Origin of the sequence: Isoptericola sp. NPDC057559, assembly GCF_042801555.1 — a bacterium.
Lineage (GTDB): Bacteria > Actinomycetota > Actinomycetes > Actinomycetales > Cellulomonadaceae > Isoptericola.
In genome coordinates, this window is sequence record NZ_JBHVFQ010000009.1 from 57329 (window position 1) to 165794 (window position 108466).

The window sequence follows — 108466 nt, forward strand, 5'->3', positions numbered from 1 at the left end:
CGACGAAGGTGCTCGCGCCGGGGGTGGCGGAGAACCGGATGACGGTGGTGGACGCGAACGTGGTCGGGCCGGTGGTGAGGTCGAGGTCGATGGCGTACGACTCGACGTCGGTGACGACGTCGGCGCGCTCGATCGCCTCGGCGCGGGTCAGGTTCTCTCCGGGCACGGGTTCTCCCTCGTTTCAAGGTGGTGCAGCGCGTGATGGGCGCGCAGGCTCGCGCACGATGATGCCACCTCGAACCAGGGCCGACGCACGGAATTGCCCCGTTCCTGCGGGGACGGGTTCGACCGTCGAGACCGGATCGTGACATCCTGCCCGGTGCGTCGTCGCGGCGAGGGTGCCCAGCACCGCCCGACGGCGCCCGAGGAGTGACTGGAGGGAGTCCAGATGTCCGGCACCGTTCCGCCGCCCCCGCCGGGGCACGACGGCAGGCCGCCGACCGTGCCGCCGGCCGCCGGCGTGCGTCGCGTGGCGTCCGCGTACCAGAGCCCGTCCGCCGTCGACCCGATGGCGGAGGTGCCGCTGCAGCAGGTCACCGCGCCGGCCGCCATGGCCGCGCCCGCCGCGCCGACCGCGCACGCCCCCGTCCCGCCGCCGCCGGACGCCGCCCCGGGGGTCGCGCCGAGCACGACGCCGGCCCCGCCGGTGTACCAGCCCACCCAGCAGATCCCGCCCGCGTCGTACGGCCAGCAGCCCTCCTACGCGCCGGCGCCGCCGAGCGTGCCCGCGGGCCAGCCCGGCTACCCGGCCCAGCCCGGCTACGCCGCCCCGACCGGCTACCAGTCCGGCTACGAGCCCGCGTACCAGGGCGGCTACCAGGCCGCGCCGGCCCAGCCGGTGGCGGCCACCCAGGTGCAGCAGCCGGTGTACACGCAGCCCGCACCGGCGGCGCAGCCGCCGGGCGGTGCCTACCCGGGGGCCGGCGCCGCCGTGCCCCCGCCGCCGGAGCCGCCGCGCCGCCGCAGGCTCTCGGCGGGCTGGATCGCGTTCATCGCGATCGACGTCGTCCTCATCGCCCTGGCGGCGGTGTTCGCCGTCCAGATCCTCACGTCGTCGTCCCCGAACCCGCCCGATGCGGGGGCCGACGCGGTCACGACGCCGGCCCCGTCGGTCTCCGCGTCCGAGGACGCGCCGATGCAGGGCGCGGCGCTGGCGAAGTTCGCGGCGCCGTCGAAGAACATCACGTGCACGATCTACGCGGACGGCGTGTCCTGCGGCATCGCGCAGCTCAACCAGCAGCCGGCTCCGGTCGACGGCTGCGACGGCACCACGGGGTACGTGGCGACGGTCGACTCGGACGGCAACGTCAAGCTGCCGTGCGTCCCCACGGACCAGCAGCCGAAGAAGGCCGGCGGGAAGGTCGACACCCTCGACTACGGCAAGTCGCTCACCGAGGGCGACTTCACGTGCACGAGCGAGCAGACGGGCATGTCCTGCACCCACGACCCGACGGGCAAGGGCTTCAGCCTCGCCCGTGCCGGCATCGGCCAGAGCTGACACCTCGGACGGACCGACACCCCTCCACCGCCGGAGCGCGGGCGCACGACGCCAGGCGCGAGGGCGGGGGAGGGGTGTCGACGTCGCGAGGCGGCCGAGGCCGGCCGGACGGCGCGCCTCGCGAGAGGCGCACCCCGGCCGCCCGGCCCCCGCCGATCACCAGATGCGGACGCGCTCCTCGGGAGCGAGCCAGAGCGCGTCGTCGGGGCCCACGCCGTAGGTGGCGTGGAACTCGTCGACGTTGCGCACCACGCCGTTGCAGCGGAACTCGTTGGGCGAGTGCGGGTCGGTGGCGATCCGGCGCACCATCTCCTCGTCGCGGCCCTTGGACTGCCACACCTGGGCCCAGCCGAGGAAGATCCGCTCGAGGCCGGTGAGGCCGTCGACGACGGGGGCGTCCTCGAGCGCGGCGCCGAGCGCGATGCGGTAGGCCTTGATCGCGATGGACAGGCCGCCGAGGTCGCCGATGTTCTCGCCGATGGTGAGCGCGCCGTTGACGTGCGGGCCGTCCTCGGGCAGCTGTGCGGGGCGGAAGGCGTCGTACTGGGCGATGAGTGCGGAGGTCCGCTTCTCGAACTCGGTGCGGTCGGTCTCGGTCCACCAGTCCTCGAGGCGGCCGTCGCCGTCGTACTTGGAGCCCTGGTCGTCGAAGCCGTGGCCGATCTCGTGCCCGATGACGCCGCCGATGCCGCCGTAGTTCACGGCGTCGTCGGCGTCCGGGTCGAAGAACGGGGGCTGCAGGATCGCGGCCGGGAAGACGATCTCGTTCATGCCCGGGTTGTAGTACGCGTTGACGGTCTGCGGCGTCATGAACCACTCGTCGCGGTCGATCGGGCGGCCGATCTTGCCGAGCTCGTGGTCCTGCTCGAAGGCGTGGGCGCGGCGGACGTTGCCGACGAGGTCGGCGGCGTCCACCTCGAGCGCGGCGTAGTCGCGCCACTTCACGGGGTAGCCGACCTTGGGCGTGAAGCGCTCGAGCTTCGCGAGGGCCTTGACCTTGGTCTCGGGCGTCATCCAGTCGAGCTGGTCGATGGACTCGCGGTAGGCGGCCACGAGGTTCTCGACGAGCGTGTCCATCCGCTCCTTGTGCTCCGGCGGGAAGTGCCGCTCGACGTACTGCTCGCCGACGGCCTCGCCGAGCGCGCGCTCGACGAGCGCGACGCCGCGCTTCCAGCGGTCGCGCACCTCCTGGGCGCCCGACAGGGTGCGGCCGTAGAAGTCGAAGTTGGCCTCGACGGTGGCGTCGTCGAGGTAGGCGGCGCGGGCCGTGAGCAGGTGGTAGGCGGCCCACAGCTTCCAGTCGGCGAGCGGCTCCGACCGCCACAGCTCCGCGAACCCGGTGGCGAAGGACGGCTCGCGCACGACGAGCGAGTCCAGCGACCCGGCGGGGGCGCCGAGCGCGGCGGCCCAGGCGCGCCAGTCGAAGCCCGGCGCCTGCTCGACGAGGTCGGCGAGCGTCATCGGGTTGTACGTGAGGTCGGCGTCGCGGTCGCGCACGACGTCCCAGTGGTGCCCGGCGAGCTTCGTCTCCAGCGCGAGGACGCGCGCGGCGGCGTCCTCCGGGTCGGCGCCCCACGCGGAGCCGGCGGTGACGCCGGCGAGGCGCAGGATGCGCGCCAGGTGCGGGGCGTACTTCTCGCGCACGGGCGCGTGCTGGTCCTCGCGGTAGTACGCCTCGTCGGGCAGGCCGAGGCCGCCCTGCACGAGGTACGTCACGTAGGTCTCGGGATCCTTGGCGTCGTTGTCGACGTAGAACGCGACCGCGCCGCCGCCGCCGGTGCGCTGCAGGGCGCCGAGCACGTCGACGAGCTCCGCGGGCGAGGTCGCCGCGGCGATCCGGGCGAGCTCCGCGGCCACCGGCGCGGTGCCGAGCTGCTGCACCTTCTCGGTGTCGAGGAAGCTGGCGTACAGCGCGCCGATCTTGGCGGGCGTGGACGCGGGGTCGAGGTCCTCGGTGGCGGCGAGGTCGGTGATGATGGCGCGAACCCGCTCCTCGGAGAGGTCGTGCAGGGCACGGAACGCGCCGTCCATGGCGCGGTCGGCGGGGATCTCGTGCTGGGCGAGCCAACGCCCGTTGACGTGGCGGTAGAGGTCGTCCTGCGGGCGGACGCCCTGGTCGAGGGCGGAGAGGTCGATACCGGACCGCAGCCCGGTGGCGTCGGCAGTCATGGCGTCACCCTACGGCGCCCCACCCCCACGGCGTGGGGGAGAATGGGCGCCATGCGTCTGCACATCGCCGCCGATCACGCCGGATACGAGCTCAAGGCCCATCTCGTCGACCACCTGCGTGCCGCCGGGCACGACGTCGTCGACCACGGGGCGCACGAGTACGACCCGCAGGACGACTACCCCGCGTTCTGCATCGCCGCGGGCGAGGCGGTCGTGGCGGAGCCGGGCTCGCTCGGCGTCGTCATCGGCGGGTCGGGCAACGGCGAGCAGATCGCCGCGAACAAGGTCGTGGGCGTCCGCGCGGTGCTCGCGTGGTCGCTGGAGACGGCGCGCCTGGGCCGCCAGCACAACGACGCCAACGTCATCGCCGTCGGGGGCCGCATGCACCCCGTCGACGAGGCGACCGCGTTCGTCGAGGCGTTCGTCGCGGAGCCGTTCAGCGGCGACGCCCGCCACCAGCGCCGCATCGACAAGCTGGCCGCGTACGAGGCGTCGCACGACGTTTCCGCCATCTCCTGACCCGCCCGACCGACGTGCCGGAAGGTCACACCGTCCACCGCCTCGCGCGGGCCCTGGACGGGCTCTTCGGCGGGCGGACGCTCGCCGTCTCCAGCCCGCAGGGCCGGTTCGCGGGCGGCGCCGCGCTGCTCGACGGCCGTCGCGTGGTGGCCGTCGAGGCGTGGGGCAAGCAGCTGTTCTGCGCCTTCGCGCCCGCGGGCGCGAAGGGCGGCGACGGGGCCGACGACGTGCGCTGGCTGCGCGTGCACCTGGGCCTCTACGGGGCGTGGACGTTCGCGGGCGACGGCAGCGCCGACGTCGTGCACGCGATCGGCGCGCCGCGGCGCCGCATCGGCGAGCGGGAGACCACGCCGGACCTCCCCGCCGGGGACGCTCTCGCCGCGGAGGCGGGGGACTGGGCGCCGCCCGCCCCGCGCGGCGCGGTGCGCCTGCGGCTGGTGGGTGCCCACGCCGTGGCGGACCTCACCGGGCCGACGGCGTGCGAGGTGCTCACGGACCGCGAGAAGGCCGCCGTCGAGGCGCGGCTCGGGCCGGACCCGATCCGGGCCGACGGCGGGCGCGGGTCGCCGGAGGCGTCCCGGGCGGCGTTCGTCGACCGCGTGCGGCGCTCGCGCGTGACGGTCGGGCAGCAGCTCATGGACCAGGCGGTGATCGCCGGCGTGGGCAACATCTACCGCGCCGAGGCGCTCTTCCGCGCCGGGCTGGACCCGCTGCGGCCGGGGCGCGACGTGCCCGGGCCCGTGCTCGCCGCGATCTGGGACGACCTCGTGGTCCTCATGCGCGACGGCGCGGCCACGGGCGCGATCGTCACGACCCGCCCGGAGCACCGCGTGCCCGACGGCGTGCACGGCGCCGGCCGCCGCACCCGGCAGAACACCGACGGCACCGCGGGCGCCGTCCCCGCCGACGAGGCGTTCTACGTCTACCACCGCGACGGGCTGCCGTGCCGCGTGTGCGGCGCCCCCGTGCTCACCAAGGAGCTGGCCGGGCGCAACCTGTTCTGGTGCGGGGTCTGTCAGGCCTGACGGTCCAGCAGCCCGGACAGGTGACGGCCGGGGGCCTCGCCCCACTCCGCCCACTCGTCGTCGGTGGCCTCGGCCAGCGCCCCGCACCACGCCCACGCGCGGTTGACGGCGTGCGTGGTGCCCGCGGCGCGGCGCAGGTCGTCCCAGCCGCCGTGGCGGCCGTCGTCGAACCCCGGCAGGCCGCGCGCGGCGAGCCACGCCGCCCACGACGACCGGTACGCGGCCTCGACGGGCTCCCAGGCGACGCCGGCGTCGCGGGCCACGTCCGAGGACACCTCCAGCACCTCGAGGGGGTGCGCCCACTGCGCGTCGCCGAGGTCGAAGACGTGCAGCGCGCCGCCGGTCTCGAACACGTTGCCGGGGTGCAGGTCGCCGTGCTGCAGGGTCGCGGGCAGCGGACCCGCCGCGAGGGCGCCGGCGGCGTCGAGGACGGCGGGCCGCGCGCGGTCGAGGGCGGCGGCGGTCGCCTCGTCGAGGCGCGCGGGATGACCGGGCGGCAGCGCGCGCAGGCGGCCCAGGACGGTGTCGAACCGGCCCGGCACGGTGCCGGGGGAGCAGTCGGGCAGGCCGGTGGCCAGGAGCTCCTCGCGGCGCGCGGCGACGTCCTGCTGGAGGCGCGCGAACCGTGTGAGGACGGCGCCCCAGTCGGCCGGGGTCGGTGCCCGGCGCTCGCGGAGGGTCGCCCCGCGGTCGGCCGTGAGCATCCATCCCCTCGCGGCCTCGACCGCGAGCGGCGCGTCGACCTGGTCGGGCGCGATCTCGGCCAGCAGCAGTTGCAGCGCCGGCTCGTGCGCCGCCGCCCGGCAGTCGGCCTTGAACCAGACGCGTCCGCCGTCGGTCTCGAGCACGAGCTGGGTGGACCAGGGGCGCACCCGCGTCTGGTCGGCCGGGGCGGCGGTGCGCATGCCCCGGCGGGCGAGCGCGTCGTCGGTCCAGGCGGCGACCTCCGCCCGCCAGGCGGCGGAGGTCACCGCGGTCGAGAACGCGTCGGCCATCAGAACACCCAGCCGCACGCGGGGGCCAGCGGCCACCCGAAGGCCGCGCTCGCGTGCGCGAGCGCGCCGGCGGAGCGCTCGACGACGAGCCCCGCGCCCGCCAGGGCCGCGAGGGACGTCCCGCCCAGGAAGGCGGCGCCGAGCTCCCGGACGTCGAGCTCCAGGTCGGGCGCGGCCTCGGTGCGCTCGCAGGAGGCCTCGCCGAACGCGGCCGCCCGCACACGCCACGCCCCGGCGTTCTCGGGCAGGCGCGCGTCGGTGACGCCGAGGACCACGTCGACGTCGGCCTGGTAGCGGCGCCCGGCGAGGGCGGCGGGGACGTCGACGACGCGCACCCACACGTTGTCGGTGACGCGGGCGCCGGCGGCGCGCGGGTCGACGAGCAGGCTCATGACCGCGTCGTCGACGGGCAGCAGGAACGGGTCCGTGCTGCTCATGAGGTCGAGGTCGAGCAGCACGCCCCACAGGGCGCGGGCGGCGGCCGCGTCGAGGGCCACCACGTCTCCCAGGTGCACGGTGCCGCGCGGCCCGGTGACCTGCCAGTCCATGGTGCGGCGGAACGTCGCGTAGCCGCGGGGCTCGCCGTCCCGCTCGACGACGACGACCCGCAGCGACTCGCGCCCGCTCGCGCGGAACGACTTCGGGTCGGCCCAGTAGCTCTCCCAGAGGGCTTCGGACTCCCGGGTGGCCCAGCCGGGCCGGTTGATCCCCGCCGGTCCGGCAGGCAACCCGGGGGCCTGGTGCAGGCGCGCGACGAGCTCGCCGTGGCGGGCGCGGTCACCGTGCTCCACGCGGACGGTGTGGTCGGCGGCGCCGGGGACGTCGCGCAGCGCGGCGCCGCGCGGGACGCTGATGCGGAGGTCGTCGGCGGCCTTGCCGTACCCGAACCGGCCGTAGATGGGGGCCTCCGCGGCGAAGAGCGCGGAGAGGGGCTCGCCGCGCTCGCGGCAGCGCGCGAGGTGGTCGTCGATCATGGCCGTGAGCAGCCCTCGGCGGCGGTGCTGGGGGTGCACCCCCACCCACGTGAGGCCGGCGGTCGGCAGCGTCGCGCCGGGCACGGGGAAGTGGGCGAACGGGTACGACGCGCGGATCGCGGCGAGCCCGCCGCCCGGGGCGTCCTCGGCCTCGACGCCGACGGCCCGCTCCCAGGTGAGGGGCAGCGGCAGCTCGTCGAAGTCCGCGACGGCGTGCGGGTCGGGGAAGGCCCAGGTGTCGAGGTCGAGCAGCGCGCCGCGGTCGTCGGCGGTGAGCTGCCGGGAGCGGTAGCCGGCGGGCAGGGAGGAGCGGGAGCGGTCGGAGGTCACCGCCCGATCGTGGCGCGGAGCGTGCCTCGGGGCCAGCGGAATTCGGCGCCGCCCGTGGCCGCGCGGACGATTCCCCGTCGTGCCGCCGCCGGGGTGGGCGGCTGGCCGTAGGGTCGCCGTGTGCACGCCGCCGACGAGCCCGCCACCGCGCCGACCGAGGAGCCGCTCGACGGCCCCGAGGAGTACGCCGCCGAGGTCCTGGCCCTGGTACGCCGTATCCCGTCGGGACGGGCGATGACGTACGGCCTGATCGCGGAGATCGTCGGCGAGCGGCTGGGGCGCGGCGGCCCGCGACAGGTCGGGAACGTCATGGCGGGGTCGGGGGACCGCTACGCGCACCTCGTGCCGGACGGCGCGGCGGTGATCGGTCCCGTGCAGGACAACCACCCGGTGCCGTGGTGGCGGGTGGTCAACGCCGCGGGCTCGCCGCCTGCCCGCCACGTCACCGCGGCCCTCGACGCGTTGCGGGCGGAGGGCTGCCCGCTCAGCCGCGACGGGCGGCGCGTGGACCTGCGCCGCGCCGTCTGGTTCCCGGAGGACGACGGCGCGGCACGCTAGCGGGTCAGGCCTTCGACGGCGCCACCCGCGCGGCCACCGCGCCGGCGGCGGCGCGGACACGGGCTCCGAGGGGCGTGCTGCCGTCGACGGACTTCCGGGCGGCCTGCGAGGCCGCCAGCACCGTGAGCATCGACGACGGGTCGCCCTGCAGCAGCAGCGTGGTCAGGGCGGTGTCGTCCCAGCGCGCGAGGTCGCGGGCCACCTTGTCCGCAGGGCCCACCAGGGCGATCTCCTCGACCAGCGCGGTGGGCACGGCGCGCGCCGCGTCCTCCTTGCGGCCCGCGAGGTAGAGCGCCTGCACCTCGTCGAGCTCGGTGGCGTAGCCCAGGCGGTCGAGGGACGCCTTGTGGAAGTTGGCCTCCTTCGAGCCCATGCCGCCCGCGTACAGGGCGATGTGGGGCCGGATGACGTCGGCGGCGGCCTCGACGTCGTCACGCACGACGACGGGCACGGTCGCCAGCACCTCGAAGCCCGACGCGGGGGTGCGCTCGTCGGCGCGCTGCGCGAACCCGGCGGCCAGGAGCTCGCGGTGCTCGGCGTCGGCCTTCGGGGCGTAGAAGCCGGCCATCCAGCCGTCGGCGACCTCCGCGGCGAGGGCCACGTTCTTGGGGCCCTGGGCCGCGAGCACGATGGGGATGTCGGCGCGGCGCGGGTGCACGGTCGGCTTGAGCGCCTTGCCGAGACCGGTGGCGCCGGGGGCGTCGGCGGGCAGGGGCAGGCGGAAGAACTCGCCGTCCGCGGTCACGGGGCGCTCGCGGGCGAAGACCTGGCGCACCACGTCCACGTACTCGCGCGTGCGCGCCAGGGGACGGCGGTACGGCTGGCCGTACCAGCCCTCCACGACCTGCGGGCCGGAGGCGCCGAGGCCCAGCACGAAGCGGCCGCCGGACAGGTGGTCGAGCGTGATCGCCTGCATCGCGGTGGCCGTGGGCGTGCGGGCCGCCATCTGCGCGATGCCGGTGCCCAGCCGCAGGCGCCGGGTGCGCGACCCCCACCAGGCCAGCGGGGTGAACGCGTCGGACCCGTAGGCCTCCGCCGTCCACACCGAGTCGAGGCCGAGCGCCTCGGCCGCGACGAGCGCGGGGACGATGCCCCTGGGGGGCTTGCGGGACCAGTAGCCGGTCTGGATGCCGATGCGCAGGGTGCTCATGGGGCGGGGTGCTCCTCGTCGAGATGGGACCGCCGGAATGTGTCCGGTACCCGCAGTACGGGGTAATGCCCGTCACACCCTAGCCGACGCCGTGCGTGCCGCGGGAGCGCCGCTAGGTTCGGGGGATGGCGACGATCGACGATGCGGCCCGTGCCGCCGCGGCGCTGCCCGAGGTCACCGAGGCGACGACGTTCCGGAACCGCGCGTGGGCGGTGTCCGGGCGGGTGTTCACGTGGCTCCGGCCGTTCACCAAGGCCGACCTGCGGCGGTTCGAGGACGACCCCGTGCCCGCGGGGCCGATCCTCGCCGTCGTCGTCGACGACCTCGGCGAGAAGGAGGCGGTGCTCGCAGCGCGCCCCGAGGCGTTCACCATCCCGCACCTCGACGGCGTCCCCGTCGCCCTGGTGCGGCTGGACGTCACCGATGCCGCCGCGCTCCGGGAGCTGCTCGTGGACGCGTGGCTCGCGAAGGCGCCCCGCCGGGTGGCCGCGGCGCACCCGGAGCTGCTGGCCTGAGCCCCGGGCCGTGCCCGGGCCCGGGCGGCTCAGCGCGACGAGCGCGAGTGCTCGGCCACGGTGTTGAGCAGGGCGGCGCCGGCCGCGGCGTCGTCCACGGTCACGACGAGCGAGCGACCGCCCGTGCGCTCGACGAGCAGCGCCTCGCCCGTGCGCAGCACCACGCCCACGCGCCCGCCGCGGCCGACGCGCCAGCCCCACCCGCCGAACTCGGCGAACGGCCGGACCTGGACGACGGACGCGCCGAGGACCTCGTCCGCCGGCACGTGCGTGCCCGGCCAGCCGAGCGCGGAGCGCACGGTGAGGCCGGAGGCGTCGACGCGGACGGTGAAGGCGAACATCGCCGCGAACAGGCCAGCCAGGAGGGCGGGGACCACGAGCATCGCCCAGGTCTCGAGCACGACGGCGAGCGCCGCGGTCACGAGGATCGCGGCCGTGCCCACGGCGAGCCCGGGGCCGCCGGTCGCGCGCCGGAGCCAGACCGCGCGCTCGCCGTCCCGCAGGGCGGTGCGGGGCGCGTCGTCCGCGACCGGCGCGGTGGCGGGGAGCGGCCGGTCCTTCGGGACGAGCAGGGCCGCCACCACGGCCGGGACCAGGGGCAGGAGCACCGAGGCGACCATGGTCCAGCCCTCGAGCGTGGCCTGCGAGGCGTCGGCGAGGCCGCGCTGCGGGCCGAGCGAGGTGAGCACGACCATCCCGGCGAGCCCGCCCGACCACACGCACCCGGCGGCGGCGAGCCGCCGCGTCGAGACGGCCGACCCCCAGCCCCAGCCGATCGCAGCGAACAGGGCGCAGAGCCCGGCGGCCAGCGCGAGGCCCACCCCGACGAACGAGGCCGGTGCCGAGAACCCGTCCGGCCGGCCGTCCGCGCCCCAGTGGGAGGCGACCTGGGCGGGCAGCTCGTCGAACCAGGACCAGGCGACCGCCGCCGCGGCGAGGGCGAGCGCGATCCCGGCCGCCGACGCCCAGGCCACCGCCCTGCGCGCGCGGGGGCGCCAGGGTGTGGTGGTGGCGGTCGGGCGCGGGGGAGTCGTGGTCATCGGTGCATCGCCTCCTTGACGAGGGTGGTGGTGGTCTCGGGCGACAGGCCGGCACGCCGGGCGGCGGCGACCAGGTCGGCCAGCGCCTGCTCCACGGGGCCGAGGTCCGGACGGGCGCCGGTCACGACGGCGCCGCGGCCGCGGCGCAGCTCGATCATCCCGTCGTCACGGAGCGCCTGGTACGCCTTGAGCACGGTGTGCACGTTGAGGTCGAGCGACGCGGCCAGCTCCCGGGCCGCGGGCAGCCGCTCGCCCGCGCGCAGCTCGCCGCGGGCCACCGCCAGGCTCACCTGGCCCACGAGCTGCGCGTAGAGCGGCTCGGCGGCGGCGGGGTCGATCCTCCAGAGCATGCCCTCATGCTAGTTGTTCTACGAGAACTAGAACAATCGACGCAGGCTCCGGAACGACGACGGCCCGCGCCCCGCCGGAGCGGGGGCGCGGGCCGTCGGGCCACGGCGGGTGTCAGATGACGTACTCGAGGAGCTCGGAGGCGTCCTCGACGTGCTGCCCGTGGTCGGGCCGGTGCCCGGGGTGGCGCGCGTGGGCGGGCACGCCCACCGCCACCATCCCGGTGGGCACGTCGTGGGTGACGACGGCGTTCGCGCCGATCTGCGCGTCGTCGCCGATCCACAGCGGGCCGAGGATCTTCGCGCCGGCGCCCACCATGACGCGGTCGCCCAGGGTGGGGTGCCGCTTGCCGCGCGTCATCGACCGCCCGCCCAGCGTGGAGCCGTGGAACAGCACGCAGTCGTTGCCGACCACCGCCGTCTGGCCGATGACCACGCCCATGCCGTGGTCGATGAAGAGCCGCCGCCCGATCCGCGCGCCCGGGTGGATCTCGATCCCCGTGATCCACCGCGCGGCCTGCGACAGGAGCCGGGCCGGCAGCCGCAGGCCCGGCCGGTGCCACATGCGGTGGGTCACCCGGTGCGCCCAGACGGCGTGCACGCCGGGGTACGCGAGCGCCACCTCGAAGCGCGAGCGGGCCGCCGGGTCGTGGGCGTGCGCCGCCTCGAGGTCCTCCGCGAGGATCTCGAGCAGGTGCCGCAGGCCCGGGCGGTGACCGTCCGGCATCGGGTGGTCGACCTCGCCGTCGACGTCGTGCACGTCGGCGGACGGGGCGGGAGCGGGGCGGTGGCTCGTCACGTCAGTCCAGCAGGTCCGAGTAGAGGATCGTGGACAGGTAGCGCTCGCCGAAGTCGGGGATGACCACGACGATCAGCTTCCCGGCGTTCTCGGGCCGCTTCGCGACCTCGAGCGCGCCCGCGATCGCGGCGCCCGAGGAGATGCCGACCAGCAGCCCCTCCTCCTTCGCCGCGCGGCGCGCGAGCTCGACGGAGGTCTCGGCGTTGACGTCGACGACCTCGTCGTAGACGGAGGTGTCGAGGATCTCGGGCACGAAGTTCGCGCCGATGCCCTGGATCCTGTGCGGCCCGGGGGCGCCGCCGTTGAGGATCGGCGACTCCTCCGGCTCCACGGCGACGACCTGCACCGACGGCTTGCGCTCCTTGAGCACCTGGCCGACGCCCGTGATCGTGCCGCCGGTGCCGATGCCCGCCACCACGATGTCGACCGCGCCGTCGGTGTCGGCCCAGATCTCCTCGGCCGTCGTCTCGCGGTGGATCTTCGGGTTGGCCTCGTTGGCGAACTGCCGGGCGAGGATCGCGCCGGGGCGCTCGGTCGCGATCTTCTCCGCCGCGGCGACGGCGCCCTTCATGCCCTCCGCGCCCGGGGTGAGGACCAGCTCGGCGCCGTACGCGCGCAGCAGGGCGCGGCGCTCCTTCGACATCGTCTCGGGCATCGCCAGGACGACCTTGTAGCCGCGCGCGGCGCCGACCCAGGCGAGGGCGATGCCGGTGTTGCCCGACGTGCCCTCGACGATGGTGCCGCCGGGCTGGAGCTCGCCCGAGGCCTCGGCGGCGTCGATGATCGAGACGCCGATGCGGTCCTTCACGGAGTTGGCCGGGTTGTAGAACTCGAGCTTCGCGACGACCGTCGCGTCGAGGCCGGCGGCGAGACGGTTGAGCCGGACGAGCGGGGTGCGGCCGATGAGCTTCGTCGCGTCGTCGTAGATGCGTGCCATGGTGATCCTTCTCGAAGAGAGCGTGCGGGCGAGGGGTGCGGGTGTGCCGCGGCCTGCGGTCGTCGGCCCTCGGGGCCGGGGGTGCGCAGGGGTCTCGGCGGGTCGGTGCGAGCGCCGCACGATCGCCGGGGACCCGCCGTCAGGCGGGTCGGACGTGGCGTGGACGCTCTATCGACAGCATCGCGGCGTCGTCGCCGCGGCGCACGCCGGGGTGCGGAGCGTCGACACCGGCACCGTCCTGCGTGCGGACGAGGGGGCGACACGGGGGACGACGATCGTCATGCCCGGCCCTCCTCGTGATGCGTGCGGTCTGTCGCTGGGTGCGGCGCCGAGCCTAGCCAGGCGCCGACCGATCGACAAGACGCATCTCATCCATCGGCGCCGTCGATAGGTCGGGCGACGGGTGTGCCCGGGCATGGCGAGCGGGTCGGCACGGGCGCGCGCCGAGGGCGCCTCGGAACGAGGGGAGGGTGGGGAGGGGGAGAAAGGGGAGCGGGCGACGGGAATCGAACCCGCGTAGCCAGTTTGGAAGACTGGGGCTCTACCATTGAGCTACGCCCGCACGGCCGTCCCGGGGCACTGCCGCCGGGGTCGGAACGCGGGGCTGACTCTAGCAAAAGGTGCCCGGTGCGCCGGACCTCCGTCCGTGCACGTCGTGGCGTTCCCTGGGTGGGGTCGCACTACACTGACCGAGGCCCCGCCCGGCGGGCGGGCCACGGGGTGTGGCGCAGCTTGGTAGCGCATCTGCTTTGGGAGCAGAGGGTCGCTGGTTCGAATCCAGTCACCCCGACCGTCGCCCATCTGGACCCGTCCGGTGCAGGTGGGCGGACCTGTGCCCGGGCCGCGGTCGTCCCCCGAGAGGTGCGCGGCGCACGAGCCCGGCCCGGGGCCGGGGACGCCGCAGCGTTCAGGGGCAGCCGACGCGGTGGAAGTCGTCCGGCTCGTCGAGCGGGAACAGGTAGCAGACCTCTGCGCCGGCGTCGCCCGTGGGCTGGCCGAAGAAACCCAGCCCGGGCCTCGTGTAGCGGACGGTGACCGTCCCGGTGTCCTGCGCGACGACCGTGCCGTCATCGACGTCGTCGACCCCACCGAGATGGAGCTCGTTGCGGTCCAGGTCCGCGAGGCGCCACGCCCAGCGCGGCGTCGCCTGCCAGACCTGGTGCGCGGCCGCCGCCACGCCGACGCCGACCACCATCACGACCAGGGTCACCACCGCTACCGCGCCGCGCCTCGGCTTCGTCGACATCGGCCCAGGGTGCCACGAGCCGCGCCGGGTGGGGTGCCTCACGACGGTATCTCCGCGAGGGCCGGATGCCGTAGCATGAACGGGTTGCCCGTACGCCCGTCGTACGGTCCCCGCACCCCGCGCCGCAGCAACCAGGCCGGCTCGCGCCGGTGAGACGCGCGCGCAACGCACCCGAACCGTTGGAGACCATCGAAGTGAAGAGCGCCGTCGAGAACCTGGAGCCCACCAAGGTCAAGCTGACCGTCGAGGTGGAGTACGACGAGCTCAAGCCGAGCATCGACCACGCGTACAAGCACATCGCCGAGCAGGTGAACATCCCCGGCTTCCGCAAGGGCAAGGTTCCCCCGCGCATCATCGACCAGCGCGTCGGCTGGGGTGCGGTCGTCGAGCACGCGGTGAACGACGCGCTGTCGGGCTTCTACCGCGACGCCGTGACGTCGGAGTCGCTGCGCCCGCTGGGCCAGCCCGAGGTCGAGGTCACCGAGATCCCCGCCGCCGCCGGCGAGGGCCAGCTCGCGTTCACGGCCGAGGTCGAGGTCCGCCCGGAGATCACCCTCCCCGACCTGTCGGGCATCGAGATCACGGTCGACAGCACCGAGGTCACCGACGAGGACGTCACGGAGCGCCTGGACGCGCTGCGCGAGCGCTTCGGCACCCTCGTGGGCGTCGACCGCCCGGCCGCCGAGGGCGACTACGTCGTCATCGACCTCAAGGCCGTCATCGGCGACGAGGAGATCGACTCGGTCTCCGGCGTCTCCTACCAGATCGGCGCCGGCAACATGCTGGAGGGCCTCGACGAGGCGCTCACCGGCCTGTCGACGGACGAGACCACGACCTTCGCCACGAAGCTCGCCGGCGGCGAGCACGAGGGCGAGGAGGCGCAGGTCACCGTCACGGCCACCGCCGTCAAGGAGCGCGACCTGCCGACGCCGGACGACGACTTCGCCCAGCTCGCCTCGGAGTTCGACACCCTCGAGGAGCTGACGGCGGACCTGCGCGAGCAGGTCGCGTCGATCAAGACGTCGAACCAGGCCGTCGCCGCGCGCGACCTGCTCCTCGAGAAGCTCCTCGAGGCCGTCGAGGTCCCGGTGCCGTCGGGCGCCGTCGAGGCCGAGGTGCACCGTCACCTGGAGTCGGAGAGCCGCCTCGAGGACGACGAGCACCGCGCCGAGGTCACCGTGGACGCCACCAAGGCGCTCACGAACCAGATCCTGCTCGACACGCTGGCCGAGAAGCTCGAGGTGCAGGTCGGCCAGGGCGAGCTCGTCGAGTACCTGGTGCAGGCCTCGCAGCAGTACGGCATGGACCCGAACCAGTTCATCTCGAGCCTGGACCAGGGCGGCCAGATCCCCGCCATGGTCGGTGAGGTCGCGCGCTCGAAGGCCCTCGCGGTCGCGCTGCGCGAGATCGAGGTCAAGGACTCCGACGGCAACGTCGTCGACCTGACCGAGTTCATCGGCACCGAGGAGGAGGACGCCGCGGCCGCCGAGGTCGAGGGCTCCGTCGAGGCGGAGGCCGCCCCGGCCGAGGCGTCGGACGAGGCCGCCGAGGAGACCCCGGAGGAGACGGCCAAGGCCTGATCCCCGGAACCTCCGGACCTGACGTACCCCGACGGCCCGCATCGTCCTCACGGACGGTGCGGGCCGTCGTCGTGCGCGGTGCGTGACCGGGCGGGGGCGGGCCGGCGTGCCTCCCCGCGGATCACGGCGGCGACGCCCAGGCCGGCGAGGGCGAGGCCGGCGGCCACGACGGGTCCCAGCGGCTCGCCGAAGAGCGCGGCGCCCGCCAGCGTCGTGGTCGGGACGACGAGGAACAGCAGGGCGTTGAGGGTCGTGACGTCCACGCGCCGCAGCAGCGACCAGTACAGCCGGTAGGCGGCCAGCGAGGGCACGAGCGCGAGGAAGAGGGTCGAGGCCCAGAACGCGGCGTCCGCCGGCGGCGCGGCCGTGCCCGTGGCGATCGCCAGCACGGCGAGCGCGACGGCGGCGACGGACGCGTGCAGCGCGAGCATCGGACCGGGGGGCAGCGTCGCCGGCCGGCGCCGCTCCAGGAACGTCGCGGCCACGAGCGAGGCGACCGCGGCCGCGGGGAGCGCGTACGCCCACGCGGGCGCCGCCGTCACCCGCAGGTCGGCGGACACGAGCAGCGCGACGCCCGCGGACGCCGTGGCCAGCCCGGCCCACTGCAGGCGGCGCACGCGCTGCCCGAGCAGAGGCCCCACGAGCGTGGCGACCAGCACGGGCTGCACGGCGTCGACCAGCGACGTGGCGCCGGTGCTGACCCCGAGCGCGATCGCCCCGTAGACGGGGAGCACGTACCCGACCTGGGAGAGCAGCCCGACGACGACGTGGTGCCGGGCTTGGCGACCCTCGCGACCGGGGCGGGCGAGGTGCGCGGCCACGCTGCCCGGGGAGGGTGCCGGGTCGCGGCCGCGACGCCGGGCGAGGCGCGCGCACCGTGCGACCCCGAGGACCGCCCCGAGCGCCACGACCACCACGACGTACCGCCACAGGAGCAGCGTGGGCACGGGCGCCTGCCCGGTGCCGAACCTGGCCCCCAGGAAGCCGGAGCTCCACGCGAGCACGAACGCGACCGAGGCGAGGGCGGTCACCGCCCCCGCAGGTATACCGATCTGTTTACTCATGCTCGCCAATATACAGATCTGTATAGTCGGTCGCATGACCGCGCAGACCACCCTCACCCCGGCCGCGCGCCGGATCCTCGACGCGGCCTCGCGCCTCTTCTACGCGCGGGGGCTGCACGCCGTCGGCGTCGACACCATCGCGGCCGAGGCCGGGGTCACGAAGAAGACGCTGTACGACCGCTTCGGCTCCAAGGAGGCCCTGGAGGTGGCATACCTGCGCGAGCGCGACGCGCGCTGGGAGGCGCACCTGCGCCGGGTGCTCGACGGGCACCCCGCGGCGGGGGTCGACCGCGTGCTGGCCCTGTTCGAGGCCGCCGGGCTCTGGATGGCGGCCGAGGGCGGGCGCGGCTGCGCCGCCATCAACGCGCGCGCGGAGACCGAGGACCCGGGCCACCCGGTCGCCGTGGAGGTCGCCCGGGAGAAGGCGTGGGTGCTCGACCTGGTGGCGGGGGAGTGCCGCGCCGCCGGGCTGCGGCGCCCCGCGGACCTCGCGGCCGCCCTGGTGCTGCTCTACGACGGCGCCCTCGCGGCGTCCGGGCTCGGCGCCCCCGCGGAGCCGTTCCGCACGGCGCGGCGCGCGGCGCGCACCCTGTGCGAGGCCGCCCGGGCCTGAGCGGACGCCCCGGGCGGCCGGCGCGTGTGCGCCCGCAGCGAAAAGGGCCCGCTCCGGGACGTTTCGCCGCACCGGCGCACGTTAGGGTCGATCGACGGCGATGACGAAGGAGACGGACGTGAACGACTTGCTGCGGATGGACGGTTCGACGCCGGTGGCGCGTGCCGATGGCCCGGGCCTCGGCCTCAACGACTCCATCTACAACCGGCTCCTCAAGGAGCGCATCATCTGGCTCGGCTCGGAGGTGCGCGACGAGAACGCGAACGCCATCTGCGCCCAGATGATGCTGCTGGCCGCGGAGGACCCGGACAAGGACATCTGGCTGTACATCAACAGCCCCGGCGGCTCGATCACCGCCGGCATGGCGATCTACGACACGATGCAGTACATCCAGCCCGACGTCGCGACCATCGCGATGGGCATGGCGGCCTCGATGGGGCAGTTCCTGCTCTCGTCGGGCGCCAAGGGCAAGCGCTACATCACGCCGCACGCGCGCGTGCTGATGCACCAGCCGTCCGGCGGCGTCGGCGGGACCGCGACCGACGTGCGGATCGGCGCGCAGCTGATCATGCACATGAAGAAGGTGCTCGCGGAGCTCACGGCCGAGCAGACCGGCCAGCCGCTCGAGCAGGTCCTCAAGGACAACGACCGCGACAACTGGTTCACCGCCGAAGAGGCGCTCGAGTACGGGTTCGTCGACCACGTGGTCACCAACGCGTCCTCGGTCTCGGGCGGCGGCGGCACCGCGGCGTCCTGACGCCGCCCGCCCGCCCCGTCCCGCGAGGACATCACCGACCTTTACGTGAGGAGACCACAGTGAGCTACTCCGAGGAGTACCAGTTCGCCCTCCGGGCCCAGAACCTGGCCGGCGCCGCGGGCCGTCCCGGCGGCGTCGCGCTGCCGCACGGCGCCCCGTCGTCGCGGTACGTGCTGCCCCAGTTCGAGGAGCGCACGGCCTACGGGTTCAAGCGTCAGGACCCGTACACCAAGCTGTTCGAGGACCGCATCATCTTCATGGGCGTCCAGGTCGACGACGCGTCGGCCGACGACATCATGGCGCAGCTGCTGGTCCTGGAGAGCCAGGACCCCGACCGCGACATCATGATCTACATCAACTCCCCGGGCGGCTCGTTCACGGCGATGACCGCCCTGTACGACACGATGGAGTTCATCAAGCCGCAGATCCAGACGGTGTGCCTCGGCCAGGCCGCCTCGGCCGCGGCCGTGCTGCTGGCCGCCGGCCAGCCGGGCAAGCGCCTCGCGCTGCCGAACGCCCGCGTGCTGATCCACCAGCCCGCGATGGAGGGCGGCGGCTACGCCCAGGCGTCCGACATCGAGATCCACGCCAACGAGCTCATCCGCATGCGCGAGTGGCTCGAGGAGACGCTGGCCGTCCACACGGGCAAGTCGGTGGACCAGGTGCGCGAGGACATCGAGCGCGACAAGATCCTCACCGCCGCGCAGGCGAAGGACTACGGCCTGGTGGACCAGGTGCTCGAGAGCCGCAAGCCGGCCGCCCTCGCGGCGCGCTGACCTGCAACGTCACGGGGCCCGCGCCCTCTTCAAGGAGAGGATGCGGGCCCCGTGACACGACGCACCGGGGCACTCGGCTGACAACGACGCCCCCGTGGTGTGGAATGGACGCAGGACCAGCACTCAGGACATGGAGGCTCCCGGTGGCTCGGATCGGTGACGGCGCAGACCTGCTCAAGTGCTCGTTCTGCGGGAAGTCGCAGAAGCAGGTCAAGAAGCTGATCGCCGGACCCGGCGTGTACATCTGCGACGAGTGCATCGACCTGTGCAACGAGATCATCGAGGAGGAGCTCGGCGAGGCGGCCGAGCTGGGGCTCACCGAGCTGCCGAAGCCGCGCGAGATCTTCGACTTCCTCGAGCAGTACGTCATCGGGCAGGAGCCCGCCAAGCGGGCGCTCGCGGTGGCGGTCTACAACCACTACAAGCGGGTCCAGGCGGGCGAGGCCGCGCGCGACGGCGACGACGCCGTCGAGATCGCGAAGTCCAACATCCTGCTCATCGGCCCGACCGGCACCGGCAAGACGTACCTCGCGCAGACGCTCGCGAAGATGCTCAACGTGCCGTTCGCCATCGCCGACGCCACGGCCCTCACGGAGGCCGGCTACGTGGGCGAGGACGTCGAGAACATCCTCCTCAAGCTCATCCAGGCCGCGGACTACGACGTCAAGAAGGCCGAGACCGGGATCATCTACATCGACGAGGTCGACAAGGTGGCCCGCAAGGCCGAGAACCCGTCGATCACGCGCGACGTCTCCGGCGAGGGCGTGCAGCAGGCGCTCCTGAAGATCATCGAGGGCACGACGGCGTCGGTGCCCCCGCAGGGCGGGCGCAAGCACCCGCACCAGGAGTTCATCCAGATCGACACCACGAACGTCCTGTTCATCGTGGCGGGCGCGTTCGCCGGCCTCGACGACATCGTGGCGTCCCGCGCCCGCAAGCGCGGCATCGGGTTCAGCGCCCCCATGGAGACCGTCGCCGACGACGACCTGTTCGCCGAGGTGCGGCCCGAGGACCTGCAGAAGTACGGCCTGATCCCCGAGTTCATCGGCCGCCTGCCCGTCATCGCCTCCGTCTCGCCGCTGGACCGCGGCGCGCTGGTGCGGATCCTCACCGAGCCCCGCAACGCGCTCGTCAAGCAGTTCCAGCGGATGTTCGAGATCGACGGCGTCGAGCTCGAGTTCGAGCAGGAGGCCATCGAGGCGATCGCCGAGCAGGCGCTGCTGCGGGGCACGGGCGCGCGCGGCCTGCGGGCCATCATGGAGGAGGTCCTCCAGCAGGTGATGTTCGACGTGCCCAGCCGCGACGACGTGGAGCGGGTCGTCGTGACGCGCGAGGTCGTGCTGGAGAACGTCAACCCGACGCTGGTGCCGCGCACGTCGCCCGTACGCCGCCGCCCCCCGCGGGAGAAGTCGGCCTGAGCCCCGCGGAGGACGTCGGGGTCAGCGCGTGTAGAGCTCCTCGACCTCGTCCGCGAAGTCACGCAGCACGAGGTCCCGCTTCACCTTCAGCGAGGGCGTGAGGTACTCGTTCGCCTCGGTGAAGTCGCCCTCGAGCACCCGGAACTTGCGGATCGACTCCGCCCGGGAGACCGCGGTGTTCGCCTCCTCGACGGCGGCGTCCAGCGCCGCGAGCACCCGCGGGTCGGTGCGGGCGGCGCCCACGGACATCGGCGGGATGCCCTGCGTCGCCAGCCAGCCGGGCAGCATCTCGGCGTCGAGGGTGATCAGGGCACCGATGAACGGGCGCGCGTCGCCGACCACCACGACCTGCGAGACCAGCGGGTGCGCGCGCACGCGGTCCTCCAGGGGCGCCGGCGCGACGTTCTTGCCGCCCGCGGTCACGATGATCTCCTTGGTGCGGCCCGTGATGCGCAGGTGCCCGTGGTCGATCGCGCCGATATCACCGGTGCGGAACCAGCCGTCCACCAGCGCCTCGGCCGTGAGGTCCGGGCGCCCGCGGTACCCGCGGAAGACGTGCGGCCCGGAGACGAGCACCGCGCCGTCGTCGTCCACGCGCACGGAGGTGCCCGGGAACGGCGGCCCCACCGTGCCGATGCGCAGGTCCGACGGCAGGTTGACCGCCGTGGGCGCCGTCGTCTCGGTGAGGCCGTAGCCCTCGAGCACGGTGAGCCCCGCCCCGCGGAAGAAGTGGCCGAGGCGGTCGCCCAGCGGGGCGCCGCCGGAGATCGCGTACCGCAGCGCGCCGCCCATCGCGGCGCGGAGCTTCGCGAGGACGAGCCGGTCCGCGACGGCGTGCTTCAGCCGCAGGCCCAGGGGGACGCGGCCGTCGTCGAGGGCGCGCGAGTAGGCGCCGGACACGCGGGCGGACCAGGCGAAGACGCGGCGTCGCGCGCGAGAGCCGGCGCGCTGCTCGGCCGAGTTGTAGACCTTCTCGAACACCCGCGGGACGGCCAGGAGGAACGTCGGACGGAAGGTCCGCAGGTCGTCCGTGAGCGTCTTGACGTCCGGGAGGTGGCCGAGCACCGAGCTGCTGGCGATCACCGCGACCTGGATCAGCCGGGCGAAGACGTGCGCGAGCGGCAGGAAGAGGACCGTGCGGGCGCCGTCGGCCTCCAGCAGCTCGGGGAGCGCGAGACGGGCGTTCAGGGCGAGGTGCGCGAAGTTGCCGTGGGTGAGCTCGGCGCCCTTCGGGCGGCCCGTCGAGCCGGACGTGTAGACGATGGTCGCGAGGTCGTCGCGGCGCACCGCGTCCCGGCGGGCGGCGACGTCGGCGGCGGGCACGGACGCCGCGGCCTCGCGTAGCGCGTCCACGGCACCCGTCGCGATCACCAGGACGTCCTCGAGGTCCGGCAGGTCGTCGTGCACCTGCCGCACGGCGTCGGCGTGCGCCGGCGTCTCCACCACGACCAGCCGCGCACCGGAGTCGGCCAGGATCCACCGCACCTGGTCGGGGGAGGAGGTCTCGTACACGGGGACGACGACGGCGCCGACCGCCCAGGCCGCGAAGTCGAGCAGCGTCCACTCGTAGCGCGTGCGGGACATGATCGCGACGCGGTCGCCGGGCTCGATCCCGCGGGCGACGAGCCCGCGGGCCACCGTGAGCACGTCGGCCTGGAACTCGCCCGCCGTCACCGGCACCCAGGACCCGTCCGTCGCCGCGCGCCGCTCGACGAGGGGACGGTCGCCGGCCCGGGCCACCCGGTCCGCGAGGAGCGTGCTGATGCTCGTGCCCTCGGGCACCTCCACGAGGCTCGGCGTGGTCGCGACCGTCATCTGTTCTCTCTCCGTGCGTCGGGTCGGCCGTCTCAGGCCGAAGAGGGACCCTACACGCTCGCACGTCCGCGGGCTCGTAGGATCGACCCATGCCCGACACCCCCGACGAGACCACACCCGTGCCCGCGCCGGCCGGCCGCCCGGCCGACGACGGGATGCCGCAGGAGATCCTCGACCTGCGCGCGAGCATCGACAACATCGACGCCGCGCTGGTGCACCTGCTCGCCGAGCGGTTCAAGATGACCCGGCGCGTGGGAGAGCTCAAGGCCGTGGGCGGGCTCCCGCCGGCGGACCCGTCGCGCGACCGGCAGCAGGTCGACCGCCTGAAGGGGCTCGCGCAGGGCGCCGGCCTGGACCCCGAGTTCACGGAGCAGTTCCGCAACTTCATCGTCTCCGAGGTGATCCGCCACCACGAGCGCATCGCCGCGGAGCACGCCCAGGGGCGGCTCAAGGGCGAGCTTCCGCCCCTGGACACCTACGCTTGAAGGGGTGAGATCTGATCCCGGCCACGGGGTCGTGACCCTCCGGCCGACGCGGTGGCGTCGGCCGCGTTTCCGTCGCAGGCTGGAGGCCACAGCCGACGACGACATCAGGGGGATCACGGATGAAGATCGACTGGCTCAAGCCCCTCGTCGGCCGCCCCGGACCGTTCGCGACCGTCTACCTGGACGCGACGCCCTCGGCCGAGGCGGGCGACAGGGACGTCGCGAACCGTTGGCGGGCGGTACGACGTTCCCTCGAGCGGCAGTCGGCACCCACCGAGGTGCTCGACGAGCTCGAGGCCGCGGTGCTGCGGCCCACACGGGTGGCCGGCACGCACGGCAGGGTCCTCATCGCGGGGGACGGCGGCGTGGCCGTGGACCGCGTGCTGCGCAACCCGCCCGCCGTGGCGACCGGCGTCTGGCTCCCGGTGCCGGCGCTGCTGCAGGCCGCCCTCGCGGCGGACGAAACGGTCGACGCCCTCTGCGTCGCGGTCGACCGCAGCGGGGCGGACTTCTGGCCCTGCGACGCCGTCGGCCGACCCGGCGGCGCGCGGGAGACGTTCGAGGGCCCGAACGACGAGGTCAGCAAGACGTCCAGCACCGGCACGAAGCGCGCCATCATCGAGTCGCGCGCCGAGGACTCCTGGAAGCGCAACGCCGCCGCCGTGGCGGCCGAGATCGACCGGCGCGTGGCCGAGGGGCGCCCGGAGGTCGTGCTGCTCACCGGCGACGTGCGGGCGGTGAACCTCGTGCGCGCCGAGCTCGGGCAGGAGGCCGGGCGGCGGGCCGTCGAGGTGGCCGGCGGCGGGCGCGGCCCGGGGATCCGGGCGGACAGCTTCGAGGCGGGCGTCGAGGACGCCCTCGACTCCTACCGGGAGCGGCGGCGCGAGGTCGTGCTCGCCGAGTTCCGGCAGGACCAGGGGCGCGAGGAGGGAGCCGTGTCGTCGGTCGAGGACGTGGTCGCCGTCCTCGCCCGCGGGCAGGTGAAGGCGCTGGTGCTGTCCGAGCAGCTCGCCCTCGACGCCGCGGCGGTGCTCACCGCACCGAGCAACGGTGCCGGGGGAGCGGACCTGTCCGGCCTCCTCGGCGGCCGCACGTTGTGGATCGGGCCGGACCCGATGCACGTCGCCACCTCGCGCAGCGACCTGGAGGACCTCGGCGTCACGGACGGGCTCGAGGAGCTGCCCGCGCCCTCCGCCCTGCTGCGCGCCGCGATCGCGCAGGACGCCGCGCTGACGTTCGCGCCCGAGGGGTCCGTGGACCTCATGGACGGCGTCGGCGCGACGCTACGGTGGCACGACGACGGGACGCCGAAGGAGGTCGCCGCCACGATGAGCGGTGACGGCGACCGGTTCACGACGCCGCGCTAGCACGCCGGGGGACGAGGTCGCCCGACCCGCCGACGTGCCGGCGCGGCGTCGCGCCCGGTCAGGCCTTGGGCTTGCGCGCCGGGGGCTCGCCGAGCTCGGAGGCGGTGACGACGATGCCGCCCTGGACGTCCGGGTTGCCCTGGCCCTCGGCAGCCTCGACGACCTCGAGGGTCCCGGTGGCGCGGCCGGCTCCGCGGACGTCGTCGATCGCGGACCGGACGCCGTCGAGCAGCGCGGCCGGCACGGCCATCGACGCCGCGAGGATCGGCGTGCGCATGGAGACCTTGGCCTCCGACTTGATCTTGCGGAGCGCGGCGAGGGCGTGCCCGGCGGCCGTCAGCTGCACGGGGTCGCCGTCGCCGGCGGCCGTGCGCAGCGGGGCGGCGACGGGCCACGCGGCGTGGTGCACCGAGCCCGCGCGCCACCACGACCAGACCTCCTCGGTCGCGAACGGCAGGAACGGCGCCAGGAGGCGCAGCAGGGTGTCGACCGCGAGGGCGAGGGCCGTGCGCGCGGACTCGGTCTCGGCCGTGACCTCGGTGGCCGCGGCGCCCGCGCCGTACGCGCGGTCCTTGACCAGCTCGAGGTAGTCGTCGCAGAAGGTCCAGAAGAACGTCTCGGTGACCTCGAGCGCGCGGGTGTGGTCGTAGGCCTCGAACGCGGCCGTGGCCTGCTCGACGACCTCCGCCAGGCCCGCGAGCATCGCGCGGTCCAGCGCGACGGTGACGCGCGAGGGGTCGAGCACGATCTCGCCCGCGCCGGTCTCGGCGTCCACTCCGAAGGTCAGCGCGAACTTCGAGGCGTTCAGCACCTTGATCGCGAGGCGGCGCCCGATCTTCATCTGGCCGACCTCGAAGGCCGCGTCCGTGCCCAGGCGGGCGGCGGCGGCCCAGTAGCGCACCGCGTCCGCGCCGTGCTCCTCCAGGAGCGCCATCGGCGTGACGACGTTGCCCTTGGACTTGGACATCTTCTTGCGGTCCGGGTCGAGGATCCAGCCGCTGATCGCCGCGTGCTTCCACGGCAGCACCCCGCACTCGAGGTGCGACCGCACCACCGAGGAGAAGAGCCAGGTCCGGATGATGTCCTGGCCCTGGGGGCGCAGGTCCATCGGGTAGACGCGGGAGAACAGGTCGGCGTCGCGCTCCCAGCCGGACACGATGAGCGGCGAGAGGGACGACGTGGCCCAGGTGTCCATGACGTCGGCGTCGCCGACGAAGCCGCCGGGCGCGCCGCGCTGCGACTCGTCGAAGCCGGCCGGGGCCTGCGACGTCGGGTCGACGGGCAGCTCCGCCTCGGAGGGCACGATCGGGTGGTCGTGGTCGACGTCGCCGGCCTCGGTCACCGGGTACCAGAGCGGCACGGCCACGCCGAAGAAGCGCTGGCGCGAGATGAGCCAGTCGCCGTTGAGGCCGTTCACCCAGTTCTCGTACCGCACCCGCATGAAGTCGGGGTGGAAGTCGAGCTCCTTGCCCCGCGCGAGGAGCTCGGCCTTGAGGTCGCGGGCCTCCCAGTCGCGGCCGCCGTTGCGGATGTACCACTGGCGGGAGGTGACGATCTCGAGGGGCTTGTCGCCCTTCTCGTAGAAGTTCGTCATGCGCTGGGTGGCCGACGGCTCGCCGTCGAGGTCGCCCGACTCGCGGAGGGCGTCGACGACGGCCGTGCGGGCGGAGAACGCCGTCTTGCCGGCGAGCTCCTCGGTGTACAGGGCCTCGCCCGGGCCGCCCGCGATCCAGGCGGGCGTCTCGCGGGACAGGCGGCCGTCGCGCTGGATGACCGAGCGCGTGGCGAGCTGCAGCTCGCGCCACCACTGCACGTCGGTGAGGTCGCCGAAGGTGCAGCACATGGCGATGCCCGCGCCCTTGTCCATGGCGGCGGCCGGGTGCGCGAGCACCGGGACCTCGACGCCGAACAGGGGGGAGGTGACGGTGGTGCCGAACAGGCCCTGGTACCGCTCGTCGTCGGGGTGGGCGATGAGCGCCACCACGGCGGGGATGAGCTCGGGGCGGGTGGTCTCGATGTAGACCGGCTCGCCGCCGTCGGGGCGGTGGAACGCGACCCGGTGGTAGAACCCGGGGTACTCGCGCGCCTCGAGCTCGGCCTGCGCCACGGCGGTCTGGAAGGTCACGTCCCACAGGCCGGGGGCCTCCGCCTGGTACGCCTCGCCGCGCGCGAGGTTGCGGAGGAAGGCGCGCTGCGAGGCGGCGCGGGAGGTGGCGTCGATGGTCTGGTAGTTCTGGGCCCAGTCCACGGACAGGCCGAGGCGGCGCCACAGCTCCTCGAACTGGCGCTCGTCGTCGGCGGTGAGCCGCTCGCACAGCTCGATGAAGTTGCGCCGGCTCACGGGCACCTGGTCCCCGGGCTTGACGTTCTTGCCGTCGGTGCCCTGGTGCGGCGGCTCGAAGCCCCCGACGTACGGCAGCGACGGGTCGCAGCGGACGCCGAAGTAGTTCTGCACGCGGCGCTCGGTGGGCAGGCCGTTGTCGTCCCAGCCCATCGGGTAGAAGACCTTCTTGCCGCGCATGCGCCAGAAGCGCGCGACGGTGTCGGTGTGGGTGTAGCTGAACACGTGGCCCACGTGCAGCGAGCCGGAGACCGTGGGCGGCGGGGTGTCGATCGAGTACACCTGCTCGCGCGTCGCGGTGCGGTCGAAGGCGTACGTGCCCTCGGCCGACCAGCGCTCGTCGAACCGCTGCTCCAGGCCGTCCAGGCTGACCTTGTCCGGTACCTCCCGGACCACCGCGCGCACGACGTCGCCGGCTACGGTGCCGGCGGTCGGGGTCGCTGCGGGGGTCTGCGCGGGCGCGGTCGGCGCCTCGGGGGTCGGGAAGTCGCTCATGGTCGCTCATTCTCCCAGATGCGAGGTGGCTCTCCGCCCACCCGTATCTCACTTTCTGGATGCTTGTGTCATAGTATGGACGAGTGTCCGGAACGGGCCCCGAACCGTCGTATCGTGACGGCCGGCGCCCCTCGGGCGTCACCCTCGAACCGTCCGGCCGCCTCGTGCGGGCCGGACCGCACGAAGTCCCGGGAGGACGAGATGCAGGCGATGTGTTGTCGGTGTTGCCGCCACCGCTTCGCCCTGCCCGTCTGACACCCGAGGAGCTCCCATGACGCTCGACCACGCCGACGAGCTGGTCGTGCCCGAGGGGCAGCCCGCGCCCGCGGTCGGGCGCCGCACGTTCTGGCGCCGGTTCGCCCGGGACCGGTTCGCGGTCGCCGGCGCGGTCGTGGTGCTGCTCTACGTGCTGGTCGCCCTGCTCGCGCCGCTGATCATCCGCCTGGTCGGGGTCGACCCGTACACCTACGACCTGGGCGCCCTCGACGCGACGGGCGCCCCGGCGGGCTGGGGCGGCGGCGTCAGCGCCGAGCACTGGTTCGGCGTCGAGCCGCTGACGGGTCGCGACCTCTTCGCCGTCGTCCTCATGGGCTCGCGGACGTCGCTGGTCGTGGGGATCGGCGCCACGGTCGTCTCGATGCTCATCGGGACGGTCCTCGGCCTGCTGGCCGGATACCTCGGCGGCTGGGTCGACTGGGTGGTCAGCCGCGGCGTCGACGTGATGCTGGGGCTGCCCGCGCTGATCTTCATGATCGCGATCGGCGCGGTCGTGCCCGACTCCTTCCCGCCGCTCCTGCTGCTGGTGCTCGTCATCGGGTTCTTCAGCTGGTCGTCGGTGGCGCGCGTCGTGCGCGGCCAGGCCCTCGGGCTGCGCTCGCGCGGCTTCGTGCGCGCCTCCCAGGCGCTCGGTGCCGGGCACGGGCACGTCCTGTTCCGCCAGGTGCTCCCCAACCTCGCCGCGACCGTCGTCGTCTTCGCGACCATCAGCATCCCGGGCGCGATCGGCGCCGAGGCCGCGCTGTCCTTCCTGGGCGTCGGCGTCCCGCCGCCGACGCCGTCGTGGGGCCGCTCCATCGGGGACGCCGTCACCTGGTTCAGCTCCGACCCCATGTACCTCGTCTTCCCCGGCATCGCGCTCTTCGGCATCACGCTCGCGTTCAACGCGTTCGGCGACGGCCTGCGCGACGCCCTCGACCCGCGCTCCGGAGGCCGCAAGTGAGCTCCCTGCGGTTCCTCGGCACGCGCCTCGCGAGCATGGTCTTCGTGCTGCTCGCGGTGTCCCTGCTGACCTACGCGATCTTCGTGCTGCTGCCGGCCGACCCGGCCCAGCTCGCCTGCGGGCGGCCGTGCACCCCCGAGCGGCTCGAGACGGCGCGGGCCTTCATGGGCCTCGACCAGAACTTCGTCGTGCAGTGGTGGAACTTCGTCACGGGGATCTTCACCGGCCGCACGTTCGGGTCCGCCGGCGCGCAGATCGACTGCCCGGCCCCCTGCCTCGGCTACTCCTTCGTGCTGCGCCAGCCCGTCACCGACCTCATCGTCGGGCGGCTGCCGGTCACCTTCTCGATCGCGATCGGCGCCGCCGTCCTGTGGCTGCTCGCCGGCGTGGCCGGCGGCGTGGTCGCGGCGGTGCGCCGCGGCACGGCGGTCGACCGCACCCTCATGGTCGCGGCGATCACGGGCGTCTCGGCGCCCAGCTACCTCGTGGGGCTGCTCGGCATCCTGCTGTTCGGCTTCACGCTCGACATGGTGCCGGTGAACGGGTACGTCCCGTTCACCACGAGCCCCGTCGACTGGGCCTGGCACCTGGTGCTGCCGTGGTGCGTGCTCGCGTTCCTGTCCGCGGCGATCTACGCCCGGCTCACCCGCGCGCAGATGCTCGACGCCCTCGGGTCGGAGTACGTCCGGACGGCGCGGGCCAAGGGGATCACCGAGCGGCGCGTCGTGACGCGGCACGCCCTGCGCAACGTCATGGTGCCGGTCGTCACCCTCTTCGGCCTCGACCTGGGCGTGCTGCTCGGCGGCACCGTCATCACCGAGAAGGTGTTCTCGATGGCGGGGCTCGGCGCGCTGCTGCTCGACGCCGTCGGTAACACCGACGTGCCGCTCCTGGTGGGCGTCACCTTCTTCTCGGCGGCCCTCATCGTGGTCGCCAACCTGCTCGTCGACGTCGTCTACGGCGTCATGGACCCGAGGGTGCGCGCATGAGCGCCCGCCTGCACGCCGGGCGATGTCCCCGCGTGACGCGACACCCCGACCCCGACGAACTCCCCGAGAGGTACTGAGAAGACCATGACCCGCAACCTCGCCCGCCGACGCGCCGTCGGCGCCGTCTCCGCCGTCGCCGCGCTCGCGCTGGTGCTCACCGCGTGCGGCGCGAACGAGAAGGACGACAGCACCACCGGCAGCCCGACCGCCGTCCAGAAGGGCGGCACGCTGCACATCCTCACCTCGGCCCCGTCCATCAACTGGGACCCGGCGACGAGCCAGAACCTCGCCATCACGACCCTCGGCCTGGTCGAGCGCCGCCTCACGGCCTGGCAGACCAACCCGGACGGCAGCACGGAGGTCGTGCCCGACCTCGCCACCGACACCGGCACCGTGTCCGACGACGGCACGACCTGGACCTACACCCTCAAGGACGGCGTGACGTTCGAGGACGGCACCCCGATCACGTCGCAGGACGTCAAGTACTCGGTGGAGCGCTCGTTCGCCCCGGAGCTCTCGGGCGGCCTGAGCTACCACAAGAGCCTGCTCACCGGCGGCGACGACTACGCCGGACCGTACGACGGCAAGGAGCTCGCCTCGATCGAGACGCCCGACGAGAAGACCATCGTCTTCCACCTGGACAGCGCCTACGGCGACTGGCCGTGGATCGTCTCCATGCCGGCGTTCGGCGCCGTGCCCGAGGCCAAGGACGACGTCTCGACCTACACCACGACGCCGGTCGCGACCGGCCCGTACACGGTCGCCGAGACGAAGGAGGGGACCTCGGTCACCCTCGAGCGCAACGACAAGTGGGACGCGTCGACGGACGAGGTCCGCACGGCCGGCCCCGACTCCATCGTCTTCGAGCTGGGCCAGGACGAGACCGTCGTGGCGCAGCGCCTCATCGCGGACGCGGGCGACGACCAGAACGCCTTCGGCGCGACCTTCGTGCCCGCGGCGCAGCTCGCCCAGGTGCAGAACGACGCGTCGGCCAAGGAGCGTCTCGTGACCTCCGGCCCGGGCGCGCTGGCCTACCTCGCGATCAACACCGAGGCCGACGGCCTCGACGACGCGAAGGTGCGCGAGGCGATCGAGTACGCCGTCGACAAGCAGGCCTTCCTCGTCGCCTCCGGCGGCGAGATCTCCGGCGAGCTCGCCACCACCCTCATCACGCCCGGCATCCCGGGGCGCGAGGACTTCGACCTGTACCCGGCCGACGCCTCGGGCGACCCGGACAAGGCGAAGGCGCTGCTGGAGGAGGCCGGCTGGGCCGGCCGCACGCTGCGGCTCGTCGTCCCGGACGACTCGCCGACGCTGGCGAAGGCCCAGGCCATCGAGCAGGGCCTGAAGCGCGCCGGCATCACGGTGAAGATCGTGTCCCAGCCGTCGGACGTGTGGACGCAGACGGTGACGCAGGGCGACGGGTCGGACTACGACCTGACGCTCTCCTCGTGGCAGCCGGACTTCCCGAGCGCGAACGGCAACATCCAGCCGCTGTTCGCCACGTCCCAGATCGGCAACGGCGGGTACAACCTGTCGCGCTACTCGAACAAGGACGTGGACGCCCTCATCGAGCAGGCGACGCAGGAGACCGACGCCGACGCCGCGGCCGGCGTCTGGGCCCAGGCCGACAAGGCGATCCTCGAGGACGCCCCGGTGGTCCCGCTGATCTACACGAAGAACTCCTTCCTGCACGGCTCCAAGGTGCAGAACTTCGAGATCCCGGACTTCCCGGCCTACCCGAACTACCTGAAGGTCTCGCTGGCCCAGTGAGCACCGACACGCGCGACGGGCAGCCCCTCCTGCAGGTGGAGGGGCTGTCCGTCGTGTTCGAGGACGCCGCCACGCCCGCCGTCGACGGGTCGTCGTGGGTGCTGCGCCCGGGACGGGTGACCGCGCTGGTGGGCGAGTCCGGGTCCGGGAAGTCGGTCTCGGCGATGGCGGTGCTCGGGCTCCTGCCGCCCAGCGCCGACGTGACGGGGAGCATCCGGTACGCCGGGGACGAGCTGGTCGGCGCGGGCCCCGAGGAGTACCGGGCCGTGCGCGGCGCGGTCTTCTCCCTGGTCTCGCAGGAGCCGATGAGCGCCTGGAACCCCGTGGTCACCATCGGCGACCAGGTGGCCGAGGCCGTGCGGGCCCACGCCCGCATGCCCCGGGGCGTCGCGCGCGACCGGGTCCTGGGCCTGCTGCGCGAGGCCGGGCTGCCGGAGCCGGAGCGGATCGCGCGCTCCTACCCGCACCAGCTCTCCGGCGGGCAGCTGCAGCGTGCGCTCATCGCGATGGCGCTGTCGCAGGACCCGGTGGCGATCGTCGCCGACGAGCCCACGACGGCCCTGGACGTCACGGTGCAGGCCGACATCCTCGACCTGCTGCGCCGGCTCCGGGACACCCGCGGGACGGCGGTGCTGCTCATCACGCACGACATGGGCGTGGTCGCGGACCTCGCGGACGACGTCGTGGTGATGCGCGACGGGCGCGTCGTCGAGCACGCGCCCGTGCGCGAGCTCTTCGCCGCGCCCCGCGAGGAGTACACGCGGACCCTGCTGGACGCCGTCCCGCACCTCGGGCGGCAGCTCGCCCGCCAGGTCGGCGGCGAGCGCGTCTCCGCCACCGACCGGGCAGCGGCGCCGGACGTCGGTGCCCCCGCGGGCGCCCGGGACGTCGTCGTGCTCGAGGACGTCGACGTCGTGTACCCCGGGGGGCGCCGCCGCGCGCCCGTGCGTGCCGCCGACGACGTGAGCCTGCGGATCGCCGCGGGCGAGGTGCTCGGGCTGGTGGGGGAGTCGGGCTCCGGCAAGTCCACGCTGGGCCAGGTGGTGTCCGGGCTGCTGGTGCCGGACCGCGGCCGGGTCGTCGTGGACGGCCTCGAGCTGGCCGGCGCCCGGCGGGCGGACCTGCGGGCGGTGCGCCGCCGTACCGGGATCGTCTTCCAGGACCCGGCGTCCACCCTGAACCCCCGCTGGTCGGTGGGGGCGTGCGTCGCCGAGCCGCTGCGGCTGCACGGCGACGGCAGCGAGGCGGAGGACCGGGCCCGGGTGCTGGAGCTCCTGGGCATGGTGGGGCTCGGCGCGGAGCACGCCGTGCGGTACCCGCACGAGCTCTCGGGCGGGCAGCGGCAGCGCGTCGCCATCGCGCGCGCGGTCGCCCTCGACCCGGCGGTCCTCGTGGCCGACGAGCCGACGAGCGCGCTCGACGTGTCCGTCCAGGCCCGCGTCCTCGAGGTGTTCGCCGAGCTGCAGGCGCGGCTCGGGTTCGCGTGCCTCTTCGTCTCGCACAACCTGGCCGTCGTGGAGCGCGTCAGCGACCGGGTGGCCGTCATGCAGGCGGGCCGCATCGTCGAGTCGGGGCCGACCGCCCGCGTGCTCGGCGACCCGCAGGAGGAGTACACCCGGATGCTCGTCGGGGCCGCGCCCGTCGCCGACCCGGAGCTCCAGGCGCGACGCCGGCGGGAGCGGCAGGGCGCCTGACCTCCCGCCGGGCGCCGCGCTCAGCGCAGGGCGTGGCGGTCCATCCAGCCGCCGAGGGCGCGGCCGATCTCGCCCGGGCGGTCCTCGGTCGCGTGGTGGCCCGCCGCGCCGAGGTGCTCGACGTCGAGGGCCGCCATGTGCTCGCGCGCCCAGGCCACGGCGCGCTCGTCGATCAGGAGCGTCGGGGACCCCTCGAAGGTGAGCAGCAGCTTCGGCACGCCAGCCGAGTCCTCCAACCAGGCGCCCGCCCGCTCGAGGCGCTCGACGAGCTCCGCGGGCGGCGCGCCGAGCTGCCGCGCCCAGGAGAGCAGCGGACGACGGCTCTCGCGCGTCGGGTAGGGCTCGAGGTACGCGGCGAGCTCCGCCTCGGGGACCGGGTTCAGCACGCCCCCGGTGTAGGCCTGGCGGACGGCGGTGACCTCGTCGAGGAACATCACCTCGCCCTGGGGCGAGGCGACGAGCTCGCGCCGCGCGCGGGCGGCGGGGGACAGGTGCTCGGGCCGCACCGGCCGGAGCACGGCCTCGAACAGCGCCGTGCCCAGGACCCGTCCGGGATGCCGTGCCGCGCGGTCGATCGCCAGGGCGCCGCCCCAGTCGTGCCCGACGAGGACGGCCGGTTCGTCGCCCAGCACGGCGTCGAACCAGCCGTCGAGGTAGCGGGCGTGGTCGGCGAACGTGTACGCGACGTCCGGCTTGCCGGAGGCGCCCATGCCGACCAGGTCGGGGGCCAGCAGGCGGCCGTGCCCGACGGCCGGCAGCACCCGGCGCCACGTGTGCGACGACGACGGGTTGCCGTGCAGGAAGACGACGGGCGTCGCGTGGCCCTCGGTCGGGGACTCCGTGTAGTGGATCGTCGAGTCGAGGACGGACAGCTCAGGCATCGGTGGCTCCTGGGTCGAGGGGTGCGTCGAGCAGGGCGGTGAGGACGGCGACGAGCTCGGCGCTGCGGGCGCTGTCGCGGCCGCCGAGCGGTGCGAGCAGCCGGTCGAGCAGCGCCTGGACCGTGCGCATCGCCGGGTGGACGACGGCCGAGCCCCGGTCGGTCAGCGCCAGGCGCACCACGCGGGTGTCGCGGTCGTCGCGGGTGCGGGCCACCAGGCCGTCGGCCTCCAGCGTGCGGATGAGCCGCGAGACGTACATGGGCTCCAGCCCCGACGCGTCGGCGAGGGCGCGCTGGCTCGGCGGGGCCGCGGCCCGCTGCAGGGCGAAGAGCGTGGTGAGCACCACGTACGTGGCATGGGTGAGGCCGTGGGGGGCCACGGCGCGGTCGACGGCGGTGCGCCACCGGGTCGACAGGCGCCAGACGAGGGCGCCGGCCATGGCTCCGGGTGCTGCTCCGGGTGCGGGCATACCGGCACCCTAGGACGAGATGATAAACATGACAAGTATTCCTGCCGTCCGGCTCGGACCCGTCGGGATCTTCCCTGGAGCCATGTTCTCTGACTAAAGTCAGAGATATGGACGACGAGCAGGTGGCCAGGGGCACGGGCGACGAGGTCGCGGTCGTGCGGCGGTTCAACCGCAGCTACACCCAGCGCGTGGGTGCGCTCGAGGACTCGTTCCTGGGCACGGGGATGCCGCTGGGCACGGCCCGGCTGCTGTTCGAGATCGGCACCGAGCCCGGGACCACGCGCGACCTGCGCGCCCGGCTCGGCCTGGACTCCGGGTACCTCAGCCGGCTGCTGCGCCGGCTGGAGACCGACGGCCTCGTCGCCGTCGTGCCCGACCCGGACGACCGGCGGCGCCGGCGCGTCGACCTCACCGCCGCGGGCCGTCGCGCGTGGGCGGACCTCGAGCGCCGGTCCGTCGACCGGGCGCGCGACCTCGTCGCGCCCCTCACGGCGCGCCAGCGGGCCCGGCTCGCGGCGGCGCTCGCCGAGGCCGACCTGCTGGTGCGGGCCGCGACCGTCGCCCTGGAACGCGTGGACCCCACGTCCGACCTGGCGCGGACCGCCGTGGCGGCGTACGTGGCCGAGCTCGACGAGCGGTTCCCCGGCGGGTTCGACCCGGGCCCCGCCGGGACGGCGTCCGACCCCGACGCGGCGGGCCTCGCCGGGCCGTCGGGCGCGTTCGTCGTGGCGACGAGCGACGGCGAGGCCGTCGCCTGCGGCGGCGTGCGCACCCTGTCCTCCGGCGCCGGGGGCGGCGTCGGGGAGATCAAGCGGATGTGGGTGCACCCCGGCTGGCGCGGCGCCGGCCTCGGTTCCCGGCTGCTGCGTCACCTGGAGGGGGTCAGCCGCGACCTCGGGCACCGCGAGGTGCGGCTCGACACGAACGGGACCCTCGCGGAGGCCGTCGCCATGTACGAGCGCGCGGGCTACCGGCGCATCCCGCGGTACAACGACAACCCGTACGCCGAGCACTTCTTCGCCAAGCGGCTGGGGTGAGCGCCCGGCGTGAGCGGGGCGGTACCACGTACCTGGTCCGTGGTCGGGGATAGGGTCGGGGACATGCCTTCCGCTCTCACCATCGGCTATGCCGCGATGCTCGAGCAGTTCCATCCCACCGAGGTGGTCGAGTACTCCGCCTACGCGGAGGAGCACGGCTTCTCCGGCGTCATGGCCGCCGACCACTTCCAGCCCTGGGTGCCGCAGCAGGGCGAGGCCGCGTTCGTGTGGAACGTGCTCACCGCGCTCGGCGAGCGCACCCGCGGCGACCTCGGCCCCGGCGTGACCGCACCGACGTTCCGCTGGCACCCCGCGATGGTCGCGCAGGCCTCCGCCACGCTGGCCGCGATGTACCCGGGCCGGCACTGGCTGGGGCTGGGCTCGGGCGAGGCCCTCAACGAGCACGTCGTCGCCGGCTACTGGCCCGAGGCCCCCGAGCGGATCAACCGCATGTTCGAGGCCATCGACATCATCAAGAAGCTCTTCGCGTCGGGCCTCGACGGCAAGGACGTCAAGCACTCCGGGCAGTACTACAAGATGGAGTCCACGCGCCTGTGGACGATGCCCGAGGTGCCGCCGGAGATCCTCGTGGCCACCGCCGGCCCGATCACCGCCAAGCGTGCCGGCAAGCACGCCGACGGCCTCATCACGGTCGGGGCGCCGCTCGAGAAGATCGAGATGCTGTTCGGCAAGTTCGACGACGGCGTGCGCGAGTCGGGCCGCGACCCGCAGGGGATGCCGAAGGTGCTGCAGGTGCACATGTCGTGGGCGGCCACCGACGAGGAGGCGCTCGCCAACGCGATGACCGAGTGGCCCAACGGCGGCATGAAGTTCCCCAAGGCCGACATCCGCTCCCCGCACGACTTCGCGCAGATGGCCAAGCTGGTGCGCCCGGAGGACTTCGAGGGCCGCATGGTCATCAGCTCCGACCCGGACGAGCACCGCGCCGCCATCCAGAAGTACGTCGACCTCGGCTTCGACCGCATCTACCTGCACAACGTCGGCCGGAACCAGAAGGAGTGGATCGAGGTCTTCGGCCGCGAGGTGCTCCCGAAGCTCGCCCGGTGACCGGCGCCGCTGCCGGCGCGCCGCGGCTGGTCGTCTGGGCCCCGGCCGGCGTGCCCGAGGTGCGCCCGGGCGACGACCTCGCCCGGCTCGTCGGGGACGCGCTCGCCGCCGACGGTGCCGCGTCGGGCGACCCCCTCGCGGAGGGCGACGTCGTCGTCGTGACGTCCAAGATCGTCTCCAAGGCCGAGGGGCGCGTGGTGCGCGCCGCCGACCGCGAGCAGGCCATCTCCGACGAGACCGTGCGGGTGGTCGCGACGCGCGAGCGCCCCGGGGGCCTGCCTCCGCTGCGGATCGTCGAGAACCGGCTGGGCCTCGTGATGGCCGCGGCGGGGGTCGACGCGTCGAACACGCCCGACGGCACGGTGCTGCTGCTCCCCGTGGACCCGGACGCGTCCGCCCGCGCGCTGCGCGCCGCGCTGCGCGAGCGGTTCGGGCTCGACCGCCTCGGCGTCGTCGTCACCGACACCGCCGGCCGCCCGTGGCGCGACGGGCTCACCGACATCGCGATCGGCGCGGCCGGGGTGGACGTCGTCGACGACCTGCGCGGCGGCGTCGACGCGCACGGCCGCCCGCTGTCGGTGACGGTGACGGCCGTGGCCGACGAGGTGGCCGCGGCGTCCGAGCTGGTGCGCGGCAAGGCCGACGGCCGCCCGGTGGCCGTGGTGCGCGGGCTCGCGCGGCACGTGCGCGCGGGGGAGGGCGCCGAGGCCGACGGCCCCGGCGCGCGCACCCTGGTGCGGCCCAGCGCCGACGACCTCTTCCGCGAGGGCAGCGCGGAGGCGTACGCCCGCGGCCTCGCCGCCGGCCGAGCGGAGGCGGCACGATGACGGTCCCCGCCGACTGGATCGAGCACCGGCGCCCCGAGGACCGCGAGGCCGTCGGCTGGCTGCGCCCCGAGGGCGACGACTGGGTGGCGGTGTCGCTGCTCGGGCGCGACGTGAGCGGGCCCCTCGACTGGACCGGCGCCGAGGAGGCGCTGGAGGAGACGGGGCTGCGGTGGATGGCCGACGCGTGGGTGCTCGAGCGTGCCGGCGACGAGCCGCTGCGGGTGCGGCTCGTCGAGGTCACGCCCTCCCGGGTGGTGGTGCAGACCGACGACTTCGGCGCGATCGACGCCGCCGTGACCCGGTACGAGCTGCCCTGGCCCGCCCCGCGGGCGCTGCGCCCGCGCCGGGAGGACGACCCCGACGGCCGCGTCCTCTTCGCCCGCTGACCCGTCGGCTCGCGCGTCGCGGGGTCAGCCGGCGTCGGTGGTGCCCTCGTAGAGGCCGATCCGGTTGCCGTCCGGGTCCTGCAGCACGGCCCACCAGCTGGTGGGGCTGATCTCCCTCTTCTCCATGAGCACCGTGCCGCCCAGGTCGGTCACCTTGGCGAGCGTGTCGTCGATCGAGTCCACCTCGACGTAGCTGCGGGGCTGGTCGAACCCGCCGTCGCGGGGCGCGAGGCCGCCGCCGCTGATCTGGTTGGGGGCGCGCCACATCGGGTAGTCCTCGAACCCGGGGGGCGCCTGGATCTGCCAGCCGAACAGGCCGGCGTAGAACCCCTTGGCCCGGTCCAGGTCCGTCACGGGGATGTCGATGTGGGTGATGTCGCCGTGAGCCATCGTCGTGCTCCTTCGCGGATGGGGGGCGGGGTCGCCCCACTCCACGCTAGGCACGACGCGCCGCACCTGCGAGCCTGCTGCCATGACGACGACGCCCCCGCCCGGTACGCCGCCCACGACCGCCGCGACGACCTCGACCGCGCGGCCCGCGCCCGTCGACCTGTCGACGCCCCACGGGCTGCGCGCCGCCGAGCGGCTGCGCACCGAGGAGGTCGTGTGGCTGACCACCGTGGACCCCTCGGGGACGCCGCAGCCCACGCCCGTGTGGTTCCTCTGGCAGCCGGGCGACGACGGCGTCGGCGAGGTCCTCCTGCTGTCCCGGCCCGGGACGGCGAAGCTGCGCAACGTGCGGCGGTCCCCGCGCGTCGCCCTGCACTTCGGCACCGACGAGGTGGGCGACGACGTCGTCGTCCTGGTGGGCCGCGCGGCCGTCGACGACGGCGGCCTCACCGCGCACCAGGCGGCCGCGTTCGACGCCCGGTACGCCGGGCCGATCCGGCGCCTGGGCATGACGCCGGACCAGTTCCGCGCCGAGTACGCGGTGCTGCTGCGGGTGGTGCCCGACCGTCTGCGCGGCTGGTAGCGGCCGCGCGGCGGCCGCCGATGCCGGGGGCAAGGATCGTCGGCGCGTCGCGCGGTGGACGGCGTCGCACCTCGTGATACTCGGTCTCGGCGTTCGACGAGGAGCGCCTGCGGACACACGAGGGAGTGGTCTCATGCAGCAGCACGCACGACACAGCCACCGCACCACCCGCACCACCCGCACCACCCGCACCGCCCGCGCCGCGCTCGCGGCGCTCTCGGCCGCAGCAGTCGCCGCGGCCGCCCTGGTCGCCGCCGCGGCCCCCGCCGGCGCGACGCCCGCCCCCGACCGGTACGTCGCGCTCGGCGACTCGTACTCGGCCGGCTCCGGCATCCTGCCGGCGGACCTGCGCGCCCCGCTCGCGTGCCTCCGCAGCACGCTCAGTTATCCGCACGTCGTGGCAGACCGGCTCGACGTCGGCGTGGTGGACGTGACGTGCGGCGGCGCGCAGACCGCCGACCTCACGTCGCGGCAGTACCCCGGCGTGGCGCCGCAGCTCGACGCCGTCACCGCGGACACCGACCTGGTGACGCTCACCATCGGGGGCAACGACAACAGCACGTTCATCGGGGCCCTGCTGGCCTGCGGCTCGATCGGCGCGCTGACCGCCGGCCACGGGAACCCGTGCGAACGTACCTACGGCGACCGGTTCACCCGCCAGGTCGAGGAGTCCACGTACCCCGCCGTGCGGCAGGCGCTGGAGGACATCAGGGCCCGCGCCCCGCACGCGCGCGTCGCGATCCTCGGCTACCCGTGGATCGTGCCCCAGGAGAAGGGCTGCTTCGCCAAGCTCCCGGTCGCCGCCGGGGACGTGCCCTACCTGCGCGACCTGCAGGCCACGCTGAACCGGGTCGTCGAGCGCGCCGCCGACGAGACGGGCGCGACGTTCGTCGACCTGGCGGAGCGCAGCGAGGGGCGCGACGCGTGCGCACCGGCCGGGGAGCGCTGGGTGGAGCCGCTGCTGTTCGGCACCAACGTGGTGCCGGTGCACCCCAACGCCCGCGGCGAGAGCGCGATGGCCGACGCCGCCCTGGACGCGCTCGGCTACTGACCCGGGCGGGGCGCCCGGCGGGTCACTCCGCGGGCGGCACGACCGGCGTCGGCGTGCCGCCCGTGATCCGCACCAGCTCGTCGAACGACGTCGGGAAGACGGTGCGGGCGTGCCCCGCGGCCGCCCACACGACGTCGTGGTCGCGCAGCCCGACGTCGACCAGGGTGCGCACGGGCGCGGGGTGCCCGACCGGCGCGACGCCGCCGATCACCTGGCCGGTGGCGTCGCGCACGGTGTCCTTGTCGGCGCGGGCGAGCCGCCCGCCGAGGCGGGCGCCGAGGAAGTCGGTGTCGACGCGGTGCGCGCCGCTGGTCATGACGAGCACGGGCTCGTCGTCGAGCGTGAAGACCAGGGAGTTCGCGATCGCCCCGACGGGCACGCCGAGGGCCTCCGCCGCCCGGGCGGCGGTGGTGGCGTGGTCGTCGAGCCAGCGGACCTCGCCGTCGGCGCCCGCGGCGTCGAGCGCGGCGCGCACCCGGTCGACCGCGGGGTGCGAGGGGTCGGGGGTGTGGTTGCCGCCCCGGGCCGCGGCGGCCGCCGTCGTCCCGGGCGACGCAGGCGCGGTGCCAGACCCGGAGGCGGCGACCGCGGCGACGGGGGCGGCCGCGAGGGCGGGCACGGCCGCGGCGGGCAGCTCGTCGGCCGGGGTCACGTCGTCGCCGGACAGCCAGCGCAGCCACACCGTGAGCGGGTCGCCCTCGAGCACCAGCGCGCGGACCAGCAGGGTCAGCGGGATGGCGAGGATGGCGCCGAGCGGGCCGATGACGAAGGTCCAGAAGACCACGGACACGAAGCTCAGCGTGAGGCTGAGGCTCACGGCGTCGGAGACGAACTTGGGCTGCACCAGCACCTGCAGCACCACGTTGACGACGCAGTAGACCGCGATCACCCCGAGGGCCAGGGGCCAGCCCCCGACGACGAACGCCATGATGACCGGGGGGATGAGGCCGAGCACGAAGCCGATGTTCGGGATGAAGTTGGTGACGAACGCGAGGATCGCCCACACGACGGGCGCCGGCACCCCGAGGAGCGCGAGGGCGAAGCCGTCCACGACCGCGACGACCGCACCGAACGTCGCGTTGACCACGAAGTAGCGCCGCACCCCGGAGCTGAACTTGGTGGCCCGCCCGATCTGCGCGCCGTGCGTGGCGCCGAACACGCGGGACGCGGTGGCGTAGCGGGCGGCGTCGGCGGCCATGAAGATCGCGTAGGCGAGGACGAAGAAGAGCGCGGTGGCGATCGACAGGGCGACGCTGCTCACGCTGCCCGCCAGGGCGAGGATGCGCGACGGCTCGAGGAACGACGACGCGGCATCGGCGAGCTGCGCGTCGAAGCCCAGGGCGGACAGCTGCGTCGCGATCTCGTCGATGGACTGCTGGAGCTGCCCGACGTACTCGCGGACGAGGCCCGCGAACTGGTAGCCGGCGAAGAAGAGCATCGCGATGAGCGCCGCGAGGATCAGGTAGGCGACGACGATGACCGCCGTCGTCGCCAGCCAGCGCGGCCATCCTCGCGCCTCGAGCGGCCGCCGGACCGGGTGGCAGATGATCACGATCACCGCGGCGAGGAACACCGGCGCGAGGACGTCCCTCGCCCAGTACATGCCCGCGAGGACCAGGACGGCGGCGCCGAGGGACAGGAGGGTGCGGGTCGCGGGGTTGAGCCCCCCGTGGTCGGTCGTCGGGGTGCCGGGGGCGGGCGCCGGGGTCGAGGTCACCCCGTGACCCTAGCGACCGCGACCGGCGGCGGCGCGCGCGACCACCGTGCGGCTCAGATCCATCGCTTCCAGCGGAACACCGCGAAGAGCGCCACGCTCACGCCGAGCATCGCGACGAGCGCGGCCGGGTACCCCCACGACCAGTGCGTCTCGGGCATGATGTCGAAGTTCATCCCGTAGATCGTCCCGACCAGCGTCGGGGCGAAGAGGATGGCCGCCCAGCCGGAGATCTTCTTGACCTCCTCGCCCTGGCGGATGCTCACCTCGGTGAGGTGGGTCATCTCCTCGTTCTGCCGCTGCGCGACGAGCGTGGCGTTCACCGTGAGGATGTCGCGCAGCGCGGCGCGGAACGACTCGACGCGGTCGGCCACCTCGGTGAGGTGGTCGGCGACGTCGCGCAGGTACGCCTGCATCTCCTCGGTGACGCCGTACCTCTCCGCGCCCTTGGCGAGGGAGCCGCAGACGCGCTGCAGGGGCCGCACGGCGCGCTGGAACTCGACCACCTCGCGGGACAGCTCGTAGATGCGCCGCGACACGGCCGCGTCGCCGCCGAACACCTCGGACTCGATCTCGTCGATGTCGGCGTCCAGGCCGGCGACGACCGGGGCGTAGTCGTCGACGACGCGGTCCACGATCGCGTACAGCACGGACTCCGGGCCGCGGGCCAGCATGCCCGGGTGCGCCTCGAGGTGGGTGCGCACGGCGGCGAGGTCGGGGCACGCCCCGTGCCGCACGGTGACGACGAAGTCGGGGCCGACGAACACGTGCAGCTCGGAGAACTCGACCTCCTCGGTCGCGTCCACGTACCGCGCGGCGTGCAGGACGACGAACAGGGTCTCGCCGTAGCGCTCGATCTTGGGGCGCTGGTGCGCCACGATCGCGTCCTCCACGGCGAGCGGGTGCAGGTCGAACTCGCGCGCGAGCTGGGCCAGCTCGGTCTCGTCGGGCCGCTCGAGGCCGATCCACGCCATCCCGCCGGGGCGGGAGCGCAGCTCGCGGAACACCTCGGCGAGGCGCGTGAAGCTGGCGACGCGGCGGCCGTCCGCGTCGTAGAGGGCGGCCTCGACGATCGAGGACCGGCCGGGCAGGTCGCGCCGGTCGAGGCGGTCGGCGTCGGGGCGGTCCGTGTCGCGGCGGGCGCTGCCGAGGCGGCCGCCCGCGCCGCTCGCCGGGGTGGCGCGGCGGGGGCGCAGGGCGCCGAGCAGGGGGCGGGTGCGGACGGTGCGGGTGCTGGAGGTGAGGGCCATGGCGGACTCCGAGGGCGTGCAGGGGCGAGGCGGCGTGCATCGGTCCCGCGACTGCGGCTCGGCCGAGGGCGCCCCGACGTCGTCCCGGGGCGTGCCACGGGGGAGCGGGGGAGCTCGGAGGGGGGTGACGCGGACGGTGCGCGCGTCGCGGCCGCCCGGACGGACCGGGCGGGGGAGCCGTCAGTCGCGGCTCGGACTACTGGGAGGCTCGCTACGGGTCATGTGCGTGCACCTCCCTCGTCGTGTGCGGCGGTCGCCGCTGCTGCTCAGGCCGCCGCCCAGCATATCCGCGGTGCCGCCGGGAAGCCACGCCCGCCCGCCGGCCGCGGGGGTGATCTCCGCGACGTCGGTCCGCGCCGTCGCGGCCGGGTCGCTCAGCGCCGCGGGTCGACCAGGACCATCCCGGCGCGCGGGGTGTCGTGCAGCCCGGGCAGGAGGCGCGCGCCCTCCTCCAGCCCGACGACGCGGTCGACCAGGGCGGCGGGGCGCAGCGTGCCGTCGGCGACGCGGGCCAGCATCTCCGGGTAGTCGGCGGCGGCCATGCCGTGGCTGCCGAGCACGTCGAGCTCCCAGCCGATCACGCGCGACATCGGCACGCGGGGGTGGCCGTCGACCGGCGGCAGCAGGCCCACCTGCACGTGCCGCCCCTGCCGCCGCAGGCTCCCGATCGCGTCCGCGCAGGTGCGCTCGCTGCCGACGGCGTCGACGCTCACGTGGCACCCGCCCGTGAGCTCCTGGACCGCGGCGGGCACGTCCAGGCCCTCGGCGGCGAGCACCGTGCGCGCGGCCCCCGCCCGGCGGGCCGCCTCGAGGGCGCCCTCGTGCCGGTCGACGGCGACGACCTCCGCGCCCAGCGCGGCCGCGACCATCACGGCGCTGAGGCCCACCCCGCCCGCGCCCACGACGACGACGCGCTCGCCGGCACGCACGCGGGCGCGGCCGGCGACGGCGCGGTACGCCGTCGCGAAGCGGCAGCCGAGGCTCGCGGCGGTGGCGTCGTCGACGTCGTCGGGCAGCGCCACCAGGTTCGTGTCGGCGGCGTGCAGCACGACGAGCTCCGCGAACGACCCGGCGTGCGTGAAGCCCGGCTGGGTCTGGTCGGGGCAGACCTGCGCCTGGCCGGACCGGCACCAGCCGCAGCGCCCGCAGCCGCAGACGAAGGGCGAGGTCACCCGGTCGCCGACCCGCCATCGGGTCACGCCCCCGCCCACGGCGGCGACGACGCCCGCGAGCTCGTGGCCCGGCACGTGGGGGAAGGTGGTGATGTCGGTGTCGTGGCCCGCCCACCCGTGCCAGTCGCTGAGGCACAGCCCGCTGGCGTGCACCCGCACCACCACGCCGCCGGGCGGCGCGGTGGGCTCGGGCAGGTCGTGGACCGTCACGGGGCCGCCGAACCGGTCGAACGTCATCGCGCGCACGGGCCGATCCAACCACGGTCGGCGCGACCGTCCCGGCGCGGTCCGCCCGGACCCTCGGATCGTGGCTATTTCGTGGATGTCCGATGGAATTACTCGGGAATTCCGCCGGGGTCTAGCCGGAGGAATTCGGCGCCCCCTAACGTCGCCGCCATGTCGAGAACGGGGGCCGGTGGGCCCGGCAGGGGGACACGTCCCGCGGATTCTGCCAACACCGCCGACGTGCGGAGATTGGATTCTGCCGGGTCGTTGACGGAAAAATCCGGGCTTCGTAGCGTCGCCCGCATGTCGACGACGACAGGGGTGCACGCGCTGGTGCGGCGCACCCACGAGGAGCGGGTCCTCGCCGCCCTGCGCTCCGGGGGAGCCCTGAGCCGGTCGGAGCTCGCGAGCCGGGTGGGGCTGTCCCGCACGACGCTGTCCGAGATCGCCGCCAGCCTGCTGGAGCGCGGGGCCGTCGTGGTCATCGACACCGACGCGGCGACCCGCAGCGGCAGCGGCCGACCCGCGGAACGGCTCGCGCTCGACCCCGCCGCCGGCCAGTACCTGGGCGTCGACTTCGGCCACCGGCGCGTGCACGTGGCGGTCGCGGACGCCTCCCACGAGATCATCGCGTCCGGGGTGCAGCCCTACGACGACGAGCCCTGGCCGGCGCGCGTGGACCTGGCGTTCGCCCTGATCGACGGGCTCGTGGCCGAGCACGGCCTGCACTTCGGCGCGCTGCAGGCCGTGGGCATCGGCGTGCCGGGGCCGTACGCCGGCGGCCCCGGCAGCGTGCCCGTCTCCTGGCACCGCCACGCCGCGCCCGGCGAGGTGGAGGACGCCTTCGCCCGGCGCTTCGGCACGCCCGTGGTCCTCGACAACAACACGCGCCTGGCCGCCCTCGCGGAGGCCGTCTCCCGCCCCGACGGGCCGAGCGACCTCGTGTACGTCCGGCTGTCCGACGGCGTCGGCGGCGGCCTGGTGGTCTCCGGGCGGCTGGTGCGCGGCGCCCGCGGATTCTCCGGGGAGCTGGGCCACGTCACCGCCGACCCCACGGGCGTCGTGTGCCGCTGCGGCAAGCGGGGCTGCCTGGAGACCGTCGCGTCCGTGCCCGCCATCCTCGCCGCCTGCCGCGACCGCGGCGCGGACGTCCGCGACCTCGACGACCTCGCCGTCGCCGTCGAGCGCGCCGACCCCGTGGTCGACGCGGTGCTGCGGGAGGCGGGCACCGCCCTGGGGCGCGTGCTCGGCGCCGCGGCCATGGTGCTCGACCCGGTCGAGGTCGTGGTCGGCGGCGAGGTCGCCCACGTGGCGCCGGCCCTCGTCGAGCAGGCGGCCGCGACCCTGCGCTACGAGCTCTACTCCGTCCCGACCGAGCTGCCCCGCGTGCTGCGGGCCAGCCAGCTCGGCGACCGCGGGGGCGCGCTGGGCGCGCTCGCCGCGCTGTTCCACTCCTCACCCCTGCTCGCCGGCTACCCCGCACCCGCGGCGGCCGACCGTCCCCCGCTGCGAAGGAGCGCACCGTGACCGCGTCGTCTCCCGGGCTGTCGCCCGGCCCCACGCAGGACGTCCCGGCCGGCGCCGTGCCGGGACCGTCCCCGCACCTCGCGGGCGCGCCCGCCGCGGGGAGCCCCGCGCCGGGCAGGCCCCGGCGGCGGCTGTCCCGCCGCGCCTCCCTGCGCCTGCTCAACGCCGTCTCCATCGTGGGCGGCATCGGCGTCTGGTGGCTGCTCGCCCTGAACGGCTTCCAGTTCCCCACGCCGCCCGAGGTGGTGGCCAAGGCCGCCGAGCTGTGGTCGAACGGCACCCTCGCCGAGGACGTGCTGGCCAGCCTCGGCCGCGTCCTGTCGGGGTTCCTCCTCGGCTCCCTCGTGGCCGTGCCCGTCGGCTTCCTCATGGGCTGGTACACCGTGGCGCGCGGGCTGCTCGAGCCGTGGATCCAGTTCTTCCGGACGATCCCGCCGCTGGCGCTGCTGCCCCTGGTGCTGGTGCTGATGGGCATCGGCGAGCTGCCGAAGGTGTTCGTCATCTTCCTCGCGGCGTTCCTCGCCTGCGTGATCTCCACCTACCAGGGCGTGGTGAGCGTCGACCGCACCCTCATCAACGCCGCCCGGGTGCTCGGGGCGAAGGACGGCACGATCTTCCTGCGGGTGGTCGTGCCGGCGTCGACCCCGTTCATCCTCGTCGGCATGCGGGTGGGCCTCGGGTCCGCCTGGGCGACCCTCGTCGCCGCCGAGCTGCTGGCCGCGCAGGCCGGGCTCGGATACCGGATGCAGCAGGCGCAGCTCTACTACGACATCGCGACGATCTTCGTCGGCATCGTGGTGATCGGCGTCCTCGGACTCGTCATGGACCGGCTCCTGCTGCTCGCGGAGACCCGGCTCACCGGATGGCAGGAGCGGCGATGACCACCACGACCCCCGCGACCCCCGGCGCGGCGCCCGCGTCGACCGCGAAGATCTCGGTCCGGGACGTCCGCAAGACGTTCGCCCTGAGGAACGAGGAGTTCGTCGCGCTCGACGGGGTGTCCCTCGACATCGCCGACAACGAGTTCGTCACCGTCGTCGGGCCGTCCGGCTGCGGCAAGTCGACGCTCCTGAACATCCTCGCGGGGCTGGAGGAGCCGACGTCGGGCCACGCCCTCGTCGACGGCGCCGAGGTCGCCGGCCCGGGCCCGGAGCGCGGCGTGATCTTCCAGCAGTACGCGCTCTTCCCCTGGCTCACGGTGCGCAAGAACATCGAGTTCGGGCTCAAGGTGGCCGGCCTCGGCCGGGCGGAGCGGCGCGAGCGCGCCGAGCACTTCATCCGCCTCGTCGGGCTCGAGCAGTTCGCCGACGCCCTGCCCAAGATGCTCTCCGGCGGCATGAAGCAGCGGTGCGCGATCGCGCGCGCCTACGCGGTGAACCCGTCGATCCTGCTGATGGACGAGCCCTTCGGCGCCCTGGACGCCCTCACGCGCGTGAACCTCCAGGAGCAGCTCCTGGAGACGTGGAGCCGCGAGAAGCGGACCGTCATGTTCATCACGCACGACGTCGACGAGGCGGTCTTCCTGGCCCGCCGCGTCGTCGTGATGGCCGCCCGCCCTGGGCGCGTCTACGACGTCGTCGACGTCGACCTGCCGTACCCGCGCACCGAGGACGTGCGTCTCAGCCCCGAGTTCGCCGCGCTGCGCAACCGCGTGTGGCACTCCGTGTACCACCAGACCTCGGCGTCCGCCGCGCGCTGACCCGACCGACCCCGACCCGAAGGACATCCCATGCGACTCACCCGTACCGCGCGCCGCGCGGCCGCCCTGTCGGCCCTCGTCGCCGCCACCCTCGTCGCGACCACCGCCTGCTCGGGCGACGACGGCGCAGGCGGCGGCACGGCCGACGACGCGACCGTCGAGGTCAACTTCGGGTACATCCCCGACTTCAACGGCACCAGCCTGCTCGCCGTCGCCGAGGACCAGGGGCTGTGGGAGAAGCACGGCGTCGAGGTCAAGACGTCGTCCTTCACCAACGGCCCGCTGCAGATCCAGGCCCTCGGCACCGGGGACCTCGACTTCGGGTACATCGGGCCCGGTGCGTTCTGGCTGCCGGCGTCCGGCCAGGCCAAGATCGTCGCGATGAACTCGCTCGGCCAGGCCGACCGCGTCGTCGCCCAGCCCGGCATCGACTCGATCCAGGACCTCGCGGGCAAGAAGGTCGCCATCCCCGAGGGCACCTCCGGGGACATGATCCTCACGCTCGCCCTGGAGGCCGCGGGCATGACGAAGGACGACGTCGAGATCGTCCCGATGGAGCCGGCGGCGATCGTGGCGGCGCTCTCGTCGGGCAAGGTGGACGGAGCCGGGCTCTGGTACCCGGCGCTCGCCACCGTGAAGAAGCAGGTGCCGAACCTTGTGGAGCTCGCCAAGAACAGCGACTTCAAGGACACGGTGGCGTTCCCGACGGCGTTCGTGGCCGGCAACGACGTCGTCGCGAAGGAGCAGGACAAGGTGGACCGCGTGCTCGGGGCGCTGCGCGACGCCATCGCCTACCGGGCCGACCACCTGGACGAGACCATCCAGCTCACCGCCGACTTCAACGACCTGCCGGTGGAGGACGTGAAGGCCGACGCCGCGAACGTGCAGGTGCTGAGCCTCGACGAGCTCGACGGGTACACGCAGGACGGCACGTTCGACACCTGGCTGTCGGGCATGGAGGACTACTTCGTGCAGGCGGGCCAGCTGCCCGAGGCGGTGGAGCCGAGCGAGTTCTACACCGGGGACCTCTTCGTCGGGGCGGGGAAGTGACGCCGGTGGCCGACGGCGCCGCGGGGCCGGCCAACGTCCTGTTCCTCATGACCGACCAGCACCGCGCGGACACGCTCGGCGCCTACGGGAACGCGCTGGCGCACACCCCGGTGCTGGACGCGCTCGCGGCCGGCGGCACGCGGTTCGACCGGTGGTACACGCCCACCGCGATCTGCACGCCGGCGCGGGCGAGCCTGCTCACGGGGCAGGCGCCGTTCCGGCACCGGGTGCTGGCCAACCACGAGCGCAACGTGGGCTACCTCGAGGACCTCGCCGAGGGCACCTTCACGTTCGTCGAGGCGCTGCGCGCCCACGGCTACCACACGGGCCTCGTGGGCAAGTGGCACGCGGGCACCCAGAAGGACGCGGGGGCGTTCGGGTTCGACGGGCCGGAGCTGCCGGGGTGGCACAACCCGGTGGACCACCCGGACTACCTGGCGTACCTGGACGAGCACGGGCTCCCGCCGTACGCGATCAGCGACCGCGTGCGCGGCACGCTGCCCAACGGCGGGCCGGGGAACCTGCTGGCCGCGCGCCTGCACCAGCCGGTGGAGGCGACCTTCGAGCACTACCTCGCCACGCGGACGATCGAGCTGCTGGAGCGGTACGCCGAGGACTTCCGCTCGGGGGCGCGGCCCTTCTTCCTGGAGCTGAGCTTCTTCGGGCCGCACCTGCCGTACATCCTGCCCGACGAGTACTTCGACCTCGTCGACCCGGCGGACGTCGAGCTGCCGCGCTCGATCGCGGAGACGTTCGCGGGCAAGCCCCCGGTGCAGGCGAACTACAGCGCGCACTGGACGTTCGACACGATGCCGATCGAGACGACCCGCAAGCTCATCGCCGTCTACTGGGGCTACGTGGCGCTCATCGACCGGGAGATCGGCCGCGTCATGGACGCCCTGGAGCGGCTGGGGCTGGTCGACTCCACGGCCGTGTTCTTCACGAGCGACCACGGCGAGTTCACCGGCGCGCACCGCCTGCACGACAAGGGCCCGGCGATGTACGAGGACATCTACCGCACCGCGGGGCTGCTGCGCGTCCCGGGCGGGCCGGAGGGCCAGGTGCGCACCGAGTTCGTCAGCCTGCTGGACTGCACGGCCACCATCCTCGAGCTGGCGGGCATCGACCCGGCCCCCGCGGTGGACTCGCGCAGCCTGCTCCCGCTGGTGCGCGGCGAGCAGCCGGACGGGCAGGCGGGCTGGGCCGAGGACATCGTGTGCGAGTTCCACGGCCACCACTTCCCGTACCCGCAGCGGATGCTGCGCACCGACCGGTACAAGCTGGTGGTGAACCCCGACTCGACGAACGAGCTGTACGACCTGGCCACGGACCCCGACGAGCTGTCGAACGTCTACCGGCACCCGGAGATGACGCCCGTGCGCCGGGCGCTCATGCGGCGGCTGTACCAGGTGCTGCGGGAGCGCGGCGACAACTTCTACCACTGGATGACGACGATGTACGACGTCGGCGACGTGGACCACGACCCCACGCAGTCCGGGCTGGACGAGACCACGTACGCGGGGGAGGTGCCGGCGTGAGGCGGCCGAACGTCGTCCTGCTCCTCACCGACGACCACGCGGCGCACGCCATCGGCGCGTACGGGTCGGTGGTGAACACGACGCCCCGGATCGACGAGATCGCGGCGCTCGGGCGCCGGCTCGACCGCTGCTACGCGACGAACTCGCTCTGCACGCCGTCGCGGGCGTCGATCCTCACCGGCACGTACTCGCACGTCAACGGCGTGACGACGCTCTCCACGCCGATCGACGCGAGCCAGCCCACGTTCGTGTCCCGGCTGCGCGAGGCCGGCTACCGCACCGCCGTCGTCGGCAAGTGGCACATGGGCGACGGGACGGGGCACGACCCGCAGGGCTTCGACTACTGGGACGTCCTCATCGACCAGGGGGAGTACCACGACCCGACGTTCCTGTCGGCGGGCGGGCTGCGGACCGAGCCGGGGTACGCGACGGACGTCATCACGGACCTGGCGCTGCGCTGGGTCGAGTCGCTGGAGGGCGACGACCCGTGGTGCGTGCTGATCTGGCACAAGGCGCCGCACCGCCCGTGGGAGCCCGACGCCCGGCACGCGGACCTGTACGCGGACCCGATCCCCGTGCCCGCGACGTTCACGGACGACTACGCGACCCGCACGTCGTCGGCGCGGCGGGCCGCGATGCGGATCGCGGACCACCTCAGCTCCACCGACCTCAAGGTGGACCCGCCGGCGGGGCTCTCCTACGACGAGCTGGCGCTGTGGAAGTACCAGCGGTACATGGAGGACTACCTGCGCTGCGTGGCGTCGGTCGACGACAACGTCGGGCGCGTCACCGACTGGCTGCGCGCGCGGGGCGACCTCGACGACACGCTGCTCATGTACTCCTCCGACCAGGGGTTCTTCCTCGGCGACCACGGGTGGTTCGACAAGCGGTTCATGTACGAGGAGTCGATCCGCATGCCGTTCGTGCTGTCCTACCCCCGCCGCCTGCCCGCGGGCGGCGGGTTCGACGGGATCGTCACGAACGTCGACCTCGCGCGCACCCTGCTGGACGCCGTGGGCGTCGACCCGCACCCGCGGATGCAGGGCCGGTCGTGCTGGGGAGACCTCGGCGGGGGCCGCGAGCCGGGCCGCGAGCCCGAGGCGACGCCGCCGCCGCGCGGCTTCTACTACCGGTACTGGGAGCACGACGACGGGAACCACAAGGCCCCGGCCCACTACGGCTACCGCGACGAGCGCCACAAGCTCGTCTACTACTACAACGACGGGCTCGGGCTGCCGGGCACCGGGTCGGCGACCTACCCCGGCGAGTGGGAGCTCTTCGACCTCGTGGCGGACCCGGACGAGCTGCGCAACGTCGCCGACGACCCCGCGTACGCGAGGGTCCGTGCGCGGCTCGAGGTGGACCTGTGGCACGCCCAGGCCGCCGTCGACGACGTCCCGCACCCGAGCCAGCCCGTCCCCGCCGGCCTCGCCGGGCCGGGCAGGACCGACCGCAGGACCGACCGCACGACCGAGGGAACAGGAGCGCAGGCATGAAGCGACGCGAGTTCATGGGGGCGGCAGCCGTCGGGGCGCTCTCGGCGGTGACGCTGAGCGGCGAGGCCGCGGCTGCCGCGCCGCACGCGCCGGGGCCCGCCGCGCCCGCGGCGGGCGGGGGAGCGCCCGGCGGCCCGTTCCCGCCGGCCTGGCCCGACCCGCGGCCGTACGGCGCCGCCGACGGCCGGTCCGAGCTGTGGCTCCGGGACGACAACTCCTTCGTGCTCGACCTCGAGCTGCGGCCCCAGGACGCCGACCTCGGCCGCGTCTGGATGCGCGACACGTACGTCAACCGGTTCGACGTCGACGGCCGGTCCGTCTACGTCGCGACCGGCACCACGCGCGCGGCCGGGCGGCCCAACGCCTCGCCCTGGAACGACGGGCTCTACCTGTGGACGGCGCCCGCCCTCGAGGGCCCGTGGACCCTGGTCGACACCACCGGGGTGCGGCCCGGCGCCGCGCGGGGCAAGGTGTGGTCGCCCGAGTTCGTGGGCGAGAACGCGCCGGGGCGCACCGTCGTCGCGCCGTGGCAGGAGTACTGGACCGACGACGGCCGGTTCGGCAAGCGCGGCAACGTGTGGGCGCCCGAGGTGCACCGCTTCCGCGACACCTGGTACATCGTCGCGTGCATGGGCGACCACTCGACCAAGGTCGGGTCGTTCCTGCTGGTGAGCGAGGGCGGGCTCGAGGGCCCGTACCGGCTGGCGGAGGGCAATGTCGACAAGCCGTTCGGCGAGCCGTTCGTCGGGGGCCCGGCGTTCATCGAGCCGGGCGCGTACCACCACATCGACGGCAGCATGTTCAGCGAGGGCGACGCCGCGTGGCTCGTGCTGCACAACGACCTCTACGCGCGGTTCACCGACGACATGGAGGACATCACCACGCCCACGGACCTGCCCGAGTTCCGGCAGACGCCGTACGCGCCCGAGCCGTACCTCGAGGGCGCCTACGTGCAGAAGTACCGCGGGCGCTACTACCTCATGCACGCCGCGTGGGCGTGGCGGTCCGGCGACGCCGACCCCCGCTGGTCGTACCTCGAGGGCACCGGGGCCAAGGACCAGTACGACGCCGTGGTGGCCGTCGCCGACCACTTCGAGGGGCCGTACTCCGAGCGCTGGACCGCGGGGGTGGGCGCGGGCCACAACAACATGTTCGTCGACGAGCACGGCGACGTCTGGGCCACGTTCTTCCGCAACCCGGCGAACGGCTACTGGGCGGACCCGGCGCGCGTCGCCGACGGCGCGGTGGCCGGCGTGGTGCGCCTGGAGTGGACCGGCCCGCACACGCGCCGGCTGCAGGTCGCGCGCCCGTGACGGGGGAGGGGAGCGCGCGGCGGCGGGTCACGATTGGGCCACGGGAGGGGCGCAGGGCTAGGTTGCGCGCGTGATCCAGACCCGGTCGTGGGCGACGTCGCTCGCGTGCTCCCTGTTCCTCCTCGTCCTCGCGGCGCTCGCCGTGTGGTCGGTGCTGCCGCCGTCGCCGCGGTCCGCCGACGCGGCCGCGGACGAGTTCAGCGCCGAGCGCGCGTTCGCCACCGTCGAGGCGATCGGCACCGAGGTGCACCCGCACGGCACGGCCGCCGCGGCCGACGTCCGCCAGCGGATCGTCGCCGACCTGGAGGACCTCGGGCTCGACCCCGACGTCACCGAAGGGGTGGGCATGTCGGGGCGCCTGGGCGACCAGAGCCGCGTCGCCGCGACCACCAACGTGGTCGCCACGATCAAGGGCACCGACTCCACCGGGCCGGTCTTCTTCGTCGCGCACTACGACTCGGCGGAGGTGTCGCACGGCGCCAACGACGACGGGGCCGGGGTCGCCACCCTGCTGGAGACCGCCCGGGCGCTCGGCGCCGGCGAGCCGCTGCGCAACGACGTCGTCCTCGTCTTCACCGACGCCGAGGAGGCCTGCCTCTGCGGGGCCGAGGCGTTCGCGCACGCCGACCCGCGGGCGGCCGACGGCGGCGTCGTGGTCAACGTCGAGGCCCGTGGCTCGTCCGGCCCGGCCATCATGTTCGAGACGTCCGACGGCAACGCCGCCCTCGTCGACGCCTACGCGAAGGTGCCCTACCCGGTGGGCAGCTCGCTCGCCGTCGAGGTGTACCGGATCCTGCCCAACGACACGGACTTCTCGCCGTTCCTCGACGACCCGGACGGCCGCTTCACCGGCCTGAACTCCGCGTACATCGACGGCTCCGCCACCTACCACGCGCCCCAGGACACCCCCGACCGGATGTCCCTGGCGAGCCTGCAGCACCACGGGTCGAACGCCCTGGCCCTCGCGCGCGAGCTCGGGAACGGCGACGCCGCGGCCCTCGCGCGGCCCGCGTCGGACGACGCCACCTACTTCCCGCTGCCGGGCGGCGTGCTCGCGCGCTACCCCGGCTGGCTCGTGTGGCCGCTCGCCGTGGCGGCCGTGGTCGCCGTCGGCGCCCTCGCCGTCGTCCTCGCCCGCCGCGGCGAGGTCCGCGGCGAGCGGACCTCCGCCGGCCGCCTCGCCCTCGGCTTCGCGTCGGCCCTGGTCCCGCTCGTCGGTGCCGTCGTCGGCTCGATGGGCCTGTGGTGGCTGATGGTCGCCGTGCGGCCGGGATACGGCGAGATGCTCGACCCGTGGCGGCCGTGGGGCTTCCGCGTCGCCCTGCTGGGCATCGTGGCGACGGTCCTCGTCGCCTGGTTCGTCGGGCTGCGCCGCTCGCTCGGCGGGCCCGCGCTCGCCGTCGGGGCGCTCGGCTGGCTCGCCGTCCTCGGCGTCGTGCTCGCCGCCGTCACCCCCGGCGGCTCCTACCTCGCCGCGATCCCGGCCCTCGCGGGCGCCGTGGCCGGCCTCGTCGCCGTGACGGCGGCGCCCGGGACGGTCGGCCGCCGGGTCGCCGTGACGGTCGGGGCGGGCGTCGGCGTGGTCGTCCTCGTGCCGATCGTGCTCCTCTTCTTCCCGGCGCTCGGGCTGGCCACGGGGGCCGCCCCCGCGGTGGTCGCGGCGCTCCTCGGGCTGGCCCTCGCGCCGGTGCTCGCGGTGCTGCTGCCGCGCGGTCGTCGCGTCGGGCTCGGCCTGGTGGGCTCGTGCGCCGCCGTCGCGGTCGGCGCGCTCGTCGTGGGCTTCGTCGCGGACCCGTTCGACGCCGAGCACCCCGAGCCCACCCGCCTCGCGTACGCCCTCGACGCCGACACCGGGACCGCGCACTGGGTCTCCGACGAGGAGGACCCGAGCGACTGGACCGCGCAGTACGTGGACACCGAGACCGACCTGTCGGAGCCGTTCCCGATGTTCGCCGACGAGGTCCACGCGGGCCCCGCCGAGGCGACCGACCTGCCCGCCCCCGTCGTCGACGTGGTGGACACCGAGCCCGCCGGCGACGCGCGCCGCCTCACCCTGCGCGTGACGCCCGGCGAGGGCGCGCGGATCGGCACCAGCGACGCCCTGCGGTACGTGCAGCTCAACGCCCGCGGGGTGGGGTCGGCGACGGTGGCCGGCCGCGAGGTCCCGGTCGACGCCGGCGCCCTCGACACCCGCTTCTACGCCCCGGGCGCCGACGGGTTCGAGGTCGTCCTCACCGTCCCGGCGGGCCAGCCGCTCGACCTGCGGGTCGTGGCCGCCGGCGGCGGGCTCGAGGAGCTGCCCGGGTTCGTGGAGCGTCCCGCGAACGTCGGCGTCGCCGGCTCGCACACGTCCGAGCTGGTGCTGGTCGGCACGTCCGTCACGCTCTGACGGCGGCGGTCACCCGGCCGGCCCCGGCCGGGCGACCGCGTCGGCCAGCACCTGCGGCGCCTGGATGCAGTAGGAGTCGGTGAGCAGCTCGGCCATCTCGTCCCAGTCGGTGCGCGCGTCGAGGAGGACGCCGACCACGTTGCTGCCCCAGCCGGTGCGGAAGTACGGGCCGCCGAGGTGCTCGAACGCCTGCACCTCCTGAGGGTCCGCGCGGAACGTCACGCGGAACAGCTGGTCCTCGCCGCCGAAGACGTGCGCCACCGTGGCGCGGCGCACCCGCCACCGCACGCCCGTCCAGGCGTCCTCCTCGGCGCACTCCGGGAAGCGCAGCAGGCCGCGGAGGCGGTCGACGAGCTCGGGCGGGACGTCGGGTCTGTCGGGCACACCACGAATCTGCCACGGCCCGCCGACACCGGCCGGGCCGGTCAGCCCAGGCGGGCGGTGATCACCAGGTCCTCGCCGACGTCCAGGCGCACGTCGGAGAGGTGGATGCCGGGCGGCAGGGCCGCGGCCAGGTCGTGGCGCTGGTTCGCGGCGGCCTCGACGCGGCCGCGGACGGCGCCGAGCAGCGCGGCGACCAGCGGGTTGCCGCTGGAGATGCGCACGTCGCCGACGGTGAGCACCATCTGCGCGTCGATCGACGCCGACGCCGTCGCCGACACCCCCGCGGACAGGAAGCCCTTGCGGATCTTCGCCTCGATCCGCAGGCCGGCCGCGCGCGGGCCGTGCGAGTCGATCTGCACGTCCAGGTCGCTCAGCGTGATGCCCTGCGACTGCAGCGAGACGGCGAGCAGGCCGTGCACGGTCGCGACGAGGCCCGCGCGCGAGACGGCGACGCTGGCCTGCCCGGTGACCGGGTGCGCGTCGTCGGGCTCGACCGGCTCGAACCCGACCTGGCCGTCCGACCCCTCGACCCACGCGAACCGCAGGCCCGCGGCCTCGACGAGCACGTCGACGGGGAGGTCGACGGCGGTGAGCGGGTGGGCGTCCACCCGCAGCCGCCGCACCGTGCCCTCCTCGCGCGACACGACCGTCGCGGGCGACCACTCGACGCCCGGCGCCTTCTGCTGGGCGCCGAACGCGACCCCGGTGAGGTCCAGCTCGAGCGAGGCGACGTCCGCGCCGTCGAGCTCCGCCCGCACCTGGGCCCGGTCCAGGCCCGTGACGCCGGGGCCGGCCGCGCGGACGGCGAGGGCGCGCAGCCGGGCGGCGAGGTCGTCGCCCGACGTCGGGCGCGGGGCAGGGCCGAGCGGCAGCAGCTGCGGTGAGGTCATGCGGCGAGCCTAGTGGGCGGCCGCCAGGTGGCCCGTCGCGCCGAGCTCGACGAGCGTCCGGTTGCGCCAGCCGTCGTCGTGGGTGAGGTGGGTGATCGCGCCGGGCGACGTCGCGAAGGTGGCGAGGCCGGCAGCCTCGACGGGGACGTGCAGCCACGTGGTCACGACGAACGTGTGCGCGAAGCCGTGCGTCACCACCACGTGGTCGTGGCCCTCGTCCGCCATGAGACCGGTGACGCACGCGCCGACCCGTGCGGCCACCTCGCGGCGCGTCTCCGCGCCGGGCACCGGGCCGCGGTGGTCGAGCCGGTCGTCGTCGGCGGGGGCCGGTCCCCGGCGCGCGTCGAGCCACGCGTTCGGGCGGCCCTCGGCGGCACCGAAGCTGATCTCGCGCAGCCGCCGGTCGCGCTCCGCGGCGACCCCGAGCGCCGCGCCGACGACGTCCGCGGCCTCGGCGGCCCGGGCGAGGTCGGAGGTCGTGACGCGCACCGGGCGGGACGGCTCGCGACGCGCGTCGAGCCGCCGCCGGAGCTCCGCGGCCACGCGGTGCGCGTCGGCGCGGCCCCGGTCGGTGAGGCGCGAGTCGTACCACCCGCCGACGAGGCCGGCGGCGGTGTGCTCCGCGTGCGGGTGGGCGACGACGAACAGGTGACGGTTCATGCCCGCCATCCTGCCCGTCGCCGGGACCGGGTCCTCGTCAGCGCGCGAGGCCGAGCAGGTCGGAGTCGATGGACGCGGCCGCGAGCTGGCCCGCCGCCATCGCCGCGGTCACGGAGCTCACCGGCATCGGGAAGTCGGCGGTGTGCGCCAGGTCGCCGGCGGCGAGGACGCCGGGCAGGCTCGTGCGGGCCATGGCGTCCACGGCCACGCAGCCGGAGTCGCGCAGGTCCAGACCGAGCTGGTCCGCGAAGGGCGCCGACTGGTGCAGCGCCGGGGCGACCATGACGCCGCCGAGCTCCTCCGCCTCGCCGCCCTCCAGCACGGCCCGCGCGCCGGGGTGGCCGCCGGGCAGGGTCAGGGGCTCGAGGCGGAGCACGCGCTCGGGGCGGACCGCGACGCCGCGGGCGTCCAGCGCCGCACGGACCTGCGGGTCGACGTCCGCGTCGTCGGCGAGCACGACGACGCGGCTCGCGATGCGCTCGACCAGGCCCGCCACGCGCGGGGAGTGCGGGCCCGCCCCGAGGATCGCCACCGGCGTGCCCGAGAACTCGTGGCCGTGGCAGTACGGGCAGTGCGCGGCGACGGTGCCGAAGAGGGCGTCCAGGCCGGGCGTCGCGGGGAGCTCGTCGCGCACCCCCGTCGCGAGCAGCAGGCGATGGGCGGCGACGTCGCCGGCGTCGGTGCGCACGACGAAGCCGCCCGCCGGGTCCGCCGGGTCGAGCGGCGCGATCTCGCGCGCCGTGGTGCGCCGCAGCTCGACCGTCTCGTACGCGGCCAGGGTGCGGTGCGCGGCGGCGCGGAACTCCGCGGGCGCCGCGCCGTCGAACCCGAGCACGTTGTGCATCGCGTCGGTGGGGTCGTTGCGGTAGGCGCCCGAGTCGAGGACGACGACGTCGCGGTGCGTGCGGCCGAGCATCAGCGCGGCGGCGAGGCCGGCGGGGCCGGCGCCGACGATCACGGCGTCGTGCAGGGTGGGTCGGTGGTCGCTCACGGTGGCTCCTTCGGGGGTTCGGGTTGCGTGCCGACCCCAGGCTGTGACTTCATGTCGACATGAAGTCAAGTGGTGCGGCGGAGGCGACGTCGTGGGGCGTCGGGGAGCTCGCGGAGCGGTTCGGCCTGGAGACCCACGTGCTGCGGTACTGGGAGGAGGTCGGCCTGCTCGACCCGGCGCGCGACGGCGCGGGGCGGCGGCGCTACGGGCCCGACGACGTGGTGCGCGTCGCGACGATCCTCAGCTCCAAGGTGGCGGGCATGAGCCTGGAGCAGATCCAGGTGCTGCTCGACGCCGGGGCGTCCGGCCAGGGCGCGCGCGAGCGGCACGAGGTCCTCGTGGCCCACCTCGCCGAGCTCGACCGGCGCCAGGAGGAGATCGACCGCTCCCGGCACATGACGGAGCACGCCCTGTCGTGCCGGGCCCACGACATCGCCACGTGCCCCCGCTTCCGGGAGCACGTGCAGGACCTCGTGGACGGCACCCGCACCTGGCGCGACGTGCACCCGGTGGCCCTCGTCCCGGCCGGGGCCCGCTCGTGAGCGCGCGGCCGACGGGTGCGCGGCCCGGCCCGCGAGAGCTCGGCGTCGTCGTCGGCGACCTGCCCACCGGGCCGGTGAACGCCATCACCGACGTCGCCGGCGTCCGCGTCGGGCACACGACCCTGCACGAGGGCGAGCGCCTGCACACCGGCGTCACCGCCGTCGTGCCCGACGCGCTGGGGGCCGGGCCGGGGCGGCGCCGGTCGCTGCCGGGCGGGCTGTTCGTGGGCAACGGGTTCGGCAAGCTGGTCGGCGCCACGCAGCTGGAGCAGCTGGGCACGATCGAGACGCCGGTCGTGCTCACCGCGACGCTGTCGGCGTTCCGCGCCGCGGACGCCCTCGTCACGCACGTGCTGGCTCTGCCCGGCTACGAGGAGGTGCGCTCCCTGAACCCCCTTGTGGGGGAGACGAACGACGGGTACCTCTCCGACATCCGCGCGCGCCCGATCACCGCGGACCACGTGCTGGCCGCCCTCGACGGCGCGACGGCCGGCCCGGTGGCGCAGGGCTGCGTCGGCGCGGGGGCCGGCACCTCCGCCCTCGGCTACAAGGGCGGCATCGGGACGTCGTCGCGCCGCGTCGAGGTGGCGGGCGCGACCCGCACCGTGGGCGCGCTGGTGCAGTCGAACTTCTCCGGCACGCTCACCGTGCAGGGCGTGCCGATGCCCGCGGCGGATCTGCTCGGCACGCCGTCGATCTCCTCGGCAGGGCCGCGTGCCGAAGAGATGGACGAGGTGCCGAAGGGATCGGGGGTGCCCGAGGGCAACTCCTGCATGATCGTCGTGGCCACGGATGCGCCGCTGGACGCGCGCCGGCTGGAGCGCGTGGCACGGCGCGCGGTGTTCGCGATGGGCCGCGTGGGCTCCGACTTCTCCCACGGCAGCGGCGACTACGGTCTGGCGTTCACCACGGCCGACCCGGCCGACCGGCTCCTGCCGGACGACGCCCTGAACCCGCTCTTCGCCGCCACCATGGACGCCGTCGAGGAGGCGCTGCTCGCCTCCGTGCTCACGGCCGTCACGACCGTCGGGCACCGTGGCACGGAGCACGGCGTCCCGCACGACGCGCTGCTGGCACGACTCCGCGCGGCAGGCGCCCTGCCCGGCCGCTGACGGCCGCGGTCAGCCCTGCTTGGCCGCCTTGGCGGCCGCCTTCTGCGCCTTCTTGAACGTGCGCACCTCGGCGAGCGACTCCGCGCTGGTGACGTCCGCGATCGACCGCCGCGACCCCTCGTCGCCGTAGTGGCCCGCCGCCTCCTGCCAGCCGGAGGGCCGGATGCCGCGCTGCTTGCCCAGCAGCGCGAGGAAGATCTTGGCCTTCTGCTCGCCGAAGCCGGGCAGCGCCCGCAGGCGTGCCAGCACCTCGGCGCCGGTCGCCGGCCCGTCCGCGCCCGGCAGGGTCCACAGGTTCGCGACGTCGCCGTCGTAGTCGTCCACGATCGCGCGGGCCAGCGCCTGCACGCGCGCGGCCATCGACCGCCCGTACCGGTGGATCGCCGGGGGAGTGGTCGCCAGCGTCACGAACTCGTCCGGGTCGGCGTCCGCCACCGCGTGCGGGTCGATGCTGCCCAGCCGGTCGCGGATCTTGCGCGGCCCCGCGAACGCGTGCTCCATCGGGTACTGCTGGTCGAGCAGCATGCCCACGAGCAGGGCGAACATGTCGTCGCTCAGCAGTGAGTCCGTGTCGGGGTCGCCGGTGATCCAGAGCTGCGCAGTCATGCGTCCATAGTGCCCGGCCGCGTCCGCGGACGCAGGATCCCCGCCGTCGCGGGCATCATGGCCCCCGTGCCCGGCAAGAAGACGACGAAGCCGCCGTTCGACAGGGACGCCGTCGTCGCACGGCTGGAGCGGGCGCGGGACGAGCGGCTGGTCGTGGGCGTGCGCCGGTGGATCCGCGGGGCGGACCACGTCGAAGGACTCGTGGTGGGGGTCGGCGCCGGATGGGTGGCCCTGGCGCACCTGGCGGAGCGCGTCAGGTTCGACGGCTGGACGCTCCTCCGGCTCGAGGGCGTCCGGGCGGTGACCATCGACCCGGACCCGGACTGCTTCAGCGTGACGGCGCTCCGTGCCCGCGGGGAGTGGCCGCCGCCGCCGATCGACGTCGAGCTCGACGACGTCCGGGCCGCCGTGACCACGGCGGCCGCCGCGGCGCCGGCGACGTCGGTCTACCGGGAGCTCGACCGGCCCGACGTCTGCTTCATCGGTGCGGTCGTCTCCGTCGACGAGGGCACGGTGCGGCTGCTGGAGATCGACCTCCAGGGGCAGTGGCACCGTGCGCCGCGGCCGATGGACCTCGGCGACGTCACGCGGATCGGCTTCGGCGGCGCGTACGAGGAGGCGCTCGCCCTGGTGGCGGGCCCCCCGCCCCGGGACTGAGGCGGGCCCGGGGCGCCGGTCAGGTGGCGCGCCGCAGGTCCGCGTCCAGGAGGGACATCAGCGCGGCGACGCGGCTGCGGCCGGTGGGCGCGGGCGGGTAGCGGCGGAGCACGTCGACGAGCGCGGGGGTCGCGCGGGCCCGCGCCTCGTCGATCGCGCGCAGGCCGGCCTCCGGGTCGTCGCCGGCTCGCAGCTCGGCGACCCGCGCCGCGCTCGCCGCCGCCCGCAGGATGTGGCCCACCTGCGTGGCGCGCGCGATCGGGTGGAGGTACGCGGCGGCCGCGGCGTCGCCCGCCGCGCGGGCCGCGAGCCGGGCCGCCTCGGTGGTCGCCTCCCGTGCCGCGCGGTGCGCGTCGAGGGCGGTGACGCGCTGCAGGCGGGTGCGCGGGGCGCCGCCGACGAACTCCCACGCTGCGGCGAGGGCGGCGCCGGGGCGCGGGTCGTCGGGGCGGTCCCGCGCGAACAGCGGGAGGACGGGCTCGGCGCTCTCGGCCACGTAGCGGGCCACGACGCGCAGCTCGTCCAGGGTCAGGTCGAAGTCCCCGGCGACGGTCGTCATGGCCCCATCGTCCCGGACCGGCGGCGACCCTAGGCCGACGCGCCGGAGGGCAGGCGCCGCAGCCGCCCCACCAGGAAGCTCTCGACGCCGCTCGCGCCGGTGAGCGACGCGAACAGGCCGCTCAGCAGCCCGCGCGCGTGCTCGGCGTCGACGACGCGCAGCTGGTCGACGCGGTAGTCCACGCCCTTGCGGGTCAGCCGGTACGAGCCCGCGGCGCGGACGTTCCGGCACCAGTCGACGTCGGCGCCCCAGGGCAGCGGGTGCAGCACGAGGATGTCGCGGTACTCGCCGATCTCGACGGGGTCGCCCGGGCGCGACACCTGCGTGTCGATCGGCGCACGGGCGGCGAACGCGACGACGGGGGTGCGGTACTCGCGGCCGCTCGTGCGCCCCACGTGGTGCAGCGTGGCCCAGGGCGGCACGCGCGAGCTCACCTTCAGGGCGTAGGGATTGAAGCGCTTGGTGGCCTTGACGACCGAAGGAGGGGCGGGCATGACTCCATCCTGCTGCGCTCCGGCGGGTCCCGCTGGTTGACTGGGCCCATGAACCTCTGGGACGTGCTCCTCGTGCTGACGACGCTGGTCACCGGCCTGGCGGGCGGGGTGTTCGCCGCGTTCTCGACCTTCGTCGTCGCGGGCCTGCGGCGAGTCGCCCCGGCCGACGCCGCGGCGGCCATGGCCGGGATCAACGCCGACGCCGTGCGGCCCCCGTTCATGACGCTGTTCGGCGCGGCCGTCGTCGTGCCGGTCGTGACCGGGGTGGTCGGGCTCGTCGGCGGGTACGACGGCGCGTGGCTGGTGGTGGCGTGCGCCGTGGTGGTGCTGGTGGGCATGCTCGGGGTCACGGCGGCCGCGAACGTCCCGCTGAACGACCGGCTGGCGGCGAGCCCCGACGCCGCGGGCTGGGCCGCGTTCGACCGGCCGTGGAGCCGGTGGAACCACGTGCGCACGGTCGCGTGCGCGGCGGCCTGCGCGCTCTCGGGCGCGGCGCTGGCGGTCGCGTGAGCGCGAGGACGACGGGACGGACGAGGAGGGCACGAGCATGCGGATGAGGGACCCGAAGGACTGGAACAGGCCGCTCGACGCCGGGGTTGTGCCCGGTATGAGCGCACCGGACACGACGAGCGGCCCCGACACCGGGACGGACGACGCCGACGCCACGATCGACCGGGTCCTGGCCGACACGACGACCTGGGCCGTCGTCGGGCTGTCGACCAACACCGCCCGCGCCGCGTACGGCGTCGCGGGCGTGCTGCAGCGGGCCGGCAAGCGGATCGTGCCGGTCCACCCGAGCGCCGAGACGGTGCACGGAGAGCAGGGCTACGCGACCCTCGCCGACATCCCGTTCCCCGTCGACGTCGTGGACGTGTTCGTCCGCTCCGACCTCGCGGGCGCCGTCGCCGACGAGGCGGTCGCGATCGGCGCGCAGGCCGTGTGGTTCCAGCTCGACGTCGTCGACGAGGCCGCCGCCGCCCGGGTGCGCGCCGCCGGCCTCGACATGGTCATGGACCGCTGCCCCGCCATCGAGCTGGGCCTGCGCCGCTGACGCACGCCACGGGGCCCCGCCCGCGCCGTGCGCGGACGGGGCCCCGTGGCCGCTCGCCTCAGCCCCGCAGGCCGAGGATCGAGGTGTAGCTGCGGCGGGCGTTGCCGAGCGAGTCGACCGGGTTCGGCGGGACGGCGGTCGTGGGGGCGTTGTCCTGCTCCCAGATGCCCCAGCGGGTGCCGCGTGCCTTCGTGGCGCGCAGGAACTCGCGGTAGGGCAGGTCGCCGGCGTCGAACTCGATGATGTCGAACCCGTTGGGGTTCGCCTCGTTGCGCGCGCCGTCCTTGAGGTGCAGGAGCGGGTAGCGGTGCGCGTGGCCGCGCACGTAGTCGATCGGCTCGAAGCCCGGGTAGAGGTGCTGGCCGACGAAGGCCCAGTAGACGTCCATCTCGAGGAACACGGCGTCCGGGTCGGTGTGGTCGAAGAAGACGTCGTAGAGGCGGACGTCGGGCTGGTCGCTCGCGAACGCGAACTCGCCCGCGTGGTTGTGCTGGTAGAGCTTGAGCCCGGCGGCGTTCGCCTGGGCGCCCCAGGCGTTGAACTCGTCCGCGGCCGCGCGGTACCCGGCCACGGTGGCGACGTTCGACGGGGCGTTCGCCGTCCCGACGTGCGGCATGCCGAGGATGTTCGCGATCTCGAGCTGGCGCGCCAGGTCCGTGCGCAGGGCGCCGATGCCGACGTGGGACCCGACGGCCCGCAGGCCGTTGTCGTCGAGGAGCCGGCGGATCTCCTCCGGGGTGATCGCCCCGACCTGGCCCTGGGTGTACCCGGCGAACTCGATCTCGGTGTACCCGATGTCGGCGAGCTGCTCGAACACCGTGCGGAACCCGAGGCTCGAGACCTTGTCGCGGATCGAGTAGAGCTGGATGCCGATCTTGCCCGGGGGGACCAGGCGGCCGTTGCCGGCGGTCGCGGCGCTCGCGGCCGCCGTGGGGGTGGCGGCCGCGGCCCCCGGGGCGGCGGCGGCACCGAGGCCGACGGCCACGGTCGACGTCGCGAGCGCCTTGATCAGGCTGCGGCGCGTCATCTGGGACTTGCTGCTCATCGTCTCTCCTTCAGGGGATGGAGCGGTGCGGCTCGGGCGAGCCGCACCGCGGTGGTGCGGGCCGGTGCCGCGGGCACGCCCGCGGCACCGGCCCCGCCGTCATCGCGCGGTGCCGGCTCCCGTGCCACGGAAGGTCAGCGTGTCGACGACGGCCCCCGTGTTCGTCGTCACGTAGAGCGTCCCGCTGCCCTTCGGCGCCGAGGCGAGCGGCACGACGACGTCCGTCAGCGTCCCGGCCGAGGGGAGGGAGACCTTGGCGAACGACGGGCCCGTCGCGGAGCCCCAGCGCAGCCAGAGCTGGCCCTTGCCGGACGCGCGGACGACGACGTCGTCGATGCCGTCGAACGCGACCGGCCCGAGCTCCAGGGAGCCCTTCTTGCCGAGGCTGACGGCCTTCCCGCCGTTCGCGGCCGCGTCGTCCACGACCTCGCCGCCGGTGACCGGGTGGAACTCGGCCTCCTGGACGAACGGGTTCAGCCGCACCGTGGCCTCGCCCGACGCCGGGGGCTGCCCGTTGGCGCCGCCGTCCGTGTAGGTCACGACGACCGCGCCGTAGAGGTTGGCGCCGGCGCCGTGCTCGGGCGAGTTCGGGTCGGTCTGCCACACGCCCTCGCAGCCGGTGCCCGAGAGCTCGGGGTGGGCGTGCTCGTCGTGGCCGAGGCCGTACGTCCACTTCACGCGGTCGCACACGGTCGCGTCGCCGTCCTCGGCGTCCTTCGTGGTGACCTTGAACGGGATCGCGTCTCCCCAACTGAAGAACGCGCCGTTCTCCGGGAACTCGACGGTCACCTCCGGCGCCTGGTTGCCGACCGAGACCACCGTCGAGGTGAGCGACCGCTTGCCGCTCGCGTCCGTGACGCGCAGGCGCGCCGTGTACTGGCCGAGCTCCGTGTAGGTGTACGTGGCCGTGACCCCGGTGAGGTCGAAGGTGCCGTCACCGTCCACGTCCCAGTCGTACGTCAGCGCGTCCCCGTCCGGGTCGGACGAGCCGCTCGCGTCGAACGTGACCTCCAGCGGTGCCGAGGACGACGAGTCGGGCGTGGTGGTGAAGCGGGCCTGCGGCGCCTTGTTCCCGGCGGCGTAGTCGATCCGGTAGAGCCCGGCGTCCGGGTTGGCCCGGAAGAAGCCGTCGCCGTAGTCGAGCACGTACAGCGACCCGTCGGGCCCGAACTCGAGGTCCATCGGGTTGTCGTTGATCGGCTGGCCGGCCGGCCCGATGACCGAGTTCGGCATGAAGTCCTCGATGTGGGTGACGCCGAGGGTGGCCGGGTCCACGGTGAACGCGGCCAGGTAGTCCTGCGAGAACTCGCCGAAGAAGTACTTGCCGTCCCAGTACTCGGGCAGCTTGCCCGGGGCGGTGCTGTCCGCGTCGTAGTGGTAGACCGGGCCGCCCATGGGCGCCTGGCCCGAGCCCGTGCCGAAGCTCACCAGCTCGTCCCACGGCTGGTCGCCGACGTTGTCGCCGTACCAGAGGGTCGCCGGGCGGGCCGGGGGGAGGTCGACGAGGCCGGTGTTCCAGCGCGAGGTGTTCGTGAGGTTCTCCGGGTCGAAGAACTCCCGCGGCGTGCCCGTGGCGAAGTCCCACTCGTTGTAGGCGAAGTTGTCGCCGGTGGCGTAGGGCCACCCGGAGTTGTGCGGGTCGTCGAGGGAGACGACGTTCCACTCCACGAGGCCCATGGGGCCGCGGTCGTTCGCCTCCGCGACGGCGCGCGTGGCGTCCGGGCCGTAGTCGCCCCAGGACAGCGTGCTCGTCTCGGGGTCGACCTCGAAGCGGTACGGGTTGCGCACGCCCATGACGAAGATCTCGGGGCGCGTCTTCTCGGTGCCGGGCGGGAACAGGTTGCCCTCGGGGATCGTGTACGAGCCGTCCGCCTCGACGTGGATCCGCAGGATCTTGCCGCGCAGGTCGTTCGTGTTCCCCGCGCCGCGGCGCGAGTCGAAGCCCGGGTTCATGCCGGGGGCGTCGTTGTTCGGGGCGAAGCCGTTCGCGCCCGGGGTGCCCGCGGGCGTGTTGTCGCCGGTCGTGAGGTACAGGTTGCCGTCGCCGTCGAAGTCGATGTCGGCGCCGACGTGGCAGCACTGGCCGCGCTGCGTGCCCACGTCGAGGATCTTCTGCTCGGACGTGAGGTCGAGCTCGTCACCGGTCCACTCGAACCGCGCGAGGCGGTTGACGCCCTTCCACCGGTCCCAGTAGCTCTCGTCCTCGCCCGCGGGGAGCTTCTCCGGGGCGTTGCCCGTGGGGGTGTCCGACACGCCGTCGCCGTCGGCGTCGCGCGGGGCGTAGACGAGGTAGACCCAGCCGTTGTCCTCGAAGGCGGGGTCGATCGCGATGCCCTGGAGCCCGTCCTCCGAGTTGGCGTACACGTCGAGGGTGTTGACCACCTTCGTGACGCCGGTCGACGGGTCGGTGAGGCGGATGTCGCCGTTGCGGGCGGTGTGCAGCACCCGGCTGTCGGGGAGCACCGCCATGTCGATCGGCTCGCCGACGTCCTTGGTGAGCGTGATCTTCTCGTAGTTGGACCAGTCGAGGGCGGCGTCGCCGCCCGGCTCGGCCGCGTGGTCGACGCCGTCGTGCGCGACGGCGGGTGCCGTGGCGGCGCCGATGCCGGTGAGCGCCAGCAGGCCCGCGGTGAGCGCGGCGGTCGCGCGCCGGTTCGGGGCCCTGTTCCCGTGGATATGCTTCATCTGATGCCACTCCTGTGAGGTTCAGTCGCCTGCGAGAGGTCATCCGGACCGGGTCACCCCCGTCGCGCCAACGACGGGTCAGGGTGGCCCGGTTCTGTGTCGGTCCTGGTCAGGGGCCTGTGCGGCGCCCTGCGTCTGCCCTCCTCGTCTCGTCGTCGAGCGAAGCCCGCCGCACGTCGTCGTGCGGGGGAGCGCGTCGCCCCGCGCTGCTCGGCGCGGGGGCGACGGGGTCGAACCGTTCCTGGCGGGTGAATCGTTGCCGACCACCTGGTCGTCATCCTACGAGACTTCCGTCGAGAGTCAATCAAAAGTTGGGCGCTCGTCGACTGCTGCGTGTCGCCCGCCGGCGCGGTTCGCGGGAGCCGCTCAGTCGCGGCGCGTGAACGTCAGCACCGGACGCCCGGTGACCGGGTGCGTGAGCACCTCGGTCCGCACCCCGTACACGGGGTCGAGGACGTCGGGCACGAGGACGTCGCGGACGTCCCCCGCGGCGACGACACGGCCGGCGGCGAGCAGCACCACGTGGTCGCAGTGCTGGGCGGCGAGCTGCAGGTCGTGCAGGGCGGCGAGCACGGTGACGCCGCGGTCGGCGAGCGTGCGCAGCACGCGCAGCGCGTCGAGCTGGGCCGCGATGTCGAGGTGGTTGGTGGGCTCGTCGAGCAGGATCAGCGCGGGCTCCTGCGCGAGCGCGCGGGCCATGTGCACGCGCTGGCGCTCGCCGCCGGAGAGGGTCGTGACCTCGCGGTCCGCGAGCCCGGCGGCGCCGGCCTCGTCCAGGGCGCGGAGGGCCGCGGCCCGGTCGGCGGCGGAGTCGCCGGCCAGCAGGGGGCGGTGCGGGATGCGCCCGAGCAGGACGGCGTCGAGCACGGTCACGGGCAGGTCGGTGGACGCCTCCTGCTCGACGAACGCGAGCGTGCGCGCGCGGCGGCGACGCGGCAGGGCGAGCAGGTCCGCCCCGGCGAACGCGACGCGGGGAGCGCCGGCACCGCCGTCCGACGGCGGCTGCACGCCGGCGACCACGCGCAGCAGGGTCGACTTGCCGGACCCGTTGGGCCCCAGCAGGCCGCTCACCGCGCCCGCGGGCGCGGTGACGTCCACGCCGTCGAGGATCAGCCGCCCGCTCGTCGCCCACGAGACGCGGGCGGCGTCGAGGCCTGCGGCCGGGGCGTCGGTGGAGGTGGCCCGGGCGTCCGTGCCCGGGGCGGTGCTGGTGCCCGCGCTCATGCGATCCTCCGCCCGCGCCACAGGAGCAGGGCGAACACCGGCGCGCCGACCGCCGCGGTGACGATGCCGACGGGCACCTCCCGCGGGGCGAAGACGGTGCGGGCCAGCGTGTCCGCCCAGACGAGGAACGACGCCCCGCACAGCGCCGACAGCGGCAGCAGCAGCCGGTGGCGCGCGCCCGTGAGGAGCCGCACGGCGTGCGGCAGGATCAGGCCGACGAAGCCGATCGACCCGGACTGCGAGACCAGCGCCCCCGTCAGCAGCGCGACGCCGACCAGCAGCAGCCAGCGCACCCGCGCCACCGGCACGCCGAGCGCCGCGGCGGCGGTGTCGCCGAACGTGAACGCGTCGAGGACGGACCCCGTCGAGGCGAGCAGCGTGCCCAGCACCAGCACGGCCACGCCCGTGATCGCGACCGACGTCCACGTGGCCCCGGCCACCGAGCCCATCAGCCACGACAGGATCTCGCGGTACGAGTCGCCGGTGGCCGACCAGAAGATGACGAAGCTCGTCGCGGCGGCGGCGAGCTGGCTCACCGCGAGCCCCGCCAGCACGGTGCGGGTCGGCGTGATCGTGCCGATCGCCCCGGCGAGCCCGAGTGCGGCCGCCAGCGCCACGACCGCGCCGCCGAACGCCGCGACCGGCAGCAGCACGGTCAGCCCGGCCACGAGCACGAGGACCGCGCCGAGGGAGGCGCCGGACGACAGGCCCAGCAGGTACGGGTCGGCCAGGGGGTTGCGCGTCAGGGACTGCATGACGACGCCGCACACGGCGAGCCCGGCCCCGACGGCCGCCGCGGTGAGCACGCGGGGCAGCCGCAGCTCCCAGACCATGCCGTCGGGCAGCGCGCCCAGCGGCTCCAGGTCGAGCACCCCGCCGAGCCCGAGGTGCGTCGCGATCGAGCGCCACACGTCGGCGACGGACAGGTCGGCCGGCCCGACGGTGACCGTCACGAGGACGGTCGCGACCAGCACCACGGCCGCCGCGGGCAGCCACCACCCGGCGCCGCGGCGCGCGGCGGACGGGCCGGGCGCGGGCGGTGGCGCGGGCGGCGCGTCGGGCCGGGCCTGGACGCTCACAGGTCGAGACCGGCCAGCTGGTCGGAGAGGTCCACGACGGCGTCGACGTTCCGCACCCCGGCCTCGGACGCCGGGAACGGCACGGTGAGGTAGCGGCCCTCGCGCACGGCCGTCATGCGCGCCGTGGCGGGGTTGGACTCCAGCCGCTCGATCTTCTGCTCGGCGCTGTTCCACGTCGCGTCGACGAGCACGATGACGTCCGGGTCGGCCTCGATGGCCTGCTCCCACGAGAACGACGTCCAGGTGTCGTGCACGTCCGCGGCGACGTTGTCCAGGCCGACGGCGTCCATGATCATCTGCGGCGCCCCGATGCCCGCGCCGACGTACGGGATGTCGTCGCCGGAGGAGTACCAGAGCGCGGTGAGGCCGCGGTCGTCGCGGGTGACCGACGCGAGGGTGTCGCGCTGGGCGGCCACGAGGTCGTCCGCGGCGTCGGAGGCGTCGAAGATCTCGCCGACCTCGTCGATCTCCGCGAAGACGTCGTCGAAGGTCAGCGGGTCGGGCATCGACTCCGGGGACTTGCAGGCGGCCGGGGAGACGTAGGTCGCGACGCCCAGCTTCGCCAGGGTGGCGCGGTCGCCCGCGCCGTCCGCGGGGAGGTTGGACTCCCAGCCGGCGTACACGAGGTCGGGCTCCAGCCCGAGCACGGCCTCGCTGCCGGGAACCTGGTCGGACAGCGGGGTCGCGACGGCGGGGGCCTCCGCGGCGGCGTCGGCGAGGGAGTCGGGCACCGGGCCGTCGAGGAACGCCGACCCGACGATGCGGTCGCCCAGCCCGAGCGCGAGCAGCATCTCGGTGGTGCTCGACTTGATCGTCACGACCCGCTGCGGGGCGGCGTCGACGGTGGTCCGCGTGTCGCAGTTGTCGAGGCTGAGCGGGTAGGAGGTGCCCGCTCCGGCGGCTCCGTCGGACGAGGCGGACGAGGCCGGCGCCGCGCCGGCGTCGGGCCCTTGCCCGCAGCCCGCGAGGGCGACGACGGACAGGGCGGTCACGAGGATGGTCGGGACGGCGGCGGGCACGGCGGAGAGGGGGCGGCGAGGCACGCGGGGACTCCAGGATCACGGGTCGGGGACGGCACAGGGCGGTCAAAGGTCCAGGACGGCGCGGCATCTCGCACCGGTGGAACCGCGGCCCACAGCCCGGGTCGCGCCGACGGGCCAGAGTCGGGCCCGTGATCCGGCGTCGAGCCTAGTACGCCCGTGGCCGCGCGTGTGGTTGCCTGGCGCGCGTGACCTCCCCGAGCGGCATCGCCCCCACCGCGCCGACGCCTGCGGCCGGTCCCGCAACGGACGACGGCCGCGCCGTGCGCTGGGGCGCGCTGCCGAACGCCCGGGACCTGGGCGGGCTGCCCACCACCGACGGCGGCCGCACCGTGGCCGGGCGCGTCTTCCGGGCGCCGCGCCTCGAGGACGCGGGCCCCGACGGGATCGCGGCGATGGCGGGAGCAGGTGTCCGCACCGTCGTCGACCTGCGCAACGCGGCCGAGGTGGAGCCGCTCGCCCTGCCGTCGTCGGTGACGCGCCACGCCCGCCCGGTCGAGGACCCGGACGACGAGGAGTTCATGCGCGCGTGGGCCCCGCACCTCGACACCCCGCGGTACTACCCGACCGTGCTCGAGCGCTGGCCCGACCTGATCGCGGCCGTCTTCCGGACCCTCGCCGCCGCGCCCGACGGCGCCGTCGTCGTCCACTGCGCGGCCGGGCGCGACCGCACGGGCATGGTCACCGCGCTCCTGCTGACCCTGGTCGGCGTGCCGCGCGCCGCGGTCGTCGAGGACTACCTGCTGGCCGTGCGCGCGACCAACGAGCGCGCCGCCGCCCACCCCGGCGGGCACGAGACCCATCGCGCCCCCGACGAGCTCGCGGCCTGGTGCGACGACGTCGGCGCGGCCCTCGAGGAGTTCCTCGACGGCGTCGACCCCGCCGCCTACCTGCGTGCGCACGGCGTGACGGACGCGGAGCTCGACCGCGTGCGCGCCCGCCTGCTGGACCGACGGCGGGCGTGGCGGTGACCGGGCGGCGCTACGCTCCGGCGTCATGACCAGTCGCGTGCAGGACGCCATCTCGTGGCGGCGGCCGCGCCGACAGCGGCGCGGGGCCCGCGCGAGCGCGGGCGCGGCGACGGGCCTCGTGCGCGCCGCCGTCGACCTCGCGATGTCGATCGCGAGCGGCGACGCCCCCGCCGGCGACCTCTCGGGCCTCGCGGCGGAGCCCCCGCGCGTGCCCCGCGACCCCGCGCAGCCGGTGGCCGAGCTCCCGTGCGTCGTCGTCGGCGGCTCCCCGCCGTGGGCCGCCGCGACCGAGGCGGACCGCCCGCGCCTGTGGGCGACCGCGCCGCGGTTCTGGGTCGAGCTCCCGGGGACGGGCGGCGACGTCGAGGTCGACCGCGCGACGCTGGCGCTCCGCTCGCTCGCCGTCGCGCCCGGGCAGGAGGGGCCCGTCACCCTCGACACCCGCTGCGACGCGACCCTCGCGGCGCCAGGCCTCGAGATCGTCGTCCAGGGGTCGTGGCTCGCCGTCGCGTGGCTCGGCCACCTCGCCGGCTGGCGCGACCCCGGGCTGCCCGAGCCGGGCACGGCAGTGGGACGCTGAGGGGATGACCAGCACGCCGGCAGGGGACAGCGCGTCGCAGGGGGCCGGGCCGGGGGAGGCCGGACGGGGGGAGGCCCCGCCGTGGGACCCCGCGTCGGCGGGCCCGCCCGAGAAGCGACGGCACGACGGCTGGTGGGCGGCGCTCGCGGGCGTCGTCGCGACGGGGGCGGGCCTCGCGCTCGCGGAGCTGCTCGCCGCGTTCGTCGGCCCGGGGTCCGGCCCGGTCGTCGCCGTGGGCGGCGCGGTGGTCGACGGCGTGCCGGGCTGGCTCAAGGACCTCGCCGTCTCCTGGTTCGGCACGGCCGACAAGGCGGTGCTGCTCGCCACGATGGGCGTCGTCTCGCTCGCGGGCGCCGCGTTCGCCGGGTTCCTGGAACGCCGTCGCCCGCCGTGGGGCGCGGTCCTGCTCGGCGCGGTCGGCGTGGTCGCGGCGATCATCGCCGCCCGCCGCCCGGGGGCGACCGTCGTGTGGGCCCTGCCCAGCTTGGTCGGCGTCGTGGCCGCCGTCGTCCTGCTGGGCGCGCTGCTGCGCCGCGTCGAGGTGTGGTTCGCCGAGGACGAGCGCCCGGGGGGCGACTGGCGCGAGGCGGTCGACCGGCGGCGGTTCCTGCAGTGGACGGGCGTGACGGCGGCGGGCGCGGTGCTCGCGCTCGGGGCCTCGCGCGTGGTGTCCGCCGGCGGCCGCGTGGTGGCGGCCGCGCGGGACGCGATCCGGCTGCCGCGCCCCGCGACGGCGGCCGCGCCGCTGCCCACCGGCGTGGACTTCGGCGCCCCGGCGACGGTCCCCGGGCTGACCCCCTACGTCACGCCGAACCCGGACTTCTACCGGATCGACACCGCCCTGCTCCTGCCCCAGGTGGACCCGGGGGACTGGTCGCTGTCCGTGACGGGCCTGGTCGACCAGCCGTTCACCCTCACGTGGGACGAGCTGCTCGCCCTGCCGCTCGAGGAGCACTACGTGACCCTGACGTGCGTCTCCAACGAGGTGGGCGGCAACCTCGTCGGGAACGCCCGGTGGCTCGGGTACCCCGTGCGCGAGCTGCTGGCGCGGGCCGGGCCGCAGGCCGGCGCGGACATGGTGCTCTCGCGCAGCACGGACGGGTTCACCGCCGGCACGCCGCTGGAGGTGCTCCAGGACCCCGGCCGGGCGAGCCTCCTCGCCGTGGGGATGAACGGCGAGCCCCTGCCCGTGGAGCACGGCTTCCCGGCACGGCTGGTGGTGCCGGGTCTGTACGGGTACGTGTCCGCCACCAAGTGGGTCACGGAGCTCACGGTGACGACGTTCGCCGCCGACCAGGGCTACTGGACGCCGCGGGGGTGGTCCGCGCGGGGCCCGATCAAGCTGTCGTCGCGCATCGACGTCCCCCGCCCCGGCGCCGACCTGCCCGCGGGCACCGTGACGCTCGCCGGCGTGGCGTGGGCGCAGCACACCGGGATCTCGCGCGTGCAGGTGCGGGTCGACGACGGTGCGTGGGTCGAGGCGCAGCTCGCCGGGACCGTCGGCCCGGACACCTGGCTGCAGTGGCGCCACGACTGGGACGCGACGCCCGGGGACCACACCGTGGCGGTCCGCGCGACCGACGCCGACGGGAACGTGCAGGTCCAGGCCGAGGCGCCGCCCGCGCCCGACGGCGCCACCGGCTGGCAGACCATCCCGGTGACGATCACCTGACGCCGGCGCCTCACCACGCCGCGAGCGCGGGGACGAGGCAGGCGGCGACGAACACGACCTGGAGCGCGGACCGCGCGGGCAGCGGCATGGTGCGGACGCCGGCGGCGGCCCGGGCCGCGTGCACGTTGGCCGGGAACATCACGACGAACAGCAGCGCGAGGCAGATCCCGGCCGCCGTGCGCGTGGCCGGCAGGAGCAGCCCGGCGGCACCCGCGAGCTCGAGCACCCCCGTGACGGTCACGAGCAGCTCGGGCCGGGGGAGGCGGGGCGGCACCATGGCGACCAGGGCTGCGCGCCGGGGGCTCGTGAAGTGGGCGCTCGCGGTGAGGAGCAGCATGGCCACCAGCCCGGCGGTCAGGGCGGGCGGCCAGCCGTCGAGCGGGTCGACGCCGAGGGCGCCGAGGCCCCGGGCCGCGAGGGTGACGGTGACGAGGACGACGAGGGGTGCCATGGCGTTCTCCCGGATCGGCTACAGTGGATCTTGACAGTGACAAGTTAGATCCGCGGGCGCGGACTGGTCAATGGCTAGATGGAGGCCTGATGGCGGACGGGTACCACCACGGGGACCTGCGGTCGGTCGTGCTGCGCCACGCCGCCGACCAGATCGCGCAGGACGGCGTCGACGGGCTCTCCCTGCGGGGCCTGGCGCAGCGGTCGGGGGTGTCGCACGCCGCGCCGGCGCACCACTTCGGCGACCGGCGAGGGCTGTTCACCGCGCTCGCGACCGAGGGCTTCGACCTGCTGGCGGCGGAGCTCGTCGCCGCGGGCCCCGAGCTGAAGGAGGTGGCGGTGGCCTACGTCCGGTTCGCCCTCGCCCGGCCGGGCCACTTCGCCGTGATGTTCCGCTCCGACCTGCTCCGGGCCGACGACCCGGACCTGGCCGCCGCCCGCCGGCGTTCCGGGCAGGCGTTGCGCGAGGGGGTCGGCCGGCTGGACGGCGTCGCCGACCCGGCAGCCGTCCAGCTGGCGGCGTGGTCGGTCGTGCACGGCTTCGCGTCGCTGTGGCGGGAGGGGGCCTTCGCGGGATCGGACCTCCTGGACACGTCGGCCGACCCGGAGGAGGCCGCGCGGCGCGTCGTGGAGAGGCTGTCGTTCAGCTGACGCCGGGTCCGGTCAGACCCGCGCGGACACGGCGAGGCGCGCGCCGAACAGGACCAGCACGCCGCCCGTGACGCGGTCCACCCAGCGCACGGCGCTCGACCGCCGCAGCCGCGGCCCGACCCACCCGGCGCCGAGGACGACCAGCGACAGCCACGCCGTGCCCAGCAGGCAGTGCACCAGCGCGAGCAGCAGGCCCATGAGCAGCGGGTTCACGCCGTCGGGCACGAACTGCGGGATGGCGGCGACGTAGAACACGCCGACCTTGGGGTTCATGAGGTTGGTGCTCAGCCCCATGCCGAAGTCGCGCCACCGGCCGCCGGTGGGCAGGGGGACGTCGAGGCCGCCGTCCCCGGGCGCGGTCGCGGGCGCGCGGAACGAGCGCCAGAGCATCGCCGCCCCCATCCACACCATGTACGCCGCGCCGGCGAGGGTCAGCACGCGGTACGCCGTCTGGCTGGCGGCGAGCAGCGCGGCCGCTCCGCCGGCGGCGGCCGCGCCCCACACCAGGGTGCCGACCTGGATCCCGAGCAGCGCCGCGAACCCGTGCGAGCGCGAGCGGGTCACGGTGCTGCGCAGCACCAGCGCGGTGTCGAGGCCGGGGACGAGGGTGAGGAGCCCCGCGACGAGCGCGAAGGCGAGCAGCGACTCGTGGATGGTCACGGCGACACCCTAGGGGTGCCGGCGGCGTCGCGGGGTCGCCCGCGGCGCTGGAAGACTCCCCGCATGGAGCACACTCACGCGCCCGCGGACTACGCGTGCCCGTTCTGCCTCGAGCAGCAGGGGCGCGGGGACGAGCACAGCCGGCCGGGCGACGTCGTGGCCGTCACCGGGCGGGCGTACGCGCGCGTGGCGCCGAAGTGGTGGCCGGGCAACCCCGGCAGCCTGCTGGTGATCCCGCGCGCGCACGTCGAGAACCTGTACGCGATCACCCCCGAGGACAACCAGGCGGTGTGGGACCTCGTCCGGCGCGTGGCCGTCGCCGTGCGCGCCGCGTACGCGTGCGACGGCACGTCCGTGCGGCAGCACAACGAGCCCGCCGGGGACCAGGACCTGTGGCACCTGCACGTGCACGTCTTCCCGCGCCACCGCGGCGACGACCTGTACCGGCGCCACCACGACGCGGCCTGGGCGACGCCCGACGCGCGGGCCCCCTACGCGGCGCGGCTGCGGCGGGAGCTGGGGCTGCCGACGTCGTTCCGCGCCGTGCCGCGCGACGACTGACCGAAGGGCGCGGTCACGGTCGTCTCAGGTCCGCGCGGACGCCGCGCAGGGTCCACAGCCCGTAGGCGGCGAGGACCGGCTTCAGCGCGAGCCACTCGCCCCACCGGTGGTCGTCGGCGCGGGTCAGGCGACCCGCCAGGTCGGGCCGCTGCCGCCGCGCGTAGACCCGCGCCTTGAGCGCGTGGGCGGGCTGCGACACGATCGTGATGCGGTCGGCGTCCTCGACGAGCGGGAGCACGCAGGCGACGTTCTCCCACGTGGTGTGGCTCTCCTCCTCGAGCACGACGGGGCCGTCGTAGCCGAGGACGGCGACGGCGTGCGTGCTCAGCACGCTCGCCTCCGACCGCCCGCCGGTGGTGGCGCCGCCGCTGAGCACCAGGGTGGCCCGCGCGGCGGGGTCGATCGACCGGAGCGCGGCCCGGACCCGCCACCGGTTCACGGCGTTGGCCGCGGGGCCGGGGTTGCGGAAGCCGAGCACGACGACGGCCTGCGTGCCCCCGGGCGGTCGTGCGTCGTCGGCGACGAGCGTCCGCGACCAGCGGCCGTTCAGCCACTCGCTGCCCGCGAGCGCGGCGGCGAGCCCGGCGAGGGCGAGGAGCGGTCCGCGGCGCATGCCGGCGACGCTACCCCGCGCGCCTCAGCGCACCGGGGCGAGCCTCGGCACCAGGCGCACCAGCACGACCATGGCGACGAGCTCGACGAGGGTCTGGGTGACCACCGCGAGCGGCGCGAGGGCCAGCGCGCCGGGCAGCGCGAGCGCGAGGGGCAGCACGACCAGGGAGTTGCGCGTCGTCGTGGAGAACACCGCCGCGCGGGTGCGGGGCGCGTCGAGGCGTCCGGCCCGCCCGGCGGCCAGGCCCACCGCCACGGCGACGACGACGAACGCGACGTAGAGGGGCACCACCCGCACGAGGTCCACCGCGCGGGCCCCGACGGCGGCGACCTGCGAGCCGACCACCACCGCGAGGGTCGCCATCATGAGCGGCACCATGGCGCCGGCGGCCACCGCCTCCGTCGCCCGGCCGGCGCGGCCCGCGGCACCCGGCCGGTCCGCCCCGCCCCGCCGGGCGAGCGCCTGGACGACGCCCGCGGCGGCCAGCGGCGCCACGACGAGCACGACGAACGCGTGCACGAAGGGTCCCGCGTCGACCACGCCGAGCACGCCGGGGCCGGCGAGGAGGGCGAGGTAGCCCGGCAGCAGCAGGAGCTGCAGCAGCATCAGCAGCGGGGTCGCGGCGAGGAGCCGGTCGCGGGCGCCGCCCGCCAGCCCCGTGAAGACCACGACGTAGTCGACGCACGGCGTGAGCAGCACGAGCAGCACGCCCAGCAGCAGCCCCGCGTCGTCCGCCACGGCCCGGGAGAGCCCGAACGTCACGGCGGGCATCACCACGAAGTTCGTCGTGAGCACCACGGCGAGGAACCGCCAGTCGCGGAACGCGCGCCCGACGTCGACGAGGGGCACGCCCAGGAACGTCGCGAACAGCAGCAGCGCCAGGACCGGCGTGATCGCGTGCTCCAGGGCGGGCGCCACCTGCGGGAGGGTCAGGCCGGCGGCGGCGCCGACGACGATCGCGGCGAGGTACAGCGGCACCTGCCGCCGGTCCCACCAGCCCACCGCGCCCACCGGCCCGTCCTTCCGCCCACGTCCGTCAGGCGCCCGCCGCCCCGCGTGACCCTAGACGAGTCGCCATGCCGATGGCGCGGCGTCGGGGACCGGCTTGCGCGGCTGGCTACCATGGACGCACAGGCGTCGACCCGGCCATCACCGGCGAGCCTCCGGAAGAACCGAGTGCGTCCCACTCCCAGTAGAACCGGACGGGTAGGCCCGTGACAGCCGTGAACGAGCGGCGGGCGCCGTGCCGAGACCTCGGCAGGTGTCCGCAAGCGGGGTGGTACCGCGGTACCCGCGCCCTTCGGGGCGGGGGCGTCGTCCTCGCGGAGACAGCAGCACGACGCACTCGATCCGCCGACCCGTACCGCCAGCTCGTTCGCACAGGAGCCCACCCATGGCCTATCCGCAGCACCGTTCGTCCGACCAGAGGCCCGACCAGCCGGGCGCCGCCTTCGGCATCGCCGGCGTCCCCGCGTCCCCGGACCTGCCGGCGATCGAGCGCGAGGTCCTGGACTTCTGGGGCGCCGACGACACGTTCCGCGCGTCGGTGGCGAAGAACCCGGCCGGCGAGAACGGCAGCAACGAGTTCGTCTTCTACGACGGCCCCCCGTTCGCCAACGGCCTGCCGCACTACGGGCACCTGCTCACCGGCTACGCGAAGGACGTCGTCCCGCGCTACCAGACCATGCGCGGCAAGCACGTGGAGCGCCGGTTCGGCTGGGACACCCACGGCCTGCCCGCCGAGCTCGAGGCGATGAGCCAGCTCGGCATCAAGACCAAGGACGAGATCCTCGAGCTGGGCATCGAGAAGTTCAACGCGGCCTGCCGCGCGTCGGTGCTGAAGTACACGTCCGAGTGGCGCGACTACGTCACCCGCCAGGCGCGCTGGGTCGACTTCGACCACGACTACAAGACGCTCAACGTCACCTACATGGAGTCGGTGCTGTGGGGCTTCAAGAAGCTCTACGACGCCGGCCTCGTGTACGAGGACTTCCGCGTCCTGCCGTACTGCTGGAACGACCAGACGCCGCTGTCCAACCACGAGCTGCGCATGGACGACGACGTCTACCAGACGCGCCAGGACCCGGCCGTGACCGTCGGCTTCGACGTCGCGACCGTGCCCGCCGGCCAGGACGTGGTGCGCCCCGGGGACAAGCTCCTCATCTGGACCACCACGCCGTGGACCCTGCCCTCCAACCTGCTCGTCATGGTGGGCGAGGACATCGACTACGTCGTCGTGGAGTCGTCGTTCACCGGGACGCCGCAGCGGTACGTGCTCGCCGCGGCGCGCGTGGACGCGTACGCCCGCGAGCTCACGGACGAGGGCGAGGACGCCCCGCGCGTCGTCGGCCGCCTCACCGGCCGCGACCTGCTCCAGACCTCCTACGTGCCGCCGTTCGCCTACTACGAGGGGCGCGAGCGCGCGCACCGCGTGGTCGAGGCGGACTTCGTCACGACGACGGACGGCACCGGCCTGGTGCACAGCGCCGGCGCGTTCGGCGAGGACGACAAGGTCGTGTGCGACCGCGAGGGCGTCGCCTCCGTCATGCCCGTGGGCGCGGACGGCAAGTTCACGCACCCGGTCGACGAGTACGCCGGGCTGCAGGTCTTCGACGCCAACCTGCCGATCATCGACCACCTCAAGGCGCGCACCCGCGGGGAGGCGGAGGCCGGGTCGGTGACGGCCGGCGCCGTGCTGCTGCGCCGCGAGTCGTACGCCCACTCCTACCCGCACTGCTGGCGCTGCCGGCAGCCGCTGATGTACATGGGCGTGTCGTCGTGGTTCGTCGAGGTGACGAAGTTCAAGGACCGCATGGTCGAGCTGAACCAGGAGATCTCCTGGACGCCGGAGCACATCAAGGACGGCCAGTTCGGCAAGTGGCTCGCGAACGCCCGCGACTGGTCGCTGAGCCGCAACCGGTTCTGGGGCTCGCCCGTGCCCGTGTGGAAGAGCGACGACCCGGCGCACCCGCGCCTCGACGTGTACGGGTCGCTGGCGGAGATCGAGCGCGACTTCGGTCGCCTGCCGCTGGGCCCCGACGGCGAGCCGGACCTGCACCGACCGTTCGTCGACGAGCTCACCCGCCCCAACCCCGACGACCCGACGGGGAAGTCCACGATGCGCCGCGTCGAGGACGTCATGGACGTGTGGATGGACTCCGGCTCCATGCCGTACGCCCAGGTGCACTACCCGTTCGAGAACGCCGACTGGTTCGAGCACCACTACCCGGGCGACTTCATCGTCGAGTACATCGGCCAGACGCGCGGCTGGTTCTACCTGCTGCACGTGCTCGCCACGGCGCTCTTCGACCGGCCCGCGTTCCGCACCGCCGTCTCGCACGGCATCGTGCTGGGCTCCGACGGCCGCAAGATGAGCAAGTCGCTGCGCAACTACCCGGACGTCTCCGAGGTCTTCGACCGCGACGGCTCCGACGCGATGCGCTGGTTCCTCATGGCCAGCCCGATCCTGCGCGGCGGCAACCTCGTCGTGACGGAGGAGGGCATCCGCGACTCCGTGCGCCAGGTGCTGCTGCCGCTGTGGAGCACGTACTACTTCTTCACCCTGTACGCGAACAGCGCGACCGGCTCCGAGGGGGGCGCCGCCGGCTACACGGCGAAGCCCGTGACGGCCGACCGCGTCGCCGGGCTGCCGGCCCTCGACCGGTACCTGCTGGCGCGCACGCACGACCTCGTCGCCACCGTGACGTCGCAGCTCGACGCCTACGACATCTCCGGCGCCTGCGAGTCGGTGCGCGAGCACCTCGACGTCCTCACCAACTGGTACGTGCGCACCCAGCGCGACCGGTTCTGGGCCGAGGACGCCGACGCCTTCGACACGCTGTACACCGCCCTCGAGACGCTGACCCGCGTCATGGCGCCGCTGGCCCCGCTGCTCACCGAGGAGGTCTGGCGCGGCCTCACCGGCGGTCGGTCCGTGCACCTCACGGACTGGCCGAGCGTGGACGGCGCCGTGGAGCCCGCCCTCGTGCGCGACGACGAGCTCGTCGCCGCGATGGACGAGGTGCGCGCCGTGGTGTCCAGCGCCCTCGCGCTGCGCAAGGCCCACCAGCTGCGCGTGCGCCAGCCGCTGGCGCGCCTCACCGTCGCCGTGCCCGACCCGGCGGCGCTCGCGGACTACGCGGGCCTGCTGACCACCGAGCTCAACGTCAAGGCGGTGGACCTCGTCGAGGCCGACGCCGAGGCGTCCGAGCGGTTCGGCATCACCGAGCGCCTCGCGGTCAACGCCCGGGCGGCGGGCCCGCGCCTGGGCCGCGGCGTCCAGGCCGTCATCAAGGCCGCGAAGTCCGGCGCGTGGCGGCGCGACGACGACGGCACGGTGGTCGTGACCACGGACGCGGGCGACGAGCCGCTGCTCGCGCCCGAGTACGAGCTGACGACGGTCGTGGCGGAGGGTGCCGGCGGCGAGGTCGCGGCGAGCGTGCTGCCCGGCGGCGGGTTCGTCGTCCTCGACCTCGCGCTGGACGACGCGCTGCGCGCCGAGGGCTACGCCCGCGACGTCATCCGCGACGTCCAGGACGCCCGCAAGGCCGCCGGCCTCGAGGTCGGCGACCGCATCGCGCTGGAGCTCGACGTCCCGGCCGAGCACGTCGCCGCCGTGGAGGCCCACCGCGACCTCATCGCCCGCGAGACCCTCGCCCTCGACCTCGCCGTGGCGGCGGGCGACGGCGAGCGCGCGGTGCGCGTGAGCAGGCGGGAGACGCCGGCCGGCTGAGCCGGCCCGCCCCGGCCGTCGGGACCCGCGGTCACCACCCGCCCTGCGCGAGGTCGAGGAACGCCTCGACCTCGCGCAGGAACGTCTCGGGGTGGGTCGGGTGCACCAGGTGGCCGCCGGGCAGCGTGACGAACCGCGCGTCGGGCAGGCGCGCCGCCATCCGCTCCATCGCGTCCTGCGGCAGGTGGCTGTCGGGGCCGCCGCCGATGACGAGGGTCGGCGCGGTGACGCCGGCCAGGGCGTCCGCCCGCGCGGGGTCGGGGGAGTTGAGCGTGGCGAGCACCGCCGGGCGGATCCTGCGCTCGTAGAACGACGCGTCGTCCGCGAACCCCGTCGGCACGGGCAGGCCGAGCGGCTCCGGCGGCGGGCACTCCTCCAGCACGAGCGCGGCGACGAGGCCGGGCCGCTCCTGCGCCACCAGCAGCCCGACCAGCCCGCCCAGCGAGTGGCCGACCAGCACCACCCGGTCCAGGGCGAGGTCGTCGAGCAGCAGGAGCACGTCGTCGCGCAGCGCGGTGACGGAGCCGGCGCCGACGGCCGGGCTGCGGCCCGCCCCGCGCAGGTCGGGCACCACGACGGTGGCGCGGCGCGCGAGCGGTGCGACGAACGGGTCCCACGTGGTCCCGTCGCCGCCTCCGCCGTGCAGCAGGACGAGCGGCGGGGCCGTCGACCCGGGCGGGCCCTGGACGGTGTGGTGGGCGAGGCGGACTGGGGCGTCGTCGGTGGCCATCGCGTCGACCGTAGCGCCGGTCGACGACAGCCCCGGGCGACGACCGCGGCGCGGACCGCCCCCCGGGGCTAGCCTGGACGTCCCGGCGCGCCGGCGCCGGCGCCCGCGAGGAGTCCCCGCCATGGTCGCGACACCCGCCCCCGACCGTCCCCCCTTCGTGCCCCCGCGCTGGTTCGTGCGCTCCGCGTGGGCGTTCCAGCGGGCCGGCTACCGGCTGACCGGCGGGCGCTGGCCGCTGCGCCGCCCGACGCCCGGCGGCAGGTTCGGGATGCTGCGCCTGCGCGTGGTCGGGCGGCGCAGCGGCCAGGAGCGCGCGGTGATCCTCGGCTACGTCGAGGACGAGGGCCGGTACGTGACGCTCGCCATGAACGGCTGGGGCGACCCGCCGCCCGCGTGGTGGCTCAACCTGCGGGCCCACCCCGACGCCGACGTCGACACCGTCGACGGCCCACGTCCCGTCCGGGGCGCGGCGGCGCAGGGGCCGGAGCGCGACCGCCTGTGGGCCCTCGTGGGCAGCCACCGGGGCTGGGGCGACGTCGACCGGTTCGCCGCGCACCGGTCCGGCGAGACGCCGGTCGTCGTGCTCGAGCCGCGCTGACGCGTCGTCGTCGGCGGGCGGGCACCGCCTATCCTTCGGGAGTGACCCCCGACGCTGAGAACAAGCCTTCGTCCGCCGCTCGCAAGGCCCGCGCGGCCGAGCGTCAGGCCGCCCGCCAGGCGGCCGACGACGCCGTCGCGAACGAGTCGCTGCGCGAGGTCTACGCGGAGATCATGTCCCGCGCGCCGGAGCACGACATCGACCCGACGCTGGCACGCGTGCAGCGCGTGCTGGAGCTGCTCGGCGACCCGCAGCGCGCGTTCCGGTCGATCCACCTCACCGGCACCAACGGCAAGTCGTCGACGGCGCGGATGACCGAGCGCCTCGTGCGCGAGCACGGGCTGCGCACCGGCCTGTTCACCTCGCCGCACCTGACCAGCGTCACCGAGCGCATCCAGGTGGACGGCGAGCCGCTGAGCGCCGCCCGGTTCGTCGAGGTCTGGGAGGACGTCGCGCCGTACATCGGGGTCGTGGACCGCGAGTCGCAGGCCGAGGGCGGCCCCCGCCTGAGCTTCTTCGAGGTCCTCACGGTGATGGCGGTGGCCGCGTTCGCGGACGCCCCGGTCGACGTCGCGGTGATCGAGGTCGGCATGGGCGGGCGCTGGGACTCCACGAACGTCGTGGACGGTGAGGTCGCCGTGCTCACGCCCGTCGGGATCGACCACGAGCGCTGGCTCGGCTCCACGCTCGCCGAGATCGCGACGGAGAAGTCCGGGATCGTCAAGGACGGCGCCACGGTGGTGAGCGCCGCGCAGGAGCCGGTCGTGGAGGAGATCCTGCGCGAGCGGGCCGCCGCCGTCTCCGCCCACCTGCTGCGCGAGGGGCTGGAGCTCGAGGTCGCCGGCCGCCGCGTCGCCGTCGGCGGGCAGCTCGTGGACCTGCGCACGCCCGCCGGGCTCTACACCGAGGTGCTGGTGCCGCTGCACGGCGTGCACCAGGCCCACAACGCGCTGCTCGCCCTGGCGGCCGTCGAGGCGTTCCTCGGCGGGCGCGCGCTCGACGGGGGCGTGGTGGAGACCGCGTTCGCCGACGTCGTGGTGCCGGGCCGCCTCGAGGTGGTGCGCTCCAGCCCGACCGTCCTGGTCGACGCGGCGCACAACCCGCACGGCGCGCAGGCCCTGGTCGACGCGCTGGACGAGGAGTTCGACCTGCCGCGGCTGGTCGGCGTCGTCGCCGTCATGGCCGACAAGGACGTGGAGGGCCTGCTCGCCACCCTCGAGCCGGCGATCACCGAGCTGGTGCTCACCCGCAACTCCTCGGACCGCTCGGCCGACCCCGAGGACCTGGCCGAGGTGGCGCGCGAGATCTTCGGCGAGGACCGGGTGCGCACCACGGCCCGGCTCGACGAGGCGCTGCAGGTCGCGGCGGACCTCGCCGAGAGCGGCGACCAGGTGGGCGTCGGCACCGGGCGCGGCGTGCTGGTCACGGGGTCGGTCATCACCGTCGCGGACGCGCGGATCCTGCTCGGCCGGGGCTGACCCGGCGGAGCAGGATCCGCGCGCCCGCGACGCGCATGATCACCCGCGCGCGGGCCGTCCGGGGCGCTGCGTGCCGTCGCCGCCGGGTGTTGGATGGGGGACAGGCCGCCGACCGTGCGTGGCAGCCGTGAGCCGAGGAGGCAGGACATGAAGAAGCTGCTCGACGACCCCGCGGACGCGGTCACCGACTCGCTCGCGGGCTTCGCCCTCGCGCACGCCGACCTGGTCGACGTGCACCTGGAGCCCGTCTACGTGTCGCGGGCCGGCGGTGCCGTGGCGGGCAAGGTGGGCCTGGTCAGCGGCGGCGGGTCGGGGCACGAGCCCCTGCACGCCGGGTTCGTGGGCGACGGGATGCTCGACGCGGCCGTCCCGGGCGCGGTGTTCACCTCGCCCACCCCGGACCAGATCGTCCCCGCCATCCTGGGCGCGGACTCCGGCGCGGGCGTCGTCGCCATCGTGAAGAACTACACCGGCGACGTGCTCAACTTCGAGACCGCGGTCGAGCTCGTCGAGGCCGAGGGGTCGCAGGTCACGACGATCCTCGTGAACGACGACGTCGCGGTCGAGGACTCCCTGTACACCGCGGGCCGCCGCGGCGTGGCCGGGACCGTGTGCGTGGAGAAGATCGCCGGCGCGGCCGCGGCGCGCGGCGACGACCTCGGCGCGGTCACGGAGGTCGCGGGCCGCGTGGTCGCGAACGTGCGCTCCATGGGCGTGGCGCTCACCGCCTGCACGGTGCCGCACGTGGGCAAGCCCTCCTTCGACCTGCCCGACGACGAGGTGGAGATCGGCATCGGCATCCACGGCGAGCCGGGCCGCCACCGCATCCCGTTCTCCGGCGCCACCGAGATCACGCGCAGCCTGCTCGACCCGGTCGCCGACGACCTCCGGCTGGCGGGCGGCGACGACGTGCTGCTGTTCGTCAACGGGATGGGCGGCACGCCGCTGTCGGAGCTGTACGTCGTCTATGGTCGAGCGCGCGGGCTGCTCGAGGAGCGCAGTGTCACCGTCTCCCGGTCGCTCGTGGGCAACTACGTGACGTCCCTGGAGATGCAGGGCGCGTCCATCACGGTGCTGCGGCTGGACGACGAGCTGCGGGAGCTGTGGGACGCGCCGGTGCGCACGGCGGCGTTGCACTGGTGACGGGCGCCGAGGGGCGCCCCGAGGCGAGGAGGCGTGCGGGGATGGGTCTCGACGTGGCTTGGGCGGAGCGTTGGGTGCGGCGCACCGCCGACGTCGTGGCGGCGGCGAAGGACGAGCTCACCGAGCTCGACCGGCAGATCGGGGACGGCGACCACGGGGAGAACCTGAACCGCGGGTTCCAGGCCGTGGTCGCCAAGCTCGACGAGCCGGGCGCCGCGGAGCGGGCGGACGTCGGCGACGTCCTCATGCTCGTGGCCACCACGCTCATGTCGAAGGTCGGGGGAGCCTCCGGCCCGCTGTACGGGACGGCGTTCCTGCGCGCGGCGAAGCGCTCCGCGCGCCCGAGCGTCGACGGGTCCGGCGTCGTCGTCCTGCTCGACGCCGCGCTCGAGGGCGTGACGTCCCGCGGCAAGGCGCAGGTGGGGGAGAAGACGATGGTCGACGCCCTCGCCCCCGCGGTCGAGGCGGCCACCGCCGCCGCGGACGCCGGCCAGGACCCCGTCGTGGTGCTGCGCGCCGCCGCGGACGCCGCCGACGCCGGCGCGACCGCCACCATCCCGCTCGTGGCCACCAAGGGGCGCGCCTCCTACCTGGGCGAGCGCAGCGCCGGGCACGAGGACCCGGGTGCCCGGTCGACCGCGCTCCTGCTGCGCGCCGCGCTCGACGCGGCCCTGGACGGCGCGGCGGGCGACGTGAGCGGCGACCCGGCGTGAGCGTCGGGCTGCTGCTCGTCTCCCACTCGGCCCGCCTCGCGGAGGGGGCGGCCGAGCTGGCCCGCGAGATGGCGCCGGACGTGGCCATCGACTGCGGGGCGGGGGACGGCGAGGGCGGCCTCGGCACGTCGCTGGAGGTCGTGCAGGAGGCCCTCGGGCGCGTGCTGCCCGGCGCGGACGGCGTCGTGGTCCTGGCCGACCTCGGCTCCGCCGTCCTGACCGTCGAGACCGCGTTGGAGCTCGACGACGACCTCGCCGGCCGGGTGCTGCTCGCCGACGCCCCGTTCGTGGAGGGCGCCGTCGCGGCCGCGGTCGCGGCCCAGCAGGGCGCGGACGTCGCCGCGGTGCTCGCGGCCGCGCAGTCCGCCGGCGGCCCGCCCGCTGCCGCGGCGCCCGGCGTGCCCGGCGCCCCTGCCGCGCCCGTCCCGCCCGCCGCGGACCGGGGCGCGGGCCCGGGGGACGCCGTGACGGCGCGGGTGACGATCCGCAACCCGCTGGGCCTGCACGCGCGCCCGGCCGCGGTGGTGGCGCGCGCCGCGGCGGCGTTCGGCGGCCCGGTGACGTTGCAGGGCGTGGACGCGACCAGCGTGCTGCAGCTCATGGCGCTCGGGACCGCGGCGGGCACCGAGGTGGAGGTCGCGGCCCGCGGGGCCGACGCGCAGGACGCCGTGGCCACCGTCGTCGGGCTCATCGAGGGCGGCTTCGGCGAGGTGTGAGCACGCTCACAGGAAATTGCACTTGGTGCAAAATTGCAGCGGGTGCATCATTGTCCGGTGACTCCTCCATCTGCCGCCGGCGACCTCGGGCTGCGTGAGCGCAAGAAGCGCGCCCGCACGGACGCGATCGTCGACGCCGCACAGCGCCTCGTGCTCGAGCGAGGCTTCGACGCGGTCACGGTGGAGGAGATCGCCGAGGCCGCCCAGATCTCGCCCCGCACGTTCTTCAACTACTTCGAGTCGAAGGACGACGCGGTGCTCGGTCAGGGCGCGTTCGAGCTGAGCGCCGAGGTCCGCGAGTCGTTCGCGGCCGGGGGACCCCACGGCCGCCTCGTGGCGGACGTCGAGGTGCTCGTGCGCTCGTTGCTCCACGCGTTCTCCGGCCCCGGCCAGCACGCCGCGGAGCGGATGCTGGAGATCCTCCAGCTCGAGCCGCGCCTGCTCACCCGGCACTTCGCCTGGTTCGAGCGGCACAAGTCGCAGGTGGTCGCGCTGTTCGAGCGGCGCCACCAGGCGGCCCCGCTGCCCGCCGACCCGGAGGTGTGCACGTTCGTCGTCTTCGGCGTCGCGCGCGCCGCGATGGACGAGTGGGACCGCACCGGCCGCCACGGCGACGTCGGCGACCACGTCGCGCGCGTCATCGACCAGCTCGCCGCGATCCTCACGGCGTGAACCCGTGAACCCGGCGGCGTGACCCGCGGCGGGAACCCGGCGCCCCGGCGCCGTGCCGACCGCACGCCCCCGACCCCCCAGCCCCCGTCACTACCCGGCGCTCCGCGCCACCGATCCGAGGTGTCCCATGAGCCACGCTGCTCCCACCGCGCCGGACAAGCCGCTCGTCGTCCTGACGCAGCGCACCGTCTGGCTGATCTTCGGCGCCCTGATGGCGTCGATGTTCCTGTCCTCCCTCGACCAGACGATCGTCGGCACCGCGATGCCCACGATCGTCGGCGAGCTCAACGGCGTCGAGCACCAGGGGTGGGTCATCACGGCCTACATCCTGGCCGTCGCGATCGGCATGCCGCTGTACGGCAAGTTCGGCGACCTCTACGGGCGGCGCTGGCCGTTCCTCGTCGCGATCGGCCTGTTCACGCTCGCGTCCGCGGGCGCCGGGTTCGCCCAGAACATGCCGGAGCTCGTCGTCTGGCGCGCCGTGCAGGGCCTCGGCGGCGGCGGCCTGATGATCCTGTCGCAGTCGATCATCGCCGACATCGTGCCCGCCTCCGAGCGCGGCAAGTACATGGGCCCGCTCGGCGCCCTCTTCGGCATCTCCGCCGTCCTCGGCCCCCTCCTGGGCGGCTGGCTCACCGAGGGCCCGGGCTGGCGCTGGACCTTCTGGCTGAACATCCCGATCGGCATCATCGCGTTCGCCATCGCCTGGTTCTCGCTCAAGCTGCCGTCGCACCGCTCCTCGCGCCCGGTCGACTGGGCCGGCATCGTGACCATGGCCGTCGCCACCACCGGCATCGTCCTCGTCACCAGCTGGCGGTCGCTGTCCTCCGGCGGCTACGACTGGGCCGACTGGCGCCTCTCCGGCCTGGTCGTCGTGACCCTGCTGGCCGTCGCCGCGTTCATCGTGGTGGAGACCCGCGTGGCCGAGCCGCTGATCCCGCTGCGCCTGTTCAAGAACCGCACGTTCACGATCACCACGCTCATCGGCCTGGTGCTCGGCATGGGCATGTTCTCGGCCATGGCGATGATCCCGACGTTCCTGCAGATGTCCACCGGTGCCGGCGTCACCGAGTCCGGCTGGCTGATGCTCCCGATGATGGCCGGCATGATGCTGACCTCGATCGCCTCGGGTATCGCGATCTCCAGGACGGGGCGGTACAAGGCGTACCCGGTCGTCGGGCTGATCGTCGTGGGCCTGTCGATGGTGTGGCTCACGCGCCTGTCCGGCGACATGTCGATGTGGACCTTCGGGGCCATGATCTTCGCGCTCGGCGCCGGCATGGGCCTCGTGATGCAGACCATCGTGCTCGCGGTGCAGAACGCCGTCGACCCGCGCGAGCTCGGCACGGCGACGAGCGCCAACAACTTCTTCCGCGAGATCGGCGCCGCGGTCGGCACGGCCCTGTTCACCACGATCTTCACCACGCGCCTGAAGGACAACCTCACGGAGGTCTTCGCCGGGATGCCCGCGGGCGCCGGCGGCGCGTCGGAGGAGGGCCTCACCCCGGCCGTCGTGCAGGCCATGCCGGAGCCGTTCAAGTCCGGCGTCATCGACGCCTACGCGAACGCGCTGGCGCCGTCGTTCTGGTACCTGCTGCCGCTGATCGTGCTGGGCCTGGTCCTCGCGATCTTCCTGCCCGTGATCAAGCTCTCCGACATCGCCGGCATGGTGGCGCGCGGCGAGGCGGTCACCGACCCCGCCAAGGCCCTCGCGGCCGACGGCGAGCCCGGCGCGGTGGTCGTGGACGAGATCGGCGACGCGTCCGAGGGTGTCGCCCCGGACGACGGTCCCGGCACCCGCGAGCGCGCGGATATCGTGGGGTCGTGAGCAAGAAGGACGACCGTCCCCGCCCGGGGGACCGCATCAAGCCCCGCAGGCCCGCCAAGGCGCAGTTCACGTCGATGATGCTGCAGCTGGAGGCCTTCGTGGTGCTCTTCGCCGGCGTCGCCCTCTACGGGCTGCGCAACTCCGGCTACGAGCGCGGACCCCTGGTCATCGAGTCCCCGGTGGCCCTCTGGGGCGTCATCGGCGTGCTGTTCGTGGTGCTGCTCGTGATGTCCCGCATGGTCGGGACGCCGATGGGGTACTACGCGGGGACGGTCGTGCAGGTGCCGGTGCTGGCGATGGGCCTGCTGCTGCCGATGATGTTCGTCGTCGGGGTGCTGTTCGTCGTCATGTGGGTCGTGGCGCTGCGCCTCGGCGGCCGCATCGACCGCGAGCGTGCCGCCTACGACGCCGAGCACCCGGAGACGGCCCCCAACCTCTGACCGGCCGCGCACCCTTCGAGCACGGGACCTGTGTCGTCATTCACGTCATGGCGACACGGGTCCCGTGGTCGAAGGGGGTGCCGGCGCCGATAGGCTCTGGGGCATGACCGACGTCGCAGACACGACCCTGCCCGCCGAGCCCGTCGAGCGCACGCTCGTGCTCGTCAAGCCCGACGGCGTCCGCCGCGGCCTGTCCGGCGAGGTGCTGCGGCGCATCGAGGCGAAGGGCTACACCCTGGCCGCCGTCGAGCTCAAGCAGGCGACGACCGAGCTCCTCGCCGCGCACTACGCCGAGCACGAGGGCAAGCCGTTCTACCAGCCGCTCGTCGACTTCATGCTGTCGGGCCCGACGCTCGCCGTCGTCGCCGAGGGCCAGGGCGTCATCCCCGGCTTCCGCTCCCTCGCGGGCGCGACCAACCCGACGGAGGCGGCCCCGGGCACCATCCGCGGCGACCTCGGCCGCGACTGGGGCCTGAAGGTGCAGCAGAACCTCGTGCACGGCTCCGACTCGCCCGAGTCCGCGGCCCGCGAGATCGGGCTCTGGTTCCCGCACCTCTGACATCCCGGCGGCGGGGGCGCCGCGTCCCGCGCCCCGAAGCATCGAGCGTGCTGGCTCGTTCCTCGACCGACGATGGTGAGGAACGAGCCGGCACGCTCGATGCGTACCCGGGGTCGGGCGGGGCCGGGTGTGATCGGGCGGGACCGGCGGAGTTCCGCGGATCCGCGGCCTCCGGCGGTTAGGCTCGCCGCGTGCACCTCAAGACGCTCACGCTCCGCGGCTTCAAGTCGTTCGCCTCGGCGACGACGCTGAGCCTCGAGCCGGGCATCACGTGCGTGGTCGGGCCCAACGGCTCGGGCAAGTCGAACGTGGTCGACGCGCTCTCCTGGGTGATGGGGGAGCAGGGCGCGAAGTCGCTGCGCGGCGGCAAGATGGAGGACGTCATCTTCGCCGGCACCTCCGGCCGCCCCCCGCTGGGCCGCGCCGAGGTGTCCCTGACGATCGACAACACCGACGGCGCCCTGCCGATCGACTACACCGAGGTGACGATCTCCCGCACGCTGTTCCGCAGCGGCGGGTCGGAGTACGCGATCAACGGCAGCTCGTGCCGGCTGCTCGACATCCAGGAGCTGCTGAGCGACTCCGGCATCGGCCGCGAGATGCACGTCGTGGTGGGGCAGGGGCAGCTCGACGCGGTGCTGCGCGCCACGCCCGACGACCGCCGCGGCTTCATCGAGGAGGCCGCGGGCGTCCTCAAGCACCGCAAGCGCAAGGAGAAGGCGCTGCGCAAGCTCGAGGCGATGCAGGGCAACCTCGCCCGCCTCACCGACCTCACGGCGGAGCTGCGCCGCCAGCTCGGGCCGCTCGGGCGGCAGGCCGAGGCGGCCCGCAAGGCCCGGACGGTGCAGGCCGACCTGCGCGACGCCCGGTCGCGCCTGCTGGCCGACGACCTGGCCCAGCTCACCGCGCAGATGGCGCAGGAGCGGGCGGACGAGGCGGCGCTGAAGGAGCGGCAGCAGGCCACGGAGCAGGGGCTGGAGCGGGCGCGCGCGCACCTGGCGCGCCTGGAGGTCGCGGCGTCCGGCGCCGTCGCGGACGCGGGTCGTGCGGCCGACGCGTTCCACGCGCTGAGCGCGCTGCGGGAGCGGCTGCGCGGCCTGGCGACGCTGGCCGACGAGCGGGTGCGGCTGCTCGGCACCGTCGAGCCGGAGCAGCGCGGGCAGGACCCGGCCGCCCTGGAGGCGCAGGCGGAGCGCGCCCGGGCGACGGAGGCGGAGCTGACCCGCGAGGTCGAGCTGGCGCGGGAGGCCGTCGAGCGCGTCGTCGCCGCCCGCACCGATGCGGAGAAGGCCGCGGACGCCGCGGAGCGCGAGCTCGCGACGCTGCACCGCGGCGCCGCGGACCGGCGCGAGGGCCTGGCGCGGCTCTCCGGGCAGGTGGCCGCCCGCCGCAGCCGGGTCGAGGCCGGCGACGCGGAGCTGGAGCGCGTGCGGGAGGTCGTGGCGGAGGCGGAGCGCCGGGCCGAGGAGGCCGCGCGCGAGTTCGGCGCGCTCGAGGTGCAGGTCGTGGGTGCCGAGGAGGGCGAGGAGGACCTCGACGCCCGGCACGAGGACGCGACGACGGCGCTCGCCGAGTCGCAGGCCGCGGTGCGGGACCTGGAGGCCCGCGCGGCGGAGGCGGAGCGCGACCGGGCCACGTGGAGCGCGCGCGTCGAGGCGCTCGAGCTGAGCCTCGACCGCAAGGACGGGGCGGGCGCCCTCCTCGCGGACGCCGCGCCGGGGGTGCTCGGCTCGGTGGCCGCGCTGCTCGGCGTCGAGCAGGGCTACGAGGACGCGGTGACCGCCGCGCTCGGCCCGGTCGCCGACGCGGTCGCGGTCCGCGACGTCGACGCCGCCGTCGACGCGCTGCGGCGCCTGCGGGACGACGACGCGGGCCGCGCCGGCCTCGTGGTGGGCGGGTCCGCGCCGGCGGACGCGAGCGACCCCGTCGCGGTGGACCTGCCCCGCGGCGCGCGCCGCGCGACCGACGTCGTCACCGTGGCCGGCCCCGCCGCGGCCCCGCTGCGCACCCTGCTGCGGGACGTCGTCGTGGTGGACGACCTGGCGCAGGCCCGCGCGCTGGTGCAGGCGACGCCGGGAGTCGTGGCGGTCACGCGCGCGGGCGACCTGCTCGGGGCGGGGCGCGCCTGGGGCGGCTCCGCCGCGGCGCCGAGCGTGCTGCACCTGACGTCCGCGCTCGACGAGGCGAAGGAGGGGCTCGACGACGCGGCCGCCCGCGGGGAGCGGTGCCGGTTCGAGCTGGTCGGCGCGCGCGAGCGCCTCGAGGCGGCCCAGGCGGCCCAGGACGACACCCTCGCGCGGCTGCACGAGTCCGACGCGGCGCTCGCCGCCGTGGCCGAGCAGCTCGGCACGCTGGGCGCGGCGCACCGCTCCGCGCTCGCGGAGGCGGAGCGGCACCGCGCCACGCTCGCGAAGGCCCACGACCGGCGCAAGGCCGACGAGGCCGAGCTGGCCGACCTGGCGCGTCGGCTCGAGGTGGCCGAGGCGGAGCCCGCCCAGTCGCAGGAGCAGGTGGAGGCCGCCCAGCGGCAGCGGGACGCGGCCCAGGCGAGCGCCACCGCGGCGCGCGCCGCCGAGACCGAGGCGCGGCTGGAGCTGCGCACGAGCGAGGAGCGGGCGCGCGCGGTCGCGGGCCGCGCGCAGGGCCTCGCCCGGGCCGCCGCCCAGGAGCGGGCGGCGCGCGAGAAGGCGGAGCGGCGCGCGGTGCAGCGGGCGGCGGAGGCGCGCACGGCCGCGTCGGTGCGCGACGACGCCGGCACGGCGCTCGGCGTCCTCGCCCGGTCGATCGAGCGGGCGCAGTCCGAGCGGGCCGCGGCCGACGAGGAGCGGGCGGCGCGCCAGCAGGAGCTCGACGCCGTGCGGGCCGACGCCGACCGGCTCGCGGGCGAGCTGCGCGACCTCACCGACGTGGCGCACCGCGACGAGGTAGCGCGCGCCCAGCAGGTGGCACGGCTGGAGCAGCTGCAGGCCCGGGCCGTCGACGAGCTGGGCAGCGACCCGGAGGTGCTCGTCGAGGAGTTCGGCCCGCACCGGGACGTGCCCGTGGCGCGGCCCGCCGACGCGGCGGAGGACGATCCCGACCCGGACCCGGTGCCCTACGTGCGCGCGGAGCAGGAGAAGCGGCTGGCGACGGCGGAGCGGGCGCTCGCCCGGATCGGCGCCGTCAACCCGCTCGCGCTGGAGGAGTTCGCGGCCCTGGAGGAGCGCCACCAGTTCCTCACCGAGCAGCTCGCCGACCTCAAGAAGTCGCGCCAGGACCTGCTGCACATCGTCGAGGAGATCGACGAGCGCATGCAGCAGGTGTTCGCCGAGGCCTTCCAGGACACCGCGGAGCAGTTCGTGCGGGTGTTCGGCCGGCTCTTCCCCGGGGGCGAGGGGCGGCTGGTGCTGACGGACCCGTCGGACCTGCTCACGACGGGCATCGAGGTCGAGGCGCGGCCGGCCGGCAAGAAGGTCAAGCGGCTGTCGCTGCTGTCCGGCGGGGAGCGGTCGCTCACGGCCGTGGCGTTCCTCGTGTCGATCTTCAAGGCCCGCCCCAGCCCCTTCTACGTGATGGACGAGGTCGAGGCCGCCCTGGACGACGTCAACCTGGGCCGGCTGCTCGAGATCTTCCGTGAGCTGCAGGAGGACTCGCAGCTCATCGTCATCACCCACCAGAAGCGCACGATGGAGGTCGCGGACGCGCTGTACGGCGTGACCATGCGCGGCGACGGTGTGACGACCGTCATCTCCCAGCGGATGCGCGAGACCGCCGTCGCGCGAGGAGAATAGCGCCATGCTCACGTTCGTCTTCTGGGTCCTCGGGTCCCTCGTTCTCGCTGCGGTGGTGTTCCTCGTGGCCAACGTCATGGAGCGTCGTGAGGGACAGGACGAGGACGCCCCCGGCCTCCGTCGCTTCCTCCGCGACTTCCGGTCCGGGCTCCGGCGCAGGCGCGCCGCGCCGCCCGCCCCGGTCGAGACCGGCATGGACGAGTTCTTCGCCGCGACGATCGAGGACGCCCCGGGGTACGTCGACCCGGAGGAGCTGACCGAGGCCCTGCACCGGGCGCGGCTGCAGGCGCGCAGCACCTGGCACGTGGGGACCGTCCGCAAGCCCGAGTGAGCCGTCGCGGCCGGCGCCGCAGGGTCGCTCGCGACCCGCGTCCCGCGCCGCCCGGCGGTGAGCCGGCCCGGGCGGCGGTGGTGCGCGGTTCTGGGAGACTGTGCGCGTGACTGATCTGCTCTGGCTCTGGATCCTCCTCGGTGTCGTCGTCGTGGTCGGCGGCGGCGCCGCCCTGCTCGTGCCGCGGTCGCGCCGGCGGCGCCCGGACCACGACGCCGGTGGTTCGACGACGCTCGCGCCGCCCGCCCCGGAGGCGCCCGCCGCGGAGCCGGGGGTCGGGGTGCCGGAGGTCGCGGCGCCCGAGGACGCCGGCCCGGCGGCCCCCGCCCTGGAGACGCCGGAGCCGGTCGCGGGCCGGCTGGTCCGCCTGCGCGACCGGCTCGCCCGCTCGGGCTCCCCGTTCGGCGCGCGCCTGCTGAGCGTGCTCTCCCGCGACCACCTCACGGAGGACGACTGGGACGAGCTCGAGGAGACCCTCCTGCTCGCCGACATCGGCGCCGGCCCGGCCGAGGAGCTGCTCGACGCCCTGCGCACGCGGGTGCGTGTGCTCGGCGTCAAGGACCCCCGGTCGGTGCGCGACCTGCTGCGCGAGGAGCTGCTCCACGTCGTCGACCCGTCCCTGGACCGCGAGATCGCGACGACCGGCCCGGTCGGCGACGACGGCACGCGGCTGCCCGCGGTGGTGCTGGTCGTGGGCGTCAACGGCACGGGCAAGACGACGACCGTCGGCAAGCTCGCGCGGGTGCTGGTCGCGGAGGACCGCACCGTCGTCCTCGGCGCGGCGGACACGTTCCGCGCGGCGGCCGCCGACCAGCTGCAGACCTGGGGCTCGCGGGTGGGCGTGGAGACCGTGCGCGCGGACCGCGACGGCGCGGACCCGGCCGCCGTCGCGTTCGACGCGGTGAAGCAGGGCAAGGCCGACGGTACGGACGTCGTGCTGGTCGACACCGCGGGCCGGCTGCAGAACAAGGCCGGCCTGATGGACGAGCTCGGCAAGATCACCCGCGTCATCACGCGGGAGGCCCCGCTGGCCGAGGTGCTGCTGGTGCTCGACGCCACCACGGGCCAGAACGGCCTCAACCAGGCGCGCGTCTTCGGCGAGGTCGCGGGCGTCACGGGCATCGTGCTGACCAAGCTCGACGGCACCGCCCGCGGCGGGATCGTCGTCGCCGTGCAGCGCGAGCTCGGCGTGCCGGTCAAGCTCGTCGGCCTGGGGGAGGGCCCGGACGACCTGGCGCCCTTCGACCCCGAGCAGTTCGTCGACGGCCTCCTCGGCTGACCCGCCGGACCGGGGCAACGGCGCGCCACGTAACAGAACGTTGACGTCCGAGGCCGCTTTGTCACCTGCCCGTCACACAACCTGAGCACGGGCGAAACGGTGCACCGCGAGTGTTGTCCCCGACCAGCCGCCGGGCTGGCGAGGGGAGAACACCATGGAATGGGACACCGGGGCCGCTGCGTGGATGCTGACGTCGGCATCGCTCGTGCTCCTCATGACGCCCGCCCTGGCGCTGTTCTACGGCGGCATGGTGCGCGGCAAGTCGGTGCTGAACATGATGATGATGTCGTTCGGCGCGATCGGCGTCATCGGCGTGATCTACGTGCTGTGGGGCTGGTCGATGTCCTACGGCTCGGACGTCGGCGGGATCGTCGGCAACCCGTTCGACCAGTTCGGGCTGAGCGGGACGCTCTTCGACGACGCGGGTGACGCGGTGGTGAGCCCGCTGGGCAACTACCCGCAGGTCATCGACGTGGCCTTCCAGGTCACGTTCGCGATCATCACCGTCGCGCTCATCTCCGGCGCCATCGCCGACCGCGTGAAGTTCGGGACCTGGATGGTCTTCGCGGGCATCTGGGCGACGGTCGTCTACTTCCCGATGGCGCACATGGTCTGGGGCGGCGGGCTGCTGTCCGCCGACGGGCCGTTCGGCGGGATCGCCGCGCCGATCGACTTCGCGGGCGGCACGGTGGTGCACATCAACGCCGGCGCCGCGGCCCTCGTGCTGGCGCTCGTGGTCGGCAAGCGCAAGGGCTTCGGCACCGAGCCGATGCGCCCCCACAACCTCACGATGGTGATGCTCGGCGCGGCGCTGCTGTGGTTCGGCTGGTTCGGGTTCAACGCCGGCTCCGCGTTCGGCGCCAACGAGTCCGCGGGCCTCGCGTGGGTCAACACGACGTCGGCGACCGCGGCCGCCATGCTCGCCTGGCTCGTCACGGAGAAGCTGCGCGACGGCAGCGCCACCTCGCTCGGTGCCGCGTCCGGCGTCGTCGCGGGCCTGGTCGCGATCACCCCGGCCGCCGGGTCCGTGAGCCCCGTGGGCGCGCTGCTGCTCGGCGCCGTCGCCGGTGTCCTGTCCGCCCTCGCGGTGGGCCTCAAGTACAAGCTGGGCTACGACGACTCGCTCGACGTCGTCGGCGTGCACCTGGTGGCCGGCCTCTGGGGCACCGTCTCCATCGGCTTCCTCGCCACCGAGACCGGCCTGTTCTACGGCGGCGGGTTCTCCCAGCTCGTCGTGCAGGTGATCATCGCCCTCATCGCGGTCGTCTTCTCCCTGGTGCTCACCACGGTGATAGCCCTCGCCCTCAAGGCGGTCATGGGCTGGCGGGTGCCCGAGGAGGCCGAGGTCGGCGGCATCGACCTCGCGGTGCACAGCGAGACCGCGTACGAGACGATCCAGCAGGGTTCGGTCGCGAAGGAGATCCGCGCATGAAGCTCGTCACGGGAGTCATCCAGCCCCACCGCCTGGACGACGTGAAGTCCGCCCTCGAGGCCGCCGGCATCCGCGGCATGACGGTCAGCGAGGCCAGCGGCTACGGCCGCCAGAAGGGGCACACCGAGGTCTACCGCGGCGCCGAGTACACCGTGGACCTGGTGCCCAAGGTCCGCGTGGAGGTGCTCGTCGCGGACGGGGACGCGCCCACTGTCGTGGACGTCGTCGTCAAGGCCGCCCAGACCGGGCGCATCGGCGACGGCAAGGTGTGGACCACCTCGCTCGACGACGTGGTGCGGGTGCGCACCGGCGAGCACGGCGACGCGGCCCTCTAGGTGGCGCTGCCCGTGCCCGACCCCCTCGGGGACCCGACCGGGCCCCGCCCCCCGACCACCGGGGGGCGGGGCCCGGTCGGCCCGTTGCGCGCCGACCTGCTCGCCCTGGCCGACGGGCTGACGGGCCCCGGCCGGTCCGGCGTCGCGCGCCGCACCGCCCTGCAGCAGCTCGTCACGGACCGGCTCGCGCCCCTGTACGAGGCCGCCACGGCCGACGTCGACCCGGCGGGGATCGCGCTGGCCGCCGTGGGCAGCCTGGGCCGCGGCGAGCCGGGCCCGCTGTCCGACCTCGACCTCGTCCTCGTGCACGACGGCCGCACCCACAAGCCCGACGAGCTCGCCCGGGTCGCCGACGCCCTCTGGTACCCGCTGTGGGACTCGGGGGTCGACGTCGACCACGCCGTGCGCTCCCTGAGCCAGACCCGCCGGCTGGCGTCCACCGACCTCCCGGCCGCGGTCGGCTGGCTCGACGTGCGCCCGCTCGCGGGCGACGCCGTGGTCGTGCACCGGGCCGCCTCGGCGATCCTCACGGACTGGCGGTCCGCCTCCCGGCGGCGCCTGCCGGAGCTGCTGCACAGCGCCCGGGAGCGCGCGGAGCGGGCCGGCGAGCTCGCGTACCTCATCGAGCCGGACCTCAAGGAGTCCCGCGGCGGCATCCGCGACGCGGTGCTGCTGTCGGCGCTCGCGGCCACCTGGCTCACCGACCGGCCGCACGGGCGGGTCGACCGGGCGTACGCGCACCTGCTGGACGTGCGCGACACGGTGCACGTCGTCACGCGGCGCCGCTCCACGCGGCTGCTGCTCGCCGACCTGGACGAGGTCGCCGCGCGGTGCGGCCACGACGACCCGGACGAGCTGCTGGCGGGCCTCGCCGAGGCGGGCCGCGAGATCTCGTACGCCCTGGACTCGACCGTGCGCCGGGCGCGACAGGCCCTCCAGCGCCCCGCGGTGCGCCGGCCGGTCGTGGTCCGGGGCCGGCGGTCGGCCCCGCGCCTGCGGTCCGCGGGCGACGGCCTCGTCGAGCACGACGGCGAGCTGGTGCTGGCCGCCGGTGCGCAGCCCGCCGACGACCCGCTGCTCCCGCTGCGGGCGGCGGCCACCGCGGCGCGCACGGGCCTCGTGCTCTCACCGGTCACCGTGCATTCGCTGGCCCAGAGCCCGCCGCCTCCGGTGCCGTGGCCGCCCGCCGCCCGCACGGCCCTGCTCACCCTGCTCGGCGCCGGCCCGGCCCAGGTGCCCGTCTGGGAGGCGCTCGACCTCGCCGGCGTCGTGACGACCTGGATCCCCGAGTGGGCCGGCGTGCGCAACCGCCCGCAGCGCGCGGCGATCCACCGGCACACGGTCGACCGGCACCTCGTCGAGACGGTCGCCCGGGCCTCGCGGGTGCGACGCCAGATCGCGGCCGACGCCGGCGTGGCCCCGGCGCCGAGCGAGGTGCTGCTGCTGTCCGCGCTGCTGCACGACATCGGCAAGCGGCGCGGCGCGGCCAGCACGGACCACGCCGTCGAGGGCGCCGCGATCGCTCCCGACGTCGTGCGGCGCACCGGCTTCGATGACGCCGTGGCGCGCGACGTCGGCCTGGTCGTGCGCCACCACCTCACCCTCGCGCGGCTGGCGACCACCGCGGACCTGGAGGACCCGGCCACCGTGACGGAGCTCCTGGACGCGCTGGAGCACCGCGCGGACCTGCTGGAGACGGTCCGGGCGCTGACGGAGGCCGACGCGTCGTCCCTGGGGCCGGCGGGCTGGACGGCGTGGCGCGCGGCCCTGGTGGACGACCTCACGCGGCGGGCCCGCCGGGCGCTCGGGACCGACCGCCTGGCGACCGGTGGGTGACGGGTAGGCTAGGTGGCTGCATCCCCCGAAGACTCTCTGTGAGGACCTGCCTGGTGTTCAACTCCCTGTCGGACCGGCTCACCGCGACGTTCAAGAACCTGCGCGGTCGGGGCCGGCTCTCCGAGGCGGACATCGACGCGACCGTGCGCGAGATCCGCCGGGCGCTGCTCGACGCCGACGTCGCCGTGCCCGTCGTGCGCGAGTTCACCGCCGCCGTGCGCGAGCGCGCGCTGTCCGCCGAGGTGTCGGGCGCGCTGAACCCGGCGCAGCAGGTCGTGAAGATCGTCAACGACGAGCTCGTCGCGATCCTCGGCGGCCAGACCCGCCCGCTCCAGCTCGCGAAGACGCCGCCCACGGTCATCATGCTCGCGGGCCTCCAGGGCGCCGGTAAGACGACGCTCGCCGGCAAGCTCGCGCTGGCCCTCAAGGACCAGGGCCACACGCCGCTGCTCGTCGCCGCCGACCTCCAGCGGCCCAACGCCGTCACCCAGCTGTCCGTGGTGGCCGAGCGCGCGGGCGTGCCCGTCTTCGCGCCCCACCCGGGCAACCAGGGCGCGGAGACCGACGTCGTCATCGGCGACCCCGTGGGCGTGGCCCGCCAGGGTGTCGCGGAGGCGAGGACCAAGCAGCACGACGTCGTCATCGTCGACACCGCCGGCCGCCTCGGCGTCGACCAGGTCCTCATGCGCCAGGCCGCGGACATCCGCGACGCCGTGCAGCCCGACGAGGTCCTGTTCGTCATCGACGCGATGATCGGCCAGGACGCCGTCGCGACCGCGAAGGCGTTCGAGGAGGGCGTGGACTTCACCGGCGTGGTGCTGTCCAAGCTCGACGGCGACGCCCGCGGCGGTGCCGCGCTGTCCGTGGCCACCATCACCGGCCGGCCGATCATGTTCGCCTCCACGGGCGAGAAGCTGACCGACTTCGAGGTCTTCCACCCCGACCGGATGGCCTCGCGCATCCTCGACATGGGTGACGTGCTCACCCTCATCGAGCAGGCCGAGAAGGCGTTCGACGCCGAGGAGGCCGCCAAGATGGCGGCCAAGGTCGAGAAGGGCGAGGACTTCACCCTCTCCGACTTCCTCGTGCAGATGCAGCAGATGAAGAAGCTCGGCTCGATGAAGAAGATGCTCGGGATGATGCCGGGCATGGGGCAGATGCGCGAGCAGCTCGAGAACTTCGACGAGCGCGAGGTCGACCGCGTCCAGGCCCTCATCCAGTCGATGACGCCGGCCGAGCGCGACAACCCCAAGATCATCAACGGCTCGCGCCGGGCGCGCATCGCGCGCGGCTCCGGGCAGACCACCACGGCCGTCAACCAGCTCCTCGAGCGGTTCGGCCAGGCGCAGAAGATGATGCGCCAGATGAGCAAGGGCGGCGGCATGCCGGGCATGCCCGGCGGGATGCCGGGGATGCCCGGGATGCCCGGCGGTGGCAAGAAGGCGCGCGGCAAGCAGGCGCCGCAGCGCAAGGTCAAGGGCAAGTCCGGCAACCCGGCGAAGCGGGCCCAGCAGGAGCGCGACGCCCTGCAGCGCGCCCTCGGCGGCCCCGCCGAGACCACCGCGGCGCCCGGCTCCGCCTTCGGTGTCGGCGGCGGCGCGGAGCCGGCGGAGCAGGACCTGTCCAAGCTCCAGCTCCCCGACGGCTTCGACAAGCTGCTCGGCGGTCGCTGAGCCTCCGGCCCGGCGCGCCCGGACGAACCCTGCGACTCGGTAGCCTTCGACCATGTCCGCCCCGCACGTCCCGCTGCACGTCACCGGCCATGTCCTGCTCGGACAGGACCGCGACGTCGGTGAGATGTGGGTGCGCGACGGACGCGTCAGCCTGACCAGGCCGTCGCCGCAGGGCAGCGCCACCCGCGACCTGGAGGGCTGGGTGCTCCCGGGGCTCGTCGACGTGCACTGCCACGTGGGCCTCGGCCCGGACGGCGCCGTCGACGCCGAGACGGCGGTCGCGCAGGCGCTCGCCGACCGCGACGCGGGTGTCCTGCTCGTGCGCGACGCGGGGTCGCCGGCCGACACCTCCTGGGTGCAGGAGCGGCCCGACCTGCCCCGCCTCGTGCGCGCCGGTCGTCACCTCGCGCGGCCGAGGCGCTACCTGCGGAACTTCGGCCTCGAGCTCGACGACGTGGCGGACCTGCCCGGCGCGGTGCGTGCCGAGGCGCGTCGCGCGGACGGGTGGGTCAAGCTCGTCGGCGACTGGATCGACCGGGACCTCGGCGCCGACGGCGACCTGCGGCCGCTGTGGCCGCGCGACGTCCTCGTCGAGGCCGTCGCCGCCGCGCACGCCGAGGCGGCGCGCGTCACGGTGCACGCGTTCTCCGAGGAGGTCGTCGGCGACCTCCTCGCCGCGGGCGTGGACGGCATCGAGCACGGCACCGGCGTGGTCGGCGGCTACGTGGACGAGGTCGCCGCGCGCGGCATCCCGGTGACACCCACGCTGCTGCAGGTGGGGCGCTTCGCCGAGATCGCGGAGCAGGCGCAGGACAAGTACCCCGTGTACGCCGCGCGCATGCGGCGCATGCACGCGCGCCGCTACGAGCACGTGCGGACGCTGCACGAGGCGGGCGTCCCGCTGCTGGTCGGCACGGACGCGGGCGGCACCCTGGGCCACGGGCGGGTCGTGGACGAGTGCGTCGAGCTGGTCGCGGCGGGCATCCCCGCGGCCGACGTCGTCGCGATGGCGACCTGGCGGGCCCGCGAGGTGCTGGGATTCGGCGCGCTGGTCGAGGGCTCCAGCGCCGACCTGGTCGTCTACCCGGCCGACCCCCGCGAGGACATCGAGGTGCTGCGGCACCCGACGGCCGTCGTGCTGCGCGGACAGGTCGTGCGGGGCTGACGCGAGCCGGCGGCGAGAGGTGCGTCACGTGAGGTTGGAGCGCGCCCCCCGGGTCTGGCACAATGGCCGGGTACTCGGCGTGCCCAGGCCCCTCTCTCCTGCGCAGGTCGCGTCCTGACCTCATGCGCCGCCAGGACCCCACCCGGCGGAGCGCAAGGTCGCCCCACCAGAACCAGGAGACACCACCACAGTGGCCGTCAAGATTCGTCTGAAGCGCCTCGGCAAGATCCGGGCCCCGTACTACCGCGTCGTCGTGGCCGACTCGCGCGCCAAGCGCGACGGCCGCGTCATCGAGGAGATCGGGAAGTACCACCCGACCGAGGAGCCGTCGTTCATCGAGATCAAGTCCGAGCGCGCGCAGTACTGGCTCGGCGTCGGTGCGCAGCCGACCGAGCAGGTCGCCGCGCTCCTCAAGGTCACCGGTGACTGGCAGAAGTTCAAGGGCCTGCCCGGCGCCGAGGGCACCCTGCGGACCAAGACCGCGAAGGCCGACAGCGCCGCCGCGATCGAGGCCGTTGCCGCCGAGGCCGAGAAGGCCAAGGCGAAGGCCGCCGAGAAGAAGACCGCGGAGCCGGCGGAGTCCGCCGAGGCCGAGGCCGAGGCCTGATGCTCGCCGAGGCCCTCGAGCACCTGGTGCGCGGCATCGTGGACCACCCGGACGACGTCCGGGTGGGCGCACGGACGCAGCGCCGGGGCGACCTGCTCGAGGTGCGGGTGCACCCCGACGACCTCGGCCGCGTGATCGGCCGGGGCGGACGGACCGCGAAGGCTCTGCGCACCGTGGTCGGCGCGCTCGCGACGGACGGCCCCGTGCGGGTCGACGTCGTGGACGTCGACCGGCGCTGACCGCCGCACCCGCTGCCGTAGCTTCGACGAGGCCCGGTCCCCACCGCACGCCGGTGGGGCCGGGCCTCGTCGTCTGTGGCCTCGACCAGGGCGGGGCATGCTGGACCGCGGGGCCGTCGACGTCCCGTGGAGCGAATTCGAGACAGGAGTGGTCATGCAGCTGGTGGTGGCGCGCGTCGCGCGTGCGCACGGGCTCCGGGGCGAGGTCGGTCTCGACCTGCGCACCGACAACCCCGAGGACCGGCTGGCGGTCGGCCTCACCCTTCGGACCGACCCGGCGTCGGCGGGGCCGCTGACGGTGACCGCCGCCCGCGAGCACCAGGGGCGCTGGCTCGTGTCGTTCGCGGAGGTCGCCGACCGGACCGCCGCCGAGGCGCTGCGCGGCGTCGAGCTCGTCGTCGAGGCCGACGCCTCCGACGAGGAGGACGCCTGGTACCCGCACGAGCTGCAGGGTCTGCGGGCGGAGCTCGAGGACGGCACGGTCGTGGGCGAGGTCGTCGGGCTGGAGCACCTGCCCGCGCACGACGCGCTCGTGGTCCGTGAGCCGGGCGGCGAGCGCACCCTCGTCCCGTTCGTGCACGCCATCGTGCCGACGGTCGACGTGGCCGGCGGCCGGGTCGTGCTGACCCCGCCGGGCGGGCTGCTCGCCCGGGACGCGGAGTCCGCCGTCGTCGACCGCCCGGAGGACTGACGTGCGCGTCGACGTCGTCTCGATCTTCCCCGACTACCTGGCGGCGCTGGACCTGTCGCTGGTGGGCAAGGCGCGCAAGGCCGGGCTGCTCGACCTGCGTGTGCACGACCTGCGGGACTGGACCACCGACCGGCACCGCACCGTGGACGACACCCCGTTCGGCGGGGGAGCGGGCATGGTCATGCGGCCCGACGTGTGGGGCCACGCGCTCGACGACGTCCTGCCCGCCGGCGGCGGCGGGCACCTCGTGGTGCCGACCCCGTCGGGGGACGTGTTCACGCAGCGGCACGCGGAGGCGCTGGCGCTGGAGGAGCACGTCGTGTTCGCGTGCGGTCGGTACGAGGGCATCGACGCCCGGGTCGCCGAGCGCGCCCGGGCCGCCGGGCACCGCGTGAGCGAGCTGTCGATCGGCGACTACGTGCTCAACGGCGGCGAGGTCGCAGCCCTCGTGATGATCGAGGCGTTCGGGCGGCTGCTGCCCGGCGTGGTGGGCAACCCGCACTCGCTGGTCGAGGAGTCGCACGGCGCCGCCGGGCTGCTCGAGTACCCCGTGTACACCAAGCCGCCCGCGTGGGAGGGGCTCGAGGTGCCCGAGGTGCTGCTGTCCGGGCACCACGCGCGGATCGAGCGCTGGCGCCGCGACCGGGCCCTGGAGCGCACCGTGGCGCGGCGTCCCGACATGGTGGCGGCGCTCGACGTCGCGGGGCTCGACAAGGCCGACCTCGCCCTCCTGGCGGGCCTCGGCTGGGTGGTGGCCGACGGCGGCCTCCGACGGGCGCCGGAACCTGTGGCAGAATAGGCCGCTGGTGTGTTCGCCGACCCGGCCTCTGCCACAGGGGAGGTCATGACGGCTGTTAGCCGTCTGGGTCGAGGAGCCGACGCACCCACCGATTCGTCAGACACGGCGCGCCCGAGAGCGTGCCACGATCTTGTTCCTGACCTGTGGCAGGGCGGGGAGAGAACCATGCACACGCTCGACTCCGTCGACGCAGCCTCGCTGCGCTCCGACGTCCCGGACTTCCGCGCCGGCGACACCGTCAAGGTCAACGTCAAGGTCGTCGAGGGCAACCGCTCGCGCGTCCAGGCGTTCCAGGGCATCGTCATCGCGCGCCAGGGTGGCGGCGTCCGCGAGACCTTCACCGTCCGCAAGATCAGCTTCGGTGTCGGCGTGGAGCGCACGTTCCCCCTGCACGCCCCGACCATCGACTCGATCGAGGTCGTGACGCGCGGTGTCGTCCGCCGCGCGAAGCTGTACTACCTGCGCAACCTGCGCGGCAAGAAGGCGAAGATCCGCGAGAAGCGCGTGACGCCGACCGCGAAGTGAACCGCGGCGGCGTGACGCCCCGCGTCACGCCGCACCGGTGCGCACCGACGGGCGGTCCTGCTACGGCAGGGCCGCCCGTCCGTCGTCTCCCGACGGTGGTCCGTGGTGGTCTTCGTCGCCCGGTACGCCACGGCTCGTGACGGTTTCGCCCTGGACGGTGGCGAGTGAAAGAGTGAGAGCGTGGCAGACTCCGATCCCGTGACCGACCGGCCCAGTGCGCACGAGCCTCGACCGAACGACCCCGCGGGCGAGGGGTCCGGCGGCGGGGCCGACGGCTTCGACGCCGTGGTCGGCTCGGGCCAGGCCGCCCCGGCCGGCGGCCCGGCGCCGAGCCGTGGACGGAGCGGTGGGCTCGGCGTCCTGCGCGAGACGGCGATCATCGTCGTCAGCGCCCTCGTCCTGTCGTGGCTCATCAAGACGTTCCTCGTGCAGGCGTTCTTCATCCCCAGCGGGTCGATGGAGGACACGCTCGAGGTCGGCGACCGCGTGATGGTCTCCCGGATGGTTCCGGACGTCTTCGACGTGCACCGCGGCGACATCGTGGTGTTCAGGGACCCGGGCGGCTGGCTGCCGCCGTACGAGCCGCCGGAGCGCACTCCGGTCGGGCAGGCCGTGACGAACGTCCTGACCTTCGTCGGGCTCATGCCGCAGGAGACGGGCGACCACCTGATCAAGCGCGTCATCGGCCTGCCGGGCGACCACGTGACGTGCTGCGACGACCAGGGCCGCGTGAGCGTCAACGGGCAGCCCATCGACGAGGAGTCGTACATCAAGCCCGGCTCGGTGCCGAGCGAGCTCGACTTCGACACCACCGTCCCGGACGGCATGCTGTTCGTCATGGGCGACAACCGGCAGAACTCGGCGGACTCCCGCTACAACACCGGCAAGCCCGGCGGCGGCTTCGTGCCCATGGACAACGTGGTCGGCTCGGCGTTCGCGACGGTCTGGCCGCTGAGCGACGCCACCCTGCTGCGCAACCCGGGCGACGTCTTCGCGAAGGTGCCGGAGCCGTGACCTCGCTCGTCGAGCAGCAGGGCGGCGCACAGGCCGCCCGCGTGCTCTCCGGCCCCGAGACGGTGCGTCGTCCGACGCCGCCGCGCCGGCGCACGGCGAACGCGGCCGCCAAGCAGCGCCGGAGCCCCACCCTGCGCCAGGAGCGGTCCCTGCTCACGGGCGGGGCGCGTCTCGTCGCGGGCATGGACGAGGTGGGCCGCGGCGCGCTCGCCGGCCCCGTGAGCGTGGGTGTCGTCGTCGTGGACGCCGCCACGCGGACGGCCCCGCAGGGCCTGACGGACTCCAAGCTCCTCACCCCGGCCGCGCGGGTCGCGATGGTCCCCCAGCTGCAGCGCTGGGGCGTGGCCTGGGCCGTCGGGCACGCCGGGCCCGCGGAGATCGACGCGCACGGCATCGTCGCCGCGCTGCGGCTCGCCGGCCGGCGCGCCCTGGCACAGGTGCGGCGTACCTGCGGCGACGTGGACGTGGTGCTGCTGGACGGCTCGCACGACTGGCTGAGCCGGGGCGACGTGGACCTCTTCGAGGCGACCGACCTCGACCCGGCGCTGAGCCCCGACGTGCCCGAGCCCGCGGTGCGCACCCTCGTCAAGGCGGACCTGCAGTGCTCGTCGGTCGCGGCGGCGAGCGTGCTCGCCAAGGTGGAGCGCGACGGCCTGCTCGTGCGCCTGGCGCGCCAGTACCCGGCGTTCGCCTGGGACCAGAACAAGGGGTACTCCGCCCCGGCCCACCTGGAGGCGCTGCGCAGCCACGGCCCGACGCCGCAGCATCGCCGGTCGTGGAACCTCCGCGCGCTCGCCGACGACGGCGGGATCGGCGCGACGGTTCCCGGCGCGCCCGCCGCCACGCTCGACGCAGGGCTCGCCGATGGGATGATGGCACCGTGAGCGCCGAGGACCTCGAGAACTACGAGACCGAGATGGAGCTCGCGCTCTACCGCGAGTACCGCGACGTGGTGGGCCTGTTCTCGTACGTCGTCGAGACCGAGCGGCGGTTCTACCTCGCCAACCAGGTGGACCTGCAGGTGCGCTCCGCCGCGGGCGAGGTCTACTTCGAGCTCCGGCTGGCCGACGCCTGGGTGTGGGACGTGTACCGGTCCGCGCGGTTCGTGAAGTCCGTGCGCGTGGTGACGTTCAAGGACGTCAACGTCGAGGAGCTCGCGAAGGCGGAGCTCGCCCTCTAGCGATCTCGCGGCCATCAGCGGCGAGGACGCTGCGGGCCGTCCGCAGGCGCCGACGCTGCCCCCAGGCAGGGCGTGGTCCACAGCCGCCCCTGACCCGCGCCCGGCGCCATGCCGCTCCGCGAGGCTTCCCGCGGAGGTGGTTCGATGCGGGCGAAGGACGCCGTCGGGCGGTACGGGGAACGGGTGGCCGCGCGCCACGTCGAGGCGCAGGGTCTGCAGGTGCTGGAGCGCAACTGGCGCGGGTCGGGCGGTGAGCTCGACCTGGTCGCGCTCGACGGCGACGTGCTGGTCGCGATCGAGGTGAAGACGCGCCGGGGCACGGCGTACGGGCATCCCGCCGAGGCGGTGACGCCGGAGAAGCTCGCGCGGGTGCGCCGGCTCACCGGGCAGTGGCTCGTCGAGCACCGCGACGTGCGGTGCCGCGAGGTGCGGGTCGACGTCGTGGCGGTGGTGCTGCCACGGTCGGGCGCCGCCCAGGTCGAGCACCTGGTCGGGGTGCTCTGATGGGCCTCGGGACGACGGCGTCGGTGGCCCTGACGGGGCTGAGCGGCCACCTGGTGGAGGTGCAGGCGCAGCTCGCGGCGTCCGTGCCGGGGTTCACCCTGGTCGGGCTGCCCGACACCGCGCTGCACGAGTCGCGCGAGCGGGTGCGGGCCGCCGTCCTCTCCACGGGGATCAAGTGGCCGCACCGCAAGATCACGGTCAACCTCTCGCCCGCGTCGCTGCGCAAGTCGGGCTCGTCCTTCGACGTGGCCATCGCCGTGGCCGTGCTCGCGGGGGACGGGACGATCCCTGGCGCCGGGCTGGACCGGGTGGTGCACCTGGCCGAGCTCGGGCTGGACGGGCGGCTGCAGCCCGTGCGGGGCGTCCTGCCTGCCGTCGCGGCGGCCGTCGAGGCCGGCTGCCCCGACGTCGTCGTGGCGGCCGGCGACGCGGAGGAGGCCCGCCTGGTGCCGGGGGCGCGTGTGCACGCGGCCGCCACCCTGGCCGAGGTGGTGCTGCTGCACGGCGGCGACCTGGCCGAGCTGCCGGAGCTCGACGCCGTCCGGCCGGCCCGGCAGCCGGTCGTGCGCCGTTCGGTGGGGGACCTGTCGGAGGTGGTCGGCCAGGCGCAGGCGCGCGTGGCGCTCGAGATCGCGGCCGCCGGCGGCCACCACCTGCTGCTCGTGGGGCCGCCCGGTGCGGGGAAGACGATGCTCGCGGCACGGCTGCCCGGCATCCTCCCGGACCTCACCCCCGTGGAGGCGGTGGAGGTGACCTCCGTGCACTCGGTGGCCGGGACGTTCGACCCAGGGAACGGTCTGCTCACCCGGCCTCCCTTCGAGGACCCGCACCACACGGCCACCCCGGCGGCGATCGTCGGGGGCGGCACGGGCCTGGCGCGGCCCGGTGCCGTGTCGCGGGCGCACCGGGGCGTGCTGCTGCTCGACGAGGCGCCCGAGTTCCCCTCCCGGGTGCTCGAGACCCTGCGGCAGCCGCTGGAGCAGGGGGAGTTGGTGCTGCACCGCGCGGGAGGCGCGGCGCGCTACCCGGCCCGCTTCCAGCTGGTGCTGGCGGCGAATCCCTGCCCGTGCGGGATGGCGTCGGTCAACAAGGGGCTCGACTGCGCGTGCACGCCGACGGCGAAGCGCCGGTACTTCGGCCGCCTGTCGGGCCCGCTGCTCGACCGCGTGGACCTGCAGGTGGACGTGCATCCCGTGACCCGGGCCGAGCGCACCGCCCGTACCTCCGGGGAGTCGTCGGTCGAGGTGGCCCGCCGGGTCGCGGAGGCTCGCGCGCTGGCGCGCGAGCGGCTGGCCGGCACGCCCTGGACGACCAACGCCGAGGTGTCGGGGCGGTGGCTGCGGGACCGCTCGCGGGGGCCGGGGGTCCTCGCGCCGATCGAGCAGATGGTGGACCGGGGCGTGCTGAGCCTGCGCGGGGCCGACCGGGTGCTGCGGATCGCGTGGACGGTCGCCGACCTGGCCGGGCGCGGGTCCCCGACCCGCGAGGACGTCTCCCTGGCCGTCACGATGCGTACCCGGGGGAACCATGGGTGAGCCCGTCGTCGCGGCGCCCGGGCGCGGGGCGGCGCCGCCGGTCGACCGGCCGCCGCGCCGAACCGGGTCCGTACCGCCCGTGCCGCCCGCGCTGCCGTTCGACACTGCCGACCCGCGCCTCGCCCGCGCCGCCTGGAGCCGGCTCGTGGAGCCGGGCGACGTGGTGGCGGGGGCACTCGTGGCGCACCTCGGGCCGGGGGACGCCCTCGGCT

Annotated in this window: 104 protein-coding genes, 2 tRNA genes and 2 pseudogenes (1 of these 108 only partly in view); 70 read left to right on the plus strand and 38 right to left on the minus strand. The window is 74.9% G+C overall.

Going from position 1 to position 108466, the window contains the following annotated elements:
* Positions 1-166, minus strand: the start of a protein-coding gene (gene pepN / locus ACFU5J_RS10960) for an aminopeptidase N (protein ID WP_430578730.1). The gene continues 2402 nt to the left of window position 1, outside the view; the window shows 166 of its 2568 coding nt (coding positions 1-166); its start codon is at positions 164-166; the stop codon falls past the left edge of the window.
* Positions 167-388: 222 nt separating this feature from the next.
* Between pepN and ACFU5J_RS10965 the strand changes: the two genes are divergently transcribed.
* Entirely contained in the window at positions 389-1498 is a 1110-nt protein-coding gene (locus ACFU5J_RS10965; protein WP_430578731.1) for a hypothetical protein, read from the plus strand.
* Between the two features lie 156 nt (positions 1499-1654).
* Here the strand turns inward: ACFU5J_RS10965 and ACFU5J_RS10970 are convergent, their stop codons facing one another.
* Complete coding sequence (locus ACFU5J_RS10970) at positions 1655-3667, minus strand: M13 family metallopeptidase (RefSeq protein WP_430578732.1); 2013 nt, start codon at positions 3665-3667, stop codon at positions 1655-1657.
* A 51-nt stretch (positions 3668-3718) separates the two neighbouring features.
* On the opposite strand from ACFU5J_RS10970, the gene ACFU5J_RS10975 reads away from it, so the two are divergent.
* Together ACFU5J_RS10975 and ACFU5J_RS10980 are read left to right on the plus strand one after the other, a co-directional pair.
* Positions 3719-4186, plus strand: coding sequence for a ribose-5-phosphate isomerase (locus ACFU5J_RS10975; protein WP_430575037.1), 468 nt, complete (start codon positions 3719-3721; stop codon positions 4184-4186).
* Positions 4187-4200: 14 nt separating this feature from the next.
* Positions 4201-5211, plus strand: coding sequence for an Fpg/Nei family DNA glycosylase (locus ACFU5J_RS10980; protein ID WP_430578733.1), 1011 nt, complete (start codon positions 4201-4203; stop codon positions 5209-5211).
* Here ACFU5J_RS10980 and ACFU5J_RS10985 read toward each other — a convergent pair.
* On the minus strand, positions 5202-6206 hold the full coding sequence (locus ACFU5J_RS10985) for a phosphotransferase (protein WP_430578734.1): 1005 nt from the start codon (positions 6204-6206) through the stop codon (positions 5202-5204). The genes ACFU5J_RS10980 and ACFU5J_RS10985 overlap by 10 nt on opposite strands.
* Positions 6206-7510, minus strand: a complete 1305-nt coding sequence (eis, locus tag ACFU5J_RS10990) for an enhanced intracellular survival protein Eis (protein WP_430578735.1) — start codon at positions 7508-7510, stop codon at positions 6206-6208. Before eis ends, ACFU5J_RS10985 begins: the two co-directional genes overlap by 1 nt.
* A 120-nt stretch (positions 7511-7630) precedes the next feature.
* Between eis and ACFU5J_RS10995 the strand changes: the two genes are divergently transcribed.
* A complete protein-coding gene (locus ACFU5J_RS10995; protein WP_430578736.1) occupies positions 7631-8068 on the plus strand; it encodes an MGMT family protein in 438 nt (145 codons plus the stop codon).
* A gap of 4 nt (positions 8069-8072) precedes the next feature.
* Here ACFU5J_RS10995 and ACFU5J_RS11000 read toward each other — a convergent pair whose 3' ends face one another.
* The gene (locus tag ACFU5J_RS11000) at positions 8073-9209 is read right to left on the minus strand and encodes an LLM class F420-dependent oxidoreductase (protein WP_430578796.1); all 1137 of its coding nucleotides are present in this window, start codon (positions 9207-9209) and stop codon (positions 8073-8075) included.
* 134 nt (positions 9210-9343) lie between these two features.
* Between ACFU5J_RS11000 and ACFU5J_RS11005 the strand changes: the two genes are divergently transcribed.
* On the plus strand, positions 9344-9733 hold the full coding sequence (locus ACFU5J_RS11005; protein WP_430578737.1) for a hypothetical protein: 390 nt from the start codon (positions 9344-9346) through the stop codon (positions 9731-9733).
* Between the two features lie 29 nt (positions 9734-9762).
* Here the strand turns inward: ACFU5J_RS11005 and ACFU5J_RS11010 are convergent, their stop codons facing one another.
* The 5 genes from ACFU5J_RS11010 to ACFU5J_RS11030 all read right to left on the minus strand — a co-directional run bounded on the left by ACFU5J_RS11010 (position 9763) and on the right by ACFU5J_RS11030 (position 13418).
* Entirely contained in the window at positions 9763-10773 is a 1011-nt protein-coding gene (locus ACFU5J_RS11010) for a DUF1648 domain-containing protein (RefSeq protein ID WP_430578738.1), read from the minus strand.
* Positions 10770-11123: a GntR family transcriptional regulator gene (locus ACFU5J_RS11015; RefSeq protein ID WP_430578739.1), complete on the minus strand. Its 354-nt coding sequence runs from the start codon at positions 11121-11123 to the stop codon at positions 10770-10772. Before ACFU5J_RS11015 ends, ACFU5J_RS11010 begins: the two co-directional genes overlap by 4 nt.
* Before the next feature lie 112 nt (positions 11124-11235).
* Positions 11236-11847, minus strand: a complete 612-nt coding sequence (gene epsC / locus ACFU5J_RS11020; RefSeq protein WP_430575372.1) for a serine O-acetyltransferase EpsC — start codon at positions 11845-11847, stop codon at positions 11236-11238.
* Between the two features lie 73 nt (positions 11848-11920).
* The gene (cysK, locus tag ACFU5J_RS11025) at positions 11921-12856 is read right to left on the minus strand and encodes a cysteine synthase A (protein ID WP_430578740.1); all 936 of its coding nucleotides are present in this window, start codon (positions 12854-12856) and stop codon (positions 11921-11923) included.
* A gap of 491 nt (positions 12857-13347) precedes the next feature.
* Positions 13348-13418, minus strand: a tRNA-Gly gene (locus ACFU5J_RS11030).
* A 154-nt stretch (positions 13419-13572) separates the two neighbouring features.
* Here ACFU5J_RS11030 and ACFU5J_RS11035 point away from each other — a divergent pair.
* Positions 13573-13646 (plus strand) — tRNA-Pro (locus ACFU5J_RS11035).
* A gap of 117 nt (positions 13647-13763) precedes the next feature.
* On the opposite strand, the gene ACFU5J_RS11040 is transcribed toward ACFU5J_RS11035, so the two are convergent.
* The gene (locus tag ACFU5J_RS11040) at positions 13764-14102 is read right to left on the minus strand and encodes a hypothetical protein (RefSeq protein WP_430578741.1); all 339 of its coding nucleotides are present in this window, start codon (positions 14100-14102) and stop codon (positions 13764-13766) included.
* A 194-nt stretch (positions 14103-14296) separates the two neighbouring features.
* On the opposite strand from ACFU5J_RS11040, the gene tig reads away from it, so the two are divergent.
* Positions 14297-15682: a trigger factor gene (gene tig / locus ACFU5J_RS11045; RefSeq protein ID WP_430578797.1), complete on the plus strand. Its 1386-nt coding sequence runs from the start codon at positions 14297-14299 to the stop codon at positions 15680-15682.
* Positions 15683-15729: 47 nt separating this feature from the next.
* Here the strand turns inward: tig and ACFU5J_RS11050 are convergent, their stop codons facing one another.
* Complete coding sequence (locus ACFU5J_RS11050; RefSeq protein WP_430578742.1) at positions 15730-16746, minus strand: DMT family transporter; 1017 nt, start codon at positions 16744-16746, stop codon at positions 15730-15732.
* Positions 16747-16780: 34 nt separating this feature from the next.
* On the opposite strand from ACFU5J_RS11050, the gene ACFU5J_RS11055 reads away from it, so the two are divergent.
* The 4 genes from ACFU5J_RS11055 to clpX all read left to right on the plus strand — a co-directional run bounded on the left by ACFU5J_RS11055 (position 16781) and on the right by clpX (position 20310).
* Positions 16781-17359: a TetR/AcrR family transcriptional regulator gene (locus ACFU5J_RS11055; protein WP_430575048.1), complete on the plus strand. Its 579-nt coding sequence runs from the start codon at positions 16781-16783 to the stop codon at positions 17357-17359.
* Positions 17360-17495: 136 nt separating this feature from the next.
* Complete coding sequence (locus ACFU5J_RS11060; protein ID WP_430575374.1) at positions 17496-18116, plus strand: ATP-dependent Clp protease proteolytic subunit; 621 nt, start codon at positions 17496-17498, stop codon at positions 18114-18116.
* A gap of 59 nt (positions 18117-18175) precedes the next feature.
* On the plus strand, positions 18176-18892 hold the full coding sequence (locus tag ACFU5J_RS11065) for an ATP-dependent Clp protease proteolytic subunit (RefSeq protein ID WP_430575049.1): 717 nt from the start codon (positions 18176-18178) through the stop codon (positions 18890-18892).
* Between the two features lie 143 nt (positions 18893-19035).
* Entirely contained in the window at positions 19036-20310 is a 1275-nt protein-coding gene (clpX, locus tag ACFU5J_RS11070) for an ATP-dependent Clp protease ATP-binding subunit ClpX (protein ID WP_430575050.1), read from the plus strand.
* Positions 20311-20331: 21 nt separating this feature from the next.
* Here clpX and ACFU5J_RS11075 read toward each other — a convergent pair whose 3' ends face one another.
* Positions 20332-22125 (minus strand): AMP-dependent synthetase/ligase, encoded by a 1794-nt coding sequence (locus tag ACFU5J_RS11075; protein ID WP_430578743.1) that lies wholly within the window; start codon positions 22123-22125, stop codon positions 20332-20334.
* Between the two features lie 89 nt (positions 22126-22214).
* Here ACFU5J_RS11075 and ACFU5J_RS11080 point away from each other — a divergent pair, with 89 nt between their 5' ends.
* Positions 22215-22610 carry a chorismate mutase gene (locus ACFU5J_RS11080; protein WP_430575052.1) on the plus strand — a complete coding sequence of 132 codons (396 nt, stop codon included), beginning with the start codon at positions 22215-22217 and terminating at the stop codon, positions 22608-22610.
* A gap of 119 nt (positions 22611-22729) precedes the next feature.
* A complete protein-coding gene (locus tag ACFU5J_RS11085) occupies positions 22730-23977 on the plus strand; it encodes a hypothetical protein (protein WP_430575053.1) in 1248 nt (415 codons plus the stop codon).
* 58 nt (positions 23978-24035) lie between these two features.
* Here the strand turns inward: ACFU5J_RS11085 and valS are convergent, their stop codons facing one another.
* Entirely contained in the window at positions 24036-26813 is a 2778-nt protein-coding gene (gene valS / locus ACFU5J_RS11090) for a valine--tRNA ligase (RefSeq protein WP_430578744.1), read from the minus strand.
* A gap of 271 nt (positions 26814-27084) precedes the next feature.
* Here valS and ACFU5J_RS11095 point away from each other — a divergent pair, with 271 nt between their 5' ends.
* The 4 genes from ACFU5J_RS11095 (at position 27085) to ACFU5J_RS11110 (ending at position 32488) form a co-directional block, all read left to right on the plus strand.
* A complete protein-coding gene (locus ACFU5J_RS11095) occupies positions 27085-28032 on the plus strand; it encodes an ABC transporter permease (RefSeq protein ID WP_430575055.1) in 948 nt (315 codons plus the stop codon).
* The gene (locus tag ACFU5J_RS11100; RefSeq protein ID WP_430578745.1) at positions 28029-29021 is read left to right on the plus strand and encodes an ABC transporter permease; all 993 of its coding nucleotides are present in this window, start codon (positions 28029-28031) and stop codon (positions 29019-29021) included. Before ACFU5J_RS11095 ends, ACFU5J_RS11100 begins: the two co-directional genes overlap by 4 nt.
* An 84-nt stretch (positions 29022-29105) precedes the next feature.
* Positions 29106-30794, plus strand: coding sequence for an ABC transporter substrate-binding protein (locus ACFU5J_RS11105; protein ID WP_430578746.1), 1689 nt, complete (start codon positions 29106-29108; stop codon positions 30792-30794).
* Entirely contained in the window at positions 30791-32488 is a 1698-nt protein-coding gene (locus ACFU5J_RS11110) for a dipeptide ABC transporter ATP-binding protein (RefSeq protein WP_430578747.1), read from the plus strand. The genes ACFU5J_RS11105 and ACFU5J_RS11110 overlap by 4 nt, the downstream gene beginning before the upstream one ends.
* A 20-nt stretch (positions 32489-32508) precedes the next feature.
* Here ACFU5J_RS11110 and ACFU5J_RS11115 read toward each other — a convergent pair whose 3' ends face one another.
* Both ACFU5J_RS11115 and ACFU5J_RS11120 read right to left on the minus strand, forming a co-directional pair.
* Positions 32509-33369, minus strand: coding sequence for a haloalkane dehalogenase (locus ACFU5J_RS11115; RefSeq protein WP_430578748.1), 861 nt, complete (start codon positions 33367-33369; stop codon positions 32509-32511).
* Positions 33362-33838, minus strand: a complete 477-nt coding sequence (locus ACFU5J_RS11120) for a MarR family winged helix-turn-helix transcriptional regulator (protein WP_430578749.1) — start codon at positions 33836-33838, stop codon at positions 33362-33364. Before ACFU5J_RS11120 ends, ACFU5J_RS11115 begins: the two co-directional genes overlap by 8 nt.
* Positions 33839-33945: 107 nt before the next feature.
* On the opposite strand from ACFU5J_RS11120, the gene ACFU5J_RS11125 reads away from it, so the two are divergent.
* The 4 genes from ACFU5J_RS11125 (at position 33946) to ACFU5J_RS11140 (ending at position 37156) form a co-directional block, all read left to right on the plus strand.
* Complete coding sequence (locus tag ACFU5J_RS11125) at positions 33946-34875, plus strand: GNAT family N-acetyltransferase (protein ID WP_430578750.1); 930 nt, start codon at positions 33946-33948, stop codon at positions 34873-34875.
* Between the two features lie 63 nt (positions 34876-34938).
* Positions 34939-35943: a TIGR03557 family F420-dependent LLM class oxidoreductase gene (locus ACFU5J_RS11130; protein WP_430575062.1), complete on the plus strand. Its 1005-nt coding sequence runs from the start codon at positions 34939-34941 to the stop codon at positions 35941-35943.
* Entirely contained in the window at positions 35940-36770 is an 831-nt protein-coding gene (gene cofE / locus ACFU5J_RS11135) for a coenzyme F420-0:L-glutamate ligase (RefSeq protein ID WP_430575063.1), read from the plus strand. Before ACFU5J_RS11130 ends, cofE begins: the two co-directional genes overlap by 4 nt.
* Positions 36767-37156, plus strand: a complete 390-nt coding sequence (locus ACFU5J_RS11140; protein ID WP_430575064.1) for a hypothetical protein — start codon at positions 36767-36769, stop codon at positions 37154-37156. The genes cofE and ACFU5J_RS11140 overlap by 4 nt, the downstream gene beginning before the upstream one ends.
* A gap of 24 nt (positions 37157-37180) precedes the next feature.
* On the opposite strand, the gene ACFU5J_RS11145 is transcribed toward ACFU5J_RS11140, so the two are convergent.
* Positions 37181-37546, minus strand: coding sequence for a VOC family protein (locus ACFU5J_RS11145; protein ID WP_430575065.1), 366 nt, complete (start codon positions 37544-37546; stop codon positions 37181-37183).
* Between the two features lie 82 nt (positions 37547-37628).
* On the opposite strand from ACFU5J_RS11145, the gene ACFU5J_RS11150 reads away from it, so the two are divergent.
* The gene (locus tag ACFU5J_RS11150; RefSeq protein WP_430575066.1) at positions 37629-38129 is read left to right on the plus strand and encodes a TIGR03667 family PPOX class F420-dependent oxidoreductase; all 501 of its coding nucleotides are present in this window, start codon (positions 37629-37631) and stop codon (positions 38127-38129) included.
* A 133-nt stretch (positions 38130-38262) separates the two neighbouring features.
* Positions 38263-39180 carry an SGNH/GDSL hydrolase family protein gene (locus ACFU5J_RS11155; RefSeq protein ID WP_430578751.1) on the plus strand — a complete coding sequence of 306 codons (918 nt, stop codon included), beginning with the start codon at positions 38263-38265 and terminating at the stop codon, positions 39178-39180.
* Between the two features lie 22 nt (positions 39181-39202).
* Here ACFU5J_RS11155 and ACFU5J_RS11160 read toward each other — a convergent pair whose 3' ends face one another.
* From ACFU5J_RS11160 to ACFU5J_RS11175, 4 genes and pseudogenes are all read right to left on the minus strand, one after another.
* Complete coding sequence (locus ACFU5J_RS11160; protein WP_430575375.1) at positions 39203-39655, minus strand: YbaK/EbsC family protein; 453 nt, start codon at positions 39653-39655, stop codon at positions 39203-39205.
* Between the two features lie 288 nt (positions 39656-39943).
* Positions 39944-40783, minus strand: a pseudogene (locus ACFU5J_RS11165) (AI-2E family transporter); the annotation flags it as partial.
* A gap of 167 nt (positions 40784-40950) precedes the next feature.
* On the minus strand, positions 40951-42144 hold the full coding sequence (locus ACFU5J_RS11170; protein WP_430578752.1) for a magnesium and cobalt transport protein CorA: 1194 nt from the start codon (positions 42142-42144) through the stop codon (positions 40951-40953).
* Between the two features lie 374 nt (positions 42145-42518).
* On the minus strand, positions 42519-43562 hold the full coding sequence (locus tag ACFU5J_RS11175; protein WP_430578753.1) for an alcohol dehydrogenase catalytic domain-containing protein: 1044 nt from the start codon (positions 43560-43562) through the stop codon (positions 42519-42521).
* Between the two features lie 282 nt (positions 43563-43844).
* Here ACFU5J_RS11175 and ACFU5J_RS11180 point away from each other — a divergent pair, with 282 nt between their 5' ends.
* From ACFU5J_RS11180 to ACFU5J_RS11215, 8 genes are all read left to right on the plus strand, one after another.
* On the plus strand, positions 43845-45068 hold the full coding sequence (locus ACFU5J_RS11180) for an ROK family protein (RefSeq protein WP_430575070.1): 1224 nt from the start codon (positions 43845-43847) through the stop codon (positions 45066-45068).
* A complete protein-coding gene (locus tag ACFU5J_RS11185) occupies positions 45065-45949 on the plus strand; it encodes an ABC transporter permease (RefSeq protein WP_430575071.1) in 885 nt (294 codons plus the stop codon). The genes ACFU5J_RS11180 and ACFU5J_RS11185 overlap by 4 nt, the downstream gene beginning before the upstream one ends.
* Positions 45946-46767: an ABC transporter ATP-binding protein gene (locus ACFU5J_RS11190; protein WP_430578754.1), complete on the plus strand. Its 822-nt coding sequence runs from the start codon at positions 45946-45948 to the stop codon at positions 46765-46767. Before ACFU5J_RS11185 ends, ACFU5J_RS11190 begins: the two co-directional genes overlap by 4 nt.
* A gap of 30 nt (positions 46768-46797) precedes the next feature.
* The gene (locus tag ACFU5J_RS11195; protein ID WP_430578755.1) at positions 46798-47817 is read left to right on the plus strand and encodes an aliphatic sulfonate ABC transporter substrate-binding protein; all 1020 of its coding nucleotides are present in this window, start codon (positions 46798-46800) and stop codon (positions 47815-47817) included.
* A 5-nt stretch (positions 47818-47822) separates the two neighbouring features.
* Positions 47823-49355 (plus strand): sulfatase-like hydrolase/transferase, encoded by a 1533-nt coding sequence (locus tag ACFU5J_RS11200; protein WP_430578756.1) that lies wholly within the window; start codon positions 47823-47825, stop codon positions 49353-49355.
* Positions 49352-50851, plus strand: a complete 1500-nt coding sequence (locus tag ACFU5J_RS11205) for a sulfatase (RefSeq protein WP_430578757.1) — start codon at positions 49352-49354, stop codon at positions 50849-50851. Before ACFU5J_RS11200 ends, ACFU5J_RS11205 begins: the two co-directional genes overlap by 4 nt.
* Positions 50848-52164: a family 43 glycosylhydrolase gene (locus ACFU5J_RS11210; protein WP_430578758.1), complete on the plus strand. Its 1317-nt coding sequence runs from the start codon at positions 50848-50850 to the stop codon at positions 52162-52164. The genes ACFU5J_RS11205 and ACFU5J_RS11210 overlap by 4 nt, the downstream gene beginning before the upstream one ends.
* A 70-nt stretch (positions 52165-52234) precedes the next feature.
* Positions 52235-54553: a M28 family peptidase gene (locus tag ACFU5J_RS11215; RefSeq protein WP_430578759.1), complete on the plus strand. Its 2319-nt coding sequence runs from the start codon at positions 52235-52237 to the stop codon at positions 54551-54553.
* Positions 54554-54562: 9 nt separating this feature from the next.
* Here ACFU5J_RS11215 and ACFU5J_RS11220 read toward each other — a convergent pair whose 3' ends face one another.
* The 4 genes from ACFU5J_RS11220 to ACFU5J_RS11235 are packed head-to-tail and all read right to left on the minus strand — an operon-like array spanning position 54563 to position 57478.
* Complete coding sequence (locus ACFU5J_RS11220; protein WP_430578760.1) at positions 54563-54937, minus strand: MmcQ/YjbR family DNA-binding protein; 375 nt, start codon at positions 54935-54937, stop codon at positions 54563-54565.
* A gap of 41 nt (positions 54938-54978) precedes the next feature.
* On the minus strand, positions 54979-55827 hold the full coding sequence (locus ACFU5J_RS11225; protein WP_430578761.1) for a hypothetical protein: 849 nt from the start codon (positions 55825-55827) through the stop codon (positions 54979-54981).
* Between the two features lie 9 nt (positions 55828-55836).
* The gene (locus tag ACFU5J_RS11230) at positions 55837-56487 is read right to left on the minus strand and encodes a histidine phosphatase family protein (protein ID WP_430575080.1); all 651 of its coding nucleotides are present in this window, start codon (positions 56485-56487) and stop codon (positions 55837-55839) included.
* 37 nt (positions 56488-56524) lie between these two features.
* Positions 56525-57478, minus strand: coding sequence for an FAD-dependent oxidoreductase (locus ACFU5J_RS11235; RefSeq protein WP_430578762.1), 954 nt, complete (start codon positions 57476-57478; stop codon positions 56525-56527).
* A gap of 59 nt (positions 57479-57537) precedes the next feature.
* On the opposite strand from ACFU5J_RS11235, the gene ACFU5J_RS11240 reads away from it, so the two are divergent.
* Together ACFU5J_RS11240 and ACFU5J_RS11245 are read left to right on the plus strand one after the other, a co-directional pair.
* The gene (locus ACFU5J_RS11240) at positions 57538-58020 is read left to right on the plus strand and encodes a MerR family transcriptional regulator (RefSeq protein WP_430575082.1); all 483 of its coding nucleotides are present in this window, start codon (positions 57538-57540) and stop codon (positions 58018-58020) included.
* Positions 58017-59132, plus strand: a complete 1116-nt coding sequence (locus ACFU5J_RS11245) for a P1 family peptidase (RefSeq protein ID WP_430578763.1) — start codon at positions 58017-58019, stop codon at positions 59130-59132. The genes ACFU5J_RS11240 and ACFU5J_RS11245 overlap by 4 nt, the downstream gene beginning before the upstream one ends.
* 9 nt (positions 59133-59141) lie before the next feature.
* On the opposite strand, the gene ACFU5J_RS11250 is transcribed toward ACFU5J_RS11245, so the two are convergent.
* Positions 59142-59738: an HhH-GPD-type base excision DNA repair protein gene (locus ACFU5J_RS11250; RefSeq protein ID WP_430578764.1), complete on the minus strand. Its 597-nt coding sequence runs from the start codon at positions 59736-59738 to the stop codon at positions 59142-59144.
* Positions 59739-59804: 66 nt separating this feature from the next.
* On the opposite strand from ACFU5J_RS11250, the gene ACFU5J_RS11255 reads away from it, so the two are divergent.
* Complete coding sequence (locus ACFU5J_RS11255; protein ID WP_430578765.1) at positions 59805-60395, plus strand: hypothetical protein; 591 nt, start codon at positions 59805-59807, stop codon at positions 60393-60395.
* 19 nt (positions 60396-60414) lie between these two features.
* Here the strand turns inward: ACFU5J_RS11255 and ACFU5J_RS11260 are convergent, their stop codons facing one another.
* Positions 60415-60954, minus strand: a complete 540-nt coding sequence (locus ACFU5J_RS11260; protein ID WP_430578766.1) for a putative immunity protein — start codon at positions 60952-60954, stop codon at positions 60415-60417.
* Positions 60955-60983: 29 nt separating this feature from the next.
* The gene (locus ACFU5J_RS11265) at positions 60984-61448 is read right to left on the minus strand and encodes a hypothetical protein (protein WP_430575087.1); all 465 of its coding nucleotides are present in this window, start codon (positions 61446-61448) and stop codon (positions 60984-60986) included.
* A 48-nt stretch (positions 61449-61496) separates the two neighbouring features.
* Between ACFU5J_RS11265 and ACFU5J_RS11270 the strand changes: the two genes are divergently transcribed.
* Together ACFU5J_RS11270 and ACFU5J_RS11275 are read left to right on the plus strand one after the other, a co-directional pair.
* Positions 61497-61958 (plus strand): anthrone oxygenase family protein, encoded by a 462-nt coding sequence (locus ACFU5J_RS11270; RefSeq protein WP_430578767.1) that lies wholly within the window; start codon positions 61497-61499, stop codon positions 61956-61958.
* A gap of 97 nt (positions 61959-62055) precedes the next feature.
* Positions 62056-62499, plus strand: coding sequence for a CoA-binding protein (locus ACFU5J_RS11275; protein ID WP_430578768.1), 444 nt, complete (start codon positions 62056-62058; stop codon positions 62497-62499).
* A 58-nt stretch (positions 62500-62557) separates the two neighbouring features.
* Here ACFU5J_RS11275 and ACFU5J_RS11280 read toward each other — a convergent pair whose 3' ends face one another.
* From ACFU5J_RS11280 to ACFU5J_RS11300, 5 genes are all read right to left on the minus strand, one after another.
* A complete protein-coding gene (locus ACFU5J_RS11280) occupies positions 62558-63544 on the minus strand; it encodes a sugar phosphate isomerase/epimerase family protein (protein WP_430578769.1) in 987 nt (328 codons plus the stop codon).
* Positions 63545-63643: 99 nt separating this feature from the next.
* Complete coding sequence (locus ACFU5J_RS11285; protein ID WP_430578770.1) at positions 63644-66229, minus strand: PQQ-dependent sugar dehydrogenase; 2586 nt, start codon at positions 66227-66229, stop codon at positions 63644-63646.
* Positions 66230-66595: 366 nt separating this feature from the next.
* Positions 66596-67453 (minus strand): ATP-binding cassette domain-containing protein, encoded by an 858-nt coding sequence (locus ACFU5J_RS11290; RefSeq protein ID WP_430578771.1) that lies wholly within the window; start codon positions 67451-67453, stop codon positions 66596-66598.
* Positions 67450-68532: a putative F420-0 ABC transporter permease subunit gene (locus tag ACFU5J_RS11295; protein ID WP_430578772.1), complete on the minus strand. Its 1083-nt coding sequence runs from the start codon at positions 68530-68532 to the stop codon at positions 67450-67452. Before ACFU5J_RS11295 ends, ACFU5J_RS11290 begins: the two co-directional genes overlap by 4 nt.
* The gene (locus ACFU5J_RS11300) at positions 68529-69575 is read right to left on the minus strand and encodes a putative F420-0 ABC transporter substrate-binding protein (RefSeq protein ID WP_430578773.1); all 1047 of its coding nucleotides are present in this window, start codon (positions 69573-69575) and stop codon (positions 68529-68531) included. Before ACFU5J_RS11300 ends, ACFU5J_RS11295 begins: the two co-directional genes overlap by 4 nt.
* Positions 69576-69760: 185 nt before the next feature.
* Here ACFU5J_RS11300 and ACFU5J_RS11305 point away from each other — a divergent pair, with 185 nt between their 5' ends.
* Genes ACFU5J_RS11305 through ACFU5J_RS11315 form a run of 3 tightly spaced genes read left to right on the plus strand, consistent with a single transcriptional unit; the run spans position 69761 to position 72795 of the window.
* Positions 69761-70543, plus strand: a complete 783-nt coding sequence (locus ACFU5J_RS11305) for a tyrosine-protein phosphatase (protein ID WP_430578774.1) — start codon at positions 69761-69763, stop codon at positions 70541-70543.
* Between the two features lie 25 nt (positions 70544-70568).
* Positions 70569-71123, plus strand: a complete 555-nt coding sequence (locus ACFU5J_RS11310) for a hypothetical protein (RefSeq protein WP_430578775.1) — start codon at positions 70569-70571, stop codon at positions 71121-71123.
* Between the two features lie 4 nt (positions 71124-71127).
* Positions 71128-72795: a molybdopterin-dependent oxidoreductase gene (locus ACFU5J_RS11315; RefSeq protein ID WP_430578776.1), complete on the plus strand. Its 1668-nt coding sequence runs from the start codon at positions 71128-71130 to the stop codon at positions 72793-72795.
* 10 nt (positions 72796-72805) lie between these two features.
* Here the strand turns inward: ACFU5J_RS11315 and ACFU5J_RS11320 are convergent, their stop codons facing one another.
* Complete coding sequence (locus ACFU5J_RS11320) at positions 72806-73246, minus strand: hypothetical protein (protein WP_430575098.1); 441 nt, start codon at positions 73244-73246, stop codon at positions 72806-72808.
* 89 nt (positions 73247-73335) lie between these two features.
* On the opposite strand from ACFU5J_RS11320, the gene ACFU5J_RS11325 reads away from it, so the two are divergent.
* Positions 73336-73896, plus strand: a complete 561-nt coding sequence (locus ACFU5J_RS11325; protein WP_430575099.1) for a TetR/AcrR family transcriptional regulator — start codon at positions 73336-73338, stop codon at positions 73894-73896.
* 12 nt (positions 73897-73908) lie between these two features.
* Here ACFU5J_RS11325 and ACFU5J_RS11330 read toward each other — a convergent pair whose 3' ends face one another.
* Complete coding sequence (locus ACFU5J_RS11330; RefSeq protein WP_430575100.1) at positions 73909-74556, minus strand: LysE family translocator; 648 nt, start codon at positions 74554-74556, stop codon at positions 73909-73911.
* A 63-nt stretch (positions 74557-74619) separates the two neighbouring features.
* On the opposite strand from ACFU5J_RS11330, the gene ACFU5J_RS11335 reads away from it, so the two are divergent.
* On the plus strand, positions 74620-75117 hold the full coding sequence (locus tag ACFU5J_RS11335; protein WP_430578777.1) for an HIT family protein: 498 nt from the start codon (positions 74620-74622) through the stop codon (positions 75115-75117).
* Between the two features lie 13 nt (positions 75118-75130).
* Here ACFU5J_RS11335 and ACFU5J_RS11340 read toward each other — a convergent pair whose 3' ends face one another.
* Both ACFU5J_RS11340 and ACFU5J_RS11345 read right to left on the minus strand, forming a co-directional pair.
* Complete coding sequence (locus tag ACFU5J_RS11340) at positions 75131-75730, minus strand: YdcF family protein (RefSeq protein ID WP_430578778.1); 600 nt, start codon at positions 75728-75730, stop codon at positions 75131-75133.
* Positions 75731-75754: 24 nt separating this feature from the next.
* Positions 75755-76741: a bile acid:sodium symporter gene (locus ACFU5J_RS11345; protein WP_430578779.1), complete on the minus strand. Its 987-nt coding sequence runs from the start codon at positions 76739-76741 to the stop codon at positions 75755-75757.
* Positions 76742-77123: 382 nt separating this feature from the next.
* Here ACFU5J_RS11345 and ileS point away from each other — a divergent pair, with 382 nt between their 5' ends.
* Positions 77124-80462, plus strand: coding sequence for an isoleucine--tRNA ligase (gene ileS, locus ACFU5J_RS11350; RefSeq protein ID WP_430578780.1), 3339 nt, complete (start codon positions 77124-77126; stop codon positions 80460-80462).
* A gap of 31 nt (positions 80463-80493) precedes the next feature.
* Here ileS and ACFU5J_RS11355 read toward each other — a convergent pair whose 3' ends face one another.
* Complete coding sequence (locus ACFU5J_RS11355; protein WP_430578781.1) at positions 80494-81192, minus strand: alpha/beta fold hydrolase; 699 nt, start codon at positions 81190-81192, stop codon at positions 80494-80496.
* A gap of 121 nt (positions 81193-81313) precedes the next feature.
* Between ACFU5J_RS11355 and ACFU5J_RS11360 the strand changes: the two genes are divergently transcribed.
* The 28 genes and pseudogenes from ACFU5J_RS11360 to ACFU5J_RS11495 form a co-directional block, all read left to right on the plus strand.
* Complete coding sequence (locus ACFU5J_RS11360) at positions 81314-81790, plus strand: nitroreductase/quinone reductase family protein (protein ID WP_430575106.1); 477 nt, start codon at positions 81314-81316, stop codon at positions 81788-81790.
* A 41-nt stretch (positions 81791-81831) separates the two neighbouring features.
* The gene (locus ACFU5J_RS11365; RefSeq protein ID WP_430575107.1) at positions 81832-83268 is read left to right on the plus strand and encodes a bifunctional folylpolyglutamate synthase/dihydrofolate synthase; all 1437 of its coding nucleotides are present in this window, start codon (positions 81832-81834) and stop codon (positions 83266-83268) included.
* 147 nt (positions 83269-83415) lie between these two features.
* Positions 83416-84411, plus strand: a complete 996-nt coding sequence (gene dhaK, locus ACFU5J_RS11370) for a dihydroxyacetone kinase subunit DhaK (protein WP_430578782.1) — start codon at positions 83416-83418, stop codon at positions 84409-84411.
* Positions 84412-84452: 41 nt separating this feature from the next.
* The gene (gene dhaL / locus ACFU5J_RS11375; protein ID WP_430578783.1) at positions 84453-85124 is read left to right on the plus strand and encodes a dihydroxyacetone kinase subunit DhaL; all 672 of its coding nucleotides are present in this window, start codon (positions 84453-84455) and stop codon (positions 85122-85124) included.
* On the plus strand, positions 85121-85840 hold the full coding sequence (gene dhaM, locus ACFU5J_RS11380) for a dihydroxyacetone kinase phosphoryl donor subunit DhaM (protein WP_430578784.1): 720 nt from the start codon (positions 85121-85123) through the stop codon (positions 85838-85840). Before dhaL ends, dhaM begins: the two co-directional genes overlap by 4 nt.
* A gap of 57 nt (positions 85841-85897) precedes the next feature.
* Positions 85898-86512, plus strand: a complete 615-nt coding sequence (locus ACFU5J_RS11385; RefSeq protein ID WP_430578785.1) for a TetR/AcrR family transcriptional regulator — start codon at positions 85898-85900, stop codon at positions 86510-86512.
* A gap of 127 nt (positions 86513-86639) precedes the next feature.
* A complete protein-coding gene (locus ACFU5J_RS11390) occupies positions 86640-88340 on the plus strand; it encodes an MDR family MFS transporter (RefSeq protein WP_430578786.1) in 1701 nt (566 codons plus the stop codon).
* Positions 88337-88780 carry a DUF4233 domain-containing protein gene (locus ACFU5J_RS11395; protein ID WP_430575113.1) on the plus strand — a complete coding sequence of 148 codons (444 nt, stop codon included), beginning with the start codon at positions 88337-88339 and terminating at the stop codon, positions 88778-88780. Before ACFU5J_RS11390 ends, ACFU5J_RS11395 begins: the two co-directional genes overlap by 4 nt.
* A 103-nt stretch (positions 88781-88883) precedes the next feature.
* A complete protein-coding gene (gene ndk / locus ACFU5J_RS11400; protein ID WP_430575114.1) occupies positions 88884-89339 on the plus strand; it encodes a nucleoside-diphosphate kinase in 456 nt (151 codons plus the stop codon).
* A 191-nt stretch (positions 89340-89530) separates the two neighbouring features.
* Positions 89531-93109 (plus strand): chromosome segregation protein SMC, encoded by a 3579-nt coding sequence (smc, locus tag ACFU5J_RS11405; protein WP_430578787.1) that lies wholly within the window; start codon positions 89531-89533, stop codon positions 93107-93109.
* A 4-nt stretch (positions 93110-93113) separates the two neighbouring features.
* A complete protein-coding gene (locus ACFU5J_RS11410) occupies positions 93114-93440 on the plus strand; it encodes a hypothetical protein (RefSeq protein ID WP_430575116.1) in 327 nt (108 codons plus the stop codon).
* A gap of 106 nt (positions 93441-93546) precedes the next feature.
* Positions 93547-94719 (plus strand): signal recognition particle-docking protein FtsY, encoded by a 1173-nt coding sequence (ftsY, locus tag ACFU5J_RS11415; RefSeq protein WP_430578788.1) that lies wholly within the window; start codon positions 93547-93549, stop codon positions 94717-94719.
* Between the two features lie 154 nt (positions 94720-94873).
* On the plus strand, positions 94874-96151 hold the full coding sequence (locus ACFU5J_RS11420) for an ammonium transporter (protein ID WP_430575118.1): 1278 nt from the start codon (positions 94874-94876) through the stop codon (positions 96149-96151).
* Complete coding sequence (locus tag ACFU5J_RS11425) at positions 96148-96486, plus strand: P-II family nitrogen regulator (RefSeq protein ID WP_225565022.1); 339 nt, start codon at positions 96148-96150, stop codon at positions 96484-96486. Before ACFU5J_RS11420 ends, ACFU5J_RS11425 begins: the two co-directional genes overlap by 4 nt.
* Complete coding sequence (locus ACFU5J_RS11430; RefSeq protein ID WP_430578789.1) at positions 96487-98322, plus strand: HD domain-containing protein; 1836 nt, start codon at positions 96487-96489, stop codon at positions 98320-98322.
* Positions 98323-98375: 53 nt separating this feature from the next.
* Positions 98376-99995: a signal recognition particle protein gene (gene ffh, locus ACFU5J_RS11435; protein WP_430575121.1), complete on the plus strand. Its 1620-nt coding sequence runs from the start codon at positions 98376-98378 to the stop codon at positions 99993-99995.
* Between the two features lie 52 nt (positions 99996-100047).
* Positions 100048-101160 (plus strand): amidohydrolase family protein, encoded by a 1113-nt coding sequence (locus ACFU5J_RS11440; protein ID WP_430575122.1) that lies wholly within the window; start codon positions 100048-100050, stop codon positions 101158-101160.
* Positions 101161-101350: 190 nt separating this feature from the next.
* A complete protein-coding gene (gene rpsP, locus ACFU5J_RS11445) occupies positions 101351-101767 on the plus strand; it encodes a 30S ribosomal protein S16 (protein WP_430575123.1) in 417 nt (138 codons plus the stop codon).
* Positions 101767-102006 (plus strand): RNA-binding protein, encoded by a 240-nt coding sequence (locus ACFU5J_RS11450; RefSeq protein WP_380324067.1) that lies wholly within the window; start codon positions 101767-101769, stop codon positions 102004-102006. Before rpsP ends, ACFU5J_RS11450 begins: the two co-directional genes overlap by 1 nt.
* A 154-nt stretch (positions 102007-102160) precedes the next feature.
* On the plus strand, positions 102161-102697 hold the full coding sequence (gene rimM / locus ACFU5J_RS11455; protein WP_430575125.1) for a ribosome maturation factor RimM: 537 nt from the start codon (positions 102161-102163) through the stop codon (positions 102695-102697).
* A 1-nt stretch (position 102698) separates the two neighbouring features.
* Positions 102699-103496 carry a tRNA (guanosine(37)-N1)-methyltransferase TrmD gene (trmD, locus tag ACFU5J_RS11460; RefSeq protein ID WP_430578790.1) on the plus strand — a complete coding sequence of 266 codons (798 nt, stop codon included), beginning with the start codon at positions 102699-102701 and terminating at the stop codon, positions 103494-103496.
* A gap of 165 nt (positions 103497-103661) precedes the next feature.
* Positions 103662-104021 carry a 50S ribosomal protein L19 gene (gene rplS, locus ACFU5J_RS11465; protein ID WP_430575127.1) on the plus strand — a complete coding sequence of 120 codons (360 nt, stop codon included), beginning with the start codon at positions 103662-103664 and terminating at the stop codon, positions 104019-104021.
* A 180-nt stretch (positions 104022-104201) separates the two neighbouring features.
* Complete coding sequence (gene lepB / locus ACFU5J_RS11470; protein WP_430575128.1) at positions 104202-105035, plus strand: signal peptidase I; 834 nt, start codon at positions 104202-104204, stop codon at positions 105033-105035.
* Between the two features lie 62 nt (positions 105036-105097).
* Positions 105098-105919, plus strand: coding sequence for a ribonuclease HII (locus tag ACFU5J_RS11475; RefSeq protein ID WP_430575376.1), 822 nt, complete (start codon positions 105098-105100; stop codon positions 105917-105919).
* Positions 105916-106215: a DUF2469 domain-containing protein gene (locus ACFU5J_RS11480; protein WP_013838354.1), complete on the plus strand. Its 300-nt coding sequence runs from the start codon at positions 105916-105918 to the stop codon at positions 106213-106215. Before ACFU5J_RS11475 ends, ACFU5J_RS11480 begins: the two co-directional genes overlap by 4 nt.
* A gap of 144 nt (positions 106216-106359) precedes the next feature.
* A complete protein-coding gene (locus ACFU5J_RS11485; protein WP_430578791.1) occupies positions 106360-106719 on the plus strand; it encodes a YraN family protein in 360 nt (119 codons plus the stop codon).
* Positions 106719-108254 (plus strand): YifB family Mg chelatase-like AAA ATPase, encoded by a 1536-nt coding sequence (locus ACFU5J_RS11490; RefSeq protein ID WP_430578792.1) that lies wholly within the window; start codon positions 106719-106721, stop codon positions 108252-108254. The genes ACFU5J_RS11485 and ACFU5J_RS11490 overlap by 1 nt, the downstream gene beginning before the upstream one ends.
* A pseudogene (locus ACFU5J_RS11495) lies at positions 108247-108466 on the plus strand (hypothetical protein); the annotation flags it as partial. The gene ACFU5J_RS11490 and the pseudogene ACFU5J_RS11495, both read left to right, overlap by 8 nt.

Coding starts and splice junctions, on each gene's coding strand:
- ACFU5J_RS10965 (WP_430578731.1), top strand. CDS start 389: ATGTCCGGCACCGTTCCGCCGCCCCCGCCGGGGCACGACGGCAGGCCG.
- ACFU5J_RS10970 (WP_430578732.1), bottom strand. CDS start 3,667: ATGACTGCCGACGCCACCGGGCTGCGGTCCGGTATCGACCTCTCCGCC.
- ACFU5J_RS10975 (WP_430575037.1), top strand. CDS start 3,719: ATGCGTCTGCACATCGCCGCCGATCACGCCGGATACGAGCTCAAGGCC.
- ACFU5J_RS10985 (WP_430578734.1), bottom strand. CDS start 6,206: ATGGCCGACGCGTTCTCGACCGCGGTGACCTCCGCCGCCTGGCGGGCG.
- ACFU5J_RS11005 (WP_430578737.1), top strand. CDS start 9,344: ATGGCGACGATCGACGATGCGGCCCGTGCCGCCGCGGCGCTGCCCGAG.
- ACFU5J_RS11010 (WP_430578738.1), bottom strand. CDS start 10,773: ATGACCACGACTCCCCCGCGCCCGACCGCCACCACCACACCCTGGCGC.
- ACFU5J_RS11015 (WP_430578739.1), bottom strand. CDS start 11,123: ATGCTCTGGAGGATCGACCCCGCCGCCGCCGAGCCGCTCTACGCGCAG.
- epsC (WP_430575372.1), bottom strand. CDS start 11,847: ATGCCGGACGGTCACCGCCCGGGCCTGCGGCACCTGCTCGAGATCCTC.
- cysK (WP_430578740.1), bottom strand. CDS start 12,856: ATGGCACGCATCTACGACGACGCGACGAAGCTCATCGGCCGCACCCCG.
- ACFU5J_RS11040 (WP_430578741.1), bottom strand. CDS start 14,102: ATGTCGACGAAGCCGAGGCGCGGCGCGGTAGCGGTGGTGACCCTGGTC.
- ACFU5J_RS11050 (WP_430578742.1), bottom strand. CDS start 16,746: ATGAGTAAACAGATCGGTATACCTGCGGGGGCGGTGACCGCCCTCGCC.
- ACFU5J_RS11055 (WP_430575048.1), top strand. CDS start 16,781: ATGACCGCGCAGACCACCCTCACCCCGGCCGCGCGCCGGATCCTCGAC.
- ACFU5J_RS11060 (WP_430575374.1), top strand. CDS start 17,496: ATGGACGGTTCGACGCCGGTGGCGCGTGCCGATGGCCCGGGCCTCGGC.
- ACFU5J_RS11075 (WP_430578743.1), bottom strand. CDS start 22,125: ATGACGGTCGCGACCACGCCGAGCCTCGTGGAGGTGCCCGAGGGCACG.
- ACFU5J_RS11080 (WP_430575052.1), top strand. CDS start 22,215: ATGCCCGACACCCCCGACGAGACCACACCCGTGCCCGCGCCGGCCGGC.
- ACFU5J_RS11085 (WP_430575053.1), top strand. CDS start 22,730: ATGAAGATCGACTGGCTCAAGCCCCTCGTCGGCCGCCCCGGACCGTTC.
- valS (WP_430578744.1), bottom strand. CDS start 26,813: ATGAGCGACTTCCCGACCCCCGAGGCGCCGACCGCGCCCGCGCAGACC.
- ACFU5J_RS11095 (WP_430575055.1), top strand. CDS start 27,085: ATGACGCTCGACCACGCCGACGAGCTGGTCGTGCCCGAGGGGCAGCCC.
- ACFU5J_RS11105 (WP_430578746.1), top strand. CDS start 29,106: ATGACCCGCAACCTCGCCCGCCGACGCGCCGTCGGCGCCGTCTCCGCC.
- ACFU5J_RS11115 (WP_430578748.1), bottom strand. CDS start 33,369: ATGCCTGAGCTGTCCGTCCTCGACTCGACGATCCACTACACGGAGTCC.
- ACFU5J_RS11120 (WP_430578749.1), bottom strand. CDS start 33,838: ATGCCCGCACCCGGAGCAGCACCCGGAGCCATGGCCGGCGCCCTCGTC.
- ACFU5J_RS11125 (WP_430578750.1), top strand. CDS start 33,946: ATGGACGACGAGCAGGTGGCCAGGGGCACGGGCGACGAGGTCGCGGTC.
- ACFU5J_RS11130 (WP_430575062.1), top strand. CDS start 34,939: ATGCCTTCCGCTCTCACCATCGGCTATGCCGCGATGCTCGAGCAGTTC.
- ACFU5J_RS11140 (WP_430575064.1), top strand. CDS start 36,767: ATGACGGTCCCCGCCGACTGGATCGAGCACCGGCGCCCCGAGGACCGC.
- ACFU5J_RS11145 (WP_430575065.1), bottom strand. CDS start 37,546: ATGGCTCACGGCGACATCACCCACATCGACATCCCCGTGACGGACCTG.
- ACFU5J_RS11150 (WP_430575066.1), top strand. CDS start 37,629: ATGACGACGACGCCCCCGCCCGGTACGCCGCCCACGACCGCCGCGACG.
- ACFU5J_RS11155 (WP_430578751.1), top strand. CDS start 38,263: ATGCAGCAGCACGCACGACACAGCCACCGCACCACCCGCACCACCCGC.
- ACFU5J_RS11170 (WP_430578752.1), bottom strand. CDS start 42,144: ATGGCCCTCACCTCCAGCACCCGCACCGTCCGCACCCGCCCCCTGCTC.
- ACFU5J_RS11180 (WP_430575070.1), top strand. CDS start 43,845: ATGTCGACGACGACAGGGGTGCACGCGCTGGTGCGGCGCACCCACGAG.
- ACFU5J_RS11190 (WP_430578754.1), top strand. CDS start 45,946: ATGACCACCACGACCCCCGCGACCCCCGGCGCGGCGCCCGCGTCGACC.
- ACFU5J_RS11195 (WP_430578755.1), top strand. CDS start 46,798: ATGCGACTCACCCGTACCGCGCGCCGCGCGGCCGCCCTGTCGGCCCTC.
- ACFU5J_RS11210 (WP_430578758.1), top strand. CDS start 50,848: ATGAAGCGACGCGAGTTCATGGGGGCGGCAGCCGTCGGGGCGCTCTCG.
- ACFU5J_RS11225 (WP_430578761.1), bottom strand. CDS start 55,827: ATGACCTCACCGCAGCTGCTGCCGCTCGGCCCTGCCCCGCGCCCGACG.
- ACFU5J_RS11230 (WP_430575080.1), bottom strand. CDS start 56,487: ATGAACCGTCACCTGTTCGTCGTCGCCCACCCGCACGCGGAGCACACC.
- ACFU5J_RS11240 (WP_430575082.1), top strand. CDS start 57,538: ATGAAGTCAAGTGGTGCGGCGGAGGCGACGTCGTGGGGCGTCGGGGAG.
- ACFU5J_RS11250 (WP_430578764.1), bottom strand. CDS start 59,738: ATGACTGCGCAGCTCTGGATCACCGGCGACCCCGACACGGACTCACTG.
- ACFU5J_RS11260 (WP_430578766.1), bottom strand. CDS start 60,954: ATGACGACCGTCGCCGGGGACTTCGACCTGACCCTGGACGAGCTGCGC.
- ACFU5J_RS11265 (WP_430575087.1), bottom strand. CDS start 61,448: ATGCCCGCCCCTCCTTCGGTCGTCAAGGCCACCAAGCGCTTCAATCCC.
- ACFU5J_RS11270 (WP_430578767.1), top strand. CDS start 61,497: ATGAACCTCTGGGACGTGCTCCTCGTGCTGACGACGCTGGTCACCGGC.
- ACFU5J_RS11275 (WP_430578768.1), top strand. CDS start 62,056: ATGAGCGCACCGGACACGACGAGCGGCCCCGACACCGGGACGGACGAC.
- ACFU5J_RS11280 (WP_430578769.1), bottom strand. CDS start 63,544: ATGAGCAGCAAGTCCCAGATGACGCGCCGCAGCCTGATCAAGGCGCTC.
- ACFU5J_RS11285 (WP_430578770.1), bottom strand. CDS start 66,229: ATGAAGCATATCCACGGGAACAGGGCCCCGAACCGGCGCGCGACCGCC.
- ACFU5J_RS11290 (WP_430578771.1), bottom strand. CDS start 67,453: ATGAGCGCGGGCACCAGCACCGCCCCGGGCACGGACGCCCGGGCCACC.
- ACFU5J_RS11310 (WP_430578775.1), top strand. CDS start 70,569: ATGACCAGTCGCGTGCAGGACGCCATCTCGTGGCGGCGGCCGCGCCGA.
- ACFU5J_RS11315 (WP_430578776.1), top strand. CDS start 71,128: ATGACCAGCACGCCGGCAGGGGACAGCGCGTCGCAGGGGGCCGGGCCG.
- ACFU5J_RS11320 (WP_430575098.1), bottom strand. CDS start 73,246: ATGGCACCCCTCGTCGTCCTCGTCACCGTCACCCTCGCGGCCCGGGGC.
- ACFU5J_RS11325 (WP_430575099.1), top strand. CDS start 73,336: ATGGCGGACGGGTACCACCACGGGGACCTGCGGTCGGTCGTGCTGCGC.
- ACFU5J_RS11335 (WP_430578777.1), top strand. CDS start 74,620: ATGGAGCACACTCACGCGCCCGCGGACTACGCGTGCCCGTTCTGCCTC.
- ACFU5J_RS11340 (WP_430578778.1), bottom strand. CDS start 75,730: ATGCGCCGCGGACCGCTCCTCGCCCTCGCCGGGCTCGCCGCCGCGCTC.
- ileS (WP_430578780.1), top strand. CDS start 77,124: ATGGCCTATCCGCAGCACCGTTCGTCCGACCAGAGGCCCGACCAGCCG.
- ACFU5J_RS11355 (WP_430578781.1), bottom strand. CDS start 81,192: ATGGCCACCGACGACGCCCCAGTCCGCCTCGCCCACCACACCGTCCAG.
- ACFU5J_RS11360 (WP_430575106.1), top strand. CDS start 81,314: ATGGTCGCGACACCCGCCCCCGACCGTCCCCCCTTCGTGCCCCCGCGC.
- dhaK (WP_430578782.1), top strand. CDS start 83,416: ATGAAGAAGCTGCTCGACGACCCCGCGGACGCGGTCACCGACTCGCTC.
- dhaL (WP_430578783.1), top strand. CDS start 84,453: ATGGGTCTCGACGTGGCTTGGGCGGAGCGTTGGGTGCGGCGCACCGCC.
- ACFU5J_RS11390 (WP_430578786.1), top strand. CDS start 86,640: ATGAGCCACGCTGCTCCCACCGCGCCGGACAAGCCGCTCGTCGTCCTG.
- ndk (WP_430575114.1), top strand. CDS start 88,884: ATGACCGACGTCGCAGACACGACCCTGCCCGCCGAGCCCGTCGAGCGC.
- ACFU5J_RS11410 (WP_430575116.1), top strand. CDS start 93,114: ATGCTCACGTTCGTCTTCTGGGTCCTCGGGTCCCTCGTTCTCGCTGCG.
- ACFU5J_RS11420 (WP_430575118.1), top strand. CDS start 94,874: ATGGAATGGGACACCGGGGCCGCTGCGTGGATGCTGACGTCGGCATCG.
- ACFU5J_RS11425 (WP_225565022.1), top strand. CDS start 96,148: ATGAAGCTCGTCACGGGAGTCATCCAGCCCCACCGCCTGGACGACGTG.
- ACFU5J_RS11440 (WP_430575122.1), top strand. CDS start 100,048: ATGTCCGCCCCGCACGTCCCGCTGCACGTCACCGGCCATGTCCTGCTC.
- ACFU5J_RS11450 (WP_380324067.1), top strand. CDS start 101,767: ATGCTCGCCGAGGCCCTCGAGCACCTGGTGCGCGGCATCGTGGACCAC.
- rimM (WP_430575125.1), top strand. CDS start 102,161: ATGCAGCTGGTGGTGGCGCGCGTCGCGCGTGCGCACGGGCTCCGGGGC.
- rplS (WP_430575127.1), top strand. CDS start 103,662: ATGCACACGCTCGACTCCGTCGACGCAGCCTCGCTGCGCTCCGACGTC.
- ACFU5J_RS11485 (WP_430578791.1), top strand. CDS start 106,360: ATGCGGGCGAAGGACGCCGTCGGGCGGTACGGGGAACGGGTGGCCGCG.
- ACFU5J_RS11490 (WP_430578792.1), top strand. CDS start 106,719: ATGGGCCTCGGGACGACGGCGTCGGTGGCCCTGACGGGGCTGAGCGGC.